103 protein-coding genes are annotated in these 114,872 nt (G+C 65.2%); 49 read left to right on the plus strand and 54 right to left on the minus strand.

Going from position 1 to position 114,872, the window contains the following annotated elements; genetic code table 11:
* Positions 1-178: 178 nt before the first annotated feature.
* Complete coding sequence (locus D4Q52_RS17800; RefSeq protein WP_119858018.1) at positions 179-1,003, minus strand: ABC transporter ATP-binding protein; 825 nt, start codon at positions 1,001-1,003, stop codon at positions 179-181.
* Positions 1,004-1,110: 107 nt separating this feature from the next.
* On the opposite strand from D4Q52_RS17800, the gene D4Q52_RS17805 reads away from it, so the two are divergent.
* The gene (locus tag D4Q52_RS17805) at positions 1,111-1,881 is read left to right on the plus strand and encodes an ABC transporter ATP-binding protein (protein ID WP_234831236.1); all 771 of its coding nucleotides are present in this window, start codon (positions 1,111-1,113) and stop codon (positions 1,879-1,881) included.
* The gene (locus tag D4Q52_RS17810) at positions 1,878-3,425 is read left to right on the plus strand and encodes an ABC transporter permease/substrate-binding protein (RefSeq protein ID WP_119857919.1); all 1,548 of its coding nucleotides are present in this window, start codon (positions 1,878-1,880) and stop codon (positions 3,423-3,425) included. Before D4Q52_RS17805 ends, D4Q52_RS17810 begins: the two co-directional genes overlap by 4 nt.
* Before the next feature lie 27 nt (positions 3,426-3,452).
* Here D4Q52_RS17810 and D4Q52_RS17815 read toward each other — a convergent pair whose 3' ends face one another.
* Positions 3,453-4,721, minus strand: coding sequence for an MFS transporter (locus D4Q52_RS17815; protein WP_119858019.1), 1,269 nt, complete (start codon positions 4,719-4,721; stop codon positions 3,453-3,455).
* Positions 4,722-4,820: 99 nt separating this feature from the next.
* Here D4Q52_RS17815 and D4Q52_RS17820 point away from each other — a divergent pair, with 99 nt between their 5' ends.
* On the plus strand, positions 4,821-5,297 hold the full coding sequence (locus D4Q52_RS17820; RefSeq protein WP_119858020.1) for a winged helix-turn-helix transcriptional regulator: 477 nt from the start codon (positions 4,821-4,823) through the stop codon (positions 5,295-5,297).
* A gap of 31 nt (positions 5,298-5,328) precedes the next feature.
* Here the strand turns inward: D4Q52_RS17820 and D4Q52_RS17825 are convergent, their stop codons facing one another.
* The 3 genes from D4Q52_RS17825 to D4Q52_RS17835 all read right to left on the minus strand — a co-directional run bounded on the left by D4Q52_RS17825 (position 5,329) and on the right by D4Q52_RS17835 (position 8,476).
* A complete protein-coding gene (locus D4Q52_RS17825) occupies positions 5,329-6,180 on the minus strand; it encodes an SDR family oxidoreductase (protein WP_119857920.1) in 852 nt (283 codons plus the stop codon).
* Positions 6,181-6,386: 206 nt separating this feature from the next.
* On the minus strand, positions 6,387-7,406 hold the full coding sequence (gene ilvC, locus D4Q52_RS17830) for a ketol-acid reductoisomerase (RefSeq protein ID WP_119857921.1): 1,020 nt from the start codon (positions 7,404-7,406) through the stop codon (positions 6,387-6,389).
* Positions 7,407-7,600: 194 nt separating this feature from the next.
* Positions 7,601-8,476 carry an EamA family transporter gene (locus D4Q52_RS17835; RefSeq protein ID WP_119857922.1) on the minus strand — a complete coding sequence of 292 codons (876 nt, stop codon included), beginning with the start codon at positions 8,474-8,476 and terminating at the stop codon, positions 7,601-7,603.
* 198 nt (positions 8,477-8,674) lie between these two features.
* Between D4Q52_RS17835 and D4Q52_RS17840 the strand changes: the two genes are divergently transcribed.
* Positions 8,675-9,073 (plus strand): host attachment family protein, encoded by a 399-nt coding sequence (locus tag D4Q52_RS17840; protein WP_119857923.1) that lies wholly within the window; start codon positions 8,675-8,677, stop codon positions 9,071-9,073.
* Between the two features lie 21 nt (positions 9,074-9,094).
* Here D4Q52_RS17840 and D4Q52_RS17845 read toward each other — a convergent pair whose 3' ends face one another.
* From D4Q52_RS17845 to miaA, 5 genes are all read right to left on the minus strand, one after another.
* The gene (locus D4Q52_RS17845) at positions 9,095-9,439 is read right to left on the minus strand and encodes a type II toxin-antitoxin system PemK/MazF family toxin (RefSeq protein ID WP_119857924.1); all 345 of its coding nucleotides are present in this window, start codon (positions 9,437-9,439) and stop codon (positions 9,095-9,097) included.
* Positions 9,417-9,776: an AbrB/MazE/SpoVT family DNA-binding domain-containing protein gene (locus D4Q52_RS17850; RefSeq protein ID WP_119858021.1), complete on the minus strand. Its 360-nt coding sequence runs from the start codon at positions 9,774-9,776 to the stop codon at positions 9,417-9,419. The genes D4Q52_RS17845 and D4Q52_RS17850 overlap by 23 nt, the downstream gene beginning before the upstream one ends.
* A 69-nt stretch (positions 9,777-9,845) precedes the next feature.
* A complete protein-coding gene (gene ilvN, locus D4Q52_RS17855; protein WP_119857925.1) occupies positions 9,846-10,388 on the minus strand; it encodes an acetolactate synthase small subunit in 543 nt (180 codons plus the stop codon).
* A gap of 199 nt (positions 10,389-10,587) precedes the next feature.
* The gene (locus D4Q52_RS17860) at positions 10,588-12,366 is read right to left on the minus strand and encodes an acetolactate synthase 3 large subunit (RefSeq protein ID WP_119857926.1); all 1,779 of its coding nucleotides are present in this window, start codon (positions 12,364-12,366) and stop codon (positions 10,588-10,590) included.
* Between the two features lie 605 nt (positions 12,367-12,971).
* Complete coding sequence (gene miaA, locus D4Q52_RS17865) at positions 12,972-13,916, minus strand: tRNA (adenosine(37)-N6)-dimethylallyltransferase MiaA (protein ID WP_119857927.1); 945 nt, start codon at positions 13,914-13,916, stop codon at positions 12,972-12,974.
* On the opposite strand from miaA, the gene serB reads away from it, so the two are divergent.
* From serB to D4Q52_RS17885, 4 genes are all read left to right on the plus strand, one after another.
* Positions 13,915-14,808 carry a phosphoserine phosphatase SerB gene (gene serB, locus D4Q52_RS17870; RefSeq protein WP_119857928.1) on the plus strand — a complete coding sequence of 298 codons (894 nt, stop codon included), beginning with the start codon at positions 13,915-13,917 and terminating at the stop codon, positions 14,806-14,808. The two genes, miaA and serB, sit on opposite strands and share 2 nt — an antisense overlap.
* A gap of 477 nt (positions 14,809-15,285) precedes the next feature.
* The gene (locus D4Q52_RS17875; RefSeq protein WP_119857929.1) at positions 15,286-17,034 is read left to right on the plus strand and encodes an ATP-binding protein; all 1,749 of its coding nucleotides are present in this window, start codon (positions 15,286-15,288) and stop codon (positions 17,032-17,034) included.
* Positions 17,035-17,250: 216 nt separating this feature from the next.
* The gene (locus D4Q52_RS17880) at positions 17,251-17,832 is read left to right on the plus strand and encodes a peroxidase-related enzyme (protein WP_119857930.1); all 582 of its coding nucleotides are present in this window, start codon (positions 17,251-17,253) and stop codon (positions 17,830-17,832) included.
* Positions 17,833-17,855: 23 nt separating this feature from the next.
* On the plus strand, positions 17,856-18,332 hold the full coding sequence (locus D4Q52_RS17885; protein ID WP_119857931.1) for an MgtC/SapB family protein: 477 nt from the start codon (positions 17,856-17,858) through the stop codon (positions 18,330-18,332).
* A gap of 27 nt (positions 18,333-18,359) precedes the next feature.
* Here the strand turns inward: D4Q52_RS17885 and D4Q52_RS17890 are convergent, their stop codons facing one another.
* A complete protein-coding gene (locus D4Q52_RS17890; RefSeq protein WP_119857932.1) occupies positions 18,360-18,989 on the minus strand; it encodes a ParB-like protein in 630 nt (209 codons plus the stop codon).
* A gap of 197 nt (positions 18,990-19,186) precedes the next feature.
* Between D4Q52_RS17890 and D4Q52_RS17895 the strand changes: the two genes are divergently transcribed.
* From D4Q52_RS17895 to D4Q52_RS17930, 8 genes are all read left to right on the plus strand, one after another.
* Positions 19,187-19,519 (plus strand): hypothetical protein, encoded by a 333-nt coding sequence (locus tag D4Q52_RS17895; protein WP_119857933.1) that lies wholly within the window; start codon positions 19,187-19,189, stop codon positions 19,517-19,519.
* A 180-nt stretch (positions 19,520-19,699) separates the two neighbouring features.
* Entirely contained in the window at positions 19,700-19,981 is a 282-nt protein-coding gene (locus D4Q52_RS17900) for an acyl carrier protein (RefSeq protein WP_054163491.1), read from the plus strand.
* Positions 19,982-20,002: 21 nt separating this feature from the next.
* A complete protein-coding gene (locus D4Q52_RS17905) occupies positions 20,003-20,473 on the plus strand; it encodes a 3-hydroxyacyl-ACP dehydratase FabZ family protein (protein WP_119857934.1) in 471 nt (156 codons plus the stop codon).
* Positions 20,466-21,665, plus strand: coding sequence for a beta-ketoacyl-ACP synthase (locus D4Q52_RS17910; RefSeq protein WP_119857935.1), 1,200 nt, complete (start codon positions 20,466-20,468; stop codon positions 21,663-21,665). Before D4Q52_RS17905 ends, D4Q52_RS17910 begins: the two co-directional genes overlap by 8 nt.
* Positions 21,666-21,693: 28 nt before the next feature.
* A complete protein-coding gene (locus tag D4Q52_RS17915) occupies positions 21,694-22,974 on the plus strand; it encodes a beta-ketoacyl-ACP synthase (RefSeq protein ID WP_119858022.1) in 1,281 nt (426 codons plus the stop codon).
* 27 nt (positions 22,975-23,001) lie between these two features.
* Complete coding sequence (locus tag D4Q52_RS17920; RefSeq protein WP_119858023.1) at positions 23,002-24,024, plus strand: zinc-binding dehydrogenase; 1,023 nt, start codon at positions 23,002-23,004, stop codon at positions 24,022-24,024.
* A complete protein-coding gene (locus tag D4Q52_RS17925; protein ID WP_119857936.1) occupies positions 24,024-24,956 on the plus strand; it encodes a lipid A biosynthesis lauroyl acyltransferase in 933 nt (310 codons plus the stop codon). The genes D4Q52_RS17920 and D4Q52_RS17925 overlap by 1 nt, the downstream gene beginning before the upstream one ends.
* Positions 24,957-25,234: 278 nt before the next feature.
* Positions 25,235-27,145 (plus strand): B12-binding domain-containing radical SAM protein, encoded by a 1,911-nt coding sequence (locus D4Q52_RS17930; protein WP_234831237.1) that lies wholly within the window; start codon positions 25,235-25,237, stop codon positions 27,143-27,145.
* Positions 27,146-27,507: 362 nt separating this feature from the next.
* Here the strand turns inward: D4Q52_RS17930 and D4Q52_RS17935 are convergent, their stop codons facing one another.
* From D4Q52_RS17935 to D4Q52_RS17975, 9 genes are all read right to left on the minus strand, one after another.
* Complete coding sequence (locus tag D4Q52_RS17935) at positions 27,508-28,590, minus strand: polyamine ABC transporter substrate-binding protein (RefSeq protein WP_234831243.1); 1,083 nt, start codon at positions 28,588-28,590, stop codon at positions 27,508-27,510.
* Positions 28,591-28,630: 40 nt separating this feature from the next.
* Positions 28,631-29,785 (minus strand): aminotransferase, encoded by a 1,155-nt coding sequence (locus D4Q52_RS17940; protein ID WP_119857939.1) that lies wholly within the window; start codon positions 29,783-29,785, stop codon positions 28,631-28,633.
* Between the two features lie 7 nt (positions 29,786-29,792).
* Positions 29,793-30,119 carry a rhodanese-like domain-containing protein gene (locus tag D4Q52_RS17945; RefSeq protein ID WP_119857940.1) on the minus strand — a complete coding sequence of 109 codons (327 nt, stop codon included), beginning with the start codon at positions 30,117-30,119 and terminating at the stop codon, positions 29,793-29,795.
* A gap of 199 nt (positions 30,120-30,318) precedes the next feature.
* Entirely contained in the window at positions 30,319-32,217 is a 1,899-nt protein-coding gene (locus tag D4Q52_RS17950) for a potassium transporter Kup (protein ID WP_119857941.1), read from the minus strand.
* Positions 32,218-32,333: 116 nt separating this feature from the next.
* Complete coding sequence (locus tag D4Q52_RS17955; protein WP_119857942.1) at positions 32,334-33,155, minus strand: OmpA/MotB family protein; 822 nt, start codon at positions 33,153-33,155, stop codon at positions 32,334-32,336.
* 30 nt (positions 33,156-33,185) lie between these two features.
* A complete protein-coding gene (locus D4Q52_RS17960; RefSeq protein ID WP_119858024.1) occupies positions 33,186-33,959 on the minus strand; it encodes a motility protein A in 774 nt (257 codons plus the stop codon).
* A 218-nt stretch (positions 33,960-34,177) separates the two neighbouring features.
* Positions 34,178-35,047: a CDP-diacylglycerol--serine O-phosphatidyltransferase gene (gene pssA, locus D4Q52_RS17965; protein ID WP_119858025.1), complete on the minus strand. Its 870-nt coding sequence runs from the start codon at positions 35,045-35,047 to the stop codon at positions 34,178-34,180.
* Between the two features lie 66 nt (positions 35,048-35,113).
* Positions 35,114-35,812: a phosphatidylserine decarboxylase gene (locus tag D4Q52_RS17970; protein ID WP_119857943.1), complete on the minus strand. Its 699-nt coding sequence runs from the start codon at positions 35,810-35,812 to the stop codon at positions 35,114-35,116.
* 45 nt (positions 35,813-35,857) lie between these two features.
* Positions 35,858-37,813, minus strand: a complete 1,956-nt coding sequence (locus D4Q52_RS17975) for an ABCB family ABC transporter ATP-binding protein/permease (protein ID WP_119857944.1) — start codon at positions 37,811-37,813, stop codon at positions 35,858-35,860.
* A gap of 184 nt (positions 37,814-37,997) precedes the next feature.
* Between D4Q52_RS17975 and D4Q52_RS17980 the strand changes: the two genes are divergently transcribed.
* Positions 37,998-38,597, plus strand: coding sequence for a TIGR00730 family Rossman fold protein (locus D4Q52_RS17980; protein ID WP_119857945.1), 600 nt, complete (start codon positions 37,998-38,000; stop codon positions 38,595-38,597).
* A gap of 6 nt (positions 38,598-38,603) precedes the next feature.
* On the opposite strand, the gene D4Q52_RS17985 is transcribed toward D4Q52_RS17980, so the two are convergent.
* The 5 genes from D4Q52_RS17985 to cysS all read right to left on the minus strand — a co-directional run bounded on the left by D4Q52_RS17985 (position 38,604) and on the right by cysS (position 44,397).
* A complete protein-coding gene (locus D4Q52_RS17985) occupies positions 38,604-40,160 on the minus strand; it encodes an acetolactate synthase large subunit (RefSeq protein ID WP_119857946.1) in 1,557 nt (518 codons plus the stop codon).
* Positions 40,161-40,344: 184 nt separating this feature from the next.
* Positions 40,345-41,943, minus strand: coding sequence for a citramalate synthase (gene cimA, locus D4Q52_RS17990; RefSeq protein WP_119857947.1), 1,599 nt, complete (start codon positions 41,941-41,943; stop codon positions 40,345-40,347).
* Positions 41,940-42,449, minus strand: coding sequence for a GNAT family N-acetyltransferase (locus tag D4Q52_RS17995; RefSeq protein ID WP_119857948.1), 510 nt, complete (start codon positions 42,447-42,449; stop codon positions 41,940-41,942). Before D4Q52_RS17995 ends, cimA begins: the two co-directional genes overlap by 4 nt.
* A gap of 3 nt (positions 42,450-42,452) precedes the next feature.
* The gene (locus D4Q52_RS26925) at positions 42,453-42,584 is read right to left on the minus strand and encodes a hypothetical protein (RefSeq protein ID WP_283805670.1); all 132 of its coding nucleotides are present in this window, start codon (positions 42,582-42,584) and stop codon (positions 42,453-42,455) included.
* Positions 42,585-43,005: 421 nt separating this feature from the next.
* Positions 43,006-44,397 (minus strand): cysteine--tRNA ligase, encoded by a 1,392-nt coding sequence (cysS, locus tag D4Q52_RS18000; RefSeq protein WP_119857949.1) that lies wholly within the window; start codon positions 44,395-44,397, stop codon positions 43,006-43,008.
* 311 nt (positions 44,398-44,708) lie between these two features.
* Here cysS and D4Q52_RS18005 point away from each other — a divergent pair, with 311 nt between their 5' ends.
* The 3 genes from D4Q52_RS18005 to D4Q52_RS18015 all read left to right on the plus strand — a co-directional run bounded on the left by D4Q52_RS18005 (position 44,709) and on the right by D4Q52_RS18015 (position 47,798).
* On the plus strand, positions 44,709-45,017 hold the full coding sequence (locus D4Q52_RS18005; RefSeq protein WP_119857950.1) for a hypothetical protein: 309 nt from the start codon (positions 44,709-44,711) through the stop codon (positions 45,015-45,017).
* A gap of 184 nt (positions 45,018-45,201) precedes the next feature.
* Entirely contained in the window at positions 45,202-46,350 is a 1,149-nt protein-coding gene (locus D4Q52_RS18010; protein ID WP_119857951.1) for a DUF2865 domain-containing protein, read from the plus strand.
* 110 nt (positions 46,351-46,460) lie between these two features.
* Complete coding sequence (locus D4Q52_RS18015) at positions 46,461-47,798, plus strand: FAD-dependent oxidoreductase (protein WP_119857952.1); 1,338 nt, start codon at positions 46,461-46,463, stop codon at positions 47,796-47,798.
* Here D4Q52_RS18015 and D4Q52_RS26820 read toward each other — a convergent pair.
* A complete protein-coding gene (locus D4Q52_RS26820) occupies positions 47,795-48,223 on the minus strand; it encodes a helix-turn-helix transcriptional regulator (protein ID WP_234831238.1) in 429 nt (142 codons plus the stop codon). The genes D4Q52_RS18015 and D4Q52_RS26820 overlap by 4 nt on opposite strands.
* Before the next feature lie 484 nt (positions 48,224-48,707).
* Complete coding sequence (locus tag D4Q52_RS18025; protein ID WP_119858026.1) at positions 48,708-49,133, minus strand: cupin domain-containing protein; 426 nt, start codon at positions 49,131-49,133, stop codon at positions 48,708-48,710.
* Positions 49,134-49,305: 172 nt separating this feature from the next.
* Here D4Q52_RS18025 and D4Q52_RS18030 point away from each other — a divergent pair, with 172 nt between their 5' ends.
* From D4Q52_RS18030 to D4Q52_RS18040, 3 genes are read left to right on the plus strand one after another with little or no spacing between them, the layout of a single operon-like run.
* Positions 49,306-49,569, plus strand: a complete 264-nt coding sequence (locus D4Q52_RS18030; RefSeq protein ID WP_119857954.1) for an antitoxin — start codon at positions 49,306-49,308, stop codon at positions 49,567-49,569.
* Positions 49,566-49,985 (plus strand): type II toxin-antitoxin system VapC family toxin, encoded by a 420-nt coding sequence (locus D4Q52_RS18035; RefSeq protein WP_119857955.1) that lies wholly within the window; start codon positions 49,566-49,568, stop codon positions 49,983-49,985. The genes D4Q52_RS18030 and D4Q52_RS18035 overlap by 4 nt, the downstream gene beginning before the upstream one ends.
* 7 nt (positions 49,986-49,992) lie before the next feature.
* On the plus strand, positions 49,993-50,607 hold the full coding sequence (locus tag D4Q52_RS18040) for a hypothetical protein (RefSeq protein WP_119857956.1): 615 nt from the start codon (positions 49,993-49,995) through the stop codon (positions 50,605-50,607).
* A gap of 32 nt (positions 50,608-50,639) precedes the next feature.
* On the opposite strand, the gene D4Q52_RS18045 is transcribed toward D4Q52_RS18040, so the two are convergent.
* From D4Q52_RS18045 to D4Q52_RS18055, 3 genes are all read right to left on the minus strand, one after another.
* On the minus strand, positions 50,640-52,394 hold the full coding sequence (locus tag D4Q52_RS18045) for an NAD+ synthase (protein ID WP_119857957.1): 1,755 nt from the start codon (positions 52,392-52,394) through the stop codon (positions 50,640-50,642).
* 260 nt (positions 52,395-52,654) lie between these two features.
* Positions 52,655-53,008, minus strand: coding sequence for a diacylglycerol kinase (locus D4Q52_RS18050; RefSeq protein ID WP_119858027.1), 354 nt, complete (start codon positions 53,006-53,008; stop codon positions 52,655-52,657).
* Between the two features lie 166 nt (positions 53,009-53,174).
* A complete protein-coding gene (locus D4Q52_RS18055) occupies positions 53,175-54,563 on the minus strand; it encodes a class II 3-deoxy-7-phosphoheptulonate synthase (protein WP_119857958.1) in 1,389 nt (462 codons plus the stop codon).
* A 592-nt stretch (positions 54,564-55,155) separates the two neighbouring features.
* On the opposite strand from D4Q52_RS18055, the gene D4Q52_RS18060 reads away from it, so the two are divergent.
* Positions 55,156-55,782, plus strand: coding sequence for a site-2 protease family protein (locus D4Q52_RS18060; RefSeq protein ID WP_119857959.1), 627 nt, complete (start codon positions 55,156-55,158; stop codon positions 55,780-55,782).
* Here D4Q52_RS18060 and D4Q52_RS18065 read toward each other — a convergent pair.
* The 6 genes from D4Q52_RS18065 to rpiA form a co-directional block, all read right to left on the minus strand.
* Positions 55,779-56,405, minus strand: coding sequence for a TadE/TadG family type IV pilus assembly protein (locus tag D4Q52_RS18065; RefSeq protein WP_147407819.1), 627 nt, complete (start codon positions 56,403-56,405; stop codon positions 55,779-55,781). The genes D4Q52_RS18060 and D4Q52_RS18065 overlap by 4 nt on opposite strands.
* An 8-nt stretch (positions 56,406-56,413) precedes the next feature.
* Positions 56,414-56,878 (minus strand): TadE family protein, encoded by a 465-nt coding sequence (locus tag D4Q52_RS18070; protein WP_283805672.1) that lies wholly within the window; start codon positions 56,876-56,878, stop codon positions 56,414-56,416.
* A 186-nt stretch (positions 56,879-57,064) separates the two neighbouring features.
* Positions 57,065-58,384 carry a TadE/TadG family type IV pilus assembly protein gene (locus D4Q52_RS18075; protein WP_182915351.1) on the minus strand — a complete coding sequence of 440 codons (1,320 nt, stop codon included), beginning with the start codon at positions 58,382-58,384 and terminating at the stop codon, positions 57,065-57,067.
* Positions 58,385-58,711: 327 nt separating this feature from the next.
* On the minus strand, positions 58,712-60,097 hold the full coding sequence (gene gor, locus D4Q52_RS18080) for a glutathione-disulfide reductase (RefSeq protein WP_119857963.1): 1,386 nt from the start codon (positions 60,095-60,097) through the stop codon (positions 58,712-58,714).
* Positions 60,098-60,270: 173 nt separating this feature from the next.
* Positions 60,271-60,786 (minus strand): DUF2059 domain-containing protein, encoded by a 516-nt coding sequence (locus D4Q52_RS18085; protein ID WP_119857964.1) that lies wholly within the window; start codon positions 60,784-60,786, stop codon positions 60,271-60,273.
* Positions 60,787-60,810: 24 nt separating this feature from the next.
* Positions 60,811-61,509 carry a ribose-5-phosphate isomerase RpiA gene (gene rpiA / locus D4Q52_RS18090; RefSeq protein ID WP_119857965.1) on the minus strand — a complete coding sequence of 233 codons (699 nt, stop codon included), beginning with the start codon at positions 61,507-61,509 and terminating at the stop codon, positions 60,811-60,813.
* 140 nt (positions 61,510-61,649) lie between these two features.
* Here rpiA and D4Q52_RS18095 point away from each other — a divergent pair, with 140 nt between their 5' ends.
* The 5 genes from D4Q52_RS18095 (at position 61,650) to D4Q52_RS18115 (ending at position 66,696) form a co-directional block, all read left to right on the plus strand.
* Positions 61,650-62,324 (plus strand): HAD-IA family hydrolase, encoded by a 675-nt coding sequence (locus D4Q52_RS18095; RefSeq protein ID WP_119857966.1) that lies wholly within the window; start codon positions 61,650-61,652, stop codon positions 62,322-62,324.
* Between the two features lie 136 nt (positions 62,325-62,460).
* Positions 62,461-62,904, plus strand: coding sequence for a hypothetical protein (locus tag D4Q52_RS18100; protein WP_119857967.1), 444 nt, complete (start codon positions 62,461-62,463; stop codon positions 62,902-62,904).
* 103 nt (positions 62,905-63,007) lie between these two features.
* Positions 63,008-64,039, plus strand: coding sequence for a GTP 3',8-cyclase MoaA (gene moaA / locus D4Q52_RS18105; RefSeq protein ID WP_119857968.1), 1,032 nt, complete (start codon positions 63,008-63,010; stop codon positions 64,037-64,039).
* Positions 64,040-64,223: 184 nt separating this feature from the next.
* Positions 64,224-64,820 carry a TRAP transporter small permease subunit gene (locus tag D4Q52_RS18110; RefSeq protein WP_119857969.1) on the plus strand — a complete coding sequence of 199 codons (597 nt, stop codon included), beginning with the start codon at positions 64,224-64,226 and terminating at the stop codon, positions 64,818-64,820.
* A gap of 34 nt (positions 64,821-64,854) precedes the next feature.
* The gene (locus tag D4Q52_RS18115; protein WP_119857970.1) at positions 64,855-66,696 is read left to right on the plus strand and encodes a TRAP transporter large permease; all 1,842 of its coding nucleotides are present in this window, start codon (positions 64,855-64,857) and stop codon (positions 66,694-66,696) included.
* A gap of 343 nt (positions 66,697-67,039) precedes the next feature.
* Here the strand turns inward: D4Q52_RS18115 and D4Q52_RS18120 are convergent, their stop codons facing one another.
* Positions 67,040-68,128 (minus strand): TRAP transporter substrate-binding protein, encoded by a 1,089-nt coding sequence (locus D4Q52_RS18120; protein WP_119857971.1) that lies wholly within the window; start codon positions 68,126-68,128, stop codon positions 67,040-67,042.
* Between the two features lie 206 nt (positions 68,129-68,334).
* Positions 68,335-69,456 carry an Mrp/NBP35 family ATP-binding protein gene (locus tag D4Q52_RS18125; protein WP_119857972.1) on the minus strand — a complete coding sequence of 374 codons (1,122 nt, stop codon included), beginning with the start codon at positions 69,454-69,456 and terminating at the stop codon, positions 68,335-68,337.
* A gap of 177 nt (positions 69,457-69,633) precedes the next feature.
* Here D4Q52_RS18125 and D4Q52_RS18130 point away from each other — a divergent pair, with 177 nt between their 5' ends.
* The 4 genes from D4Q52_RS18130 to D4Q52_RS18145 all read left to right on the plus strand — a co-directional run bounded on the left by D4Q52_RS18130 (position 69,634) and on the right by D4Q52_RS18145 (position 73,100).
* Positions 69,634-70,548 carry an NAD(P)-dependent oxidoreductase gene (locus D4Q52_RS18130; RefSeq protein WP_349627413.1) on the plus strand — a complete coding sequence of 305 codons (915 nt, stop codon included), beginning with the start codon at positions 69,634-69,636 and terminating at the stop codon, positions 70,546-70,548.
* A gap of 166 nt (positions 70,549-70,714) precedes the next feature.
* Positions 70,715-72,307 carry a sensor histidine kinase gene (locus tag D4Q52_RS18135; RefSeq protein ID WP_119857974.1) on the plus strand — a complete coding sequence of 531 codons (1,593 nt, stop codon included), beginning with the start codon at positions 70,715-70,717 and terminating at the stop codon, positions 72,305-72,307.
* 45 nt (positions 72,308-72,352) lie between these two features.
* Positions 72,353-72,559 carry a DUF1289 domain-containing protein gene (locus tag D4Q52_RS18140; RefSeq protein ID WP_119857975.1) on the plus strand — a complete coding sequence of 69 codons (207 nt, stop codon included), beginning with the start codon at positions 72,353-72,355 and terminating at the stop codon, positions 72,557-72,559.
* Between the two features lie 10 nt (positions 72,560-72,569).
* Entirely contained in the window at positions 72,570-73,100 is a 531-nt protein-coding gene (locus D4Q52_RS18145; protein WP_119857976.1) for a TIGR02281 family clan AA aspartic protease, read from the plus strand.
* 214 nt (positions 73,101-73,314) lie between these two features.
* On the opposite strand, the gene dusA is transcribed toward D4Q52_RS18145, so the two are convergent.
* The gene (gene dusA, locus D4Q52_RS18150; RefSeq protein WP_119857977.1) at positions 73,315-74,310 is read right to left on the minus strand and encodes a tRNA dihydrouridine(20/20a) synthase DusA; all 996 of its coding nucleotides are present in this window, start codon (positions 74,308-74,310) and stop codon (positions 73,315-73,317) included.
* Between the two features lie 341 nt (positions 74,311-74,651).
* Between dusA and D4Q52_RS18155 the strand changes: the two genes are divergently transcribed.
* Complete coding sequence (locus D4Q52_RS18155) at positions 74,652-76,643, plus strand: adenylate/guanylate cyclase domain-containing protein (protein WP_119857978.1); 1,992 nt, start codon at positions 74,652-74,654, stop codon at positions 76,641-76,643.
* 89 nt (positions 76,644-76,732) lie between these two features.
* Positions 76,733-77,755, plus strand: a complete 1,023-nt coding sequence (locus D4Q52_RS18160; protein WP_119857979.1) for an LLM class flavin-dependent oxidoreductase — start codon at positions 76,733-76,735, stop codon at positions 77,753-77,755.
* A 224-nt stretch (positions 77,756-77,979) separates the two neighbouring features.
* On the opposite strand, the gene D4Q52_RS18165 is transcribed toward D4Q52_RS18160, so the two are convergent.
* From D4Q52_RS18165 to D4Q52_RS18190, 6 genes are read right to left on the minus strand one after another with little or no spacing between them, the layout of a single operon-like run.
* Positions 77,980-78,573: a hypothetical protein gene (locus tag D4Q52_RS18165; RefSeq protein WP_234831240.1), complete on the minus strand. Its 594-nt coding sequence runs from the start codon at positions 78,571-78,573 to the stop codon at positions 77,980-77,982.
* Between the two features lie 32 nt (positions 78,574-78,605).
* On the minus strand, positions 78,606-79,787 hold the full coding sequence (locus tag D4Q52_RS18170; RefSeq protein WP_425328495.1) for a patatin-like phospholipase family protein: 1,182 nt from the start codon (positions 79,785-79,787) through the stop codon (positions 78,606-78,608).
* Between the two features lie 35 nt (positions 79,788-79,822).
* Entirely contained in the window at positions 79,823-80,101 is a 279-nt protein-coding gene (locus D4Q52_RS18175; protein WP_119857981.1) for a hypothetical protein, read from the minus strand.
* On the minus strand, positions 80,098-83,154 hold the full coding sequence (locus D4Q52_RS18180) for an efflux RND transporter permease subunit (RefSeq protein ID WP_119857982.1): 3,057 nt from the start codon (positions 83,152-83,154) through the stop codon (positions 80,098-80,100). Before D4Q52_RS18180 ends, D4Q52_RS18175 begins: the two co-directional genes overlap by 4 nt.
* Positions 83,151-84,224: an efflux RND transporter periplasmic adaptor subunit gene (locus D4Q52_RS18185; RefSeq protein WP_119857983.1), complete on the minus strand. Its 1,074-nt coding sequence runs from the start codon at positions 84,222-84,224 to the stop codon at positions 83,151-83,153. The genes D4Q52_RS18180 and D4Q52_RS18185 overlap by 4 nt, the downstream gene beginning before the upstream one ends.
* Entirely contained in the window at positions 84,221-85,300 is a 1,080-nt protein-coding gene (locus D4Q52_RS18190; RefSeq protein WP_119857984.1) for an efflux RND transporter periplasmic adaptor subunit, read from the minus strand. Before D4Q52_RS18190 ends, D4Q52_RS18185 begins: the two co-directional genes overlap by 4 nt.
* Positions 85,301-85,390: 90 nt before the next feature.
* On the opposite strand from D4Q52_RS18190, the gene D4Q52_RS18195 reads away from it, so the two are divergent.
* From D4Q52_RS18195 to D4Q52_RS18205, 3 genes are all read left to right on the plus strand, one after another.
* Complete coding sequence (locus D4Q52_RS18195) at positions 85,391-86,011, plus strand: TetR/AcrR family transcriptional regulator (protein ID WP_119857985.1); 621 nt, start codon at positions 85,391-85,393, stop codon at positions 86,009-86,011.
* A 128-nt stretch (positions 86,012-86,139) separates the two neighbouring features.
* Positions 86,140-87,663: an ATP-binding protein gene (locus tag D4Q52_RS18200; RefSeq protein WP_119857986.1), complete on the plus strand. Its 1,524-nt coding sequence runs from the start codon at positions 86,140-86,142 to the stop codon at positions 87,661-87,663.
* A 96-nt stretch (positions 87,664-87,759) separates the two neighbouring features.
* Positions 87,760-88,869, plus strand: a complete 1,110-nt coding sequence (locus D4Q52_RS18205) for an S-(hydroxymethyl)glutathione dehydrogenase/class III alcohol dehydrogenase (protein WP_119857987.1) — start codon at positions 87,760-87,762, stop codon at positions 88,867-88,869.
* A 372-nt stretch (positions 88,870-89,241) separates the two neighbouring features.
* Here the strand turns inward: D4Q52_RS18205 and pqqE are convergent, their stop codons facing one another.
* From pqqE to pqqA, 5 genes are all read right to left on the minus strand, one after another.
* Positions 89,242-90,417: a pyrroloquinoline quinone biosynthesis protein PqqE gene (gene pqqE / locus D4Q52_RS18210; RefSeq protein ID WP_119857988.1), complete on the minus strand. Its 1,176-nt coding sequence runs from the start codon at positions 90,415-90,417 to the stop codon at positions 89,242-89,244.
* Positions 90,414-90,719 (minus strand): pyrroloquinoline quinone biosynthesis peptide chaperone PqqD, encoded by a 306-nt coding sequence (pqqD, locus tag D4Q52_RS18215; RefSeq protein WP_119857989.1) that lies wholly within the window; start codon positions 90,717-90,719, stop codon positions 90,414-90,416. Before pqqD ends, pqqE begins: the two co-directional genes overlap by 4 nt.
* 7 nt (positions 90,720-90,726) lie before the next feature.
* A complete protein-coding gene (gene pqqC, locus D4Q52_RS18220) occupies positions 90,727-91,491 on the minus strand; it encodes a pyrroloquinoline-quinone synthase PqqC (RefSeq protein WP_182915352.1) in 765 nt (254 codons plus the stop codon).
* Entirely contained in the window at positions 91,488-92,414 is a 927-nt protein-coding gene (gene pqqB, locus D4Q52_RS18225; protein ID WP_119857990.1) for a pyrroloquinoline quinone biosynthesis protein PqqB, read from the minus strand. The genes pqqC and pqqB overlap by 4 nt, the downstream gene beginning before the upstream one ends.
* A gap of 78 nt (positions 92,415-92,492) precedes the next feature.
* Positions 92,493-92,573, minus strand: coding sequence for a pyrroloquinoline quinone precursor peptide PqqA (gene pqqA / locus D4Q52_RS18230; protein ID WP_054161083.1), 81 nt, complete (start codon positions 92,571-92,573; stop codon positions 92,493-92,495).
* Positions 92,574-92,952: 379 nt separating this feature from the next.
* Between pqqA and D4Q52_RS18235 the strand changes: the two genes are divergently transcribed.
* The 11 genes from D4Q52_RS18235 to D4Q52_RS18285 all read left to right on the plus strand — a co-directional run bounded on the left by D4Q52_RS18235 (position 92,953) and on the right by D4Q52_RS18285 (position 106,865).
* A complete protein-coding gene (locus D4Q52_RS18235; protein ID WP_119857991.1) occupies positions 92,953-93,684 on the plus strand; it encodes a GntR family transcriptional regulator in 732 nt (243 codons plus the stop codon).
* 67 nt (positions 93,685-93,751) lie between these two features.
* Complete coding sequence (gene frc, locus D4Q52_RS18240; RefSeq protein WP_119857992.1) at positions 93,752-95,029, plus strand: formyl-CoA transferase; 1,278 nt, start codon at positions 93,752-93,754, stop codon at positions 95,027-95,029.
* 267 nt (positions 95,030-95,296) lie between these two features.
* Positions 95,297-96,247, plus strand: a complete 951-nt coding sequence (locus D4Q52_RS18245; RefSeq protein WP_234831241.1) for a Bug family tripartite tricarboxylate transporter substrate binding protein — start codon at positions 95,297-95,299, stop codon at positions 96,245-96,247.
* A 75-nt stretch (positions 96,248-96,322) separates the two neighbouring features.
* Positions 96,323-96,820 (plus strand): tripartite tricarboxylate transporter TctB family protein, encoded by a 498-nt coding sequence (locus D4Q52_RS18250; protein ID WP_119857994.1) that lies wholly within the window; start codon positions 96,323-96,325, stop codon positions 96,818-96,820.
* A gap of 82 nt (positions 96,821-96,902) precedes the next feature.
* The gene (locus D4Q52_RS18255) at positions 96,903-98,435 is read left to right on the plus strand and encodes a tripartite tricarboxylate transporter permease (protein ID WP_119857995.1); all 1,533 of its coding nucleotides are present in this window, start codon (positions 96,903-96,905) and stop codon (positions 98,433-98,435) included.
* A gap of 122 nt (positions 98,436-98,557) precedes the next feature.
* Positions 98,558-99,532, plus strand: a complete 975-nt coding sequence (locus D4Q52_RS18260; protein WP_119857996.1) for a 2-dehydropantoate 2-reductase — start codon at positions 98,558-98,560, stop codon at positions 99,530-99,532.
* A gap of 193 nt (positions 99,533-99,725) precedes the next feature.
* Positions 99,726-100,511, plus strand: a complete 786-nt coding sequence (locus D4Q52_RS18265; RefSeq protein ID WP_119857997.1) for a fumarylacetoacetate hydrolase family protein — start codon at positions 99,726-99,728, stop codon at positions 100,509-100,511.
* Between the two features lie 314 nt (positions 100,512-100,825).
* Positions 100,826-101,821, plus strand: coding sequence for an NAD(P)H-dependent flavin oxidoreductase (locus D4Q52_RS18270; RefSeq protein WP_119857998.1), 996 nt, complete (start codon positions 100,826-100,828; stop codon positions 101,819-101,821).
* 35 nt (positions 101,822-101,856) lie between these two features.
* Positions 101,857-102,825, plus strand: coding sequence for a quinone oxidoreductase family protein (locus tag D4Q52_RS18275; RefSeq protein WP_119857999.1), 969 nt, complete (start codon positions 101,857-101,859; stop codon positions 102,823-102,825).
* A 128-nt stretch (positions 102,826-102,953) separates the two neighbouring features.
* Positions 102,954-104,333 carry a cation-efflux pump gene (locus D4Q52_RS18280; RefSeq protein ID WP_119858000.1) on the plus strand — a complete coding sequence of 460 codons (1,380 nt, stop codon included), beginning with the start codon at positions 102,954-102,956 and terminating at the stop codon, positions 104,331-104,333.
* A 219-nt stretch (positions 104,334-104,552) separates the two neighbouring features.
* Positions 104,553-106,865: a PAS domain-containing sensor histidine kinase gene (locus tag D4Q52_RS18285; protein ID WP_119858001.1), complete on the plus strand. Its 2,313-nt coding sequence runs from the start codon at positions 104,553-104,555 to the stop codon at positions 106,863-106,865.
* A gap of 781 nt (positions 106,866-107,646) precedes the next feature.
* Here the strand turns inward: D4Q52_RS18285 and D4Q52_RS18295 are convergent.
* From D4Q52_RS18295 to D4Q52_RS18310, 4 genes are all read right to left on the minus strand, one after another.
* Positions 107,647-110,610: a bifunctional [glutamine synthetase] adenylyltransferase/[glutamine synthetase]-adenylyl-L-tyrosine phosphorylase gene (locus D4Q52_RS18295; protein ID WP_119858002.1), complete on the minus strand. Its 2,964-nt coding sequence runs from the start codon at positions 110,608-110,610 to the stop codon at positions 107,647-107,649.
* Positions 110,607-112,076: a sensor histidine kinase gene (locus tag D4Q52_RS18300; RefSeq protein WP_119858003.1), complete on the minus strand. Its 1,470-nt coding sequence runs from the start codon at positions 112,074-112,076 to the stop codon at positions 110,607-110,609. The genes D4Q52_RS18295 and D4Q52_RS18300 overlap by 4 nt, the downstream gene beginning before the upstream one ends.
* Complete coding sequence (locus D4Q52_RS18305; protein ID WP_119858031.1) at positions 112,060-112,740, minus strand: response regulator transcription factor; 681 nt, start codon at positions 112,738-112,740, stop codon at positions 112,060-112,062. Before D4Q52_RS18305 ends, D4Q52_RS18300 begins: the two co-directional genes overlap by 17 nt.
* Positions 112,741-113,025: 285 nt before the next feature.
* Positions 113,026-114,621 (minus strand): Do family serine endopeptidase, encoded by a 1,596-nt coding sequence (locus tag D4Q52_RS18310; RefSeq protein ID WP_119858004.1) that lies wholly within the window; start codon positions 114,619-114,621, stop codon positions 113,026-113,028.
* Positions 114,622-114,872 lie beyond the last annotated feature (251 nt).

Genomic DNA, 114,872 nt, shown 5'->3' on the forward strand with positions numbered 1-114,872 from the left:
GCGGGCACTGCGGATGAACTCTTCGCCACCCCACCCCGCTCGCTGCGCGAGCGACCCTCCCCCTCCAGGGGAGGGTGATCCTCGCAGCGACTGCAAACGTTCCCACTCGATCGTCCGACGCTCGAGAGAGCGGGAGCACGCCGTGCTTGGCGCGGCTCAGCGGCAATAATCAATTTCATCACGCCACTGCCCCATACGCCTTCATCACCTGCTCGCGCAGCATGCTCCAGATCTCGCGGTGCAGGGCGTGAAATTCGTGCGTCAGGCGGATTTCAAAAATGTCACGGGGACGCGACAGGTCGACGCGCCAGTCGCCGATGATGCGCGATGACGGGCCGGCCGACATGATCACCACGCGATCGGCGAGCGCGATCGCTTCCTCCAGATCGTGGGTCACGAACAGCACCGCCTTGCGATGCTGACTCCACAACTCCAGCAGCAGATTGCCCATGATCTGGCGGGTCTGTGCGTCGAGCGGGCCGAACGGCTCGTCCATCAGCAGGATTTTCGGATCCCGGATCAGCACCTGGGCGAGGCCGACGCGCTTGCGCTGGCCGCCCGACAGCATGTGCGGATAGCGCTGCGCGAAGGCACCGAGCCCGACCGTCTCCAGCCAACTTTGCGCCCGGGTCAGCGCTTCAGCGCGCGGCGTGCCGGCGATCTCCAGCCCAATCGCGACGTTGTCGCGCGCGGTCTTCCACGGGAACAGCGCGTCGGCCTGAAACAGATAGCCGGCCTGGTCATTGAGGCCCTCGAGGGGCGCGCCGAAGATTCGCGCCTCGCCCGCCACCGGCCGCAGCAACCCGGCGGCGACGTTGAGCAGCGTGGACTTGCCGCAACCGGTCGGCCCGACGATGGCGACGAATTCGCCGTCCGCCACCGCCAGCGACGCCTGCTCGACCGCGGTGTAGACGCGGCCGCCGGCCAGCCGGAACGCCACCGTCGCATCCCGCAGCGCGACCGCCGCCGATCCCGTCCCGTCCTGCACGCGCCCTCCCCGCATCATTGTGGTCCGACCATTCAACGTCGCGCGCCGACATGCAAGTCCGCCCATGCTTTATCGCCGCGGCCGGCCGTGCTACCCCCGCGAGCATGAGCGACGCCGCGCCAATGATCGCCTATTCCAGCGTCGACAAATGCTTCGGCCGCATCAAGGCGGTCGACGGCGTCTCGCTGAGCGTCGCGCGCGGCGAGCTGCTGGCGATCGTCGGCGGTTCCGGCTCCGGCAAGACGACGCTGTTGCGCCTTGCCAATCGGCTGATCGAGCCGGATGCCGGCACGATCAGCATCGATGGCGCGAACATCCAGACCATCGATCCGATCGCGCTGCGAAGGCGGATCGGCATGGTGTTTCAGAGCGGCGCGCTGTTCCCGCATCTGTCGGTCGCGGCAAATATCGGCATCACCCCGAAACTGCTCGGCTGGTCACGCGCAGAGATTGCGGCGCGCACCGACGAGTTGCTCGATCTGGTGCGGCTCGACCCCGCGCAGCATGGCGACCGCTTTCCGCACGAACTCTCCGGCGGCCAGCGCCAGCGCGTCGGCGTCGCACGTGCGCTCGCCGCCAAACCGCACATCGTGCTGATGGACGAGCCGTTCGGCGCGCTTGATCCCTTGACGCGTGACGCGCTCGGCGAAGATTTTCGCGCGCTGCATGAGCGGCTCGGACTCACCACCGTGCTGATTACTCACGACATCACCGAGGCGTTGCTTCTCACCGACCGCATTGCCGTGATGCGGTCCGGAAAGCTGCTCGCACAGGGGACGCCGGCCGAGGTTTCGCGCAGCACGGAACCCTACGTCGCCGAGTTGCTGCAGACTCCGCGCCGTCAGGCAAGGCGGCTGAGCGCGCTGCTGCCGCAAGACGATGGCGCGACATGAGCCTTTTCGCCGATCCTCGCTGGCGCGACGCGCTGGGCAATCTCCCGGACTATCTCGGCGCGCATGTCCGTGTCAGTCTGGCGGCTCTCGCACTGGGGCTGATCGTCAGCCTGCCGCTGGCCATCCTCGCCCGCGACCGCCCGTTGCTCCGCGGCGCCCTGCTCGGCTTCGCCGGCGTGGTGCAGACCATTCCGGGCCTCGCTTTGCTGGCGCTGTTCTATCCGCTGCTGCTGGCGCTCGCGGCGCTGTCGATAAGCGCGCTCGGCGTCGGCTTTTCGGCATTCGGCTTCCTGCCGGCGGTGCTGGCGCTGGCGCTGTATTCGATGCTGCCGGTGCTGCGCAACACCATCACCGGGCTGGACGCCGTCGATCCGGCGCTGGTCGAGGCCGCGCAGGGCGTCGGCATGACGCCGCGGCAGGTGCTGACCATGGTCGAGCTGCCGCTGGCGCTGCCCGTGATCATGGCCGGCATCCGCACCGCCGCGGTGTGGGTGATCGGCACCGCGACGCTGTCGACGCCGATCGGCCAGACCAGTCTGGGCAACTACATCTTCGCCGGCCTGCAGACGCAAAACTGGGTGCTGGTGCTGTTCGGCTGCGCCTCTGCGGCTGTGCTGGCATTGGCGGTCGATCAACTGCTGGCGTTGATCGAACGCGGCCTGCGGCTGCGCAGCCGCGTCCGCACGGCGCTCGGCTCAATCGGGCTCGTGGCCCTGATTGCTGCGGCGCTGCTGCCGGGCCTCGCCGGCGCGCGATCGACCTACGTGATCGGCGCCAAGACCTTCACGGAGCAATACGTGCTTGCTGCGCTGCTCGAGCAGCGCCTCGAGGCCGCCGGTCTCACCGCCACAACCCGCGCCGGCCTTGGCTCCAGCGTGATCTTCGACGCGCTGAAGAGCGGCGACATCGACGCTTATGTCGATTACTCCGGCACGCTGTGGGCCAATCAGTTCAAGCATCCCGGCATCGCCGCGCGGGATGAGGTGCTGGCCGATCTGAAGCAGGACCTGTCGAAGGATGGCGTCAGTTTGCTGGGCGAACTCGGCTTCGCCAACGCCTATGCGCTGGTGATGCCGCGCGCCAAGGCGGAGGCGCTCGGCATTCGCTCGATCGCCGACCTAGCGGCGCGCGCCCCATCGATGACCATCGCGGGCGACTATGAATTCTTCTCGCGCCCGGAGTGGGCCAACCTACGCAAAGCCTATAGGCTCGCCTTCAAGACTGAACGCCAAATGCAGCCCGACTTCATGTACGCCGCCGTCACCTCAGGCGAAGTCGAAATCATCGCTGGCTACACGTCGGACGGACTGATCGCGAAGTACGACCTTGTCGTGCTGGACGATCCGAAACAGGCGATCCCGCCTTACGACGCGGTGCTGCTGCTGGCGCCGAAGCGCGCCAATGATGCGAAGCTGCGGGACGCGCTGCAGCCCCTGCTCGGCCGCATCGGCATCGCCGCGATGCGCGAAGCCAATCTCCGCGCCGCCTCCGGCGACGGCACGCCGGACGCCGTCGCGCGCTGGCTATGGGACCGCGTGAAGTAACACTCGCCGTCCGATGCGCTGTGACGATCAGCCGGTGAGGCTGCTGGAGCAGCCTTCGATGGCGCGGCGGCACACCGGCTCGGACGCGTCGCTCGCACCGACGTGACGCGTGCCGGCCCAGACCAGCAAGGCTGCGGCGCTGAAGGCGGCGCCTAGCATGCAGACGCCGTCCCAGCCCGCAGCCGCATAGGCCGTCGTCGCCGTGATCGCCCCGAGCGCGCTGCCGGCCGAGTAAAACACCATGTAGCCGCCGACCAGGCGGCTGCGTGCTTCGGGATGCCGGGCGAAAATCACGCTCTGGTTGGTGACGTGAACCGACTGCACCGCGAGGTCGAGCACGACCACGCCGGCGAGTAGCAGCGCAACCGACCACGGCAGGCATGCGATCATCGCCCACGACAGCAGCGCCAGCGCGAGCGCCGATCCCGTCGTCCATTGCGCCAAGCCGCGATCGGCGAGACGCCCCGCGCCCATCGCCGCGGTCGCGCCGGCGAGTCCGACCAGGCCGAGCAGCCCGATTTGTGTGCTGGAATAGTTGAAAGGCGCGGCGCTGAGAGGCAACACGATCGCGGTCCAGAACGCGCTGAACGTCGCGAATATCAACAGCGCCAACACGCCACGGATCAGCAACACCCGGTCACGCAGAAACAACGCCGGGACGGAGCGTAGCGTCGCCGCATAGCTGTCGGTGCTAGCCGGCACGACCTTGCGCGGCAGCACCCACATCAACAGCCCGACCATCACTGCCGTGAGAGCCGCCGATGCGAGATAGACGGTACGCCAGCCGCCGAGATCGGCGAGCCCGCCGGCGACCACACGCGCCGCCAAGATGCCGATGACGACGCCGCTGGTGACGCTGCCCACGACTTTGCCGCGCTCGGCTGGCGTCGCCAGCGCCGCCGCGAACGCGACCAGCACCTGGACGACGACCGCGAGCAGCCCCATCGCCGCCAGGCTGACAAATAGCACGGCTTCGCTCGTCGCCGTCGCGACGGCGAGCAACGCGACGATCGACAGAATCCCCTGCCCGACGACCAGACGGCGGCGATCGACCAGATCGCCGAGCGGGACGATGAAGATCAGCCCCAGCCCATAGCCGACCTGGGTCAGCGTGACGACGAGGCCGATCGTGGCGGCGGAAATATCAAACTCCTTCGCGATCGGATCGAGCAACGGCTGCGCGAAGTAGATATTGGCGACGCTGAGGCCGGCCGCCACGGCGAAGATCAGCGTGGTCGTCCGCGATAGTCCGCCCGCCGCTTCGAACAGTCGTCCCGTGTCACGCTGGTTCTGCATCTGCATTGCTCCGTTGCTTTTGTCTCATCATGAGACCACTTGTCCGGAGGCGCTTCTAGTTCTATTTTAAGACCAGTTTAGAGGATGGAGAATGACGTCATGGCCAAGCGGGTCAGCCATTGGAATGCCGGATGCCCGGTTGCGCGCGCGCTCGATGTCATCGGCGACTGGTGGTCGCTGCTGATCATCCGCGACGCCTTCGACGGCGTGCGCCGCTTCGGCGAATTGCAGACCAGCCTCGGCATCGCCAAGGGCATGCTAGCGACGCGGCTGCGCGACCTGACCGATCGCGGCATTCTGCAAACCGCCCCGGCCTCGGACGGCAGCGCCTACATGGAGTACGTGCTGACCAGCAAGGGCCGCGGCCTGTTCCTCGTCATCGTCGCGCTGCGCCAATGGGGCGAACAGCACCTCTATCAGGCCGACGAACCGCGCTCGTCGATGATCGACCGCCACACCCGCGCGCCGGTGCCGCGGCTGCAGCTCCACGCCAAGGACGGTCGGCGCCTCACCTGGCGCGACACCGAGGTGCTGAAGGTCGCGAAGGACCCCGGCCCGGCGGCGCGCCGTCGATGAATCGGACCGATCGGCGGCGTTCGGCCCGGCGCTAGGTGTTCGGCTTCAGCCCCATGCGGCTAGCCACGATCCTGTCGATCCAGCGCGGCGGCAGCTTGGTCGACACCCAGAACTGCAACGGGCCCGGCGTGACGATGTCGTGCGCTTTCGGCTTCGGCGACGTCAGCGCGTCGTAGACGTGCTGCGCGATCGTCTCCGGCGGCAGGCCGCTGGCGTCCATCTTCGGCAGCAGCGCGCGGATCTTCTGCAGCGCCGGATAGAACGGCGAGCCGGCATATTTCGAAATATCCTCCTCGGCGGACTTCGCCCAGATCGGCGTCTTCACCGCCCCTGGCATGATCGTCACGACGTCGATACCGAACAGCATCAGTTCACGCCGCAGCCCGTCGGACAGCCCGTTCAGCGCGTGCTTCGACGCGGAGTATGCCGCCATCAGCGGATTGCCGAATTTGCCGGCGACCGACGACATCATCACGATCCGCCCCGGCGCCCCGCGCAGCGAAGGATCAGTACCGAGCAGCGGCGCGAACGCCTGGGTCGCCACGATCGGCCCGATCACATTGACCTCGAACTGCCGGCGAAACTCCTCGGCCGGCAGATCGAGCACCGCGCCCGATACTGCGATACCGGCATTGTTGACCAGCCCGGCCAGCCGCTCGCCGCCGAGCGCCGCGCGGACCTCGCCCGCCGCCGTCCGGATCGCCGCCTCGTCGGTGACGTCGAAAATCAGCGGCTTGAAATTCGAGCCGAACTCTCCGATCAGCCGCTCCGCATCGGCCTCCTTGCGGACGCTGCCGAACACGCGAAAACCCTTGTCCGGCAAAAACTTTGTAATCGCATGACCGATCCCGGTAGACACCCCGGTGACGACAACAGATGGCATGACCCGCTCCTCACAACCGCCGGATCGTAGCACAGCCAACGAAAAAACGGGACCGCGTCGCCACGGTCCCGTTGGTCAACTGCCGTCATTGCGAGGAGCGAAGCGACGAAGCAATCCAGCTCCGAATGCGGGGCCTCTGGATTGCTTCGCGGAGCCTGTCATCGGGCCGGCCAAGGGCCGAACCCGTTGGCTCGCAATGACGAAGCTTAGTTCTTGCTCTTGTCGACCAGTGCGCCCTTCTTGATCCAAGGCATCATCTCGCGGAGTTTCGCGCCGACTTCCTCGATCGGGTGGGCGGCGAGCTTGGCGCGCGTGGCCTTGAACGAGGTCTGGTTGACCTTGTTCTCGAGCATCCAGTTGCGGGTGAAGATGCCGTTCTGGATGTCGGCGAGCACGCGCTTCATCTCGGCCTTGGTCTCCGGCGTGACGATGCGCGGGCCGGTGACGTATTCGCCGTATTCGGCGGTGTTGGAGATCGAGTAGTTCATGTTGGCGATGCCGCCTTCATAGATCAGGTCGACGATCAGCTTCACTTCGTGCAGGCACTCGAAGTACGCCATCTCCGGCGCGTAGCCGGCTTCCACCAGCGTCTCGAAGCCGGCCTTGATCAGTTCGACCAAGCCGCCGCACAGCACAACCTGCTCGCCGAACAGGTCGGTCTCGCACTCTTCCTTGAACGAGGTCTCGATGATGCCGGCGCGGCCGCCGCCGATCGCCGAGGCGTAGCTGAGGCCGAGGTCGTGGGCGTTGCCCGACGGATCCTGATGGATCGCGATCAGGCTCGGCACGCCGCCGCCGCGCTGATACTCGGAGCGCACGGTGTGGCCCGGGCCCTTCGGCGCGACCATCAGCACGTCGAGATCGGCGCGCGGCTCGATCAGGTTGAAGTGCACGTTGAGGCCGTGGGCGAACAGCAGCGCCGCGCCGTTCTTCATGTTGTCGTGCAGATGCTCGCGATAGATGTCGCCCTGCAGCTCGTCCGGCGTCAGCATCATGATCACGTCGGCCCATTTGGCGGCCTCGGTGACGTCCAGCACCTTGAAGCCGGCGTTCTCGGCCTTCTTGACGGTCGGCGAGCCCTTGCGCAGCGCGATCGCGACGTCCTTGACGCCGGAGTCCTTCAGGTTCAGCGCGTGGGCGTGGCCCTGGCTGCCGTAGCCGACAATGGCGACCTTCTTGCCCTTGATCAGGTTCAGATCGGCGTCGCGATCGTAGTAAACTCGCATCCTCGTTCCTCGTGTTCGGCGGCCCGTCCCGCCCGTGCCATGGTGATCGGGCCGTCCCGGCCGACCTTCGAATTGCTGCCGGTTTTTAGGGGTCCGGATGCCCGGACACAAGCCCGCGGCGGTGATTTGTGGCAAGTTTGCGGCGTCATGCCTGCCGCGCTGCGAAATGCCGGTTACGACTTTGGGGTGAGCGGTCAGGCGGTCTCCGGCAGCTCCGGCTTGGCGCGGCCGAACAGCAGCATGATCGCCAGCCCCGCCACCACGATCAGCATGCCGGCCAGCCGCAGCGGCCCGAACGTCTCGCCGAATGCCAGGCTCGACGCGGCCGCCCCGATGAACGGGACCAGCAGCGCGAACGGCACCACCTGCGCGGCGCTGTAGGCGTGCAGCAGCCGGCCCCAGATCCAGTAGCCGATCGTGGTCGAGCCGATCGACAGCGACAGCATCGCCGCCATCACGCCCGGCGACAGATGCGTCAGCTGCTGCCAGATCGCCGGCCCGCCATCCGTCACCCAGGCGGCCAGCGCCAGCGGCGGCAGCGACGCCGCGCTGATCCAGGCGAACAGGTCGAGCATCGGCACGCCCTGTGCGCGACGCAGCAACAGGTTGGAGAACGCAAACGCGATCGGCGCCGTCATCGTCACCCCGAACGCCGCCGCGCTGAAATCATAGCCAACGGTGAAGCAGATCATCAGCAGCCCGCAGGCGGCGACGCCGATGCCGGTCAGCTGCGCCCGCGTCGGCCGCTCGTTGAGCAGCAGCGCCGCGAACGCGATGGTGAACAGCGCCTGGCTCTGCACGATCACCGCGGTCAGCCCCGCCGGCACGCCCTGCGCGATGCCCCAGCTCTGCGTCAGATATTGCCACACCAGCAGGAAACTGATCCCGGTCCACACCGGCAGCGCCAGCTTCGGCCGCGGCAGCACCAGGCACGGCAGCGCCGAGATGGCGAAGCGCAGCAGATTGAGCACCGTCGGCGACATCTCGGTCAGCGCATAGCGCGTGAACACGAAGCCGAGGCCCCAGATCAGCGCAATCAGGAGCGCAAGCGCGATGTCGGCCGGCTTCATCGGCTGTCCGCCCCAGATCCGCCGGCAGGATGCGGCGCTGTTTGGTTCCTAACCGATCCGAAGCCGGCCGATAACCCGCGCGCCGCGCGGACCTGCGTCCCGCGCGACGATGCCGCAACCCGGAACGATTGAATCCACGGCAGGTTTGTCCCAGCGCGCCGTTGCCGCGCAGAACTTCAATGGAGGATCGTTCGACCCATGGCTCTCATTCCGCACAACGCCCTGATCGTCGTCGCCGATGGCCGCGGCGCCCTGCTGCTGCGCAACACCGGAAAGGCCGCCAGCGTCACGCTCCGCCAGGAGCGCAAGCTGGAACCGAGTAACCTCGACAATGACGGCCCGTCCGGATCGCGGCCGGAGGATCAGACCCAGAGCCAGACCGACGAGGCGACCTTCGCCAAGCAGCTCACCCAGGTCATCAACAAGATGAAGCTCGACGGCGAATTCGATCAGCTGGTGCTGGTCGCCGACCCGCAGACGCTCGGCCAGATCCGCCCGATCCTGCACAAGACCGTCGAAGCCTCGCTGATCCGCTCGCTCGCCAAGGACCTGACCAACCACCCGCTCGACCAGATCGCCGAGGCGATCGCGGCGTAGCGAAGCGTCGAAGCGAGCGGCTTACTTCGCGACGAGAATTCCCAACAACGTCCCAAGCCGTTGGCGAACCTCTTCGACGAGCGAGTCGGGCGCTCGCTCGATCGTCCGAAACATTCGCGAATCCCGATGAATCGTCCTGATTTGGTCGATTTGCACGGCGCCTTTGGTCGTCATTCCGTCAGGGAGCGCGACGTTGAACGGCCATGTGCCGAGCTTCGAACTGATCGGACAAACGATCGCGCGACCGGACTTCTCGTGATAAGAGCGCGGCGTAAGGATCAGCGATGGCCGGCGCTTGCCTTGCTCAGTCCCGAGCACCGGATCAAACTCGACCCAGGCGATATCACCTACGTCTACGACGGACATCGCCACTGGTGTGCTTAGCATCAACAGGCTGTTCAACACGAACAGGAGCGCCGTCCGGGCCCGGTACGATCAGTCCGCGCGAATAATCGTCATCAATAATCTCGGCTCCGCGATCCGGACCCCAATCGACGGTCGGTGGCTCGTTTGCGGGATCCATCTGGGCGATCAAATCTTCCAGCCGATAGCGGGCACGACGCGGAGCCGCGCACACGCGCAATTCGCCAGCCTCCACCCACATCTCGACCTCACTGCCCGGCGCGATTTTCAAGTCTTCAAGGATCGGCTTCGGCAACCGCAACGCAGCGCTGTTGCCCCACTGTGAGACCAGACCTTTCATGCTCATATCCTCCGGTTCGGATATCCAATGTATATCCGAACCTCATCGCCGCCAAGGTCGGCGACGTCGCTACATCCCCTCGGCGCCCCGCCCGATCGCGGCGACGCCGGTGCGGACGACTTCGACCAAGCCGAGCGGGCGCATCAGTTCGATGAACTGATTGATCTTCGACGGGCCGCCCGTGATCTCGAACACGAAGCTCTCGGTCGAAGCGTCGATCACCCGGGCGCGAAATGCTTCGGCAAGACGCAGCGACTCGACGCGGTGATCGCCGGTGCCGCGCAGCTTGACCATCGCAAGTTCGCGCTCGATCGAGCGGCCGGTCAGCGTCATGTCGACGACGCGATACACCGGCACCATGCGATCGAGCTGGTTCTTGATCTGCTGGATCACCATCGGCGTGCCGGTAGTGACGATGGTGACGCGCGACAGATGCTTCTGCGCCTCCGTTTCCGAGACGGTGAGGCTTTCGATGTTGTAGCCGCGCCCCGAAAACAGCCCGATCACCCGCGCCAGCACGCCGGGCTCGTTCTGCACCAGCACCGACAGCGTGTGGGTCTCGTTGGGGTCGTGGCGCTCTTCCATGAAGTAAGCGGATGCGGGCTGGGTCATTGAATCGGTCTCACATTTGATTTGGGCGGTGACTCTCATCAGGCACGGTGCGCTCCCTCGCCCCGCTCTTGCGGGGAGAGGGTTGGGGTAGGGGCAACTGAGTCCGCGATGTGCGGAGGCGCCCCCTCACCCGCCCGACTTCGCCGGTCGACCTCTCCCCGCACGCGGGGAGAGGTGATCAGCGCAGCAGGTCAATGGCTCACACCAGCGCCTTGCCGCCGGCGAAGGCGGCGGCGGTGGCTTCGTCGGTGGCTTCGGCCGGCAGCAGCATCTCGTTGTGAGCCTTGCCGGACGGGATCATCGGGAAGCAGTTCTCCAGCGCGGCGACGCGGCAGTCGAACAGCACCGGCTTGTTGACCTTGATCATCTCGGCGATCGCGCCGTCGAGATCGCCCGGCTTGGTCACCTGCATTCCGACGCCGCCATAGGCCTCGGCGAGCTTGACGAAGTCGGGCATCGCCTCGGTGTAGGAGTGCGACAGGCGGTTGCCGTGCAGCAATTGCTGCCACTGCCGCACCATGCCCATGTACTGGTTGTTGAGGATGAAGATCTTGATCGGCAGCTCGTACTGCACCGCCGTCGCCATTTCCTGCATGGTCATCTGCACCGAGGCGTCGCCGGCGATGTCGATGACGAGGCTGTTGGGATGCGCCACCTGCACGCCGAGCGCCGCCGGCAGGCCGTAGCCCATGGTGCCGAGGCCGCCCGACGTCATCCAGCGCTTCGGCTGTTCGAAGCCGTAGAACTGCGCCGCCCACATCTGATGCTGGCCAACTTCGGTGGTGATGTAAGTGTCGCGGCCGCGCGTGCCTTCATACAGCCGCTGGATCGCGTATTGCGGCATGATCAGGTCGTTGTTCTTCTTGTAGGCCAGCGAATTGCGCGCGCGCCAGGTTGCGACCTGGTGCCACCACGCCTTGATGTCAGGCTTCTTCGCCTCGGCCTTGAACAGCGCCAACAGATCGCCCAGCACGCTGCCGACGTCGCCGATGATCGGCACGTCGACGCGGATGTTCTTGTTGATCGACGACGGATCGATATCGATGTGGATCTTCTTGGCGTTGGGCGCGAACGCGTCGGTGCGGCCGGTGATGCGGTCGTCGAAGCGCGCGCCGACGCACAGCATGACGTCGCAATCATGCATCGTCATGTTGGCTTCGTAAGTGCCGTGCATGCCCAGCATGCCGAGCCAGTTCTTGCCGGATGCGGGGTACGCGCCGAGCCCCATCAGCGTCGAGGTGATCGGGAAGTCGGTGACCTCGACCAGCTCGCGCAGCAGCCGGCACGCTTCGTCGCCGGAATTGATCACGCCGCCGCCCGAATAGATCACCGGCCGCTTGGCGCCGGCGAGCAGCGCCATCGCCTTGCGGATCTGGTTGGGATCGCCCTTGGTGTGCGGCTTGTAGGAGACGTGGACGTCGGTCTTGCGCGGCGGATGATAGGTGCCGGTGGCGAACTGCACGTCCTTCGGCACGTCGACCACCACCGGGCCCGGACGGCCCGAGGTCGCGACGTAGAACGCCTCGTGCAGCACGCGCGCCAGATCCTTGATGTCGCGCACCAGCCAGTTGTGCTTGGTGCACGGCCGGGTGATGCCCACCGTGTCGCATTCCTGGAAGGCGTCGTTGCCGATCAGATGCGTCGGCACCTGCCCGGTGATGCAGACCAGCGGGATCGAATCCATCAGTGCATCGGCGAGCGGCGTGACCATATTGGTGGCGCCGGGGCCCGACGTCACCAGCACGACGCCCGGCTTGCCGGTCGAGCGCGCATAGCCCTCGGCGGCGTGGCCGGCGCCCTGCTCGTGGCGGACCAGGATGTGCTGCACGTCGGATTGCTGGAAGATCTCGTCATAGATCGGAAGCACCGCGCCGCCCGGATAGCCAAAAATGTGCTCGACGCCGTGATCCTTCATCGCGCGGACGATCATCGCGGCGCCGGTCATCTGGTTCGGATCGTGGCTGGTGCTGTCGCTCATGGTGGGCTCCGGGGCGCCGTCTGGCGCTGACGTTCGGGTGGTTCGGACTAATCGAAGCGTTCGGACAATAAAAAAGGGCCCGTGAAAGGCCCTCAGCGCACCGTCCGTTCGCGGGGTGGAGTCTATCCACCCCCGGCGGTGCGCCTGGGTACGACGATGAGAAGCAGCTCGGAAATTTTGTGTCGCATAAACTCGGCTCAGCTTCCCAAAGGTTGCGCGGGACCATACCCGCGAAACCCGCAATGTCAAGGCGTGTCGGCGCCTTAAGGATCACACCTTAGCTGGATTTTGGCGCACTCGCGAGCCGGAATAACGGGCAGGCGCTATGCCGCGAAACGTGATCGCCTGCGTAACGGGGCACGCCAGCGCTGCGTCCTACCGATGTGGTTACACTCAAGCCCTATCGCCAGCCTCACCGCTGCGCCCCTCCCCCAAGCACGTCATTCCGGGGCGCGCGCCCTTCGCGCGCGAACCCGGAATCCCGAGGTTCGGGGCACCCGCCCGTAGCCACAACTGCGAGATTCCGGATTCGCGCCATCGCGCCGACCAAGCCGGCCCGATGACGCGCCCCGGAATGACGAAGTCAGAGGACCGCAATGACCAGGTTAAAAGGCCGGCATCACGGACTGCAGCACCCCCTCCGCCTCTTCCGGCCTCACCCATTTGAACTCCGGCAGCTGGTGCCGGAACCAGGTGAATTGCCGTTTGGCGTAGTGCCGGGTGTCGGCCGCGCCGATCGTGGCGGCGTCTTCCAAAGACAGCTCGCCGCGCAGATGCCGGATCAGCGCCGGCACGCCGTGCGCCTTCATGGCCGGCAGCAGCGGGTCGAGGCGGCGTTCGGCCAGCGCCGCAACTTCGTCCAGTGCGCCGGCCTGCAGCATCGCGGCGAAGCGGGCGTCGATCCGGGCGTACAGCGCCTCGCGCTCGGGGCTGAGAAACAGCGCCGCCACGCCGTCCGGCGGCAGCAGCGGCGGCGACGCCTCGCCGTGCCAGTCGGCCAGCGGCCGGCCGGTTGCCAGCACCACTTCCAGCGCCCGGGCGATGCGCGAGCGGTCGGCTGGCGCCAGCCGCTCGGCGGCGGCCGGATCGTGCTGCGCCAGTTCGGCATGCAGCGCCAGAACGCCGTCCCGATCGAGCCGCAGCCGCACCGCATCGCGAACCTCGGCAGGCACCGGCGGTACCGTCGACAGGCCGCGCGTCAGCGCCTTGAAATACAGCCCGGTACCGCCGATGAAGATCGGCAGGCGGCCCGCCGCCCGGACTTCAGCCAGCGCCTCCGCGGCAGCCTCAACGAAAGCACCCGCGGAAAAATTCACCGCCGCGTCCACCGCGCCGTAGAGACGATGCGGAACCATCACCTCCTCGTCTCGCGTTGGCCGGGCGGTGATGGTCCGCAGGTCGCGATACACCTGCATCGAATCGGTATTGATAACGACGCCGTCCTGAGCCTGCGCCAGCCGCAGCGCCAGCGCCGACTTGCCGCTGGCGGTCGGCCCTGCGATAAGCACCGCCGCCGGCCTTTGCCGCTGCCCCGGAACCGTTCCCGACATGTCGCTCGTCGCCACGCTCATCTGCAATCCGAACAATCCCGCGCTCGACTCCACCGTGCTCGAGGGCGCCCGCGCCGTGCTGCCGCAGCCCAATACGGCGCGCTGGCTGCACGATGAGGTCGCCGCCGACATCGTGTTCGACAGCGACGAGGACGCGCTGGCGATCGCCGAGCGGCTGCGCGCCGCGCGCGAAGACCTGCCGATCGACATCGTCGTGCAGCCGGAAGCGACGCGGCGCAAGAAGCTTTTTCTCGCCGATATGGATTCGACCATGATCGGCCAGGAGTGCATCGACGAGCTCGCCGATTTTGCCGGGCTAAAGGCGCATGTCGCGGCGATCACCGAGCGGGCGATGCGCGGCGAGATCGAATTCGAACCGGCGCTGCGCGAGCGCGTCGCGCTGCTCAAGGGCCTGCCGCTGTCGGTGATCGATCAGGTGCTCGACACGCGTATCACGCTGACGCCGGGCGGCCGCACGCTGGTGCAGACGATGCGCGCCGCCGGCGCCTATACGTGCCTGGTGTCCGGCGGCTTCACGCATTTCACGCGCGTCGTCGCCGAGCGCATCGGCTTTGCCGAGCACCGCGCCAACGAACTGCTGAGCGAAGACGGCAAGCTCACCGGCCTGGTCGCCGAACCGATCCTCGGCCGCGAAGCCAAGCTGGCGACGCTGCTGGCGCTGCGCGAAGCCGACGATCTCGACGCTATCGACACGCTGGTGGTCGGCGACGGCGCCAACGACCTCGGCATGATCCAGGCCGCCGGCCTCGGCATCGCCTACCACGCCAAGCCCGCCGTCGCCGCCGCCGCCCACGGCCGCATCGACTTCGGCGACCTCACCGCGCTGCTCTACGCGCAGGGCTATCGCCGCGACGAATTCGTCAGCGGTTAGCCGCCGCATTCTGGTTATCCGTAGCCTCGACGAAGCCACGCGCAATCGAGGGCGGTCGCCCACCATCGCTTACGCTCCGCTGCGGCGGTCGGGGGCAAGAGCCCACAACGCTGTCCCTCGTTATCGCCCGACTTGATGGGGCCCAGTATCCCAGAGCGATCGCGGGACCACTGTGCCACCATCACGAATGCCGGGGATCCTCTGCTCTCGCGAAGAATGACAGCTCTGCTGTTCGGCACCGCGTTGGTCGAGCGCCGACACCTCGCTCATCAACCCGCCGTCTTTCATGGTCAACGCGTAGTTAACAACGCTCGCTCGTTCGCCGTCGGGCTTTCAGGAAAAGCGAACCTGAACGGCACATTCACACCACTCGCGGCGCAGTTGTAGAGGTTTGCGGCTGCGCTACACTTAACCGTTTCTCAGCATCGGGTGCGCATAGTCGCGGCAACGAAAATAGAAATCAAAGAGTTCCAGAAAATGGCAGAAGCTGTTTCGTCGCCGCTGTTCGGCAAGATCATCTCGGTGCGGGGCTCGATGGCCCGCGCGGGAATCCTGCCGGAGAGCCGGCTGTCGCCCGCCGCGATGCGCGCCACCGTCGGCCGCTTCATCAGCATCCGGACGGCGACGTCGACGATCATCGCGATCATCACCGAGGTGTCGTGCGAGGACGTGGTCGGCGACAGCTACATTGCCAGCGCCTCTGTCGATTTGCTTGGCGAGATTCTGCCCGGCGCGATGCGCCCGAAGTTTCAGCGCGGCGTCACCAGCTATCCGGCGATCGGCGACGTGGTTGAGCCGATCAGCAGCGACGATCTGCGTATCGTCTACGCGCCCTCGGGATCCGACCAGATCAATGTCGGCACGTTGCAGCAGGACCCCTCGGTGATCGCCTATGTCGATATCGAGGAGATGCTGTCGAAGCACTTCGCCGTGCTCGGCTCGACCGGCGTCGGCAAATCCACCGGCGTGTCGCTGCTGCTGAACGAAATCCTGAAGTCGCGCCCGGCGCTGCGCATCTTCCTGCTCGACGTCCACAACGAATACGGCCGCTGCTTCGGCGACAAGGCGCTGGTGCTTAATCCACGCAATCTCAAGCTGCCGTTCTGGCTGTTCAATTTCGACGAGATCGTCGACGTGCTGTTTGCCGGCCGCCCCGGCGTGCCGGAAGAGCTCGACGTGCTGGCCGAAGTGATCCCCATCGCCAAGGGCCTGTACGTGCAATACACCAGCACGGACCGCATCGGCCTGAAGCGGCTCGATCCGAAAACGGTCGGCTACACAGCCGATACGCCGGTGCCGTATCGGCTCGTCGACCTGATCTCGCTGATCGACGAGCGCATGGGCAAGCTCGAGAACCGCTCGTCGCGCATCGTCTATCACAAGCTGATTTCCCGCATCGAAACCGTGCGCAACGATCCGCGCTATGCCTTCATGTTCGACAACGCCAATGTCGGCGGCGACACCATGGCCGAAGTGATCAGCCATCTGTTCCGCCTGCCGGCCAACGGCAAACCGATGACCATCATGCAACTGGCCGGCTTCCCGGCCGAGGTCGTCGACTCGGTGGTGTCGGTGCTGTGCCGCATGGCGTTCGATTTCGGGCTGTGGAGCGACGGCGTGTCGCCGCTGCTGTTCGTCTGCGAGGAAGCGCATCGCTATGCCAGCGCCGACCGCACCATCGGTTTCGGGCCCACCCGCAAGGCGGTGTCGCGCATCGCCAAGGAAGGCCGCAAATATGGCGTGTATCTCGGCCTGGTGACGCAGCGTCCTGCCGAACTCGACGCCACTATTCTATCGCAGTGCAACACCCTGTTTGCGATGCGGCTTGCCAATGATCGCGACCAGTCGCTGCTGCGCTCCGCAGTGTCGGACGCCGCCGCCAACCTGCTGTCGTTCGTGCCGTCGCTCGGCACCCGCGAAGTGCTGGCGTTCGGCGAAGGCGTCGCGTTGCCGACGCGGCTGCGCTTCAAGGAAGTGCCGCCGCAGCAGGTGCCGCGCTCGGAAGCTGCGATCTCGACGGTGCCGTCCGCGACCGCCGGCCAGGACATGCACTTCGTCAGCGCCGTACTGGAGCGCTGGCGCGGCGCCACCTCGCACCGCGACGTGCCGAACGATCAGGGCTTCACGGAACGTCCATTAGCCCGCACCCTCGACGCGCCGATGCTGCAGCCTTCGCTCGGCCTCGACTCCGACCGCTTCTCACTGCTGAAGAAACCGCTGCGCTGAAGACCCTCTCGGTCATTGCGAGGAGCGAAGCGACGAAGCAATCCAGTTCAATGTACCGCACGTCTGGATTGCTTCGCTTCGCTCGCAATGACGGCGGGGTCGGCGCTTGGCGCCAACCATTGGCTTGCTGGAATGCAATCCATTCGACGATGTGATTGACTGCAATCCATCAGCCTCTAAGGTTTTGCGCATCGTTCAGCCTCGCGGATCTCATCAATGACCTCGCCTGCCGTCTCTCGCTTCCCCGTACCGCCGCTCGCCGAGATGCCTGAGGATATCCGCAGCCGGATCGAGGGCGTGCAGGAGAAGTCGGGCTTCGTGCCCAACGTGTTCCTGGCGCTGGCCGCGCGGCCGGATGAGTTCAGGGCGTTCTTCGCTTATCACGACGCGCTGATGGACAAGGACAGCGGGCTCAGCAAGGCCGAGCGCGAGATGATCGTGGTGGCGACGTCGGCGGCCAATCAGTGCCAGTATTGCGTGGTCGCGCACGGCGCGATCCTGCGCATCCGCGCCAAGAATCCGCTGATCGCCGATCAGATCGCCACCAATTATCGCAAGGCCGACATCACGCCGCGGCAGAAGGCGATGCTCGACTTCGCCATGAAGGTCAGCCGCGAAGCCGAGACCGTCGGCGAGCGGGATTTCGAAGCCTTGAAGGCGCACGGCTTCAGCGAGGACGACATCTGGGACATCACGGCGGTCTCGGCATTCTTCGCATTGTCCAACCGGATGGCCAACGTCACCGCGATGCGGCCCAACGACGAATTCTATCTGATGGGCCGGCTGCCGAAAGCGTGACGGTGCGGCTGGGAGATTGAAGGGTGCTGCCGTTCTGGGACATCGTGATGCGGCTCGGCATCGCCACCCTGGCGGGCGGACTGATCGGGCTCAATCGCGACCTCAAGGGCAAGCCGATCGGGATGCGAACGCTGTCGCTGGTCGCCCTCGCCTCGGCGCTGCTGGTGGCCGTCGCGGAGCAGTCACTTGGGCAGGAGCGGATCGGCGATCCGACGTCGCGCGTCATCCAGGGCATTCTGACCGGGATCGGTTTTCTCGGCGCCGGCGTGATCGTGCACAGCGGCCGCCACAATCACGTCCACGGCCTGACGACCGCCGCTTGCGTCTGGCTCGCCGCCTGCATCGGCATCGCCTGCGGCTCGGGTCACTGGCTGATCGTCGGCGTCGCGATCGTGATTACATTCGCGGTGCTGATCGGCGGCCACGCCGTCGAAACCACGCTGCATCGCCTGCTCGGCGGCAAAAGCGAAGAGAAGGACACGATCGCGCCGGAAGACTGAGCGCGGATCGCGATCAGCCGAAGCGCCTCAATCGTCGGATGCGGGCCCGCACCAACCGGGCAGGTAGACCGCGTCCTTGCTCTTGGCCAAGGCCAGCGATCGCTCGGTCGCCTTGGCGAAATCCGCATCGACCGATTTTCGCGACATCCGGCGGCGCAGGAAGTCCGCCCACAGGAATTCGCTGAACGGCGTCGTGTCCTTGGCGTAGCCGCCGATTCGGCGCAGCTCGCCGGCGAGCGACCGGAACGGATCGTCCTTTAGCCCGGCCACCGACTTCGGCAAGTCCTTGTAATGGTGCCGCTCGCCCTTGGCGTCGTAGGGGTAGACCCAGCGCCGGCTGTCGAGCACCACCCAGAACGCGTCGCGATCGACCATGCTGAGATCGGCGATCACCGTAATGGCGACGTCCTTGATGCCTTCCTCGTGCAGGGCGCGCGCCAGATGATGGTGGTCGATGACATAATGGCGCCTGCCGGGGCCGAGCACGACCGGGATCATATGCTCGGCCAGCCGCTCGCCCTCCTTCTTCTTGCTGGAGGCATGGGTGCGCCAGCGCCGGCGCTTCTCCTCGACTTCGCGCAGCCCGACGGTCATCTGCGTCGGCCGCAGCGACAGGATCGGGATCGGATGCAGCACCGGTTCGCGTGGATCTGCCATGGTCGGACTCCTGAACTCCTGACTCGCACAGCGGCGAGATCAATATGGCACGCCGGAACTCGTCCGTAATGCACGGCCTCGCTTTGATGCAGGCGTCCGGCAAAAGCGCTCCGTCAAGATGCGGAGTTTGCGGCGCGCCCTATATCGACTAGGATAACTAACAGGCTTCGCATCCGCCGCCGCAAGGGCCGGCCACCATGAAGAACCATCGCCTCAGCATTCCCGACGACGACGAGCACCGCGTGCTGCAGTTTCGGCCGCGGACCCCGTTTGCTGGCAAACCAGCCTCCCCGGCGCCTAATGCCACGCCGCTCCAGAACGACCTGTCGCGCTACGAGCAGCCGCGCGATGCGGCGCAGGACGACTTCCGCCACCGCATGCTGACCAATCTCGCGGCACTGGCATTCACCGTGGCGCTGGTGGTGGTCGGGTTCTGGCTCGCGACCAGCATCGCCGACCTGCGCAAGACGCAGGATTGTGTGTTGATGGGCCGGCGCGATTGCGCGACCCTGCCGTCGCCGCAGGGGTGATTCCCTGCCCTGCCTGACCGCAGGCCCGGCCATTGCTTCCGAGGCGCTCCCATAGGCTGTGGCCCCCGTGCCATTGAACTCAGGGCAGCGCTCCGATATACGGGCTTCAACCTGTCGTTCCGAGCACGGCCGCTGCCCTTGCGCGCCTGCTGTTTCCGGCACAATTTCAAAGGCTTAATGATGACTTCCACATTCGATCGGGTGGCTACCATCATCGCGGAGACCTGCGATATTCCGCGCGACACGATCACCCCGGAGAGCCATGCGATCGATGATCTGGGGATCGACAGCCTGGATTTTCTCGACATCGCCTTCGCGATCGACAAGGCATTCGGTATCAAACTGCCGCTCGAAAAGTGGACCCAGGAGGTCAACGACGGCAAGGCGACCACCGAACAGTACTTCGTGCTGAAGAACCTCGCCGCGCGTATCGACGAGCTGGTCGCCGCCAAGGGCGCATAGTCGCGGTCGAGACACCGCGCCATGAACCTCGAGTATTTTCATCTCATCGACCGGATTGCCGATCTTCGCCTCGAAGAGCGCGCCATCACGGTCGAGGCGCGAGTACCTGAAACCAGCACGATCTTCGAAGGCCATTTCCCCGGCTATCCGCTGATGCCGGGCGTGCTGCTGATCGAAACGATGGCGCAGAGCTCCGGCTGGCTGCTGATCGCGCTGATGCAATTTCACCGCATGCCGTTTCTGGCCGCCGTGAAGGAAGCCAAAATGCGCAGCTTCGTGACACCCGGCGAACTTCTGACGATCGAAGCCAGCGTGATCCACGAAGGCTCGGGCTACACCATGACCGAAGCGAACATCAAAGCCGGCGGCAAGCTCGCCTGCAACGCGACGCTGACCTTTCGCCACGTGCCGTTCCCGCACCCTGATCTGCGCGGGCACATGGAGACGATGGCCAGACAGATCGGATTTCCGGAGCAGATGATCCATGGCTGAGACATCGCACAAACAACCGGCGGAAGCCTGGATCACCGGCATTGGCCTTGCGACCTCGCTGGCCGAGGGCCCCGACGCGCATTGGGACGCGCTCGATCAGCGCCGCGTCAATGTCGATACCACGAGCTTCGCGCCCTACATCGTGCATCCGTTGGCGCCGCTGAGCTTCGACAAGCAGATCCCCAAGAAGGGCGATCAGCGCCAGATGGAAGCCTGGCAGCGGATCGGCACCTACGCGGCTGGCCTCGCGCTCGACTCTGCCGGCATCAAGGGCAACACCGAGATCCTGTCGCGCACCGACATGATCGTCGCCGCCGGCGGCGGCGAACGCGATCTCGCTGTCGACTCCGCCGTGCTAAATTCCGACGCGCAGGGCGACAAGCCCGGCTTGCTCAACGAGCGGCTGATGAATGATCTGCGCCCGACGCTGTTTCTCGCGCAGCTGTCGAATTTGCTCGCCGGCAACATCGCGATCGTGCACGGCGTCACCGGCTCCTCGCGCACCTTCATGGGCGAGGAGGAAGCCGGCGTCGACGCCGCGCGCATCGCGCTGGCGCGCATTGCCGCCGGCCAAAGCGACATCGCGCTGATCGGCGCGGCGCAGAACGGCGAGCGCAAAGATCTGCTGATGCTCTACGAGTTCGGTGACTTCAATCTGAAGGATAACTACGCGCCGGTGTTTTCACGCGGCGCTAAAGGCGGCTTTGCGCTCGGCTCCGGTGCGGCGTTCCTGGTGATCGAGTCCAGGGCGCATGCGGAAGCTCGCGGCGCCAAGCCGTTCGCGCGACTGACCAACGTCGTGGCCGATATGTCACGCCGCCGCGCCGAAGGCGATGTCACCGCCTCGATGCAGCGGCTGTGGGGCCAGCTCGGCGACGTGCACGGCGACGCGGCGATCATCACCGGCGCAACCGGCGCTGAGCCGGTGACGGCGGAGGAAGTCGCCTTCCTGCGCGCGCAGTCCGGCCATCCGGTGCGAGCGACCGGCACGGCGTTCGGCCACGTCATGGAAGCGCAATTCCCGCTCGGAATCGCGCTGGCGGCGCTGTCGCTGTCGCGTGGCGCACTGTTTGCGGCGAACGACCCGAGCGGCCTGGAGATTGAAACCAGCAAGGCGCCGGACCAGATTGTGGTGGTCGGCGCCGGCCATTGGCGCGGCGAAGGCATGGCGCTGGTCGAGGCCGTTCGATGAGCCCGACCGGCCGAGCGAGGGGGACGCGATGAGTGTCACGCACGATAAATTCGGCCGGCCGATCGTGGTCGTCACCGGCATGGGCGTTGTCACGTCGCTCGGCGCCGGCAAGACCGACAATTGGGCCAAGCTCACCGCCGGCGAATCCGGCATCCGCACCATCACCCGGTTTCCGATCGACGGCCTGAAGACGACGATGGCCGGCACCGTGGACTTCGTCCCGGTCGAGCCGTTCTCGTCCACCGTGCTGGGCGAAAAGCTCGCCGACCTCGCCACCGAGGAAGCGATTGCGCAGGCAGGCATCGGCCGCAGGGGCGACTTCCCGGGGCCGCTGTTTCTCGCCGTGGCGCCGGTCGAGCTGGAATGGGAGCCGCGCCAGCAGCTGGCGCGCGCCAGCGGCGCCAACACCGCGATCGATTACGACGCCCTGCTCCGCGTCTCCGGCGGCGGCCGCTTCACCCAGTATCATCGCCGCTTCCTGTTCGGCTCGGTTGCCGATCATCTGGCCGAGAGCTTCGGCACCAAGGGCTCGCCGATCTCGCTGTCGACCGCCTGCGCGTCCGGTGCCAGCGCGATCCAGCTCGGCGTCGAGGCGATCCGCCGCGGCGAATCCGACGCGGCGCTGTGCGTCGCGACCGACGGCTCGGTCAACGCCGAGGCGCTGATCCGCTTCTCGCTGCTGTCGGCGCTGTCGACGCAGAACGACACCCCGCAAAACGCCTCCAAGCCGTTCGCGAAGAACCGCGATGGCTTCGTGATGGCCGAGGGCGCCGGCGCGCTGGTGCTGGAGAGCCTGGAAGCCGCCACGGCCCGCGGCGCCAAGATCCTCGGCGTCGTCGCCGGCTGCGGCGAACTCGCCGACAATTTCCACCGCACCCGCTCGAGCCCGGACGGCAAACCGATCATCGGCTGCATCAACAAGACGCTGGCCGACGCCGGCATCGGCGTCGAGCGGATCGACTACATCAACGCCCACGGCACCGGCACGCCCGAGAACGACAAGATGGAGTATCTCGGCATCTCCAGCGTGTTCGGCGACCGCGCGTCGACGATTCCGGTGTCCTCGAACAAGTCGATGGTCGGGCATACGCTGTCCGCCGCCGGCGCTGTCGAGGCGGTCTTCTCGCTGCTGACGCTGGAGCACCAGCGGATTCCGCCGACCATCAACTACGACGTACCCGACCCGGCGATCCCGCTCGACGTGGTGCCGAACAAGGCCCGCGACGCCCGCGTCACCGCGGTGATGTCGAACTCGTTCGGCTTCGGCGGCCAGAACGCTTCCCTGATCCTGACGCGCGAACCGGTGTAGTCCGCGCTCCATTTCCGGAACACGATGATGCGCGCGCTTACTCTCGTTGCCGACCGCGACCTCGCGGTCGCCGATCTGCCGCCTCCCCCGCCGCCCGGCGCCGGCGAAGTCCAGGTCCGTATCGCCGCGGTCGCGCTCAACCACATCGACGTGTGGGGCTATCGCGGCATGGCGTTCGTCAAGCGCAAGCTGCCGATCGTGGTCGGCGCCGAAGCGTCCGGGACGATCGAAGCGGTCGGCGACGACGTCACGCGCTTCAAGCCGGGCCAGAAGGTCGTGATGTACGGCGCGCTGACCTGCGGGCATTGCAAGGCCTGCCAGGAAGGCCGCGATAATCTCTGCGAAAACGTCGGCGGCCTGATCGGCTTCCATGTCGACGGCTTCGCGCGCGAACTGATGAACATCGCCGAGCGGCTGGTGATTCCGGTGCCGGACGGCGTCGAGCTGCGCGACGCCGCCTGCGCGCCGATCGCGTTCTCGACTGTCCAGCACATGCTGTTCGACAACGCCAAGCTGCAGCCCGGCGAGACCGTGCTGGTACATGCCGGCGGCTCCGGCATCGGCACCGTCGCGATCATGATGGCCAAGGCGATCGGCTGCACGGTGATCACCACCGTCGGCGACGATAGCAAGATCGAGGGTGTCAGGAAGCTCGGCGCCGATCACGTGATCAACTATCGCAAGGATCGCTTCGAGCACGAGACCCGTAAGATCACCAAGAAGAAGGGCGTTGACGTCGTGTTCGAACACGTCGGCGCCGACACCTTCAACGGCTCGCTGCTCAGCCTGAAGCGCGGCGGCCGGCTGGTGACCTGCGGCTCGACCTCCGGCCCGTCCACGACCCTCAATCTGATGCAGCTGTTCCAGCAGCAGTACAAGATCTTCGGCTCGTTCGGCGCGACGATGCAGAACATCGCCGAGAGCCTTGACAAGATGGCCGCGGGCATGCGGCCGGTGATCGACACCGAAGTGCCGCTCGACGATGTCGGCGCCGCGTTGAAGCGGATGGAAAGCCGGCAAGTGTTCGGCAAGATCATCGTCCGGTTCTGATGAAACTCGCCCTCTACCGCGCCAAGCTGCGTGCGCAACGCGCGGCCAAAACGCTGCTGGGCAACACCGCCGGTTCGGCGGCGATCGGCGCGCTGCATCTGGCGCGGAAGTTCGACCCGGCCAAGACCGCCAATTTCTTCGGCGCGCTGATGCGCAAGTTCGGCCCGCGCCTGCCCGAGCAACGCATCGGCCGCGCCAATCTCACCGCCGCCTTTCCGGACAAGTCAGCCGCCGAGATCGAAGCCATTCTGTCCGGCGTCTGGGACAATCTCGGTCGCGCCGCGGCGGAGTTCGCCCATCTCGACTCGGTGTGGGACTACGACCCGGCGCATCCCGAGCGCAGCCGCGTCGAGGTGACGCCGCGCTCGCTCGAACTGTTCGAACAGCTGCGCGACGACGGCAAGCCGGCGCTGATCTTCGCCAGCCATCTCGGCAATTGGGAACTCCCGGCGGTCGCCGCGGTCGCGCACGGTCTCGACACCGCGGTGCTGTATCGCCGGCCCAACATCGAAGCCGCCGACCGCATCGTCGAGGAAATCCGCTCGGTGAAGATGGGCCAGTTGATCGCCGCCGGCCGTACGGCGCCGTTCAAGCTGGCGCAGGCGCTGCAGGAGGGCAAGCACGTCGGCATGCTGATCGATCAGCATTTCTCCAATGGCGTCGACGTCACCTTCTTCGGCCGCACCTGCAAGGCCAATCCGATGCTGGCGCGGCTGCTGCGGCAGATCGACTGCCCGGTCCACGGCGCGCGCGTGATCCGCCTGCCGGACGGCAGGTTCCGCGCCGAACTGACCGAACAGATCGAGCCGGTCCGCGATGCGTCAGGCCAGATCGACATCCAGGGGACGATGCAGACCGTCACCTCGGTAATCGAAGGCTGGATCCGCGAAGCCCCGGAACAATGGCTGTGGCTGCATCGCCGGTGGCGCTGATCAGCTTGCGCGGCGTGTAGTCGGCGATTAGCAGCGGCCGACTAATCACTTGCCCGGCCGATCGAAGAGATGAGCGGAACAGCTCACGTCCGGACATCAGGTTGCCTTAGTGCAACTATAATCAGCATCCGACAGCAGGGTCTCCCCGGTCAGCTTGACCGATTCCGGGATTGACCGCACAGTGCGCCGCAAGCTTTGCGAAACATCCGGCTAACATCGAGGCCCATATGGAACTCCCAAGGCGTGCCCGTGGCGATGAGCTTCTGGTTCCCGGCAAGATGGCCGCCCTCCGGGCGCGCCTGCAGGGCCTCTCCGCTCAGCACGATCTGACGACGGTGATCGTCAACGCCTTCGACCATCGCACCCGGGTGCTGCCCTTCGTGCTCGCCGATACGCGCATGGCGCCCGGCGGCGTGCGGGCGATCGGCTCGGCACTGGCCGATGTCGGCTTCCACAAGACCCGCATCGTGCTGCAGCAGTGGAACCCGAATTTCAGCCCGAAGCAGATGCGGCTCGACGGCCGCATCCCGGATCTGTTTCTGGTTTCCAGCATGCATCTGCATTCGGCCGAATGCGATCGGCTGATCCGCGAAGCTTGTGAGATCGAGCCGGACAAGCGGCCGCTGATCATGGTCGGCGGTCCGCGCATCCGCTACGAGCCGTGGCACGTGTTCGGTGGTGATCGTCACGCCGACTGGTCCGCCGACGTCGCCGTCACCGGCGAGGAATACGTCTTCCTCGACCTCCTCAACGTGCTGCTGTCGCTGCGCGCCGACGGCGAGTCGATGAGGTCGGTGTTCCACCGCGCCCGCGCGATCGGCGCGCTCGATGAGGTGCCCGGCATCGTCTATGCCAATCGCGCCTCGCCCAACGGTCCGGTCGAAGAACTGGTCGACACCGGCGTGCAGCGCCTGCTCGGCGACCTCGATGAGTTGCCGAGCCCGATGTACGGCTTCACCATGCTGGAGGCGCCGAGCAGCGCCGCGACGCTGGCGAGCCAGCCGCTCCCGGCCAACCGCGTCAAGCGGCACAGCCCGATCGCCGGGATCGTGATGACCGCCGGCTGCAAATTCCGCTGCTCGTACTGCCCGATCCCCGCCTACAACCAGTCGCAGTTCCGCGCCAAGAGCGGCGAGCGCATCGCCGAGGAAATCGGACAGATCGCCGAGACCTTCGGGATCTATCACTTCTTCGGCGCCGACGATAATTTCTTCAACAACACCAAGCGCACGCTCGACATCGCCGGCACGCTGGCAAAGAAAGCGCGCGACGGCCGGCCGTTCTGCAAGGTACGGATCGGCACCGAAGTCACGGTGCACGACACCGTCGGCATGCGCGATCACCTGCCGCTGATCCGCGAAGCGGGCTTCGCGGCGGTGTGGCTCGGTGTCGAGGACATGACGGCGACGCTGGTGAAGAAGGCGCAGGACAAGGACAAGACCGAACTCGCCTTCCGGCTGCTGCGCGAGAACAACATCCTGCCGATGCCGATGATGATGCACCACGACAGCCAGCCGCTGGTGACGTGGAAATCGAACTACGGCCTGCTCAATCAGATCCGGCTGCTGCGCAAGGCCGGCTCCATCACCACCCAGGTGATGATGCTGACGCCGGCGCCGGGATCGAAATTCTACGAGAACGTGTTCGAGTCCGGCACCGCTTTCAGCAAGGCCGGCGACGTCAAGGTCGAACCGCACATCATGGACGGCAACTACGTGGTCGCCTCCAAGCATGCCCGGCCGTGGGTGAAGCAGATCAATCTGCTGATCGCCTACACCTACTTCTTCAATCCGATCCGCTTCCTATCCGCGCTGGTGTTCTCGAAAACAGCGGATGTGTTCTCCAGCGCCGAGACGAGGCCGGCCGAAGAGGTCCGCAACTACTCGGCTGTCAAGAAGCTGCGCCGCCGCTTCCAACTCAAGCTGCGCGCGCATCTGATCGATGCCGGCGCGCAGATCTACGGCATGATCGGCTTGGCGCATACGTATCGGCGCACGGCCGGATGGGCCTGGCGGCTGTTCAGCAGCAAGATCGAGCGCCACGAGCGCGCGCCCGTCAGCCCAATCCCGATGCGCGGCGTCGGCGACAAGCCGTCCGACCACGCGCTACCGGGCACGGTGAACTTGCGCGAGATCGGCAAAGTCACACTCCCCAGCGCGCCGGCACCGGAACTGGCGAAGACGGCGTGATTGCGGGATCGGAAAAACCTCCCCCCAATTCGAAGTCATCCCGCTCATGCGGGATCCAGTATTCCAGTGGCCAGCATCAAAGCCTCCTCATCAGCGCCCTGGAATACTGGGTCGTCGGGTCAAGCCGGACGATGACGGACGTTTATGAGTCACCGCGCTTACCAGCTGTGATGATACTCAGAGCCTGACTGGGCTGACGTCAGCGATTGAGGGCACTTTGCTCTCAACGCGTCATGCCCGGCCTTGTGCCGGGCATCCACGTCTTTCAGAAAGTGCCGCGACAAAGGCGTGGATGGCCGGGACAAGCCCGGCCATGACGGAAAGACGAGACGCATGAATGGGCGCAACGCAACGGCAGCGCTCTAGCGCCCCGTTTTCACCCGCGTCCACAGCCGGTTGATAATCCGCTGCGTCGCCGGATCGCGGGCGGTAATGACGAACAGGTGTGCCTGCATCGCTTCGTCCGGATAGATCGTCTTGTCGTTGAGCACGCGCGGATTGATGAACTCCTGGCTCACCTTGTTGCCGTTGGCGTAGGACAGGAAGTCGGAATTACGCGCGGCGATGTCCGGGCGGTACAGGAAGTTGATCAGCTCGTGCGCCTCGGCGACGTTCCTGGCGTCAGCCGGGATCGCCAGATTGTCGAAGAACATCTGCGCGCCCTCTTTGGGGATCGCGTAGCTGATCTCGACGCCGTTGTTCGACTCCGCCGCGCGCGACTGCGCCTGCTTGATGTCGCCCGACCAGCCGACCACGAGGCAGATCTCGCCGGTGGCCAGCGCGCTGAGATACTCGGAAGAATGGAATTTGCGCACCGAGGAGCGGACTTGCGCGACAACGTCGGCGGCCTTCTCGAGATCGGCCTGCTTGGTCGAATTCGGATCGAGGCCGAGATAGGTCAGCGCCGCCGGCAGGATGTCATCCGCCGAATCCAGCATCTGCACGCCGCAATCCTTGAACTTGGCGAGATTCTCCGGCTTGAACACCAGGCTCCAGCTGTCGATCGCCGCGCCCTCGCCCAAGATCCTCTTCGCCGCCGCGACGTTGTAGCCGATCCCGGTGGTGCCCCACATGTAGTTGGCGGCGTAGTGATTGCCGGGATCGTACAGCGCCAGCTTCGCGGTCACTACGTCCCAGGCGTTCTTGAGGTTGGGCAGCTTCGCGGTGTCGAGCTTCTGGAACACCTTGGCGCCGATCTGGCGCTGCAGGAAGTACGCGGTCGGCACGACGACGTCGTAACCCGACTTGCCCGCCAGCAGCTTGGTCTCCAGCGTCTCGTTGCCATCGAAGGTGTCGTACACCACCTTGATGCCGGTCTCGCGAGTGAACTCCTCCAGCACTCCCGGCGCGACGTAGTTCGACCAGTTGTAGAAATTGACGGTGCGGTCCTGCGCCGGCGCGGACGCAGCGCATCCCAAAACGAGCGCGGCGGCCGCGCTCACCATCAGCAGCGCCCCGGAGAGAGATATACGCATCGTCGAAGCCCTATCGCCCGTGCACCGCGTCCGACAGACGCTCCAAGGCCGTGTCCAACGTCTGATCGTTCTTGGCAAAGCAGAACCGCACCACCGAGGTGACCGGCTCCTCCTCGTAGAACGCCGACACCGGGATCGCCGCGACCTTGTAGTCGTTCACGATCCGCTTGCAGAACGCCTCGTCGGACTCGTTGAGACCGAGCGGCGCGAGGTCGACGGTGAGGAAATACGTGCCCTGCGACCGGATCACCGGGAAGCCGATGCGCGACAGCCCCTCCGCCAGCCGGTCGCGGCTGCGCGCCAGTTCCTTGCGCATCTGCAGGAAGTAATCGTCGCTCTTGCCGAGCCCATAAGCCACCGCGACCTGCAGGTTCGGCGCCGTGGTGAAGGCGAGGAATTGGTGCACCTTGGCGGCCACCCGCAGCAGCGGCGGCGCGGCGCAGACGAAGCCGATCTTCCAGCCGGTCAGCGAGAAGATCTTGCCGGCCGAGCCGATCTTGATGCAGCGGTCGCGCATGCCGTCGATCGCGATCAGCGGAATGTGCTCGAGGCCGTCGAAGGTGACGTGCTCCCACACCTCGTCGCAGATCGCGACCGCATCGAACTCCTGGCAGAACCGCGCCAGCAATTCGAGGTCTTCGCGCGGGTACACCACGGCAGCGGGATTGAGCGGATTGTTGAACACGATCGCCTTGGTCTTCGGGCTGAAGACCTCGCGCAGCGCCTCCTCGGTGATCCGCCAATGCGGCGGCTCGAGCCGAACCAGCTTGGGAATTCCGCCGGCCTGCCGGATGATCGGCAGATAGGAGTCGTAGACCGGCTGAAACACGATCACTTCGTCGCCCGGCGACACCACCGACAGGATCGCGCTGGCCAGCGCTTCGGTGGCGCCGGACGTCACCATCACCTCGGTCATCGGATCGAGCGTGACGCCGTGCCAGTGCGCGTAGTGGGTCGCGATCGCGTGCCGCAGTTCGGGCAGGCCCATCATCGACGGATATTGATTATAGCCGTTCAGCACCGCGTCGGCGGCGGCGCGGCGGATATCGTCCGGGCCCGGATCATCCGGAAACCCCTGCCCCAGATTGATGGCGTTGTTGTCGCGGGCGAGCTGCGACATCGCCTCGAACACGGTGACGGGCAGATCGGAAAAGACCTTGTTCATTGTGCCGTCAGCGGCCCGGCGTGGTCGGCAAGCCGGCTGCCTTCCAGCCCAAAATGCCACCGGCCAGATGCTTGTTGTAAGCGAGGCCCGCAGCCTGGGCGGCCTGCGAGGCGGTGACCGAGCGCTTGCCGGAACGGCAGGCGAATACGATCTCCTTGCCGGCCGGATCGGGGATCGCCTGGGGGTCGAAGGTCGACAGCGGAACCACCACGGCGTCGGGATAGGCCTCGGCGTCCACTTCATTCGGCTCGCGCACATCCACCAGCAGATAGCGTCCTTCGGCGATGCCCTGCGAGACCTCCTGCGGCGTCAAATCCTCAACTTGGCCAACCACTCTCTGCTCTCCCGCGATCGCACTGTCCGAACCCAATAGCGCAACAACGCGAACCAAGCCCGGCCATTGCGTCGCCAAGGTTGCGCCAAGCGAGAGGAAAATCAAGCGGCGGGAAAGAGTTGCTGGCATGTTTGCTGGATAGCCGGTTTTCGCCACGAGATGCATCGCCCCTTTGGTCGCAGGCGCGGCCGGTGGCCGGTCAGATCGTGACCTGCGTCCCGACTTCGACCACACGTCCGGTCGGAATGTGAAAATAGTCGGTAGCGTCGTTGGCCGAACGGCTGAGCGCGATGAACAGCTTGTTCTGCCAGCGCGGCATCCCGGACTTGGCTGCCGGCTTCAGCGAGCGGCGGGAGACGAAGAACGACGTCGTCATGATGTCGAAATCCCAGCCGAGCTTGCGCGCCAGCACCAGCGCCTTGGGCACATTGGGCGATTCCATGAAGCCGAAGCGCAACCGGACCTTGCTGAACTTCTCGCTGACCTTCTCCAATTGCACCCGCTCGGAGGGCGGCACCCGCGGGGTGTGGGCGGTCTCGATGGTCAGGATGACATTGTGCTGATGCAGCACCTTGTTGTGCTTGAGGTTGTGCAGCAGTGCGGTCGGGACGTAGTCCGGATCGGAGGTCAGGAACACCGCCGTGCCTTTGACGATGTGCGGCGGATGCCGCTCCAGGTTGCCGATCAGATCGTGAAACGGCACTTCGGAGCGCCGGGTCTTGATTGTCAGCAGTGCGACGCCCTTGCGCCAGGTCCATATCAGCGCCGCCATCGACAGGCCGAACAGCAGCGGCACCCAGGCGCCGTCGAACAACTTCAGCAGATTGGCGCTGAAGAACATCGCGTCGACCAAGACGAACGGCACAATCAGCAGCGCTGCGAACGCCGGCCGCCAGCCCCACAGCTTCCAAACCACGACGAAGCCCATGATGCCGTCGGCCACCATGGTGGTCGACACGGCGATGCCGTAGGCCGAGGCGAGCCGGCTGGAGCTCTGGAACAGCAGCACCAGGATCAGGACGCCGATCAGCAGCAAGGCGTTGACCCGCGGCAGAAAGATCTGGCCGGCATGACTCTCCGAGGTGTAGCGGACCTCGAAGCGCGGCAGCAGGCCGAGCTGCACCGCCTGACTGATCAGCGAATACGCACCGGTGATCACCGCCTGGCTGGCGATCACGGTGGCAGCGGTCGCCATCACTACCAGCGGGAGCACGAAGCTGTCCGGCACCATCTTGTAGAACGGGTTTTCCAGCGCCGCCGGGTTGGACAGCACCAGCGCGCCCTGCCCGAAATAATTCAGCAACAGCGACGGCAGCACGAAGCCGAGCCAGCCGGCCTGGATCGGCCGCCGGCCGAAATGGCCAAGGTCGGCGTACAGCGCCTCGCCGCCGGTGACGGCGAGAAACACCGCGCCGAGCGTCACCAGCCCGATCGTGCCATGGGTGAGCAGGAAATGGGCCGCGTACCACGGGTTGATCGCCGCCAGCACGGTCGGGTCGTCGTTGATGTGCGCCAGCCCCATCGCGGCGAGGATGCCGAACCAGACGAACATCACCGGACCGAACGCCCGTGCCACCTTGGCGGTACCACTGCTCTGCACCCCGAACAGCACGATCAGGATCAGTACGGTGAGCGGCACCACATAGTGATCGAGCGCGGGCGCGGCGATCTTCAGCCCCTCGACCGCCGACAGCACCGAGATCGCCGGCGTGATCATCGAATCGCCGATGAACATCGAGGCGCCGACCACCCCCAGTGTCAGCAGCAGCAGGCTACGCCGCCGCAGCGCGCGCTGCCCGAGCGCCATCAGCGACAGCGTCCCGCCCTCGCCGTTGTTGTCGGCGCGCAGCAACAACAGCACGTACTTCGCCGTGACAACGATCAGCAACGCCCAGAGGATCAGGGAAAGGACCCCGAGCACCATGGCCCGGGTGGCGGCTTCGTGACCGGCGGCGCCCGCGACCGCTTCGCGAAATGCATAGAGCGGCGACGTCCCGATGTCGCCGAACACCACACCCATGCCGCCCACGGTGAGCGTCCAAAATCCGGCCGCCGCGGGAGCTTCTGGCGTCTGTTTGGATACCTCGCTGAGGGCCATGATCGCCGTAGAACGCGGAACTGCCGGTTTCGATCCTGCCGGGTCCCCTATGCAATGCGCAGCAAGTCTGCAGGCGGTGGCAGGACGCCGTCAAGATCGCGGTATCAGATGTCCGGCTACGGCTTTAGCCCGGGCGGCAGGGTCGGATTTTCACGCATCAGCGTGATGGTAACCCGGCGGTTGGCGGCGATCGACGGGTCTTCAGGAAACAGCGGCTGGGAATCCGCCCGACCGGTCACCGCAAAGATATGCGACGTCGGCACGCCTTCCCGCTCCAGAATCTGCCGCACCGCGTTGGCACGATCCGCCGACAGGTCGAAGCCGTTGTATTCGCCGCGCTGCGGCATCAGCCCGGCTGACGTATGGCCCGAAATGGTGATCCGCAGCGGCGTGGCACGAAGCGGACCGGCCAATCGCTGCAGCAGCCGCCGGGTGCGCTCGAACGGCACCTTCTCCCCGTCGGCGAACATCGCGCGGCCGTCCTGATCCATGATCTCCAGGTTGAGCCCCTGCTTGGTCTCTTCGAACATCACGTTCTTGGACAGTTCGGCGATCTCCGGCATGTCCTGCAAGGCCTGGCGAAGCGAGGCGGAGGCGAGTGCGAACTCCCGCTCCTCCTTGGTGAGAACCCCTTCGTCCTTGGTTGCGTCCCCGGGAGCGGGCTTGCTGGTCGACAGCTCCGGATCGACGTGCTCGGTGTTCTTGATCTTGCCGCGGGTTGGCAGGCCATCATCTTCGATGATGCCGGAGTAGCGCGCGTCGGACTGCACGCCGAACGCTTCCCGCATCGATCCGGCGACGATCTTGAGCTTGTCCTTGTCCTGGGTCGAAAACGCCGTCAGCATCACGAAGAAGGCGAGCAGCAGCGCCATCAGATCGGCGAACGTCACGAACCAGCCGTGACCACCGTGTGCCTCCTCACGCTTCTTCTTCGCCATGACTCGCTTTCCGGGTTGCTCGTGACCCGGCTAAGCGGGAACGCCTTCGTCCTCAGTGTGGCGATGCTTCTCCGGCAGGTAAGCGAGCAGCATCTCCCGAACCAGCGTTGGGCTCTTGGAATCGCGGATCATCAGGATGCCGTCGATGATCAACGTGCGGTTAGTCTCCTCGTCCACCAGCTTGGTGTGCAGCTTATCGGCGATCGGCAGACAGATCAGGTTCGCCACCACCGCGCCGTACAGCGTCGCAAGCAGCGCGACGGCCATGAATGGACCGAGCTTGGAGGGGTCGGACATGTTCGAGAACATCTGCACCATGCCGAGCAGCGTGCCGATCATGCCGAACGCCGGCGCGCAGTCGCCGATCGCGCGATAGATCTTTGAGCCTTCGTTCAGGTGCAGCAGGAAGTTGTCGCGGTCGCGTTCGAGATTGTCGCGAATGAATTCGATGTCGTAGCCGTCGGCCACGTAGCGCACGCCCTTGGCCAGAAACGGATCGTCAGCTTCGACCTTCTCCAGGCCCACCGGACCGGACTTGCGGGCGATTTCGGCGATGCGAGCGAGTTCATCGACCAGGTCGCGTGCGGAGAGATTGCTGAGCGTGAAGGCGAATTTGGCGCCGAGCGGCAGGCCGTGCAGCATCGCCGACAACGGGAAACGGATCAGAGTGGCCGCGAAGGATCCGCCGAAGATCACGATCACCGCATGGATGTCGTAGAACATCCCGAAGTTGCCGCCCATCAGGATGAGCGAAGACACGACGGCGGCACCTGCGACCAGGCCGAGAAGTGTGGCGATATCCATCTTGTACTCCGACACGCGCACACGCACGCCGGCCTCGGCCGACGGCGGCGCGGCACCTTCTGCGCTGCGCGGCCCCAACTTAGGCGGCCGCCATTAAAGACGCGTAAAGGTTAAGTGTGAGGCAGTGAACAGCGGCGTACGCCGCTGCAGGAGCACGGCGTCAACTCGATACTAACCATTCACCGGCGGTCGAGCCGCGGCGATTCGGCTTAGCCTCTTCAATTCAGCCGGGTCGGCCGATCGTCCTGCGATGCCGGATCGGGGACCACCAGGGTCGGCTTCTTCGAGGGTGAAGCCGCTGGCTGCGGCGCGTGCGCGGCCGCGGTGCGCTTGTGATCGCGATAGGAGCGCCAACCCAGCGGCAGGCTGAGCAGGTACAACACCGAGCCCGCCGACAGGATATGCCACGGATAGCCGATCAGCAGTGCGATGAACAGCACCACCGACACGAACACCGGCAGCACCATTTCGGGCGCGACCCGCAGCCTAACGGCCTTGCCGGAGAACACCGGCAGGCGCGACACCATCAGGAAGGCGATCAACAGCGTATACAGCGCGATCAGCACCGCGGGCGGCGTCGGCGCGCCGAGGAATCCGAGATAAACCGGTAGCAGCACCGTGATGGCCCCCGCCGGCGCCGGCACGCCGGTGAAAAAGTTCGCCGCGAACGCCGGCTTGTTGGGGTCGTCCATCGTGGCGTTGAAACGCGCCAGGCGCAGGCCGCCGCTGATCGCGAAGATCATCGCGGCGATCCAGCCGACATTGCTGAGGAAATGCAGCTGCCAGAAATACAGGATCAGGCCGGGCGCGACGCCGAAATTGACGAAGTCGGCCAGACTGTCGAGCTCGGCCCCGAACTTGGACTGGCCCTTGATCATCCGGGCAACGCGGCCATCGATGCCGTCGAGCACGGCGGCGAACACGATGGCGGCGACCGCAAGCTCCATCCGGCCTTCGGTCGCCAGCCGGATCGCCGTCAGGCCGGCGCAGATCGCCAGCAGCGTGATGACGTTGGGCACCAGCATCCGCACCGGAATCGGGCCGAATCTGCGCCGCGGCAGTTCGGGTGGGGTCTGGTCGTAGTTCATCTGCATCGCCTCAGTTACGCGAGCCAGCAGGCTGCGCCGCCATCATGGCAGGCTTTGGGCCGACGCTCAGTCAGCCCGAAAAGTCCGGCCGCCGTCGCCGAGGCTGATGTCTGCCAGCACGGTCTCGCCCGCGATCGCGGTTTGCCCCTCGGACACCAGCGGCTTAGCGCCTTCCGGCAGGTAAACGTCGAGGCGCGAGCCGAACCGGATCAAGCCGAACCGTTCGCCCGCAGCCAGCGGCTGGCCCTCGCGGACAAACGACACGATCCGCCGCGCCACCAGCCCGGCGATCTGCACCACGCCGATCTGACCGGTCGGGGTCGAGATCACCAGCGAATTGCGCTCATTGTCCTCGCTGGCCTTGTCGAGCTCGGCGTTCAGGAACAGTCCCGGTGAATAGATGATGCGCTCGACCCGGCCGGCGACCGGGCTGCGGTTCACGTGGCAGTTGAACACGCTCATGAAGATCGACACCCGCGGCAGCGGCTTGTCGCCGAGCCCGAGCGCCGGCGGCGGGATAATCTGCACCACCATCGACACCCGGCCATCGGCCGGAGCCACCACCAGCCCCTCGCGGATCGGGGTGACCCGCACCGGATCTCGGAAGAACAGTGCGCACCAGATCGTCAGCACCACGCCGATCCAGCCGAGCGGTGCCCAGATCAGGAACAGCACTAGCGTTGCCAGCGCGAAGGCGGCGATGAACGGATAGCCTTCCCGATGGACCGGCGGGATCTGGGCGCGGACGGAATTGACGATCGACATGGAAGGTCCCCTAGCTTCGAAGACGGGCCGGATGCTGCGACACGATTACTCCGCCGCGGCCGAACTTGCCAGATCGTCGTCAAGCGCAGTTGGTCGCGCCTGCGACTCCTCCCCGTCCATCATCGCCAGCCGCTCGCGCGCCTCTTCAGCCTCTCGCTGCCGATTCCACATGCTGGCGTAGAGCCCCCCGTGCTCGAGCAGCTGCGCGTGCGTGCCGCGCTCGGCGATCCGGCCCTGATCCAGCACGATGATTTCGTCGGCGCCGACGATGGTCGACAGCCGGTGCGCGATCACCAGCGAAGTACGGTTCTGAGAAACGCGCTCCAGCGCGCCCTGAATCTCGTGCTCGGTGTGGCTGTCCAGCGCCGAGGTGGCTTCGTCCAGCACCAGGATCGGCGGCGACTTGAGAACGGTTCGCGCAATCGCTGCGCGCTGTTTCTCGCCGCCCGACAGCTTCAGCCCGCGCTCGCCGACTTCGGTCTCGTAGCCTTTCGGCGATGCCTTGATGAACGCGTCGATCTGCGCGGTGCGGGCCGCTTCCTCCACCTCGGCATCGGTCGCGTCCCAGCGGCCGTAGCGGATGTTGTAGCGGATGGTGTCGTTGAACAGCACGGTGTCCTGCGGCACCATACCGATCGCCGAGCGCAGCGAGGTCTGCGTCACGTCGCGGATGTCCTGACCGTCGATCCGGATCGCGCCGCCCGAGATGTCGTAGAGCCGGAACAGCAGCCGCGAGATTGTCGACTTGCCGGCGCCGGATGGGCCGACGATCGCCACCGTCTTGCCGGCCGGCACCTCGAAGCTCAGACCCTTCAGGATCGGCCGCGCCGGATCGTAGGAGAAGCGGACGTCGTCGAACTGCACCGTACCGTTCGCCACCTGGAGCGGCTTGGCACCCGGCTTGTCCTTGACCTCCGGATTGCGCGACAGCACCGCGAACATCTTCTCGATGTCGATGATCGCCTGCTTGATCTCGCGATACACCATGCCCATGAAGTTCAGTGGCTGATACAGCTGGATCATCATGGCGTTGATCATCACGAAATCGCCGACCGTGTTGGTGCCGTTGCGCACCCCGGCGGCGCACATCAGCATCGTACCGGTTAGGCCGAAGGTGAAGATCACCGCCTGCCCGGCGTTGAGCACGGCGAGCGACGTGTAGGTCGAGACGCTGGCGTCCTCATAGCGCTGCATCGACTTGTCGTAGCGCTGGGCCTCGCGCTCCTCGGCGCCGAAGTACTTCACGGTCTCGTAGTTGAGCAGCGAGTCGATCGCCTTCTGGTTGGCGTCGCTGTCGGAATCGTTCATCCGCCTACGGATCGCGATCCGCCATTCAGTCGCCTTGTAGGTGTAGAACATGTACACCACGACAGTGACCATGATCACCGCGACGTAGCGCCAGTCGAACTGCCACAGCAGCACGGCCATCACCAGCGACAGCTCGACGATGGTCGGCACCAGTTGCAGCAGCACCATCCGGACGATGACTTCGATGCCGAGCCGGCCGCGCTCGAGCACACGGGTCAGGCCGCCGGTCTTGCGCTCCAGATGAAAGCGCAGCGACAGCTCATGCATGTGCACAAAGGTGCGGTAGGCGAGCTTGCGCACCGCATGCATCGCCACCTGCGCGAAGATGCCGTCGCGCCACTGCGTCAGCACCGCCATCAACACGCGCACCAGGCCGTAGCTCAGCGTCAGCGCCAGCGGCGACGCCAACAGCCACAATGTCCAGTTCGACGGCGCCACCGGCGCGGTATCGGCACCGGTCAGTGCATCCGTGGCCCATTTGAAGGTGAACGGCACGACCAGCGTCGCCGCCTTCGCGGCGAGCAGCAGCAGCACCGACCAGACCACCCGCATCTTGAGATCGGCGCGGTCGCCGGGCCAGATATATGGCCACAAATGAACCAGCGTCCCGCCGAGCGTTGCCTTTTGGGCCACGGCGTCCTCCGGGGTTGCGACCGAAGGACCGCTCGGCGAATGAGAATGTGGATGAGCCATCAAGACTGCCTGAAAGCGTCCGCCGGACGGGCGGACAGGAAATGCGTCGGATGCGCTCTCATATAATGTTTCGCCCGCCGCGTGCACCCTGACGGCGGAATTGTTTGTGTCATAACAGACTGTTGCGCTGCGCAACGCAGGCACTGCCTTGACGCTGTGATGTCCTGGTGCCACATCGCCCACCATGAGCGAAATCAACACAGTCTGCGTCTATTGCGGCTCCGGCCCAGGCACGAACCCGCTTTTCATGGAAGCCGCGCAGGCGTTCGGCAAGGAACTGGCGGAGGCCGGCATCCGTCTGGTCTATGGCGGCGGCGCGATCGGGCTGATGGGCGCGGTCGCCACGTCGGTGCTCGACCATGGCGGCGCCGTCACCGGCATCATCCCCGGCTTTCTCCGCACCAAGGAGATTGCGCTCGATCGCATCCAGGATCTGATCGTCACCGACGACATGCACGAGCGCAAGCGTCTGATGTTCGAGCACTCCGACGCCTTCGTGGCACTGCCGGGCGGCATCGGCACGCTGGAGGAACTGGTCGAGCAGATGACCTGGCAGCAGCTCGGCCGCCACCGGAAGCCTATCCTGATCGCCAATATCGACGGCTTTTGGGATCCGCTGCTCGGCCTGCTCGATCACATGACCGAAACCGCCTTCATCCGTGCCGCGCTGTCGGTCAAGGTGCTGACCGCGGACCGGGTCGCCGATATCCTGCCGAAGCTGCGCAGCGCCGCAGCGCCGGACAAGGCCAAGGAGCTGGCGCCCGAGGTCGCCAGCAAACTCTGACACCCGTCAGATCAGCGCCTCGATCAGACGCGGGCCGCGCTGGTTCATCGCCGAGCCGTACTGCGCAGCAAACTCCTCCGCCGTCGTCGCCCGGCTGGCTTCGATGCCGAGGCCTTCGGCGATCTTCACCCAGTTCATTTCCGGATTGTGCAGATCGAGCATCGACAGCGCGTTGGCTCCGGCTCCGGCGGCGCCGACGCGCTGTAGTTCGATGTTGAGGATGGCGTAGGAGCGGTTGGCGTAGATCACCACGGTGACGTCGAGCTGCTCGCGCGCCATCGTCCATAGCGCCTGCATCGTATAGGCGGCGCCGCCGTCGCCGTGAGGGCAGATCACCTTGCGGTCCGCTGCCGCGATCGCGGCGCCGATCGCCAGCGGCAGCCCCTGCCCGATCGATCCGCCGGTGAGCGGCAGATGCGTATGCGGCCGTGCCCGCGGCAGGATCATCTGCAATGGCAGGCCCGAGGTGTTGGCCTCCTCGGCATAGATCACGTGGTCAGGCGTCAGATGCGCGATGGCCTGGGCGACGCCGAGCGAGTTGAGCTTGCCCTTCGGCAATTCCGGCAGCGCCAGCGCCGTGCGCACTGCGGGCTCGGCCGGCGCATCCAGCGCATCGGCAAGATCCTTCAGCGCCTGCGCGCCGTCCTGATGCGGCTGCGCCAGATCATCGAACTGACAGCCCTCCGGCGCGCCCCAACTCGGTTTGCCCGGATAGGCGAAGAACGACACCGGCGGCTTGGCGCCGACCAGGATCAGTTGCTCGACATCCTTGAGGAACGCGGTGATCTGCTCGGCAAAGTACGGAATGCGCTCGAGCGGCACGCGGCCTGCGCCGAGCTCGGCCCGCGGCGCGAAGGTGTCGCACAGCAGCCGCGCCTTGCACTTCGCCTGAATCCGCCCGGCGGCTTCCAGACCCTCGCCGAGCAACGCACTGCCGCGCAGCAGCAGTGCGGATTTCTTGCCGTTCGACAGCAGCCGCGCGATGTCGTCGACCGTATCGGCATCGACCCGCGCCGCTTTGATATCGGGCAGCGGTGGCGCGGCGCGGGCGGCCGGATTCCAGGCGACGTCGGCCGGCATGATCAGCGTCGCGATGCCGCCCGGCGCGCTGCGTGCCGCCCGCACCGCCAGCGCGGTATCGCTTGCGACCGCGCCTGCACTCTTCGACTCGTGGATCCAGCTCGACACCGGACGCGCGAAGCCGACAATGTCCGACGTTAGCGGCGCGTCGTATTGCAGATGATAGGTGGCGTGATCGCCGACAATGTTGACGATCGGCGTCGCGGCGCGCTTGGCGTTGTGCAGATTGGCGAGACCATTGGCGAGGCCCGGTCCGAGATGCAGCAGCGTCACCGCCGGCTTGCCGGCGATCCGTCCATAACCATCAGCCGCGCCGGTCACCACGCCTTCGAACAGGCAAAGCACCGGCCGCAGGCCGGTCACCGAGTCGAGCGCCGCAACGAAGTGCATTTCGGACGTGCCGGGATTGGCGAAGCAGATCTCGACGCCGCAATTCACCAGCGTCTGCACGACCGATTGCGCGCCATTCAGGGTGTTGCTCACCGGCCCGGCTCCCGTCCCGCATGCTCATTGATTGTTTCGCGCATGTTGGCAGGCCCCATGCGCGATGACAACCAGGACGGGCGTCATTGCGAGGAGCCGAAGGCGACGAAGCAATCCAGCTCCGCACGCGCAGCTGGATTGCTTCGCCTTCGGCTCGCAATGACGGGGATAGGATCTGGCAGACCTAGAGCGGCGCGTTGCTCTTGATCAGCTTGTAGACGACCGAGTCCATCAGCGCCTCGAACGACGCATCGATGATGTTCGGCGACACGCCGATGGTGGTCCAGCGCTCGCCGAGTTCGTCCTCGCTCTCGATCAGCACCCGAGTCACGGCCTCGGTGCCGCCATTGAGGATACGGACGCGGTAATCGACCAGCTTCAGGCCCTCGATGTATTTCTGATACTTGCCGAGATCCTTGCGCAGCGCGACGTCGAGCGCGTTGACGGGACCATTGCCTTCGGCGGCGGAGATCAAGGTCTCGCCGTCGACCACGACCTTGACCACCGCCATCGCCACGGTGACGCGCTTGCCGTGCGAGTTATAGCGTTGCTCGACGTTCACATCGAACTGCTCGACATGAAAGAACTCCGGCACCTTGCCGAGCACGCCGCGCGCCAGCAGATCGAACGACGCGTTCGCGGACTCGTAGGCGTAGCCCGCGGCTTCGCGTTCCTTCATCTTCTCGATCAGCCGGCCGAGCTTCGGATCGTCGCGGTCGACCTGGATGGTGGTGCGCGCCAGCTCCGCCAGCACGTTCGACTTGCCGGCCTGATCCGACACCAGCACCTTGCGATGATTGCCGACGGTTTCAGGCGCAACGTGCTCATAGGTGTGCGGATCCTTCATCACCGCCGAGGCGTGGATGCCGGTCTTGGTGACGAAGGCGCTGCCGCCGACATAGGGGGCGTGCGGATCCGGCGCACGGTCGAGGATGTTGTCGAGCGCGCGCGACACCTGCACCAGCGTGGCGAGCTTCTCGTCGGAGACGCCGATCTCGAACTTGTCGGCAAACTCCTTCTTCAGTTTCAGCGTCGGGATCATCGACACCAGATTGGCGTTGCCGCAGCGCTCGCCCAGCCCGTTCAGCGTACCCTGGATCTGCCGCGCCCCGGCGCGCACCGCCGCGAACGAGTTCGCCACGGCCTGTTCGGTGTCGTTATGGGCGTGGATGCCGACATGGCTGCCGGGGATGCGCTTGACGACTTCTCCGACGATCGCCTCGATCTCGTCAGGCATGGTGCCGCCATTGGTGTCGCACAGCACCACCCAGCGCGCGCCGGACTGATACGCCGCCTCGGCGCATTGCAGCGCGAATGCCCGGTTTTCCTTGTAGCCGTCGAAGAAGTGCTCGCAATCGACCAGCACTTCACGCCCCTTGTCCTTGGCGAGTGCCACGCTGTCGCGGATCGAGGCGATGTTCTCCTCGTTGGTGGTCTCGAGCGCGACGCGGACCTGATACTCGCTCGACTTCGCCACGTAGCAGATCGCACCCGCCTTGGCCTCGAGCAGCAGCGCGACGCCGGGATCGTTCGACGCCGATCGGCCCGGCCGCCGCGTCATACCGAACGCCGCGAAGGTGGCGCGGCTGAGCTTCTGATCCTCGGCGAAGAACTCGGTATCGAGCGGATTGGCGCCCGGATAGCCGCCCTCGACATAATCGATGCCGAGATCGTCGAGCAGGCCGGCAATCAGCTTCTTGTCGTGCAGCGTAAAGTCCACGCCGTTGGTCTGCGCGCCATCGCGCAGCGTGGTGTCGTAGAGATACAGACGTTCCCGGTTCATTGATCCGCTCCCGGCGCTGCGGGATCCGCGAGCGTCTTCGTCATCGACGTGTTGGCGAGCCATTCGCCATTGATGGTGACAGTGTTGCGCCGTGTCGGCACGTAGCCGCGGCGGGTGAAGAATTCGGCGGCGCTGTCGCTGGCATCGACCGTCAGCGCCTGCGCACCGCGGGCGCCTGCGAGTTTCTCCAGCGCGTCAATCAGCGACGTCGCGACGCCCATCCGGATGAAATCCGGGTGCACATAAAGCATGTCGATGTGATCGGCGCCTTTCAGCGACGCAAAGCCGACCGGCGCACCGCCCAGCGTCGCGATCAGCGTCAGCTGCGAGGCCAGCCGCGCAGCGAACTTGGCGTCGTCGTCAGCAACCGACACCCAAGCTTCCTGCTGCACCTCACTGTAATCGTCCTCGGTCAGTTGCTCAATCGCCGCGATGAAAATCGCCGCCGCGATCTGGGCATCCTCGGGCAGATACGGCCGCAGGCCCGGCGTTTCCGTCGCACTCATGACTCACCAAAATCCGTAAAGCTTCAGCACCAACGCCGTCGCGCCGGCGAGCAGCGCGATCTTCAGCGCGATGTAGTACAGCCAGTGCTTCGGAAACGGCGTGTCCGGCCGCGAATTGGGCTTTAAATCAGTCATCGCGCGAACTCCCGCTGCGTAGTTAGCTTGAATCTCAGGACTTTGCCGCAAGCCTCGACAGCGCAAGCTGCGCCCCACTCCCTCTCGTTCGTCATTCCGGGATGCGCCCGCAGGGCGCAGGCCCGGAATCCATACTCCCTGGCCTCACGAGGAGAGCCCGCGCGCTCACCGAGACTGCAGGGTCTATGGATTCCGGGCTCGCGCTGCGCGCGCCCCGGAATGACGGGGCGAGGCAGTGCCTTCGCCTGCGCGCGCCTGCCAGACGCGGACGCACGCTGCCCACTGCCGCGCAGCCTCACCCCCGTCATTCCGGGATGCGCTGCGCCAGCAGCGCAGACCCGGAATCCCGACATTGGGGCGGCGAGATTCCGGGTTCGCGCGAAGATGCGCGCCCCGGAATGACCTCGTGCGTAGTGGACGCTCATCGCGCGATCTCCCAGGTCGTCACCGGCTTGCCGTCGGCGTCTTTGCCGTCCTTGATGGCGATGCCCATCGCGGCGAGTTCGTCGCGGAGGCGGTCGGATTCCTTGAAATCCTTGCGTGCACGCGCGGCGGTGCGAGCCTCGATCAATGACTTTGCAGTTGCGTCGAGGTCGACCGGTGCGCGAACCACCGGCACGATGCCGAGCAGTTGCATCGCGCCGCGCAGTTCATCGGCCTTCCCGGCCCGGCGCAACGCGTGCAGTTCGGCGATCATCTTCGGTGTATTCAGATCGTCGGCGAGTGGAGCTATCACCTCATCGCAGTTCGCCGTCGTCGCATCCTTGGTGAAGTCCGACCAGTCAAGGATCGCCTTCTCCGCCTCGTGCAGCGCCTCGACCGTCCAGTCGATCGGCTGCCGATAGTGCGTCTTCAGCATCGCCAGCCGCAGCGTCGCGCCGTCCCACGACTTGCCGCCGAACTTGTCGGTCGCCAGTAGCTCCCGGATGGTGATGAAGTTGCCGAGACTCTTCGACATCTTCTCGCCTTCGACCTGCAGGAAGCCGTTGTGCATCCAGGTCTGAGCCATGCGGTCGGTATGGAAAGCGCAGCAGGTTTGCGCGACTTCGTTCTCATGGTGCGGGAAGACGAGATCGATGCCGCCACCATGGATGTCGAAAGTCTCGCCGAGGTGCTTCCACGACATCGCCGAGCACTCGATATGCCAGCCCGGCCGCCCTTCGGCCGTGATGCCGGCCGGCGACGGCCAGGACGGTTCGCCGGGCTTGGACGGCTTCCACAGCACGAAGTCGGTGGGCTCGCGCTTGTAGGGTGCGACGTCGACGCGGGCGCCGGCGATCATCTCGTCCAGCGTACGGTTGGCCAGCGCGCCGTAGCGCGGCAGCCCGCCGTTCGCGGCGTTCATCGCCGCCGGCGAGAACAGCACGTGGTCCGCCGCCACATAGGCGAAACCGCCCGCCACCAGCTTCTCGATGATCGTCCGCATCTCGGCGATGTGCTCGGTCGCGCGCGGCTCGACGCTCGGCCGCAGGCAGCCGAGCGCGTCGACGTCGTCATGGAATTGGCTCTCGGTCCGCTCGGTGACCTTGCGGATCGCCTCGTTCAGCGGAAGACCGGGAAAGTCGCAGGCGGCGCGATCGTTGATCTTGTCGTCGACATCCGTGATGTTGCGCACGTATTTGACGTGGGTCTCGCCGTAGAGGTGCCGCAGCAGCCGGAACAGCACGTCGAACACGATCACCGGCCGGGCATTGCCGATATGGGCGAAGTCGTAGACCGTCGGGCCGCAGACATACATCCGCACGTTCGACGGATCGAGCGGCGCGAAGTCGCGCTTCTGCTTGGTCAGCGTATCGTAGAGGCGCAAAGCCATGGATTCCCGTCCCCTGCGGCCGGGCGTCCAGTGATCTCATGAGAGAAAAGACGGCCTCAGCCAGCGTTGAGCTAGCTCGTAATCTCGCGGCAAATGCCACAAATCGAGAAAAGACCGTTCATCGCCGCACCATGGCCAGCCCGCTGGAGCGCGTCAAGTCCGGCAAAGGCCCTAGGTCGCCATGACGACGGATTTTAGCCGCCACCGGCGCCTGGCTTGCGACACCCCGGTTCCCCTCCTTGGTTAACGAATCTTTACGTCTTTTCCGGATAGGGTTGGAAGACGCGTCGCCCACGCCCATCCGGTGCCCCATGAAACTGACCTCAGCCTTGATCGCCTGTTCGGCGCTGCTGGCGGCATCCAGCGCGTCGGCGGACAGCCGCGTGTTCATCATTGCCAACCAGCCGGATGGCTACGGCATCGACCAGTGCCTGGCGAAAAGCGATCGCTGCGGCGCGCCTGCCGCCCTCGCCTATTGCCAATCCCGGGAGTTCGCGCAGGCCGTATCGTACCGGCGGGTTGACCCGGAGGAAATTACCGGCGCGGTGCCTAAAACGGCGGGCGTCACCTGCCGCCGTGATGGCTGCGACGAATACGTCGCCATCATTTGCCAGCGCTGAGTCGCCGCGCTGTACTGTGACTCGCCACAGAGACGCCCCGGAAACGACGTGACGATGCCGTGAGAAGCCGGTAAGAGGTGCAGCGCCGTCGCGGTTTAACGGATTGCCCGGTGGCCTTGATGCCGCGGGTTTGCTGAGAATGGTCGGCGCCTCGCCGAAGTCACATCCGCTCGGAATTCCCTGAATGCCGGACTTGTTCGAGACCGCCGATCGCCTCCGTCGCAGCCTTCTGGCGGGAGCCGTGCTGGCCAGCGTCGCGGCGCTGGGCTCTGTGGCCCACGCCCAGCAGGGCTACCCGCCGCAGGGCGGTGCGCCGCAGGGCGCCGTCAACCCGGTCTGCCCACGGCTGGAGGCGCAGCTCGCCACCATCGATCGCGGCGGCGGCGGCGATCCGGCACGAGCCGATCAGATCCGGCGCTACGAGGATGCGGTCAACCGACAGCAGGGCGAACTCGACCGCGTCACCATGCAGGCCAAGCGCATGGGCTGCGACAGCTCGGGCTTCTTCTCGCTGTTCAACGGCCAGTCGGCGCAGTGCGGGCCGGTCAACAACCAGATCCAGCAGATGCGCGGCAATCTCGACCAGATGACGTCGAGCCTCGAGCGGCTACGTTCCGGCGGCCCGGGCGGCGGCGGTAACGAGAATCAGCGCCGCTCGGTGCTGATGGCGCTGGCGCAGAACAATTGCGGTCCGCAATATGCCGCGGCCGTGCAGCAGCAGGGCGGCGGTTTCCTCGACAATCTGTTCGGCGGCAATCAGCCCGGCGTGGCCGGCCCGGCGGGGGCGCCGCCGGACTTCAACACCGACACCGGCACGTTCCGCACCGTGTGCGTCCGCACCTGCGACGGCTATTACTTCCCGATCTCCTTCGCCACCGTGCCGGGCCGCTTCGCCGACGACGAGAAGACCTGCAAGAGCCTGTGCCCGGCGTCGGAAGCTGCGCTGTACGCCTATCGCAATCCCGGGCAGGACATGAACCAGGCGGTGTCGATCGCCGGCCAGTCCTACACCTCGCTGCCGGCCGCCTTCCGCTATCGGCAGGCGTTCGATCCGGCCTGCACGTGCAAGGCCGCCAACCAGAGCTGGGCCGACGCCCTGAAGGGCGTCGATGACACGTCGGCGCGCGAGCACGGCGACATCATCGTCACCGAGGAGAGCGCCAGGCGCATGGCGCTGCCGCCAGCGCAGCGCGCCAACGCCCGCAAGGGCAACGCTGCCGCCCCCGCGGCTGCCAACAGCGGCGCGGCACAGCAGCCCGACCCCGGCGCACCGGCGACCGACCCGAGCAAGATCCGCACCGTCGGGCCGACCTTCCTGCCGAAGACGCAGTAACCCTAAGCCATCCGTCAGCCGACAAAGGCCATAGCCCATCCGGGCTATGGCCTCGCGCCGCGCCCTGCTTCAACCTGCAGCCTCCCTCACGAGGTCGGAGGAGTTGCAGCATGCGGGTCATCGTTGTCGGCGGCGGCATTGCCGGGCTGGGTGCAGCCGATCGGCTGCGCGACGACGGCCACGAGGTGGTGCTGCTCGAACAGGACAGCGAGGCCGGCGGGCGCTGCCGGTCCGTGCTGTGGCACGGGGTGTGGGCGGTGACCGGCGCGTTTGCGTTTCTCGGCGCCGAAAGCAATCTGCGCGACCTCGCCGGCAAGCTCGGCATCGACCAGCCGGACGGCATCGCGGACTTGACGGCAGCCCACCGCTGGAACGTGCTGGTCAAGCGCCAGCACAATGTCGGCTTCGGCGCCTTCGACCTGATCAGCGCCGCGAAGCATCCGTTCATCCCCCTCGCCGAGAAGGCGCGGCTGCTGGCGACGCTGCCCAAGCTGGGCCAGATCGCCGTCACCGGCAATCCCCGCGACATCACCAGCGCGGCGGCGCTCGACGACGTCAATGCCTGCGAGTACTTCCGCCGCTTCTCGCCGACCTTCGTCGATTACTTCCTCGAGCCCTGCGTCGCGATGTTCTGCGGCTATGGCGAGGACGATTTCTCGCTGGCCTGGACGGCGTGGAGCACGGCCGGACGGTTGTCCTGGTCGGGCGATCAGATCTGGAGTTTCAAGGAACGCGGCGCCGGCCGCATCACCTGGGAGCTCGGCCAAAGTCTCGCAGCCGATCCGTGCGTCGATCTCCGGCTCGGGACGAGCGTGGTCGGGATACGCACCGGCGCTGACGGCGCGCAGGTCGACGCCGTCCATGACGGACGCGTCGAAACCATTCGGGGTGATGCGGTGGTGGTGGCGGTGCCCGGTAACAAGGTTGCGGCGCTGATGCCGGATCTCGATGCCGAGCGCCGCAGCTTCTTCGACAGCGTCGATTATGCCGGCCATCACATCGTGTACTACCTGCTCGACCGTCCGAAGGGCGATCTGCTCGACACCTACGTGCTACCGGCCGCCGACGGCTTCCGCCGCACCGGCAATCTGCGCTTCACCGACATGGGCAACGGCACTACTTTCGCGCATTCGCAGTGGAAGGATTGGGGCTGCCGGCAGCACGAAGGCGCCAGCACCGCGGACCTTCTCGCCATCGCCTGGAGCGACGTCGTCGAAGCTCTACCGCAGCTCGCCGACACGCGCGTGATCGACAGCTTCATCTCGCGCCAGCCTGATGCGATCTGCAAGCGGCCCAAGGGCTACATCCGCAGCCTGCGCCGCTTCCTCGATCTCGGCTCGCTGCCGCGCATCGCCTTCTGCGGTGACTACCTCACCAACAGCACGGTCGGTCAGGCGCACTGGTCGGGGCTGCAGGCGGCGGACAACCTGATCGGACGGCGCGATTAGTCGCCGCCAACCGCGTGGCGACGCGGTCCAAGCAGCGCGCCGAGCTCGGTGCGATTGCGCGTGCCGGTCTTGTCCAGCACCGCGCGCATCTGGTTCTTGACCGTCCACGGGCTGATATCGAGCATGCGCGCGATCGCCTTGTTCGAAAGACCAGTGGCGGCAAGCTCCGCGACTTGGCGTTCGCGCGGAGTCAGCGTCCGAAGCGTGTTATTTGCGGGCGGCGGCGCGGCCGTTTGTGTGCCCTGCGCGGCGAGACCCGAATATGCCAATTCCAATAACGGCAACAGCGACAGCGCCAGTATGCGGTCGTGCTCGTCGAAATCGCCCAGACCGGCGTCGCGAACGAGGCTGAAGGCGCCAATGACGCGACTGCAATCGCGCAGCGCCAAGGTCAGCACGAAGCCGGCGCCGCAATCGGCCAGCAATGGCTCGCGAGCAAGTTCGCGGCGCCGCCTCGCCGGCAGCAACTCAGACAGCCGCGCGACGCCAGCGTCCGCCGAGGCAACCCCGTCCAGCCAAAGCCGGATCGGATCGCGGTCGCGGACTTCGGCACAATAATGCAGCCTGCACCAAGCCGGCCAATTGACGAAATGCATCTCGCCCGGAAGGCCGCGTTGCCGATCGGCAAATACCGCACGGCTAGCCCCGAACACAGGCTGCAACGACCGCGTCGCGACCTCCGCAAACGCGGCCGGCGTAGCGGGTCGGAACAGCACGGGAGCCAGCGCGGCAAGATCTTGGATCGACATTCATGGCCCGCCGTTATTTGCCGCTCTCCGCTTGGTCTGACCAAGCAGATAGTGGCTCGAGCGCTTGCAATGATCGCATCAAGCCAAGTTGCGGGACCGTATGCAAGTCCGCCACGGTGACCGATGCACCGCGGCGGGCCAAACCAGGGCCGTCGCACAATCAAACCGGAGTGGCGAGCGGCTTGCCCTTCTCGACGATGTAGTTGATCATCAGCCTTGTCTTGCTCGACGACGGCTTGCCGCCGGCATGCGGCGTGGCGGGCGGCACCTGGAAGGCTTCGCCGGCCTTCACGGTCTTGGTCGGTTGGCCCTCGATCGGCAATTCGATCTCGCCTTCCATCACATAGGTCGATTCGATCCCGGGATGGGTGTGGCGTCCAACCACCGCGCCGGGATCGAGCGTCACGTCCATAATGATCGTCTCGTAGCCCGCGGCCGGGCCATCGGTGCGGCTCAACACCTTCCGCGTGACGCCGTTGGCCGTCGTTGCGACCGCCCCCTGCGCAAACGCCTCGGTCGCCCCGAACCCCGCAACGCTGCAGATCGCACAGCCAGCGACCGCCGCAAAACCTCGTCGTGTCAGCATGATATCCTCCCAATGTCGAAAGCCCATCTGCGCGGGCGTGGGGGAAGTCTGGCAGAGCCGACGATCATTGGGAAGGAAGTTCCACTGAGATAGCGACATCCGCTCGGGCCCACCTTGATGGTCGCCACGACCCGATATATATCGTGATACATATCAAGGGCAGGAGACCGCTGTGACGTCTCGCACCGCCAAGATTTTCACGACCGGCCGCAGTCAGGCCGTCAGGCTGCCCGCGGAGTTTCGCTTCGAAGGCAGCGAGGTTTTCGTGCGCCGCGATCCGAAGACGGGTGATGTCATCCTGTCGCGAAAGCCGGACTCGTGGGACGGCCTGCTCGAGCTTCACAAGGCGGCAGCAACGCCTGGCGACTTCATGGAGCCGACCGACCGCAACCAGCCGCCGCATGATCGCGATCCGTTCGAAGGCTGGACCGAATGAGCGGCTGGATGCTCGATACCAATGTCGCCAGTCACATCATCAGAGGTGACCGGCGAGAGATCGTCGAGCGCCTCATCGCACTTCCCATCTCGGACGTTGTGATCTCGTCGATCACGGAGGGCGAACTGCTCTACGGACTCGCCAAGCGCGGTTACCCCGCAGTGCTATCCGGACGCGTCCGTGAATTTCTGCTCCGTGTCGATGTATTGCCCTGGGACCACGAGGTGACCAAGACCTACGCCGAGCTGCGCTCGGCCTGCGAAGCCAACGGGGTCACCCTCGCCCCTCTCGACCTGATGATCGCCGCGCATGCCGCGGCGGTCGACGCGACGCTGGTGACGCGGGACAAGACGTTCGGTCGCGTGCCTTCGCCGCTGCGGGTCGAGGATTGGACCGAAAGCGAAAGATCTCCGTGAGACATCAATGGAAACACAACTCGAACAGAGCGATATCTCAAACGTATTTGGGATGAACCATCCCCAGCAAATGTACGTAAAGTTAGGCTGGGAGTTGAACGCACTCATGCGTTCAATGTCTGTTTGGAAAGACAACGAAGCCGCGCCGGAGGCGCTGTTCCATGCTTTCAACACCGCCATAACCGCTTGGCACATATCTGACTGGCTCTGGCAATATCAACCAGATGCGCGGAGCAGAATTGCAACGAAGTTTGAGTTCGTTTTCGAGGAAACACCAACAGGCATCAAGCGAGGGCTAGAGCGTTTTCAAGACGCAGTTGTTTTGCACTGTGATGAGCTGCGTGTTTGCAGAGAAGTGGCAACGGGCTCCAAACACATGCGCAAAACTAAAACCGATCCAAACATCAAAGCTCAGGCAGTCTGGTCAAAGGTCGTCGACCCCGCTGGTTTCGCAAAACCTGGCGACTTAGTTATGAGCCTTCGCATAAAGAATAAAGACAAGGAAACTGACGCTGAACTTGCGTTTATCGAAGTGTTTAGCTTTTGGGAACGTTTAATGACAGAGCTGGGAATTTTCACGAGGGACGCGAAGCTGCTCGATAAGATCATAAAAGTAAGCTAAGCGTCCTTTTGCAGGGGCCACTTCTAAGACAATCACCCCTCGAACGCCTCGCTCGAAGTCCTGCCCGCTCGCACCAGCAACGTCTCGTCCGGCTTCGCCAGCGCCTCGGCCTTGTCGCGAAACCGGTTGGTGATCGGATAGCGCCGGTCGCGGCCGAAGTTCTTGCGGGTGACCTTGACGCCCGGGGCGGCCTGGCGGCGTTTGTATTCGGCGATGTTCAACAACCGGTCGATCCGCACCACCGTGTCCTTATCAAAACCTTCGGCGACGATCGCGGCCAGCGGCTCTTCGCGCTCGACCAAGCGCTCGAGGATGGCGTCGAGCATGTCGTAGGGCGGCAGCGAATCCTGGTCGGTCTGGTCTTCGCGCAGTTCGGCGCTCGGCGGGCGGATGATGATGCTCTCCGGAATCACTTCGCCGTCCGGGCCGAGTGCGCCCGGCGGCTTCCAGCGGTTGCGGAGCGACGACATGCGGAACACTTGCGTCTTGTAGATGTCCTTGATCGGATTGAAGCCGCCGTTCATGTCGCCATACAGCGTGGCGTAGCCGACGCTCATTTCCGACTTGTTGCCGGTGGTCACCACCATGGCGCCGGTCTTGTTGGAGATCGCCATCAACAGCGTGCCGCGGGTGCGCGCCTGCAGGTTCTCTTCGGTGATGTCGCGCTCCAGGCCTGCGAACGGCTTCGCCAGGATCGCCTCGAAGCCTTCGACGGCCTGGGCGATCGGCAGCACTTCGTAGCTTATGCCGAGCAGCGTAGTGAGGCGCGCGGCGTCGTCGAGCGAGATCTGCGCGGTGTAGCGGAACGGCAGCATTACGCCGCGCACCTTGTCGGCGCCGAGCGCGTCGACGGCGATCGCCGCGCACAGCGCCGAGTCGATGCCGCCGGAGATGCCGAGCAGCACGCCGGGAAAACCGTTCTTGCGGACGTAGTCGCGTAGCCCAAGTACGCAGGCGGCGTAGTCGGCCTCGTCACCTTCCAAGAGCGGCGCGACCGGGCCGTCGCAGCGCCAGCCGGCGGCGCCTTTCTCGAACGCCAGCGTGGTGATGGTTTCGGCGAAGGCCGGCAATTGCGCGCCGAGGGTGCGGTCGGCGTTGAGCACGAAGGAGGCGCCGTCGAACACCAGTTCGTCCTGGCCGCTGACCTGGTTGAGATACACCAGCGGCAGGTCGCTCTCGGTGACGCGCGCCACCGACACCGACATCCGCAGATCCTGCTTATCCCGCGTGTAGGGCGAGCCGTTCGGCACGATCAGCAGTTCGGCGCCGGTCTCGGCCAGGCACTCGACGACGTTCTCGTAGTCCTCGGATTCTTCCAGCCAGGTGTCCTCGCAGATCGGCACGCCGACGCGAACGCCGCGGATCGTCATCGGGCCCGCCACCGGCCCACGCGCGAACACCCGCTTCTCGTCGAACACGCCGTAGTTCGGCAGGTTGACCTTGTAGCGGATCGCCGCGATCTTGCCGCCGTCGAGCAGCGCACAAGCGTTGTACAGCTTGCCGTTATCGACCCAAGGCGAGCCGATCAGCATCGCCGGGCCGCCATCGGCGGTCTCGCGCGCCAGCTCCTCGATCGCCGAGCGGCAGGCCGCCTGGAACGCCGGCTTCAGCACCAGATCCTCCGGCGGATAGCCGGCGATGAACAATTCGGGAAACACGATCAGCGCGGCGCCGTCCGCCGCCGCCTGCTTGCGCGCGGTGCGAACCTTGTCGGCATTGCCGGCGACGTCGCCGACGGTGGGATTGAGCTGGGCGAGCGTGAGGATGAAGCGGGCTGTGTCGGTCATGCCCGAGATGTAACGGGCCCCTGCCCGCTCCGCAATCGGCGCGGTTCGAGGCATGACGGCTGATCTTGCAGTCCAGCCCTCATCCTGAGGGCCTGATCGCAACGAGCCCTTGCAAATCATGCACTTTCGTTTCCGCGCGTCATGCCCGGCCTCGTGCCGGGCATCCACGCCTTGCTGACGGAGATGCAGAAAAGGCGTGGATGGCCGGGACAAGCCCGGCCATGACGAGACGAATGAGCTCGCGGCAAAGATGAAGCGGGCTAGACCAACCCCATGCGTTCGCCGAGTGCGAACAGCCAGACCAAGCCGGCGATCGCCAGGGCGACGCCGACGGCGGCCGAGCCCATGTCCTTGACGTGGCCGATCTGCGGGTCGTGGTCTGTGGTGACGCGGTCGGCGAGTTTTTCGATCGCGGTATTGAGCAGCTCGGTCATGATCACCACCGCCACCACGGCAACGAGTTCGACGCGGCGGGCGGAGGTGGTGCCGATCAGCCAGGCGGCCGGCACGGCGATGAGCAGCGCGACCAGCTCCTCGCGGATGGCCTGCTCGGAGCGCACCGCAAATCTCAGCCCGCGCCACGAATTGATGGTCGCCCGCCAAAACCTCAGCACCTGACCCACAGCCCCTATTTGTCGTCACGCCCGCGCTTGTCGCGAGCATCCACGTCTTGAGAAGCTATTGCCAGCAAAGGCGTGGATGGCCGGGCCTTCGCCGCGCCGAAGCGGCTTCGGCCGCGCAGGCGGGTCAAGGCCCGGCCATGACGATCGAGAGGTGGTGCTACAGCCCGGCCGCCACCGGCAGCGGGTGGGCCTTGCCGGCGCGCCCCTGCTTCAACTGATCGGCGATCAGGAACGCCATGTCGATCGACTGCTCGGCGTTGAGCCGCGGGTCGCAGGCGGTGTGATAGCGGTTGTTGAGGTCCTCGTCGGTGATGGCGCGGGCGCCGCCGAGGCACTCGGTGACATTCTGGCCGGTCATCTCCAAATGCACGCCGCCGGCATGCGTCCCCTCCGCGGCATGAATCGCGAAGAACGAACGCACCTCGGAGAGGATGCGGTCGAACGGCCGGGTCTTGTAGCCGGAGTTCGACGTGATGGTGTTGCCGTGCATCGGATCGCACGACCACACCACGTTGCGGCCCTCGCGCTGCACGGCGCGAACCATCGCCGGCAGATGCTCGCCGATCTTGTCATGGCCGAACCGCCCGATTAGCGTCAGCCGCCCGGCCTCGTTCTCGGGATTCAGCACGTCGATCAACTTGAGCAGTTCGTCGGTCTTCAGCGACGGGCCGCATTTCAGGCCGATCGGGTTCTTGATGCCGCGGAAGTACTCGACATGGGCGTGGTCGAGCTGACGGGTGCGGTCGCCGATCCACAGCATGTGGCCGCTGGTCGCGTACCAGTCGCCGGTCGTCGAATCGACGCGGGTCATGGCCTGCTCATAGCCGAGCAGCAACGCCTCGTGGCTGGTGAAGAAATCGGTGGTGCCGAGCGAGGAATCCACCGCGAAGGTCAGGCCGCAGGCGCGCATGAAGTCGAGCGCGCCGGAGACGCGATCGGCCAAATCCGCATAGGCCTTCGACTGCGGCGAATCGCTGACCGACTGCAGCATCCAGCGATGCACGTTCTCGACGCTGGCGTAGCCGCCCTTGGCGAAGGCGCGCAGCAGGTTCAGCGTCGCGGCCGACTGCCGATAGGCTTCGAGCTGGCGCCGCGGATCGGGTACGCGCGATTCCTCAGTGAAGCCGATATCGTTGATGATGTCGCCGCGATAGCTCGGCAGCTCGATGCCATCGCGCTTCTCGACCGGGGCCGAGCGCGGCTTGGCGAACTGACCGGCGATGCGGCCGACCTTCACCACCGGCGAGGCGCCCGCATAGGTCAGCACGATTGCCATCTGCAGGAAGACGCGGAACAGGTCGCGAATATTGTTGGCGCCGTGCTCGGCGAAGCTCTCGGCACAATCGCCGCCCTGCAGCAGGAAAGCCTCGCCGGCGGCGACGCTGGCGAGCTGCTTCTTCAGGTTGCGCGCTTCACCTGCAAAAACCAGCGGCGGAAACGTCGCGAGCTGGGCCTCGACATCCGCAAGCGCTTTCGCGTCGGGATAGCCCGGCATCTGCTGCACGGGCTTGCTGCGCCAACTCTCGGGTGTCCATCGCTCGGACATGAAACCAACTCCTGCGGACCTGCCGCCATATATAGGTGTTCGTGAAGGCCGCGTTATACACAGGCTGCCCCGCCACGGCTAGTTGGAAATCCGGTTCGGGACACAACCCTTTGAGCCCACAGCCATTTCCGTGGCGAGAGCGATTGGCCAGGCTTGCCGAAGGGTCATATCGGCCGACGCGTCGCCGGGTGATGGAGCTGCAGCCAAGCCCGCGCAACGTTCAGAGCGACACCGACCGCCGTGCCAGAAATGTGGCGATCCGGCCGGCGGCTTCAAGCCGCCTCACCCCGGCCAGCGCAACGACCCCGGTTCCGCGTGTCGCGCCCCCCTGGCGACCTGCTCCACGACGCGCGTATACAATCGGTCCATTGAACGGGATCGTTACGCCATCGGCATGCCGCTCACCTCGCATGGCAACAACAGGAGATTTTCTCACAACGCTATTCAACTACCACTTCTTGTCGTTCTTATCGCGAGTCGCAACGATTACCACTTGATTATTTCACCTGCTGCACATCGCCTTAAGATTGATCGACTACCTATCGATGCATTGGGTTGACGAACGACTTTTGTCTTTGAGATTGGTGCATTGATGTATTTTGATATCGCGCTTTCGCTCGTTGCAATCTACGGGCTGCTACTCATTCATGAGCTTGGCCATCTTGCCGCGGCGCGTGCCGTCGGTGTTCGCGCCTGTCGACTGACGCTTGGGGTCGGGCCAACGCTGCTCGGATTTCACGGACCAGGCAGGCTATACTGCGCCATCGCATTGCTTCCGATTGGCAGCGCTTGCGTGCTTGGTAATACCGACCCGGCGCGACAACATCGCCCAACCCGAAGCCTTGCCGCGACGTCGATCGGTGAACGAGCCGTGATCTACGCAGCGGGGCCGGTCTTCAATCTCGGCCTGGCCGCGATGCTTCTGTCAGCGGCAAGCTGGAGCACCGGCGACTTCTCACTGTCCTGGGCGATGCATGCGGACGCTGCCGCGATCATTCTGATCGCCGGCACCTCGACGCTGATCGGCCTGTTCAACCTGCTGCCGATCCCGCCACTCGATGGCGGCCGTCTGGCGCTGCTCATCCTCGAAGCCTATCGCGGCGACCCGCTCGGCGACTCCAGCACAGCACGTCTGCAGCGAATCGGCAGCGGCCTGATCGCCGCCGCGAGCGCAGTGCTCATCGGCAGCTTCGCCCTACACTATTGGCATCTGATCTAACACGTCGCGGTGTCGTACAGGACGCAATCCCGCACATTTGTCTGACGCGGCTTGGTGTAGGCTTCATCCTTCAGATCAATCCCGGCTTTAGCCACGACGTAACCGAACATCGGCACGTATTTGTAGGTGGTCTCGCTCTTCACCAAATAAAACGGATAGTGCGGAGCAACCTGCAGCGCATCCGTCACCGTCGCCGCATCGCCAACCTTGAGACTGGATGCCGTCAAAGATGGGACGCCGGTGCTGTCGAAGATCACCGCCTTGCTCCAATGAATCGTCGCCGTGACCTTGTTGTTGGCGTCCTTGGCCACTTTGATCTGCGAAATCGTCGCCATCAGCGGATCTGCGGCGTGCGGCGACATCACCTGACCGCCGATGGCGGAGATAGTCGCCAATCCGGGGGCATCGATCTTGTCGCCTCGCGAGACGAGATCGGAAAATGTTCGGGTCGCCATCGTCAACCGGCGCTTGGCCACGAATCCCGAAGTGATCTCAATCACCCCGAACAGCAACACCAGCATGATCGGCAGCGCCATCGCGAATTCGACCGCGGCCACGCCGCGGGCATCGGCGGCGAACGTTTGGAATTTCGGGTGACCGCTCGATCCTGCCATATCAATCATCGCCAACCTCAGAACGGCTCGTTGCGAAACGCCAGCGTGGTCGAAAGCAGCCGCTTGCTGTTGGAGAGGTTGGCGATGTTGTAGCCGAGCCCGGTCACGACGAGCGGCCACTGATAGAACAACCGAACCACCACGACGTCGCCGGCGTTACCGGTCTTGAAGCCGAAATCTTTCGTCACAAGTTTGCCGTCGACGATAATCGGATTGGTGGACTTGGGCGGGCTGTCGAGCCCGTAGCTGTTGACGTCGATCGAGATGCCGCCACAGTCGAACAGCGGCGGCATGCGTTTGCAAACCTCCGTCTTGAAGTCGTCGGCATTCACAGTCTTGGACTGCCTTTGCCCAGTGAAAATCAATCGCGCCGCGTCCTCGGTCGCATTGTCGAGCACCTGCCCGGCCAGAAACACCAGTCCAGTTTCAAGGATGGCGAACAGCAACGCAAAAAACGGCGGTGCGACCAAAGCAAACTCGATCGCGGCAGAGCCTCGGCCATCGCGACAGAATGTCGAAGCGGTGCCGCTCGGCGATCTGCTGAGCCGTCGATCATTTTCGCGGGCTTCGAGCCGGCCCCATTGCCTCAACGGTCGTGCCATCATGATGAACTCTCGTTGGTAGGGTTGCCCTTCGACTGCGCACCGGCTTCGCTTGAAGGATCAGAACTACTGCGCCACACGCAGCTTCCGCATCGACGCCGCGATCTCCTCGAAGGCGTCGGTCATCTGCTCAGCCTTCGTCAAGGCGAAGAACTTGCTTTCTCCGCTCGCACAGGCTTTCAGCACGGGCTTACTCGGACCTTTGTCGGTGTTGACATCGACCGTGTAGATGACTGTGCCGTTGTCGGCTTTGATGGCGTCGCATAGTAATTGCTGACGCTTATCGACATCGGCGCAGGCCGACGTTCCGTTGCACGACTTTCCCTTGCTCTTGTCTTCGTAATAGGCATTTCCGGTGTTCTCACCGTCGGTCAGCAGGACGATCGCCGTCAGATATTGTGAGTTGGGATCCTTGGGCGGCGCGGCGAATGGTGCGTTCGATCGTAGCGTCCACCAGGCCCAGAACAGCCCGATCGGCTGATTGGTGCCGCCAACTGCGACCATCGCGTCAATCGCGGTGTTGATCGCATCAAAATCATAAGTCAGCGGCAGCAACGGCTGCAGCGTCGTGCAAGCGTCGATCGTTTTCTTACCGTTACTCGCCATGTATAATTCCGGCGGGAATTTGCCGGAGGTCGTCGCGGAAATATCATCGGGTTCTGCGCGGTCCTTGACGCAGCCCGTCCAGCCGGCGTGCGACTTGCCCTTGGTGTCGCTGCCGGCCCTATCCCACCACGTCCAATCGAGATAGGGCTTGGTCGTCGACGTGTTGCCGATGTTGACCACCCAATGAAACGGCACCAGCGAAATGTAAACGTCGCCATTGGCGATGACGGTTTCCTTCAGCCTGTTGACCAGGATTTTTGCGGCCTTCTTCAGCTCGACCAGCTTGGCGTCCGCTTCCATCGAGCGGGTATTGTCGAGCGCCAGCGCGACCCGCAGTTTCATGCTGGCCCATGTGGTCGTCGACGACGTGCCGACCTCCATCTTGTCGACGCCAACGACCTTCATGAACGTCGTCGGCAACTGACCGGCTCCGCTAATCACCAGCTTGCCGGGCGTCGTGCCCCGCTGCGGCGTATAGGCGGCCGACACTGTGACACCGGTGACTTCATCGTGCTTGTACAGCGCCTTGAATACTGCGGCGGCACGCGCGTTCAGATCGGACGCCGTCGCGGCTTCCTTTGCGAGCATCAGGCTGGTCGAATCGAGCGCGGACTGCATCGCGCTGCGGGCGCTGCTGGCCCTTGCGAAATCGACTGCCGCTCCGACAAAGGCCAGCATCGGGAGCGACATGATAGCGAAGATCGTCGCAATATTTCCGTGCTCGTCACCCGCCAGACGGCGCATCGCCTCGCAAACGCGGTCAAAAAAGGCGACGCTCATCGCGCGCATCTCCGTTCATATACACGCTGAGGGGTATATCGAACGAGTAAATGCCGTTTGAATCAGATCGCCGAAACAGAGGTTGTACAGGCCAATTAATCGAAAGTATGAGATAATGGAGTTACTCAGGTAGTGCTTCAACCGCCGACGCGGAAGCTGGGTGACATCGCAACCGGGAGGCACGGTACGCTCGCACCGGTTAGCAGCACACTGCGGTGCCGGCATCCATCGATGCGCGCTACGCGCTTCTCTCGAGACGAAACGTCAATGCACTCGGGAAGGTCGTATCGCTCGGCTAGAGCGATTACGCGTCCAGACGCCGCCGTTTTATTCCGCGGCTTCGAGGCCGTAACGTGCGGTCGGGGTGCGCATCGTCACCAATTCTTCGGCCGCGGTAGGGTGCAGCGCCATGGTGGCGTCGAAGTCTGCCTTGGTGGCCTTCATTTTCACCGCGATCGCCAGCACCTGCACCATTTCACCGGCTTCGGGCCCGACGATGTGGCAGCCCAGCACGCGGTCGGTGGCGCCATCGACCACCAGCTTCATCAGGGTGCGGATCTGGCTGCCCGACACCGTCGCCTTCAGCGGCCGGAAGTCGGTCCTGTAGATGTCGACGCGGGGATATAGCGCGCGGGCCTGGGACTCGGTCAGGCCGACGGTGCCGACCTCGGGCTGCGAGAACACCGCGGTCGGAATGTCGGTGTAGTCGACCTGCACCGGGCGGTTGCCGAACACGGTGTCGGCGAAGGCGTGCCCCTCGCGGATCGCCACCGGGGTCAGATTGATCCGATGGGTGACGTCGCCGATCGCGTAGATGTGCGGGACGTTGGTCTGGCAGAATTCGTTGACGGCGATGCCGCCATTGTCCGGATTGATCGCCACGCCGGCCTTCTCCAGCCCGAGATTGGCGACGTTCGGATGCCGGCCGATGGCGAACAACACCTGATCGGATGCGACGCTCGAGCCGCTCGACAGATGCGAGATGTACTCCTCGCCCGGCTTCTCGACCCGCGCCACGGTGCAGCCGGTGAGAATGGTGATGCCGGCCCGCTCCATCTCGGTGCGGACATGGGCGCGGACATCCTCGTCGAAGCCGCGCAGCACATTGTCGCCGCGATAAACGACGGTGACGTCGCTGCCGAGGCCGGCGAAGATGCAGGCGAATTCCAGCGCGATGTAGCCGCCGCCCTGGATCAGGATGCGCTTCGGCAGCTCTTTAAGGTGGAAGACCTCGTTCGACGAGATGACGTGCTCGATGCCCGGGATCATCGTGCCGTGATTGGGCGCGCCGCCGGTGGCGATCAGCACAATGCGGGCGCGGATGGTCTCGCCGGTCGACAGCAGCAGCGTATGCGGATCCTCGAACACGGCGCGCGCCTTGATGGTCCGGGCGCCGGTCTTCTCGACATTGCTGGCGTAGATGCCCTCGAGCCGCGCGAGCTCCTTGTCGATGTTGCGGGTCAGCACCCCCCAGTCGAACCGCGCCTCCGGAATGGTCCAGCCGAATCCCGCGGCGTCGCGGATTTCGTCGTGCACGTGCGAGGCGTGGACCATCAGCTTCTTCGGCACGCAGCCGCGGATCACGCAGGTGCCGCCGAAGCGATATTCCTCGGCGATCATCACCCGGGCGCCGTGGCCGGCGGCAATCCGGGCAGCGCGCACGCCGCCGGAGCCTCCGCCGATGACGAACAGATCGGTGTCGAAGTTAGTCATGACGTGTTCGCCCTGAGAGTGCGGCCTGAAAAAGCCTCCTCGTCATTGCGAGGAGCGAAGCGACGAAGCAATCCAGCGCCGTGCACTGGGCTGGATTGCTTCGCGGAGCCTGTCATCGGGCCGGCTGAAAGGCCGGACCCGTTGGCTCGCAATGACGAACTACATGCCGTCGATCAGATCGCCTTGCCGCGCTTGCGCATTTCGGCGCGAAACTGGCCGTTGACTTCCTCGGCGAAGGTCTGCGCCCACTGGTTCATGTACTGCATGCTCGAGGCGATCGCCTTGGGCTCCTCGTTCAGCAGCTTCTGGCCGAGCGGCGTCTTGTAGAACGTCACCAGATCCTTGAGCTCCTGTTCGGTGAAGTCCTGGGCGTAGATCTTCGCCATGCCGTCGCCGATTTCCTTTTCGCGACCGGCCAGGTTCTTCACCACCACCTCGGCGACTTCCTTGAGATCCTTCTGATAGTTCAGATTGGTCTGCATCAGCGTGTCCATGGTGCGCTGGACGATGTTCGGCACCGCGCTGGCATAGATGGTGTTGGCGCGCTTCAGCTCCAAGATCTCCTTGGCGGCGGCGATGGCGGCCGGGGTCGGCGGCTTGGCCTGCGCCTGCGCCATCGCCTGCCCGGCGGACAGCGCGATGCCGAGCGACAGGCCGGCGGCCAGCAACGCTTTCGACAAATACTTCATGTGCAAGTCTCCAGGATTTGGGCGCTACGCCCGTTCGACGGTTCGAATTCCTTCGGCGCCCGCGAGCACCACGGTGCTGGCGATGCCGATAAACAATCCATGCTCGACTACGCCCGGGATCGCGGCCAACAGCTCGGCCAGGCGAGGAGCATCAGGGATTCGCCCGAGATGGGCGTCGACGATCCAGTGGCCACCATCGGTGACGAAAGCATGGCCGTCCTTGCCAGAGCGCAGCTTTAATTCGCCCGCAGCGCCAACCTGGGTCAAAGCCCTTTCGATCGCCCGGCGGGTCGCAGCGAGGCCGAACGGGATCACCTCCACCGGCAGCGGGAAGCGGCCGAGCTGCTCGACCCACTTCGATTCGTCGGCAATCACGATCATGCGATCCGACGCAGCCGCCACGATCTTCTCGCGCAACAATGCGCCGCCGCCGCCCTTGATCAGGTCGAGCCGGACATCGACCTCGTCGGCGCCATCGACCGTGAGGTCGAGATGGTCGATCTCGTCCAGCGTGGTCAGCCGGACGCCGCAGCGCTCTGCGTCGGCGCGCGTCGCCTCCGAAGTCGGCACGCCGATCACATCGAGCCCGCCGCGCACCTTTTCGCCCAGCAGCTCGACGAAATGCCTGGCAGTCGAACCGGTGCCAAGCCCGAGCTTCATGCCGCCGCGGACTTCCTCTAAAGCCCGTGCGGCCGCCCGCCGTTTCAGATCTTCCTTATCCATCGGATAGTACCCCGCTCTGCGCGTCCCCCGCGGCGCGGCATATCTAGCGGCGTTTTCAGCAGAACAACAGGGTGGATTCCGGGTCACCGGCCGGCATCAGCCGGTTGCGGAAATCGGCGGGGAACTGTAGCCCTGAACGCATGAGCACAGTTCGCACCGTTGTTTTCGACCTGGACGGCACGCTGATCGACACCGCGCCGGACTTGATCAACGCCCTCAATTACATCCTGGTTCGCGAAGGCATGCCGGCGGTGCCGCTGGCCAAGGCGCGCAACATGATCGGCCAGGGTGCCCGGCGACTGCTCGAACGCGGGCTTGAGCTCGACGGCCGGATCATCAACCCGGACGACGTGAACAGGTTGGCGGTCGATTTCATCGACTATTACGCCGCAAATATCGCGGTTGAATCGCGGCCGTTCGAGGGGCTGGAGACCACCCTGGATGATCTGGCCGGTCAGGGCTACCAGTTCGCGGTGTGCACCAACAAGCTGGAATGGCTGTCGAAGCTGCTGCTCGATCAGCTCGGCCTCAGCGCCCGCTTCGCCGCGATCTGCGGCGCCGACACCTTCGGCGCGGCCAAACCGGATCCCACCATTCTGCGCGAGACGGTGGTGAAGGCCGGCGGTACCCTCGCCTCTACCGTGATGGTCGGCGACGCTGGTCCGGACGTCGGCGTCGCGCGCCGGGCGGGCGTTCCGGTGATCGGGGTCGAGTTCGGATACACTGAAGTTCCGATCGCCGAGCTCAATCCCGACCTCGTGGTGGGACACATGCGCGACCTGCCGCAGGCCGTAAGCCGGCTGTTGCCGGGCTGACGCAGGTAAAGCCCTACGTAGAAAACGGCGTTAACCAATACTTAAGATTGCGGCACCAGCGGTTGCGTGGGCGCGGCGAGCCTTTTATGGTCGCCCCGGGGGTTGTGGCTGTTAGCCGCACCAAGGGTGGGTATCCATGCGTCGTCTCGTCGTTATCGCTGCCGCTGGCCTGAGCCTCGCCGGCTGTTCGTCCATGTCTTTCGACGCGTTCAAGTCGGCTCCGCCGACCACCAGCGTTCAGCTCGAATCGGTGCCGTCCGGCGCCGAAGCGCTCGCGTCATCCGGCCAAAGCTGCAAGACGCCGTGCTCGATCACCGTGCCCGGCAATGATTTCAGCGTGACCTTCACGCTCGACAAGTTCCAGCCGGCGACGGTCCCGGTCCAGGTGGTGGTCAACCCCGGAGACTTCACCACCTCGGCGACTGTGACTGCGACGCCAAATCCGGTGGTGGCCGAGCTTCAGCCCCTGAAGCCGGTTCGAAAGCAGAAAGCCGTCAAGCGCCGCCCCAAGGCGGCCGCCGCCGCTCCTGCGGCTGCCGGCTCGCCGTTCCCCGCCCCGGCCGCTGCGCCCGCGCAGTAACGTCATTGCGATGCGAAACGCTTCGCAATTGTGATCTTCGGCGACATGCATACATAATGACGGACCTTCTGCCGCTGCGGCGGCTATCCCACAGGGCCGTCGAATGATCCGTGCCGACACTCTCCAGCGCGCCGCCGGATCGGCGATGACCGATCCGTTTGGCCGCACGATCAGCTATCTGCGTGTATCGATCACCGATCGCTGCGACTTCCGCTGCGTGTATTGCATGTCGGAAGACATGACATTTCTGCCGCGCGCCGATCTGTTGACGCTGGAAGAACTCGACCGGCTGTGCTCCGCCTTCATCGCCCGCGGCGTGCGCAAGCTGCGCCTGACCGGTGGCGAGCCGCTGGTGCGGCGAAACATGATGTCGCTGGTGCGCTCGCTGTCACGCCACCTCGACAGCGGCGCTTTGGACGAATTGACCCTGACCACCAACGGCTCCCAGCTCGGCCGCTTCGCCAAGGAGCTGCATGACTGCGGTGTGCGCCGGATCAACGTTTCGCTCGACACGCTCGACCCCGACAAATTCCGCGCCATCACCCGATGGGGCGATCTCGGCCGGGTGCTCGAAGGCATCGACGCTGCTCGGGCTGCGGGCCTTGCGGTCAAGATCAACGCCGTAGTGTTGAAGGGCGAGAACGAGGACGAGATCCCGTCGCTGATGCGCTGGGCCCATGGTCTCGGCATGGGCCTGACGCTGATCGAGGTGATGCCGCTTGGCGAAGTCGGCGAGGGCCGGATCGACCAGTACGTGCCACTGTCGCTGGTCCGCGCCCGGCTCGCCGCCAACTACACGCTGACCGATCTGCCGGACTCGACCGGCGGCCCGGCCCGCTACGTCCGCGTCGAGGAGACCGGCGGCAAGCTCGGCTTCATCACGCCCCTCACCCATAATTTCTGCGAATCCTGCAATCGGGTGCGGATCACCTGCACCGGCACGATCCACACCTGCCTGGGTCAGGAGGACGCCTCCGACCTGCGGCGGCCGCTGCGCGCGTCCCCCGACGACGCTCTGCTCAACGAAGCGATCGATCGCGCGATCGGCCAGAAGCCGAAGGGTCACGACTTCATTATCGACCGCAAGCATAACCGGCCGAGCGTCAGCCGGCACATGAGCGTAACCGGCGGCTGATCTCCTCATCGGCTGCGACGTCTCGCCTGCCCCCTTCGGATACCAACCTTTTGATACGTCATCGGAATGCCAAATTCCGATTGACGGCATGCCTATGCGCTGAAATGGTGCCCCCGCTTTGCGCCTAAGATGCAGTGCCGGTTGATAGAACGCGCTGCTGGGCGGATACGGGAGGACTCGACCGTTGCAGGCTTTGCTGGGACTGAGCCGGAAGATCGATGCGTTCAACACGCTGGTCGGGCGCTGGTTGTCGTGGCTGATCGTGGTCGCCGTGGTGATTTCTTCGGCCAATGCCATCATCCGCAAGATTTTCGACATGTCGTCGAATTCATTCCTCGAGCTGCAGTGGGTGCTGTTCAGCATCGTCTTCCTGCTGTGCTCGCCCTGGACGCTGCTGAGCAACGAACACATCCGCATCGACATCATCAATCACAGCCTGCCGCTGAAAGTGCGTGGCTGGATCGACATGATCGGCCACGTCTTCTTCCTGATGCCGTTCGCCATCATCCTGTTGTGGTGGTCGATCCCGTTTTTCCTGGTCTCGTATAATCAGAACGAGCAGTCGTTCAGCGCCGGCGGTCTGCCGCAATGGCCCGCCAAGTCGCTGATCATGATCGCCTGCGTGCTGCTGATCATTCAGGGCATCTCGGAAATCATCAAACGTGCCGCGATGCTGGCCGGGATCATCCCCGACAGCAACGCCGGAGCCGTCAGCGCGCATCACGCCGCCGAGCTCGAAGCCGAGCGGCTGGTGATGCAGATCAGCAGCGAAAAGAAGTAGGCCACGCGGTCGTGGCGGGGGGAGGCCTGGTCGAATGACCGCGATGTTTATTCACTACATGGCGCCGATCATGTTCGGCTCCCTGGTGATCTTTCTGCTGCTCGGTTACCCGGTCGCGTTTTCGCTGGCCGCCAACGGACTGCTCTTCGCATTCATCGGCATCGAGCTCGGCCTGTTCCGACCGGACTTCATGCAGGCGCTGCCCGAGCGCGTCTACGGCGTGATGAACAACGATACGTTGCTGGCGATCCCGTTCTTCACCTTTATGGGATTGATCCTCGAGAGATCCGGCATGGCCGAGGATCTGCTCGAGACCATCGGACAATTATTCGGCTCGATTCGCGGCGGCATCGCCTATGCGGTGGTGTTCGTCGGCGCCCTGCTCGCCGCCACCACCGGCGTCGTCGCCGCGTCGGTGATTTCGATGGGCCTGATCTCGCTGCCGATCATGCTGCGCTACGGCTACGACCGCCGCGTCGCGACCGGCGTGATCGCCGCGTCCGGCACGCTGGCGCAGATCATTCCGCCGTCGCTGGTGCTGATCGTGATGGCCGACCAGCTCGGCCGTTCGGTCGGTGACATGTACGAAGGTGCGTTCATTCCCGGCATCGTGCTGTCGCTGCTGTACGCCGGCTACATCTTCCTCCTCACCATCCTGGCGCCGAAAGCCGTCCCCGGGCTGCCGCTCGAAGCGCAGACGCTGCGCGAGCCGGAGACCGCTCAGCACAAGCTGATCATGCCGCTGGCCGCGATCTCGGCTGCCGGCGCCGCCTATCTGTTCGCCGTCAAGCTCGACCTGTTCGCCTGGAGCATGCCGGCGTTCGACAAGGTCGGGCTGTCGAAGCTGGTGATGCAGGCGTTCTGGTTCGTGATCCTGCTCGCGGTGTTGTTCCGTCCTTTCATCGGCACCATCCGCACCATGACGCTGTCGCTCTATATCGTGCTGGCGGCGGCCATCGCGATCGCCATCACGGCGATGGAATTCACCAACGTCACCGCCGGCGCCGACTTCGTCGTGCTCACGATGTCGATCACCGTTGCGGTCTGCTTCGTCGTCGCCGTGCTCAACAAGCTGCTGCGGCTGAAGCTGTTGTCCAAGCTCGCCGAGCAGGTCGTGTTCGTGATGGTGCCGCCGCTCGGCCTGATCTTCCTGGTGCTGGGCACCATCTTCATCGGCGTCGCGACGCCGACAGAGGGCGGCGCGATGGGCGCCGCGGGCGCCGTCATCCTGGCGCTGATGAAGGGTCGGCTGACCTTCGACCTGACCCGTCAGGCCACCGAAGCGACCGCCAAGCTGTCCGCCTTCGTGGTGTTCATTCTGGTCGGCGCCCGCGTGTTCTCGCTGACCTTCTACGGCGTCGACGGCCACCGCTGGGTCGAAGAACTGCTGACCTCGCTGCCCGGCGGCCAGATCGGCTTCCTGATCTTCGTCAACCTGTTCGTGTTCGTGCTGGCGTTCTTCCTCGACTTCTTCGAGCTCGCCTTCATCGTCATCCCGCTGCTCGGACCGGCCGCCGAAAAGCTCGGCATCGACCTGATCTGGTTCGGCGTCATGCTCGGCGTCAACATGCAGACCTCGTTCATGCATCCGCCGTTCGGCTTCGCGCTGTTCTACCTGCGCTCGGTGGCGCCCAAGCTGCCGTACATCGATCGGGTCAACGGCAAGCAGATGGAGCCCGTCACCACCGGCCAGATCTACTGGGGCGCCGTGCCGTTCGTGGTGATCCAGCTGATCATGGTGGCGCTGGTGGTGATCTTCCCCGGCATGGTGATGCACTACAAAGGCGCCGCCTCGACCGTCGACCCCTCCAAGGTGCAGATCGACCTGCCGCAAATGGACGCGCCGCCGCTCGACTTCGGCCCGCCGAAGTTCTGACGATCACTTCGGCACGGCCCCTCCCCGTCATTGCGAGGAGCGCAGCGACGAAGCAATCCAGCCCGTGCACCGGGCTTCTGGATTGCTTCGCGGAGCCTGTCATCGGGCGGCGCTATGCGCCGACCCGCTGGCTCGCAATGACGTGCTGAGACGCTGCGCAATTATCAGCTCGTCATGCCCGGCCTTGTGCCGGGCATCCACGCCTTGCTGAAGGAAATGCCAGAAAGGCGTGGATGGCCGGGACAAGCCCGGCCATGACGGGATTAACCGCTGTTTGAAGACAACAAAAAGCCCGGCCTCCTCGCGGAGGCCGGGCTGATTGTTTGCGACGATGCTTGAGTGATCAGCCGCGGGTGCGGGAGCGGATCATGAAGCTGTCGTAGGTGTATTCGGCGACCTGCCACCACAGATACTGATCGGAGCGATAGGCCTGCATCGCGTCGATCGCCTTCTTGAAGTCGGCATTCTTGGCCGAGATCTCACCCCACAGCTCGTTCGTGGCCTTGAGGCAGGCGTCGAGGATTTCGTTGGAGAACGGACGCAGCTGCGTGCCGCTCGCCACCAGCCGTTTCAGCGCGGTCGGATTCTGCATGTCGTAGCGCGCCGCCATCCAGGTGTTGGTCGCTTCCGCCGCGTTGGCGAGGATCGACTGATAGTTCTTCGGCAGCGCGTTGAACTTGTCGAGATTGGCGAAGGCGTGCACGGTCGGGCCACCTTCCCAGAAGCCCGGGTAGTAGTAGTACTTCGCGACCTTCTGGAAGCCGAGCTTCTCGTCGTCATACGGGCCGACCCACTCGGCGGCGTCGATGGTGCCCTTCTCCAGCGCCGGATAGATGTCGCCGCCGGCGATCTGCTGAGGCACGACGCCGACTTTCTGCAGTACCTGGCCGGCGATGCCGCCGATCCGCATCTTGAGGCCGCTCATGTCGGCGACGGTCTTGATCTCCTTGCGGAACCAGCCGCCCATCTGGGTGCCGGTGTTGCCGCTCGGGAAGCCGATCACGCCGAACTTTTTGTAGAACTCGTTGGCGAGCTCGTTGCCGCCGCCCTGATACAGCCAGGAGTTCTGCTGACGGGCGTTGAGGCCGAACGGGACCGAGGCGAACACCGCGAAGGTCGGGTCCTTGCCGACGTAGTAGTACGACACGGTGTGGCACATCTCGACCGTGCCGTTGGACGTCGCGTCGAGCGCCTGCAGACCCGGGACGACTTCGCCAGCGGCGAACACCTGGATCTGAAACTTGTTGTCGGTCATCTCGGCGACCTGCTTGGAGAGATACTCCGCGCCGCCATAGATGGTGTCGAGAGACTTCGGGAAGCTCGAGGTCAACCGCCACTTCACTTCCGGCGACGACTGGGCGATCGCCGGCGAAGCCACCGCAGCGACTGCGGCACCGGTTGCTGATACTTTCAGGAAGTCACGACGTTTCATAAGGCATCTCCTTGGTTGCCGGCGTTTCCCGGATTCCTGGCTTGCGTTGGCGGATGGGACGTCCGTGCGAAGCCGCTTGGGTGAAGCGTCTCTATCATGGATGGTCGGCGGCGGAAACGCTGCCGGGGTCCGAATAGTCGAGATTGAACCAAAGTCGAAGGCGAGCGTCACAACAGCGCGATGTCGCCGTGACAGCAGCGCCTGCGTCAGATTGCTGCGGCAGCCTGCAACCGATCCCGCACCTTGCCGGCGATGGTCCGATAGATCGCCGCGTGCGGTCCGTTCGGCTCGCTCTCGACCACCGGCGTGCCGGCATCGGAGCTGGCGCGGATCTCCATGTGCAGCGGCACCTCGCCGAGAAACGGCACGCCGAGCCGCTCGGCTTCGTGCAGCGCGCCGCCGTGGCCGAAGATGTCGGAGCGCGTGCCGCAGTGCGGGCAGTTGAAGTAACTCATATTCTCGATGATGCCGAGCACCGGCACGCCGACCTTGGTGAACATCGCGAGGCCCCGCCGCGCGTCGATCAGCGCGAGGTCCTGTGGCGTGGAAACGATCACTGCCCCTTTCAACGGCACATTCTGCGCCAGAGTGAGCTGGGCATCGCCCGTTCCCGGCGGCATGTCGACCACCAGCACGTCGAGCTGGCCCCAGTCGACGTCACGCAGCATTTGGGTGATCGCCGACATCACCATCGGGCCGCGCCAGATCATCGGCGCCTCTTCGTCGACCAGGAAACCGATCGACATCACGGCCAAGCCAAAGCGCTTGATCGGAATCATCTTTCGGCTGTCGTCGAGCTCCGGCTTCTGTTGGATGCCGGTCAGCCGCGGCACCGAAGGGCCGTAGATATCAGCGTCCAGCAGCCCGACGCGTAGACCCTGGTCGCGCAGGCCGAGCGCGAGGTTCAGCGCCGTCGTCGACTTGCCCACGCCGCCTTTTCCGGACGCCACCGCGATCACCGCGCGAACACCCGGCACCTCAGCCTGCTTGGACATCGGCGACTGGGCCCCGCCAGTCGGGGCCGGACGATGCGCCGAAGCCGGCGCGACGCCGGCGCGCTGCTGCGGCTGCGCCGCGCCCGGCTTGCGCTCGGCGGTCAGCGCCACCAGCACGCTGGCAACGCCGGGAACCGCGCGCACCGCCGCCTCGGCCGCGGCCCGCACACTTTCCCAGGCCCGCGCTTCGGCGGCGTCGACATTGATCGAGAAATACACCTTGCCGTCGGTCACCGCGACTTCGGAGAGCGCGCCGGCTTGCGTCAGCGGCACGCCGCGCGGCGTCGCCACCTTGGCCAGACTGTCGCGAATCTGTTGCTGGGTCACGCTCACTGCAAATCTCCTCCGAGGGCGACCCTGTACGATCACATGGCCTCGTCCGGTTCAAGGTCGGAATTGGATGAGCCACGCCGACAATTGCCGCTCGCCCCCTTGCCCGCCCTGCCTCGCAGCCTATGCTGCAGGCCCTGCCGCAGGCCTGCACCAGGCCGCGCACCACTCCCTCAATTCATTCATCCGGCGTCCGTTCTAAGCCGCGCAACGAAGGGTACAGACATGGCCAAAGTCGCTTTCCTCGGTCTCGGCGTGATGGGTTTTCCGATGGCCGGGCATCTCGCCAAGAAGGGAGGCCACGAGGTCACCGTCTACAATCGCACCGCGGCAAAGGCGAAGGCATGGGCCGATCAGTTCGGCGGCCAGACCGCTGCGACGCCGGCCGAAGCGGCCACTGGACAGGATTTCGTGATGGCCTGCGTCGGCAACGACAACGATCTGCGCTCCGTCACGCTCGGGCCCGATGGCGCCTTCGGGGCGATGAAGGCGGGCGCGCTGTTCGTCGACCACACCACCGCCTCGGCCGAAGTGGCGCGCGAGCTCGACGCCGCCGCCAGCAAGGCCGGCTTCGGCTTCATCGATGCGCCGGTCTCCGGCGGTCAGGCCGGCGCCGAGAACGGCGTGCTGACGGTGATGTGCGGCGGCAGCGCAGAGGACTACGCCAAAGCCGAACCGGTGATCGCGGCCTATGCGCGGATGTGCAAGCTGCTCGGCCCGGCCGGCTCGGGGCAGCTGACCAAGATGGTCAACCAGATCTGCATTGCCGGCCTGGTGCAGGGCCTGTCCGAAGGCATCCATTTCGCCAAGAAGGCCGGCCTCGACGTTAATCAGGTGATCGACACCATCTCCAAGGGCGCAGCGCAGTCCTGGCAGATGGAGAACCGGCACAAGACCATGAACGAAGGCAAATACGACTTCGGCTTCGCGGTCGAATGGATGCGCAAGGATCTGTCGATCTGCCTCGCCGAGTCGCGTCGCAACGGCGCCAGCCTGCCGGTGACGGCACTGGTCGACGCGTTCTATGCGGAGGTCGAAAAGCTCGGCGGCCGTCGCTGGGATACGTCGAGCCTGCTGGCGCGGCTGGAGCGCTGATCCGCGAACCACTTTAACCGACGATCGCGGTTTTCACACTTTGGTAACCGCGATCGTTAGCCCGCCATTAACCGGAATATCTTTCCCTCTAAGGCTACTCTTAAGGATTTATGGCCAGAACTAGGCTGATGTAACTGCGCGCGTTTTTGCGCTGGAATCGTGTTGTATGAGTGAGTCCGCCGAAAAGCCTGAAGTCTTCCAGCTTCCGGCTGAGGGCCCGGTGGTCGCTCCGGCACGCAACCGGCGCGTCGCCGCCCAGCGCGTGCGCGAAGCCCGCGACCGGCTGACCTCGACCAGCGGTACCCGCCCGGCGTTCGATCACGAACTGGTTCGGCAATACGCCCAGACCCGGCTGTCGGCGTCGTTCGTCATCATGCTGCTGGTGGTGGTGACCGGCGCGCTGTTCGGGCTGTGGTCCGAGCCGCTGACCGCGGGCGCCTGGACCGTTGGGATGCTGTGCATTCACGCGGTGATCATCCGCAATTGCAGCCGCTTCCTGCAGGAGCCCGCCTCGCTCGCCCGCACCCGCATCTGGCGGCGGCGGTTCGTTCTGCTGGATCTGATCTACGGCCTCGCCTGGACCTCGATTCTGGTTCACCCGGTCGAGCTGACTTTGGTCTCCAACACGCTGCTGATGTTCCTGATGCTGCTGGTGATCGCGGTCTCCAGCATGCTGGCGGCAAGTCTGCCGATCGCGGCGCTGGCGGCGACAGTCCCTGTGACCTGCGCGATCGCGCTGAACTTCGTACTCGGCGGCACCTTCGACAGCTACGTGCTCGCCGCGCTGACCGTGGCGGCGGAGGCGTATTTCGCACTGCTGGCGCACCGGCTGCATTCGACCACGCTGGCGACGCTCGAAGCGCGCGCCGAGAAGGATGCGCTGATCGGCGAACTCGAGCAGGCCAAGGCGATCTCCGACGAAGCGCGGCATCGCGCCGAAGCCGCCAACGTCGCCAAATCGCGCTTCCTCGCCCAGATGAGCCACGAGCTGCGCACGCCGCTCAACGCGATCCTGGGCTTTTCCGAAGTGATGAAGAGCGAGATCTTCGGCGCGCATGCGGTGCCGGCGTATAAGGATTACTCTGCCGACATCCATAATTCCGGCGTCCATCTGCTCAACCTGATCAACGAGATCCTCGATCTGTCGCGGATCGAGGCCGGCCGCTACGAGCTCAACGAGGAAGCCATCTCGCTGGTTCACGTGGTCAGCGACTGCCATCATCTGCTGAAGCTGCGCGCGACCAGCCGCGGCATCACCATCCATGAAGTGTTCGAACAGGGCATGCCGCGGATCTGGGGCGACGAGCGCGCGGCGCGGCAGGTCGTGCTCAATTTGCTGTCGAACGCGATCAAGTTCACCCCGCAGGGCGGCGAGATCTGGCTCAAGGTCGGCTGGACCGCGTCGGGCGGGCAGTATCTCAGCGTCAAGGACACCGGCTCAGGCATCCCCGAAGAGGAGATTCCGGTGGTGCTCGCCTCGTTCGGCCAGGGCTCGAACTCGATCAAATCGGCCGAACAAGGCGCCGGTCTCGGCCTGCCGATCGCCAAGAGCCTGGTCGACATGCATGGCGGCACCTTCACGCTGAAGTCGAAGCTGCGGATCGGCACCGAAGTCATCGTCACTTTCCCGCCGGAGCGCGTGATGTCGGCGCTGGCGCCGATGGCCGACGAAGCGCCGCTGCAGCCCAGCATGGTCGAAACCGACGAGCGCACCCGGGCGCGCGGCAAGCCGATCATGAATGCGGGTACCGGGCTTTAGCGATGGGGACTTGCGGAAACCGTCAAATGTCCGTCACCATCGGGGATGAGCATCGAAACGCCTTGCATCGCGGTCTGCATGATCGATCCGCAAACCAGCCTGTGCTTCGGCTGCGGCCGCACCATGCCGGAAATCGCCCGCTGGCATCGTCTCGATCGGAACGAGCGCCTCGACATCATGGCGGCCCTCTCCGGCCGCATGGCCGAGGCCGGTCTGGAGCCGCCGAAGCCGCGCCAGGTGCGCGCCCGCTGAGAGGTGCGCCGTGAGCCGGATCCTGCTCGTCCTCATCGTCCTGATCGGGACCGCGGGCGCAGTGGTGGCCTACGGCGATCCCAAGCGGATTTCGGACGCGGGCGACGCAGTTTCGACGATGCTGCGCAAGCGCGTCGCGGCCGCCAGCGCCAGCCAGGCACACGGCCGCGTGGTCGAGATCCCGCGCGGCACGGGCGGCGAGTTCGCCGTGCGCGCCAAGGTCAACGGCGTCAACGCGCCGATGGTGATCGACACCGGCGCGACCTCGGTGGTGCTCACTTTCGAGACCGCCAAGGCTGCGGGGCTACCGCTGGAAATCCTCAACTTCGACGTCGACCTCGAGACCGTCGGCGGCCGCACCCGCGCCGCCAAGCTGTCACTCGACAGCATCGCGATCGGCAAGCTGGTCGAGCGCTCGGTGCCAGCTCTGGTCGTGCCACGCGGCCAGATGAAGACCAATCTGCTCGGCATGAGCTTCCTCGACCGGCTGGAGAGCTGGGAGGTCCGCTCGGATCAGTTGCGGCTACGCGGGTATCCTTGAGCGACCGAACAGCGTGGCCGGCAACGCAGCCTTTGTATCAGGCACTTTGTATCCACGCGTCATGCCCGGCCTTGTGCCGGGCATCCACGCCTTGCTGAAAGGCAACGAAAAAGGTGTGGATGGCCGGGACAAGCCCGGCCATGACGGAGTACATGAGCAAACTAAGCGATGAATGAAGCGGCAGAAAATTCAGCTCGAGATCTGAGCCGGAGTGTTACGCCGCTTCCGCGGGCGCCCTCTCCTCCACCGCGACCATTGCCTTGATCAGCACGCTGGCATCGGCGTCGGGCTTGACGCCGAACTCGGACAGATAGCGCCGGAACGCCCGCGCGCCGGGGACACCCTGGTACGCGCCGATGATGTGCCGGGTGATCGCATGCAGCCGCACGCCTTGCGCCAGCTGACGCTCGATAAACGGCAGCAACGCTTCCAGCGCGTGCTTCATCGATGCGTGCGGCGCCGCTTCGCCGAACAGTTCGGGATCGACGTCGAGCAGCCGCCACGGCTCTTGATAGGCGGCACGGCCGAGCATCACGCCGTCGACGTGTTGGAGATGCTGCTTTGCCGCCGCAATGTTGGCGATGCCGCCGTTGATGATGATCGGCACGGTCGGCAACGCCTGCTTCAGCCGATAGACACGGTCGTAATCGAGCGGCGGGATATCGCGGTTCTCCTTCGGCGACAGCCCGTTCAGCCACGCCTTGCGGGCGTGCACGATCAGCGCGTCGACGCCGGCCGCGACCACCGCGCGGGCCAGCGTATCGAGCGCAAGCTCCGGATCCTGATCGTCGATGCCGATGCGGCATTTGACCGTCACGGGCACCTTCACGGCGGCCTTCATGGCGGCCACGCAATCCGCGACCAGCGCAGGCTCCGCCATCAGGCAGGCGCCGAACCGCCCGTTCTTCACGCGATCGGACGGGCAGCCGACATTGAGATTGATCTCGTCATAGCCGAAGTCCTCGCCGATCCTGGCGGCGATCGCCAGATCGGCCGGATCGGAGCCACCGAGCTGCAGCGCCACCGGATGCTCTGACGGATCGAAGCCGAGCAGCCGCTGCCGGTCGCCGTGGATGATGGCGCCCGTCGTCAGCATTTCGGTGTAGAGCAACGCGCGGCGCGTCAGCGTGCGATGGAACTGACGGCAGTAGCGATCAGTCCAATCCATCATGGGTGCCACGGCAAAGATCGGCGTGGTGAAGTAGCTCATCGGAAACCCGGGTTCCTGGTCGCTCGCTGTCTGGGCCCCCACCCGGCCGACGGCGTCCGGCCCGGCCTGCGTATATGCCCCCAAGCAGACACTCGCAAGCAGGCCCCGCGGCCCCGTCCGGCCGGCTTCGGCTGCTAACCGTTGCGATCGGTGCCCGGCATTCTCGCCGTCAATACCAATTGACGACGCTCAATGCCCGCAGACCGCCGGACGCGATCGGTTGACAGCTCCCTCCGGCCACGACGATAGTTCCATCGTCGCCGCACCCTCAGGTTGCTTCCTCACTCCATGCGGCTGTCCGCGTCGCCGAAACATCGCACGCGGCCAGAACGGGCTCTTCGATGAAATTCACCACACGCCTCGTGCTGCTCGTCACCGTGCTGACCGTCGGCGCGACGCTGGTCACTGCGACGCTGCTGACCTGGACGACGCGGCGCGCGATCATCACCGAGGCGGAAGCCTCTGGCGAGAAGGTCGCACGTCTGCTGGCCCGCAGCGCAAGTCTCGCCAGTTCGATCCCCGCCGAAGTCGAGTCGCTCATCGCTCAGGAGATGGTGGCGCAGGGCACGATCCTGGCTCATTTCGTCGAAGCCGCAGAGCGCGCCAGGATTCCGGCGGAGCAAATCAATCGGCAGCTCAAGACGATCACCGACGACACCGTTCTGGATGAAATCTGGATCACCGACGAAAACGGCCACGCTTATCTGCACAGCCTGCCGGGTGTTGACTTCACCTTCAGCAATTCGCCGCAGGTGCAGCCGCAGGCCTATGCCTTTCACGATCTGCTCAGCGGCAAGCAGAAGGTCGTCGATCAGGACGCGCGCAAGCGCGACATCGACAACGAGCATTTCAAATATGTCGGGGTCGGCGGCGTCGACAAACCGCGGATCGTGCAGGTCGGGCGCAACGCCAGGTTTCTCGAAGAGCTGACCATGAAGGTGGGGCTGCCGCGCACCGTCGAGAACCTGCTCGCCGACGGCGATATCGACGCGGTCTGGGTGTTCGATCGCAAGCTCGATGCGCTGGTCGGGCCCGGCATCTACGGCGCCAATCTGCGCGACGGCCCCAATCAGAAGGAGCTGGGCCCGGTTCGGCTGGTGATTGCCGACGGCCAGACGCGCCACGTCGAAAGCCGCAATAATCTCAGCGTGATCGCACCGGTGCACAATGAACAGAAGGAAATCGTCGGCGCGGCGCTGGTCCGCCTGCCGATGAACCGGGTGTGGGCGACGGTGCAGAGTCAGGCCGAGATCGCTGCCGTCACGGCATCAGCCATCGCGGCGATCGGCATTCTGCTGTCGATCGGCGTTGCGCGCTATCAGTCGGCGCCGCTGCGCCAGATCACCCGCGCCGCGACGGCGCTGGAGGCCCACGAATTCGATCCGAAGCTGCTGTCGCCGGTGCTGAGGCGACGCGACGAACTCGGCCAGCTGGCACGCGTGTTCACCGGCATGGCCGGACAGGTCGCGGCGCGTGAAGAGTATCTCGACTCCATGGTGAAGCAGCGCACCGAAGAACTCGAGACGCGCAACCGCAGCCTCGAAGGGCTGTCGGCGGCGCTGTCGAAATATCTGTCGCCGCAGGTCTATTCGTCGATTTTCAGCGGTCACCAGGTCGCCGAGATCGCCTCCAAACGCAAGAAGCTGACGATCTTCCTGTCCGACATCGCCAACTTCACCGCCACCACCGACAAGCTCGAATCCGAAGACCTCACTGCGATGCTCAATCGCTATCTCGCCGAGATGGCGCAGATCGCACTGAAGCACGGCGCCACCATCGACAAATATGTCGGCGACGCGGTGCTCGCCTTCTTCGGCGATCCGGAAAGCCGCGGCGTCAAAGAGGACGCCATCGCCTGCGTGATGATGGCGATCGAGATGCAGCAGAAGCTGATCGAACTCGAGGCCGAGTGGATGGAGACCGGGGCCGAACGTCCATTCCGGGTACGAATTGGCATCAACACTGGTTACTGCACGGTCGGCAATTTCGGCAGCCCGGACCGGATGGACTACACCATCGTGGGTGGCGAAGTGAATCTCACATCCCGACTCGAGCAGAGCTGCGAGCCCGGCTCGATCCTGATCTCGCACGTCACCTGGTCGCTGGTGAACGAGGTGATCAACGCCGAAGAGCGGCCGGCCCTGACAGTGAAGGGGTTCGGCGAGCCGGTGCGCGCCTACGCGGTGCGCGGACTGAAAGCCGCGGCGCCGGCCGAAGTGATCCGAAAGGAGCTGCCGGGGATGCGGCTGTTCATCGACACCGCTGCCGCGGATCGCGAAGAGGTCCGGGAGACGCTCGCCAAGGTGGTTGCAGAGCTCGACGACCCGACGTAGCGGGCGCGTTTCGCGCTGCATTGCAGGCATGACTTCTCAGCGCCGCAAAACGTCATATCTAGGGCCCTGATCCACGAGGCCCTGTCCCTATGAAGAAGATCGGCTTTCTTTCTTTCGGCCATTGGTCGCCGTCGCCGCAGTCCGGCACTCGCTCCGCGGCCGACGCGCTGCTGCAATCGATCGAGCTGGCGCAGGCTGCCGAACAGCTCGGCGCTGACGGCGCTTACGTTCGCGTGCATCACTTCGCGCGCCAACTCGCCTCGCCCTTCCCGCTGCTCGCCGCGATCGGCGCCAAGACCAGCCGGATCGAGATCGGCACCGCCGTGATCGACATGCGTTACGAGAACCCGCTGTACATGGCCGAGGATGCCGGCGCCGCCGATCTGATTTCGGGTGGCCGGCTGCAGCTCGGCATTAGCCGCGGCTCGCCCGAGCAGGTGATCGACGGCTTCCGTTACTTTGGCTACGAGCCGGCCGAGGGCCAGAGCGACGCCGACATGGGCCGCCGTCATACCGAAGTGCTGCTCGACGTGCTGCGCGGCGAAGGCTTCGCCAACCCGAACCCGCGGCCGATGTTTCCCAATCCGCCCGGACTGCTTCGGCTCGAGCCCTATTCGGAAGGGCTGCGCGACCGCATCTGGTGGGGCGCCGGCTCCAATGCGACCGCGGTCTGGGCCGCCAAGCTCGGCATGAATCTGCAGAGCTCGACGCTGAAGAACGACGAGACCGGCGAGCCGTTTCACGTCCAGCAGGCGGCGCAGATCCGCGCCTATCGGGCGGCGTGGCAGGAAGCCGGTCACACGCGCACGCCGCGCGTCTCGGTCAGCCGCAGCATCTTCGCGCTGGTCGACGATCGCGACCGCGCTTATTTCGGCGGCGAAGGCGGCCAGCAGGACCAGGTCGGCTATCTTGACGCGCAGACACGTGCGATCTTCGGCCGCTCCTACGCGGCGGAGCCGGACGTGCTGATCGAGCAGCTCAAGCAGGACGAGGCGATCGCCGAGGCCGATACGCTGCTGCTGACGGTCCCGAACCAGCTCGGCGTCGACTACAATGCCCACGTGATCGAGGCCCTTCTCACCCACGTGGCGCCAGCACTCGGCTGGCGATAACCAGCGGATCAATAGACGAAAGCCCCTCGGCTTCGTCATGCCCGGCCTTGTGCCGGGCATCCACGCCTTGCTGACGGAGATGCAGAAAAGGCGTGGATGGCCGGGCCTTCGCCAAGCCGAAGGGGCTTCGGCCCCGCAGGCGGGTCAAGCGCGGCCATGACGAGCGATAGGGCGTACTACGCGGCTTAAGACGGATCTGGCGTTCCTGAAGACCGCATCGCAGATCAGCGCGGCCGTCGGCGCTGGGATCGCTTATCGGGCTCGACGTGGATCTCCTTCAACGCGCCGTTCGACACGACGACCACCGCAATGATCAGCTTGCCCTCGGTGGTGCTCAGCCCGGCGCTGATCGCGCGACCGGCGCCGACTTGCTCGGCGATGGCGATGGCCTCGGTCAGCGGCATGCGGGAGCGCTGGAACGCTTCGATGTCGCGCTTGTCGTTCCCCTGCAGCTCTGCGGTCGGCATCACCACCGTGGAGCTGACGACGCGTCTGGTCGCCACGTCGATGACGGTGCTCCAGATATTGCCGTCCTTGATCGATTTGATCTCGAAGAACGGCGCCCCGCCTTGGTCGTTCAGCGCAAGATCGTAGGCGCGTGCGCCGCCGAGCCCGCTCTCCACCATACGAACGACGTCGGCACCTGACGGAACGCTGCCGACCGCCTCCGGCGCAGCGTCACCGGCCACCGGCGCGCGTTCCAGCGCCTCCGACTCACGCGCCGCCCATGCGCCGACGAGGCCCTGCCCGAGGAGAAGCATCACCAAGACACATTGGGCCGAAAGGCTCCGTGCAGACATTGCCGCCTCGTTCAGCATGGACGCGGCATCGCAACCGAGTCACCCCATTGTCAGTTCGCGCCGGCGACCCGTCGCTCGGCCGTCGCCTCGGCCATCGGCGCCGTGGTCGGCCCGTCCGCCGGGGGCGCCTTCGCCCAGGCGCGGCCGGACAACGCCTTGTCGTAGCCGTACTGGAACAGGTCGCGCATATAGGCGGTGTTGAAGCCCGCCGGCGAGATCGGACGGTCGGCCTCGATGTAACTCAGGTTGAAACCGTATTTGTTGCGCCTGGCGAAGTCGTAGGTGCTGTACAGGATCGAGCGGGTCTGCGTTTTCAGCAACGTCGACGACGACCGCGCGGCGATGTCCAGCGTCTTGTCGGCGACCACCTGGAATTCCGGCTCGATCTTGTTGTTGATCAGAATGTAGAGCTGGAGATCGAGAGACTTGCCCGACGCGTTGCGCAGCAGGTAGGCCTCCGGCAACGTCAGCACCGGCGCAGTCACGCCGCCGTCGACATGCATCTCCTGAAACCGCGCGCCGCCGGCTTCGGCGCTGATCAACATCGGCGGGAACACCGCCGGCAGGCTCGCCGAGGCTGCGACGACATCGCGAAACAGGTTGAGCGATTGTGGCGTACCGACCGCGGCGATGCGGCCGAGGTTCCAGATCACCGCGCGCTGGGAATCCAGATTGGTGGTGACCACGAACAGCATGCGGCCCTTGGCGTATTCGGCCGCAACCGCCGCGACGAAGTCCTCGTTGATGTAATCGGCGACCAGTTCGCGCAGCCGCTTGTTGCCGAACAGGCCGGAACCGAAAATCGCGTTCAGCGGGTTCGGCGATTCCAGCAGCGTCTCGGCGATGCCGCTGGTGTAGAACTGGCGCAAGGTCGGATCATATTGCGGTCCGAGAAACGCGAACGGCGCGATCAGCGCACCCGTGCTGACGCCCGACACGAGCGTGAACGACGGCCGCGTTCCGGCCGCGGTCCAGCCGTTCAGCAGGCCGGCACCATAAGCCCCGTCCGCGCCGCCGCCGGAGAGCGCCAGGTAGTTGCGCGGCCCTGCCGGCAGCTTGGTCTGGACGAAGGCGGAGGCCGGCTCGTCGGCATAGCGGCGCAGATCATCAAGGTTGAGGACGCGCGCCGCATTGGCCTCGGAAGCCGTGTACGGCACGCGCGGCGCCGACGCGCACGCCGCCAGCATCCAACTCAACGCGATGACCAGCGGAACCATGAGAGGTCGATACATGCGACGCATCCTGCAGCCGAACGGTTGACAACCGATTAGGGATTGGACGCGTCGCAGTGCCGATCCACAGAAGATTCAGCCGAATGATGGGGCGCGCTCGGACGCGGAACCCGCTCGAGATAGTCCTGATGGATCGCCTGGATGGTCTTGCGGTCGTCGAACTTGACGCGCCAGCTGCTCGGCGAGCCCTGCCCGACGATCAGACCTTCGCGGTCGCCGTACTTCGGATGGCGCGAGCGGCCCAGCGGGCTCATCCGGACGCGAGCGCCCCGACACAGGGGAAGCGGAGCAGACAGGTAATCGTTCGTCTTCATGTAGGCGCGCCTTCTTCCGGCATCTTGATACGAAACCACGCCACGTAGAGCGCGGGCAGAAAGAGCAGTGTCAGCACGGTGCCGACGATGATGCCGCCCATCATCGCGTAGGCCATCGGCCCCCAGAACACCTCGCGGGCGATCGGAATCAGCGCGAGGCTGGCGGCGGCTGCCGTGAGCAGAATCGGTCGCATCCGGTGTTCGGTCGCTTCTTCGACCGCTTCCCAGGGCGGCTTGCCTTCGCTGCGCAGTTGTTCGATCTGCACGATCAGGATGACCGAGTTGCGGATCAGGATTCCGATCAACGCCAGCACGCCGAGGATCGCGACGAACCCGAGCGGAGCGCCGCTCGGCAGCAGCGCTGCGACAACGCCGATCAGAGCCAGGGGCGCGACGGCGAACACCAGGAACAGCCGGTGGAAGCTCTGCAGCTGCACCATCAGGATGGTCGCCATCACGAACAGCATGATCGGCACCACCGCGGCGATCGGCGCCTGCGACTTGGCGCTTTCTTCGACCGTGCCGCCGACCACCGCCGCGTAGCCGAACGGCAGCTTGGCGTTGAACTCGGCGACCTGCGGCTTCAGCTGATCGACCACGGTCGCCGGCTGGGTGGCGTCGATCAGGCCGGCCTTGACGGTGATGGTCGGCAAGCGTGAGCGGCGCCAGATCGTCGGCTGTTCGAGCTCGTAGCGGAACGTCGCCACCGCCGCGAGCGGCACGCTCTGCCCGCTGCTGCCCGACAATTGCAGGTTGCGCAGCGTCTCGATCGACCCACGCTCCGCCGCATTGGCGCGGCCCTGCACGTTGACCAGATAGATATCGTCGCGAACCTGGGTGACGGTCGAGCCATCGACGATGGCGTTGAGCGTCGAGGCGATATCTTCCGACGTGACGCCGAGCTGGCGCGCCTTGTCCTGCAGCACGTCGACCTTGACGACGCGCGCCGGCTCCATCCAGTCGTACACCACGTCGCCGAGATGCGGATTGGTCGCCATAATACCGGCGAGCTGCCGCGACAGCTCGCGGACCTTGGCGATGTCCGGCCCGCTGACGCGGTACTGGATCGGCCGGCCGACCGGCGGGCCGATATCGAGCAGCTTCACCAGCGCGTCGGTGCCCGGGAAGGTCTTTTTCAGATAGGCCTGCAATTCCGGCTGCAGCCGGTCGCGGTCGGCGAGGCTCTTGGTGACGATTACGATCTGGCCGAACGACTTGTCGGCCGGCTGCACGTCGAACGACAGCACGAAGCGCGGCGCGCCCTGGCCCACATAGCTCGACCAGTGATCGATACCGTCCTTGCCCTGCAGCGCCTCGCGCTCGAACCGTGCCATCTGTGCGCTGGTTTCGGTGATCGAGCTGTTCTGCGGCAGATTCCAGTCGACGATCAGCTCGTTGCGATCGGACGACGGGAAAAATTGCTGCTGCACGAAGCCCATGCCGACCAGCGACAGCGCGAACGCCGCCAGCGTCACGCCGATCGTCAGCCACCGCCAGCGCATGCAGAACAACAGCGTCCGGGTGAACGCGCGCGAGAACCATCCCTTGGTCTCGTGATGGCTCTTCATCTGCTTCGGCAGGATGGTGACGCCGAGTAGCGGCGTGAACAGCACCGCGACGATCCACGAGGTGATCAGCGACACCGCGATCACGACGAACAGCGTGAAGGTGAATTCGCCCGCGGCGCTACTGTTGAGGCCGATCGGGATGAAGCCCGCCACCGTCACCAGCGTGCCGGTGAGCATCGGGAACGCAGTCGAGGTGTAGACGTGGGTCGCGGCCTTCTCGAGCGTATCGCCGACCTCGAGCCGAGCTACCATCATCTCGACCGCGATCATGGCATCGTCGACCAAGAGGCCGAGCGCGATGATCAGCGCGCCCAGCGAGATCCGCTGCAGCGAAATGTCGGAATACTGCATCACCAAAAAGGTGATCGCGAGCACCAGTGGAATCGAAATCGCCACGACCAGGCCGGCGCGCAGGCCGAGGCTGATGAAGCTGATCGCCAGCACGATCGCGACCGCTTCGAACAGCGCCCGGGTGAAGCCCGACACCGCCTCGTCGACGATCTGCGGCTGGTCCGACACCAGATGCACCTCGGCGCCGACCGGCAGATCGGCCGTGATGTGCTTCATCTTCTCCTTCAGCGCCTCGCCGAACTCCAGCAGGTTGGCGCCGGCCTTCATGCCGATCGCGAGGCCGATCGCGGGCTGTCCCTTGTATCTGAAAAGCGAGGTCGGCGGATCGGAGTAGCCACGTCGGATGGTGGCGATGTCGGTCAGCGGGAAGAACCGATCGTTGACGCGCAGATTGATCGCCTTGAGACTCTCTTCCGAAGTAAACTGTCCGCTGACGCGGACGCTGATCCGCTCCGGCCCCGCCTGCAACACGCCGGACGGCGTGATCGCATTCTGCGCTTGCAGCGACGCGATGATCGAGCGCTGATCGAGCCCGAGCGCCGCGACCTTGCGCGGCGAGAACTCCAGGAAGATCACTTCGTCCTGGGCGCCGATGATATCGACGCGCCCGACGTTGGGCACTTGCAGCACCTTGGCGCGGACGTCCTCGACCTGATCGCGGAGCTGGCGCTGGGTGAGACCGTCGCTGGTGAAGGCGTAGATATTGCCGAAAACGTCGCCGAAGCGATCGTTGAACGCCGGCCCGAGCACGCCCTGCGGAAAGTCGCCCTTGATGTCGTTGACCATGTTGCGGACGCGCACCCAGGTCGGGACCACGTCCCGCGCCTTGGTGGTGTCGCGCAGAAAGACGAACACAGTGGTCTCGCCGGCGGTGGTGATGCTCTTGGTGTAGTCGAGCGATTCCAGCTCTTCGAGCTTCTTCTCGATCCGGTCGGTGACCTGGCGCGTGGTTTCTTCGGCCGAGGCGCCAGGCCATTTGGCCTGGATCACCATCGTCTTGATCGTGAACGCCGGGTCTTCCTCGCGGCCGAGCTCGAGATACGAGAACAGGCCGGCCGCCATGAAGGCGATCATGAAGTACCAGACCATCGAACGATGGTGCAGGGCCCAGTCGGAGAGGTTGAATTTCTTCACGCTTGCGGTTCCCCTTCGAGGCGGACCCGCTGGCCCTCCTTGAGTTGATGCACTCCCGCTCTCGCTATACGTTCGCCGGCGTTGATTCCGTCGGTGACCTGAACCGAGCCGTCGTCGCCGCGCACGATCTGCACCTTGCGCTTGCTGACCGACTTGGTCGCCGGATCGATCACCCAGACGTAGGACTGATCATTGTCGACGAGGATCGCAGTCGCCGGCAGCGAATAGCCTTGCGACGGCTTGCCCGGAATCAGCGTGGTGATCGTCGAACCGAGCCGGAACGTGTCCGGTGGAGACTCCAATGTGATCCGCACCCGCCGCGTCCGTGTGACCGGATCGGCCTGCGGCGCCACTTCGCGGACTTTGCCGGCGGCTTCGATCTGCGCATCGAGCTGCAGCCGCACCGTCAACGGCGCGCCGATCTTGAGCATGCCGGCGAGTTCGTCGGCGACGTCGATCACCGCCTCGCGAATGTCCGGCCGCGCCACGGTCACGACGGTCTGGCCGGGATTGACAATCTGCCCGACCTGGACGCCGACTGCGGTGACGACGCCGGCATACTCGACTTCGAGCTTGGTGTAGCTGAGCTGCTCGCGCGCCTTGGTCAGATTGGATTGCGCGCGCGTCACTGCCGCCTGCGCGGCGGCGCTGCTCTGCTCGGCGGAGTCGAGCGTCGCCTTGGTGGTCGCGCCGGTCTCAATCAGCGTGCGCTGGCGATTGGCGGTGCCGCTGGCATTGACGAACTGTCCCTGCGCGGTCGACACTTCAGCCAGAGCCGAGCGCACCGCGAGCTCGGCCGCGAACGGGTCGACGGCGGCGAGCAGTTGGCCCTTCTCCACCGTGTCGCCGACATTGACCGGCCGCGCGATCAGCCGCCCGAGCATGCGGAAGCCGTAGTCGGTCTTGAACTGCGGCTCGACCGTCCCGACCACCGCGAGACTGCTCGCCTCGCGCGGCGCGACCACCACCGATAGCACCGGCCGGATCGGCTCCGGCTGCTCCGGCTTCTTGTCGCAGCCCGCAATCAGCAGACATGTCGTTGCAAGCACGACGATCCGAACCATGTTCATGCCTCGGCTCCGTCGTAAGTGACGATTTGAGCCGGACGCAGCAGCTTGCCGCCTTCGATGACGACGCGTTCGCCGGGAATAAGGCCGCTCGCCACGACGACGGAATTCGTCTCGTAGGCCTCGACCGCAATGTTCTTCAGCGACACCGCGCGCGTTTGCGGATCGACCACCCATACGGCGGGGCCGTTGACGTCCGAGGTCAACGCGCTCCATGGCAGCACGATGCGCTCGACCGGCTTGCTACGCCCCTCGGCAGCCACCACGCTGCCCAGCGTCATGGCCGGCGGCGGATCGATGATCGACATCTTGACGCGAACGGCGCCGCTTTTCGGATCGACGGTCGGCGAGATTTCGCGAGGCTTTGCCGACGCCGTGACCTTCGGGTCGGACAACAACATCAACTTTGCGGTATCGCCTTCCCACGGCGTCAGGAAGATCGACTCGTAGACGTCGACCACGGCGTCCCGCGCGCCGTCTTCCGCCAGCGTGTAGGCGGACTGCGCAGCCTGGGCGACCTGGCCGACTTCGATGTTGCGGGCCGTGATGATGCCGGAGGCGCTGGCGCGAAGTTCGGTGTAGCTCAGCGCATCGGTGGCATTGCCGAGCTGGGCTTTGGCGGTCTCCAGCGAGCCTTCAGCGGTGCGCAGCGCCTCCTGCGCCTGATCATACGCCACCCGGGTGGTAAAGCCCTTGTCGATCAGCGACTTCTGCCGCTCGTAATTTGCCGTCGCGACCCGCACTTGTGCTTCGGCAGCCGCGACCGCGGCCTGCGCGCCGGCGAGGTCCGCCTGCTGTTCGGTGGGATCGATCTTGGCCAGCACGTCGCCCGCATTCACATGCGCGCCGACATCGACCATGCGCTCGGTGACCCGGCCGCTGACCCGAAACGACAGCTCGGTGCTGACCTTTGCCTGAACGTCACCGGTGAGCCGGATGATGTTCTGCCAGGGCTGCAGCTGAACCACCTCAGTCTTGACCAGCGTCACCGGCCGCTGCGGCTGAGCGCGCTCGCCGCCACATCCCGCTAGGCACACGGCCAACGGCGCCAGCAAGACTATCCGGAACGTGGAAAGCATGACGGTTGGCCCATTTCATCAATCGTCTGCCCTGAGTATTATTGACTGACTCGAAAGTCAATAGTAGGGTCGGGTGACTGGAGTTGAGGAATGTCCCCCGAGACCAAGACCCGCAGAAGGCGCAAAGCCGAACGCCCCGCTGAAATTTTAGACGCGGCGTTCGAGGAATTTGTGCAACACGGCTATTCCGCCACACGCCTCGAAGACGTGGCGGCTCGGGCCGGTGTGACCAAGGGCACGGTGTATTTTTATTTCGACGCAAAGGAGCGCGTGTTCGAGGAGATGGTGCGGCACAAGTCGCAGACCTTCCTCCCGGATTTGGTCAGTCAGGTCGAAAAAGCCCAAGGCACCTACACGGAAAGGTTGCAGGCTCTCGTCGCCTTCACCTACGCGCACATCGCCGAAAACCGAAACTCACGGGAAGTGCTGCGCTTCCTGATCTCTGAAGGCGGGCGCTTTCCCGAGTTGGTCGATCGACACTATGATGAATTCGTGCTGCCGATGATCGACCAGTTCAAGCAGCTGATCGACGCCGGCGTCGCGGCCGGTGAATTTCGCGATGCACCGGCTTCTGAATTCGTCGAGATCATCATGAGCCCGGGACTCTTGGTCTGCCTGTGGTCGCTGGTGTTCGGCACGCGCAAACACTTCGATCTCGACCAATTCACCCGGGCGAGCACCGATCTGATCCTGCGCGGCCTCGCCAAGTAACGCCCCCACGGTTCCGGATCAGCAACCGGCACGCGACCGTGCATAACACCTGACATGCGCCCCCGGATGCTCGACGCGCCGGGCTCGGATTGTTAAGCCCCCTCCTCCGAAAGGAGAGTCGGGCCGATATGACCGTTGCGATCGAGATGGGGCAAACCAGCGGCGGCGCAGCCGCGACGCTCGACCTCGAAGAGCTGCTGGCCACCCGCTTGCTGGTGCAAGGGAATTCCGGCTCGGGCAAATCCCATCTGCTGCGCCGTCTGCTCGAGCAGAGCGCGCCGTGGGTGCAACAGGCGATTATCGATCCCGAAGGCGACTTCGTCACGCTGGCCGAACGCTTCGGCCATCTCGTCATCGACGCCGAGGCGCATACCGAGCGCGGCCTGCAGGTCGCGGGCGAGCGCGCCCGCATGCATCGCGTCTCGACCGTGCTTAACCTCGAAGGGCTCGACGCCGAGAACCAGATGCGGCGCGCCGCCGCATTTCTCGACGGCATGTTCAACACCCCGCGCGACCATTGGTACCCAATGCTCGTGGTGGTCGACGAGGCGCAGCTGTTCGCGCCTGCCGTCGCCGGTGAAGTCTCCGACGACGCACGAAAACTGTCGCTCGGGGCGATGACCAATCTGATGTGCCGCGGCCGCAAGCGCGGACTCGCCGGCGTGATCGCGACGCAGCGGCTGGCCAAGCTCGCCAAGAACGTCGCGGCCGAAGCGTCGAACTTCCTGATGGGCCGCACCTTCCTCGACATCGACATGGCGCGCGCCGCCGATCTGCTCGGCATGGAGCGGCGCCAGGCCGAACAGTTTCGCGATCTCGAGCGCGGCCAGTTCATGGCGCTCGGCCCTGCCCTGTCGCGCCGCCCGCTCGGCCTGCGGATCGGCCCGACCGAAACCCATCCGCGCAACGCCTCGCCGAAGCTGATGCCGCTGCCGGAAGCCGCGCTCGAAGACGCCCGCGCCGTCATTCTGGCCGCGCCGCCGCCGGACGCCGTTGGCGCGCGGCCGCAGCGCCGGCAGCCCGCGCCCGATCTGCTAAGTCAGCTGATGGCGGCGAAGTCCGCCGCGATCGACGCCCGCCCCGAGCCCGAAGCCGAGCCGCTCACCGACGACCAGCTCGCCGAACGCCGCGAACGGCTCGACCGCATCCTGCGCGCAATCCTCGCTGAGCCCGACGCCGGCTTCCGCGCCATCGGCGTGCTGTATCAGGAGTTCATCGTGCGTTGCCGGATCGAGGGCCTCGCCGCGACGATCCCCGACATGGTCGAATTCCGCCGCATGCTGACGCACGCCCGCGCCGGCCTCACCGCCGAGATGGCGGCCGACGACGGCTGGCAGGACGTGACGCTGCGCGCGTCGATATTGCCCGACGACATGCAGGGCGTGTTCATGATGATCGCGCGCGCCGCCAAGGAAGGCTGGCCCTGCCCCGGCGACGCCGCCATCGCCCGCGCCTACGGCACGCACTCGCTGCGCCGCGCGCGGCGGCTGCTGACCTATATCGAAGAGCAAGGCCTGATTGTCTGCCAGTTCGACGGCACCGGCCGCCGCACCGTGACGCTGGTCGAACTCGGCTGGGCCACCGCGCCGGGCGATCCGAACGCGGCGGAGGAGATGCCGACCGACGACGAGGTTCGCGCCGCGTCCGCCTGAGCCCTCGCATCCGCACCGGCCAGAAAACGGTTCAAGTCGCCGCGCCGATTTGCGATACCAGGTGGCAATCGCATGTTGCCTGCCAGGAGGATCGCCATGAAGACACGGGCCGCCGTCGCGTTCGAAGCCAAGAAGCCGCTCGAAATCGTCGAAGTCGATCTCGAAGGGCCGAAGGCAGGCGAGGTCCTTGTCGAGATCAAAGCGACCGGCATCTGCCATACCGACGCCTACACGCTCGACGGCTTCGACTCGGAAGGCATCTTCCCGTCGATCCTCGGCCATGAGGGCGCCGGCATCGTCCGCGAGGTCGGCCCCGGCGTAACCTCCGTGAAAGTCGGCGATCACGTCATCCCGCTGTACACGCCGGAGTGCCGGCAGTGCAAAAGCTGCCTGAGCCAGAAGACCAACCTCTGCACCGCGATCCGCGCCACCCAGGGCAAGGGCCTGATGCCCGACGGCACCTCGCGCTTTTCCTACAAGGGCCAGCCGATCTTCCACTACATGGGCTGCTCAACGTTCTCGAACTTCACCGTGTTGCCCGAGATTGCGGTTGCCAAGATCCGAGACGACGCGCCGTTCGACAAGAGCTGCTACATCGGCTGCGGCGTCACCACCGGCGTCGGCGCCGTGGTCAACACCGCCAAGGTGACGCCCGGCTCGAACGTCGTGGTGTTCGGCCTCGGCGGCATCGGCCTCAACGTCATCCAGGGTGCCAAGATGGTCGGCGCCGACAAGATCGTCGGCGTCGATATTAACGACGACAAGGCCGAATGGGGTCGCCGCTTCGGCATGACCGACTTCGTCAACCCGAAGACCATCGACGGCGACATCGTCCAGCATCTCGTCAGCCTGACCGACGGCGGCGCCGACTACACGTTCGACTGCACCGGCAACACCACCGTCATGCGTCAGGCGCTCGAAGCCTGCCACCGCGGCTGGGGCGTCTCGGTGGTGATCGGCGTCGCCGAAGCCGGCAAGGAAATCTCGACCCGCCCGTTCCAGCTCGTCACCGGCCGAGTCTGGAAAGGCTCCGCCTTCGGCGGCGCCCGCGGCCGCACCGACGTGCCGAAGATCGTCGACTGGTACATGAACGGCAAGATCGAAATCGACCCGATGATCACCCACGTGCTGAAGCTCGAGGACATCAACAAGGGGTTCGACCTGATGCACGAGGGCAAGTCGATCAGGTCGGTGGTAGTGTTCTAAGTAAGCCGCGCTCGTTCATCGCACCGTGCGAGCGCGCGTTCCCGCCCCAACCTCTCCCCGTCATTGCGAGCGAAGCGAAGCAATCCAGCTCCGAGCACTGCGCTGGATTGCTTCGTCGCTTCGCTCCTTGAAATGACATTCACGTTCGTCATTCCGGGGCGCACGAAGCGCGAACCCGGAATCCATATCCCCGGCGTTCGCGGTTTAGTGATGCACCGGGTCCGGATCCCAAATCGACGTCAGTGAGTATGGATTCCGGACTGGCGCTACGCGCAATCCGGAATGACGAAAGAGAGGTTGAGACTGCGCGCCTGAGATTCCGGGTTCGCGCAGCTTCGCTGCGCGCCCCGGAATGACCGGGGAGAGGCTGTGCTACTCGCGCTCCGCAGTGCCGCCGGCGAAGTTGCGATAGACGAACTTTTCGCCGCCCTGCTCCGCCTCGATTTCCGCCGTCTTGAAGATACGCTCGTGTAGCGGCGACAGCGCGCAGGCCGGATCTGTCGCGGCCGCGTCGCCGGCCAGCGCAAAAGCCTGGCAGCGGCAGCCGCCGAAATCGATCTCCTTGAAGGCGCAGCTGGCGCACGGCTGCTGCATCCAGCCGGTGCCGCGATAGCGGTTGAGTGCTTCGGAATTGCGCCAGATCTCGGCGATCGACGCTCCGCCGCGCACCGAGTCGAATGTAAGCCCGGTGATGGTTTCTGCGGCGTGACAGGGCAGCACCTTGCCGCTCGGCGAGATGTTGAAGAACTGCCGGCCCCAGCCGCCCATGCAGGTCTTCGGTCGCAGCGCGTAGTAATCCGGCACGACGTAATCGATCGAAAGCTGGCCCTTCAGCCGCTCGCGCGCGGCTTCGACCAGCGCCGTGCAATCCTCGATCTGCTGCAGCGTCGGCATCAGCGCGGCGCGGTTCTTCAATGCCCAGCCGTAGTACTGCACGTTGGCGACTTCGAGCCGGTCGGCGTCGAGCCCCACCGCCATCTCGATGATGTCCGGCAATTGATGCAGGTTCTGGCGATGCATCACCGCATTGACGGTGAGCGGCAGATCGAGCTCGCGGGTCCAGCGGGCGACTTCGATCTTCTTGGCGTGACCGTTGGCATAACCGCCGACGCGATCGGCAAGCATCGGCTCGTTGCCCTGAAAACTGATCTGGACGTGGCACAGGCCGGCGTCGGCCAGCGCCGCGAGGCGCTCGCGCGTTAGCAACACCGCCGACGTGATCAGGTTCGTGTACAGGCCGAGGTCGCTGGCGTGCTGCACCAGCTCGACCAGGTCCTTGCGCGCGGTCGGCTCGCCGCCGGAGAAATGCACCTGCAGCACGCCGATCGCAGCGAGCTCGCTGAGCACGCGCTTCCATTCGTCGGTGGAGAGTTCAGAGCCGCCGCGCTCCAGCTCGACCGGATTGGAGCAATACGGACACTGCAGCGGGCAGCGATGCGTCAGCTCCAGCAGCACCGCGAGCGGAATGCCGTAGCTCTCCGCAACGCTGCCGGGCTTGTCCAGCACCGCTGCGCCGGCTGCCGCCGTTGTCAGCGCGCTGTCGCTCATGGCGCCGGCTCCCGCGCTTCGGTCAGGAAGCCTTTGTCAGCAAGGTCCTGCAGCATCGCCACGACATCGGCGCCGATCTCGGTGCGGTCGGCCGTGTACTTGGCGGCGAGCTCATCGACGATGCTGGCGACGCTGCGGGCACCGTCGCACAGCTGCAGGATTTCAACCGCAATGTCGTCCGGCGCCAGCACCCGTTCCGGCGCCAGGATCACCCAGCGCTGCCGCGTCTCGTCGAAGCGCAGCCTGGCGTGGCGCGGCAGGATCGGCCGGCTGGCTTCGCTGACGGTGATGTTGCGCGCCATCGCCGCCTCACCCGGCCCGCGGCACGAAGGCGCCGGGTGGAATGTGGCCGTCGACATAAGCGTGATGCAGCGCGTCGAGCTGCGCCCACAGCACGTTGGTCTTGAAAATGAGCGCGTTGCACACCGCCTCGCGTTCGGCCGGCGTGGTGGCATGGCGCTTGACGTAATCAAGCGCGAAATTCGCGTCGCGCGGCGCCTGTTCGAGCCGCCGCTTGAAGTAGCTCATGATCTCCGGATTGACGAACTCGTAATGCGCCAGCATGCCGGAGATGCGCTCTTCGTGCAGGTTGGGCGCAAACAATTCGGTCAGCGACGACGCGATCGCTTCCAGCGGCGTCCGATCGCGGACGAAATGCACATAGGCATCCACCGCGAACCGCGTCGCCGGCAGGATTCCCTCGGTGGACTCGACATAGGCGCTGTCGAGGCCGAGCCCTTCGGTCAGCTTCAGCCAGCGCTCGATGCCGCCTTCGCTGCCGAGGTCGCCGTCGTGATCCTCTATACGGTGGCGCCATTCGACGCGGGTCGCACGGTCGCGAAAACGCGAGATCACCACCGCGTCCTTGATCGGGATCGTGCTCTGATAATAATAGCGGTTGAGAGCCCAGGCCTGCACCTGCCCCTTGTTGAGTTTGCCGCCGTGCAGCAGGCGATGAAACGGATGCAGATTGTGATAGCGCGCTGCGCCGATCTGGCGTAGCGCCGCTTCCAGCTCCTCCGCATTCTGCAGAGGTGCGGCGCCGTTGATCGAAAAGGCCGTCATCGCGTTCACGGCGTCACCTCCATCCCGTCGGGCGGGATCATCCAGCCCGCCTGCTCCACGGCCTTGCGCTCGGCGGTGTCCGCCAGCAGCGCCGGGTTCGAGTTATTGATATGCACGAACAGCCTTTGCGCAATGCCGAGGTCGTGCAGTGCGGCGATGGCGCCGTCGTCGCCGGACATGGCGATATGTCCCATCGCCTGCCCGGTTTTATGGCCGAGGCCCGCGGCGATCAGTTCGTCGTCGCGCCAGACCGTGCCGTCGAACAGCACGAGCGGAGCGTCGGCGAGCCGTGCCTTGAGCTCGTCCGTCACCCGCGCGCAGGCGGTGAGCACGTGAACCGCGGTGCCGGTCGCCTTATCGGTGATGGTCAGGCCGAGCGTGTCACCGTCCGCCGCATCACCGCCGGGATGCACCTGGCCTTCGAGATACCAGGCCGCCTTGCCCGGCACCGCGAAGGCGGTGACGACGAGACCTGAGGGCGTGCCGTCCGGCAGCGCAAGCTCGAACGGCTGATCGATGTCGATCGGCCGCCGCGGCACCAATTGGTCGTTGAGGACATTGAAAATGCTGTTGGCGCGGAGCACCGCCAGCACCTTGGCATGCGCGTAGATGCTGAACGACGAGCCTTCGCGCATCGACAGCAGCCCCGCGACCGCGTCCACTTCGCCATTGGTGAGGATGACGCCGGCGATCGGGCTGTGGCGCAGCGCGCCGTCCTTCGGATGCAGTTGCGGCGTCGCGATCACCTGCTGCCGCAGATCGGGCGAGGCATTGATCAGGAACCAGTGCGCTCCATCGGCGCTGACCGCCACCGACGCCTGGGTGCGTCGCAACGCCGGATCGGCGAAAGCGGCACGGCACACCGGGCATCCGCAATTCCACTGCGGAACCCCGCCTCCGGCCGCGGCGCCCAGCACGACGACGCGCATCATTGAGTCCTCCGTCCCCAAAAAACAAAGCAGCCGGCGCGGGACGCCGACTGCTCGGAACTCACAACCGTGCTGCGGCTGTTACTTGCGCACCGCGCAGGCGTACATGTTGATTTCCATGCCGACGGAGATTTCGACGATCGCAGGTTTCTTCCAGGCCATGAGGTCCTCCCGAGGATTGCAGAACTGACGTCGCAATGAGTCGAAGATAGAGTCCGGACGAAACGCGCGCAAGCGCGGCGTGGTTGCGCATTATCCTGTCAACTCGAGGTGAGCAGGCGCAGCACGGCTTTATGCCGCAGCGCAGGATGCAATGTCCCATGCCGGGTGATTAGTTTGGGGCCGGCGCTGGCCGCGCCGTCCCGCTGGGCGTTTCAACTACCTCGAAGCGCATCTGGAGAACGAAAATACGGTGCAATTTGGCATACCAGCAACCTTCTCAGCGCAATGCCGCCGCTCAATAAGGGTATTTTGGGAGATTGACCCCTGGCATCTGGTATGCCAGAGCAAGCGGACACACAGGTAAGGATCGACTGCCGAGATGATCGCGCGCGCCCGGGCCAAGATTGTCGACGTCGTGCGCGAGCCGGATCTCGCGGTGACGCGGCTTGCGCCCGAGATCAGCTACAAGGCCAAGGCCTATCAGGCGCTGAAGCAGGCCATCCTTACGATGGACATCTACACCACGCCCGAGCCGGTGATGCTCGACGAGCGCGCGCTGTCGGACAAACTGGGCGTCAGCCGCACGCCGATCCGCGAAGCGATCGCGATGCTCGAGCAGGACGGGCTGGTGAAAGCCCTGCCCCGCCGCGGCATCGTCGTGGTGAGGCGGACCAAGGCCGAGATCGTCGACATGATCCGAGCCTGGGCGGCGCTGGAGAGCATGGCGGCGCGGCTGATCACCACGATGGCTCGCAAGCGCGACATCACCGCGCTGCGCGACGTGTTCAAGGAATTCGGGCCGGACCGGCTTCCGCAGGATCACATCGAGGAATATTCCCGCGCCAACATCGTGTTTCATCAGGCGCTGATCTCGCTCAGCGAGTCGCAGGTGCTGGTCGACATGACCGACGACATCCTGCTGCACGTGCGCGGCTATCGCCAGCTCACCATCGGCCGCAAGGAACGCATCGCCGCGTCGCTGCCCGAACATCTGGCGATGATCGAGGCGCTGGAACAGCGCGACACCGAGCTCGCCGAAAAACGCGCACGCGATCACACGCTGCGCCTCGCCGACTACGTCGAGGCGCACGGCCAGGAGTTGTTCGCCTGACGGCGGACCAAGCAACGACGAACAAGATGCCGCCCTGCGTGCGCGCATCGATGACAGGAGTAGGACTATGACCAAGGCGCTCGACGGCGTTCGTATCCTCGACTTCACCCACGTCCAGTCCGGGCCGACCTGCACGCAGCTGCTGGCGTGGTTTGGCGCCGACGTCATCAAGGTCGAGCGCCCCGGCACTGGCGACATCACGCGCGGTCAGCTGCAGGACATCCCGAAAGTGGACAGCCTGTATTTCACCATGCTGAACCACAACAAGCGCTCGATCACGCTCGACACCAAGAACCCGAAGGGCAAGGAAGTCCTCACCGCGCTGATCCGCACCTGCGACGTGCTGGTGGAGAATTTCGGCCCCGGCGTGCTCGACCGTATGGGCTTCACCTGGGAGAAGATCCAGGAGATCAACCCGCGCATGATCGTGGCGTCGATCAAGGGTTTCGGCCCGGGTCCGTACGAGGACTGCAAGGTCTACGAGAACGTCGCGCAGTGCACCGGCGGCGCCGCCTCGACCACCGGCTTCCGCGACGGCCCGCCGCTGGTCACCGGCGCGCAGATCGGCGACAGCGGCACCGGCCTGCATCTCGCGCTCGGCATCGTCACCGCGCTGTATCAGCGCCAGCACACCGGCCGCGGCCAGCGCGTCACCGCCGCGATGCAGGACGGCGTGCTCAATCTGTCGCGCGTCAAGCTGCGCGATCAGCAGCGCCTCGCCCATGGCCCGCTCAAGGAATACAGCCAGTTCGGCGAAGGCATCCCGTTCGGCGAAGCGGTGCCGCGCGCCGGCAACGATTCCGGTGGTGGCCAGCCCGGCCGCATCCTGAAGTGCAAGGGCTGGGAGACCGACCCGAACGCCTACATCTATTTCATCACCCAGGCGCCGGTGTGGGAGAAGATCTGCGACGTGATCGGCGAGACCGGCTGGAAGACCCACCCGGACTACGCGACGCCCCCTGCCCGGCTGTCGCGTCTCAACGAGATCTTCGCCCGCATCGAACAGTGGACGATGACCAAGACCAAGTTCGAGGCGATGGAGATCCTCAACCAGGACGACATCCCCTGCGGCCCCATCCTGTCGATGAAGGAACTGGCCGAAGACCAGTCGCTGCGCGCCACCGGCACGGTGGTCGAGGTCGATCACCCGACCCGCGGCAAGTATCTGTCGGTCGGCAACCCGATCAAGCTGTCGGACTCGCCGACCGAGGTGAAGCGCTCGCCGCTGCTCGGTGAGCACACCGACGAGATCCTGCGCGACGTGCTCGGCTTCAGCGAGGCCCACGTCGCCGAAATCCACGAATCCGGCGCCACCGCGCCGCCGCGCAAGCAGGCGGCGGAGTAATCAACTCGGCGACAGGCAATACGCCTGTCGCCGCCCTTGCTAAATCTTATAGTTCACCCAGAAAAATTTTACGCAGTCGACGATCGAATTCCAGCAATTTCGTTTGCTTGCTTCCGCCGTTAGTGAAAACATTCGGCCGAAGCAAATGCTCATAGAAGCACAAGCCGGCTCAGATCGGCTCTATCATATTCATGGGAGAGAGGCATGAGGGGTGGAGCGTCTCGTCTTGCGTGCGGCCTTGTTGCCGTCATTTCTATCATCGGGATCATGACGCCCGCAGCCGCGGCGTGGCAGCCGACCCGGCCGGTGGAGTTCATCGTTCCCGCCGGCACCGGCGGCGGCGCTGATCAGATGGCGCGCACGCTGCAGGGCATCGTCACCAAGTACAACCTGATGAAGCAGCCGCTTGTCGTGATCAACAAGTCCGGCGGCGCCGGCGGCGAAGGCTTCCTCGACCTCAAGACGGCGGCGAACAATCCGCACAAGATCATCATCACGCTGTCGAACCTGTTCACCACGCCGCTCGCCACCGGCATTCCGTTTACATGGAAGGATCTCACGCCGGTCGCGATGTTGGCGCTCGACGAATTCGTGCTCTGGGTCAATGCCGATAAGCCTTACAAAACCGCCAAGGACTTCGTCGAAGCCGTGAAGGCGGCCCCGCCCGGCAGCATCAAGATCGGCGGCACCGGCTCGAAGCAGGAAGACCAGATCATCACCGTCGCGCTGGAAAAGGCGACAGGTACCAAGCTCACCTATATCCCCTATAAAGGCGGCGGTGAGGTCGCCGTTCAGCTGGTCGGCAACCACGTCGATGCCACCGTCAACAATCCGATCGAAGCCGTGGCGCAATGGCGCGGCGGCAAGGTGCGACCGCTGTGCGTCTTCGACGGCAAGCCGATGGACTACAGCGAATCCGTCGCCGACGGCCAGGCCTGGAAAGACGTGCCCACCTGCAAGTCGCAGGGGCTCGACATCGAATACCTGATGTTGCGCGGCATCTTCATGGGACCAAAGGCAACGCCCGATCAGGTCGCTTATTACATCGACCTGATCAACAAGGTGCGCGACACGCCCGAGTGGAAGGACTTCATGAAGAGCGGTGCGTTCAACACCACTTTCATGACCGACCCCGATTACGCCAAATGGGTCGAGACAGAGGACAAGCGTCACGAGACGCTGATGCGCGAGGCAGGCTTCCTGGCGCAAGGAAACTGACGGCTCAACCGCCAGGCGTCGACGTCGCTCAGGCGCGTCGCGATCGCCGATGTCTCTTCTCTGCGGAACATTCTTATGGCTGCATCGACTGACGGAAATCTCGGTCCTTCGCAAAAGCTTGTGGAAGCCGGCGTCGCACTGCTGATCGGCGCCACCGGCGTGGTGGTCATTATCGGCAGTATCAAGGCCGGGATCGGCTGGGGCGCGGAAGGTCCGCGGGCCGGCTTCTTTCCATTCTATATCGGGCTGTCGATCGTTGGCGCCAGCGTGGTCAATCTGATATCCGCCCTTCGCGCCCGCCATCATCATCTGTTCGCCGAATGGAGCCAGCTCGGCCACGTCATGAGCGTGCTGATCCCGAGCACGCTGTTCGTCGGCGCGATGCCGTTCATCGGGCTGTACGTGTCGTCCGCGCTGTTCATCGGCTGGTTCATGCGCTGGCTCGGCAAGTATCGCTGGCTGACCGTGCTGGCCGTCGCGATCGGAGCGCCAGTGATCACCTATTTGGTGTTCGAGCGCTGGTTTTTGGTCCCTCTCCCGAAAGGTCCGCTCGAGGACTTGCTCGGCCTCTAGTCGTTGAGTTCGGGTTCTTCAGCCGGACCACGCTGCTTCGCCTGAAACCGCTTTGATGCCCTCGTAGTCAGGACCCTCCACGATGGAAGAGCTCACCAACTTGTTCCACGGCTTCGCCGTCGCGCTGATGCCGTTCAACATCCTGGTGATGATCATCGGCATCGTGCTGGGCGTCATCATCGGGGTTCTGCCCGGCCTCGGGGGCGCCAACGGCGTCGCCATTCTGTTGCCGCTGACCTTCAGCATGCCGCCGACCTCGGCGATCATCATGCTGTCCTGTATTTATTGGGGCGCCTTGTTCGGCGGTGCGATCACGTCGATCCTGTTCAACATCCCGGGCGAGCCATGGTCGGTCGCGACCACCTTCGACGGCTATCCGATGGCGCAGAAAGGCAAGGCCGGCGAGGCCCTGACCGCCGCCTTCACCTCGTCCTTCGTCGGCGCGCTGTTCGCGATCGTCATGATCACGCTGGTCGCGCCGCTGGTGGCGCGGTTCGCGCTGGAGTTCGGTCCGGCCGAGAAATTCGCGGTGTATTTTTTGGCCTTCTGCAGTTTCGTCGGGCTGTCAAAGGAACCACCGTTCAAGACAGTGGCGGCAATGATGCTCGGCTTCGCACTCGCTGCCGTGGGGCTGGATTCGATGACCGGGCAGCTCCGGCTGACCTTCGGCTTCACCGAGATGCTCAACGGCTTCGATTTTCTGATCGCGGTGATCGGCCTATTCGGCATCGGCGAGATTTTGCTGACGATGGAGGACGGTCTGAGCTTTCGCGGCAGCAAGGCGAAGATCAACCTGCGCGTCGTGTTGCACACCTGGAAGGAACTGCCGCGCTACTGGATGACGTCGCTGCGCTCCAGTGTGATCGGGTGCTGGATGGGCGTCACCCCCGCAGGCGCAACGCCCGCCTCGTTCATGAGCTATGGCATAGCCAAGCGTGTGTCCCGGAACGGCAAGAATTTCGGACACGGCGAGATCGAAGGCGTGATTGCACCTGAGACTGCGGCGCATGCCGCCGGTACCGCCGCGCTGTTGCCGATGCTGTCGCTCGGCGTGCCGGGATCGCCGACCGCCGCGGTGCTGCTCGGCGGGCTGCTGATCTGGGGCCTGCAGCCGGGCCCGATGCTGTTCGTCGAGCAGAAGGAGTTCGTCTGGGGGCTGATCGCCTCGATGTATCTCGGCAACGTCGTCGGCCTGCTGATCGTGCTGACCTGCGTGCCGATCTTCGCGGCGATCCTGCGGATCCCTTTTAGCATCGTCGCACCGCTGATCCTCGTCCTGTGCGCCATCGGCGCCTATTCGGTGCACAACTCGACCTTCGACGTGATGCTGATGATGGTGTTCGGCGTCATCGGCTATCTGTTGAAGAAATGCGATTATCCGCTGGCGCCGCTGGTGCTCGCCATCGTGCTCGGCGACAAGGCCGAGGAGGCGTTCCGGCAGTCGCTGCTGGCCTCGCAGGGCGCGCTGGGCGTGTTCTTCTCCAACGGGCTGGTCGGCACCATCATGGCGCTTGGGCTGATCGCCCTGTTCTGGTCGCCGATCAACGCCGGCTACGCCAGGCTGCGGACCGCGACCTCCGGCCGCCCGCGGCCGGCCGGTCCCGACTACGAATAGCCGCATGAGGATCGCGCGCTTGAACCCTGCGCCGATCCGACCGATAAACCACCGCACCGCGTCGTTCGCGGGTGCAACTTCCACGATCGCCAGATGGTCTGGCGTTGAGCCCAGGAAATTCGATGAAGGTTTGTATCTATGGCGCCGGCGCGATCGGCGGTTATCTCGGCGTTCAGCTCGCCCAGTCCGGCGCCGATGTCAGCCTGGTGGCGCGCGGCGCCCACCTTGCAGCCATGAAGGACAAAGGCCTCAAGCTGCTGATCGGCGACGAAGAGCGCGTCGTCAAGGTCAAGGCCACCGACACCCCGTCCGAGCTCGGCGTGCAGGACTTCGTCATCATCTGCCTCAAGGCGCATTCGATCACCGGCGCGATCGACGCGATGAAGCCGCTGCTCGGTTCGCACACTCGCATCGTCACCGCGGTCAACGGCGTGCCGTATTGGTACTTCTACAAGCACGGCAATCAGTTCGAAGGTCGCACGCTGGAGAGCATCGATCCGGGCGCCCGGCAGTGGAACGAGCTTGGCCCCGAGCGCGGCATCGGCTGCATCGTCTATCCGGCGACCGAGTTGGAAGGCCCGGGCGTGGTGCGCCATGTCTATGGCGACAAATTCCCGGTGGGTGAAGCTTCCGGTGAGACCACCGCGGACGTGCAGAACCTGTCAAAGCTGCTCGAAGCCGCCGGCCTGAAGGCCCCGATCCTCGACCGCATCCGCGACGAAATCTGGCTGAAGCTGTGGGGCAATGTCTGCTTCAATCCGATCAGCGCCCTCACCCACGCCACGCTCGACGTGATCGCCTCCGATCCGGCGACGCGGGCGCTGTCGAAGGCGATGATGCTGGAAGCGCAGCAGATCGCCGAGACCTTCGGCGTCAAATTCCGCGTCGACGTCGAGCGCCGCATCGAAGGCGCCCGCAAGGTCGGCGCGCACAAGACCTCGATGCTGCAGGACCTCGAACGCGGCCGGCCGATGGAGATCGACCCGCTGGTCACCGTGGTGCAGGAGATGGGCAAGATGACCGGCATCCCGACCCCGGCGATCGACGCCGTGCTCGGCCTGGTGATCCAGCGCGCCAAGGTGGCGGGGTTGTACTAAACAAGAAGTGCCCGCCGTCCTCCGCCCTCACTTTTGTCATTTCGGGGCGCGCGAAGCGTGAGCCCGGAATCCATAAGCACCGCCAAGTATGGATTCCGGGCCTGCGCCCCGAAGACGGGGCGCATCCCGGAATGACGAACATTGGCGTGGTGCAGCTGACGACACCCCACATTGCTTTAAGGAGACCTTCGCCGTGACCAAATGGGTTCGTTTCCGCGTCAATGGCGCGATCGGGTTCGGCACCATCGCGCATTCCGATATCGCCGTGCACGACGGCGACATGTTCGGCGCCAACAAGCCGACCGGCCAGACGCTGCAGCTCGGCGACGTCGAGCTGCTCAGCCCCTGCGCGCCGGGCAAGATCATCGGGCTGTGGAATAATTTTCGCGCGCTGGCGGCGAAGCTCAATCAGTCGATTCCGCCGGAGCCGCTGTACTTCCTCAAAGCGACCACCAGCGTCGCGGCGCATGGTGCGGTGGTCAATCGCCCCGCCTCCTACGACGGCAAGGTCGTGTACGAAGGCGAGCTCGGCATCGTCATCGGCAAACGCAGCACGAATATCTCGGAGGCCGAGGCCGCGTCGCACATCTTCGGCTACACTTGCGTCAACGACATCACCGCGGCCGATATCCTCAACCGCGACCCGAGCTTCCCGCAATGGGCGCGCGCCAAGAGCTTTGACGGCTTCGGCCCGTTCGGCCCGGCGATCGCCACCGGGCTCGATCCGGCCACACTGTCGATCCGCACCATCCTCAATGGCGCCGAGCGGCAGAACTATCCGGTCGCCGACATGATCTTCCAGCCGCACAAGCTGGTCAGCCTGCTGTCGCATGACATGACGCTGGAGCCTGGCGACCTGATCTGCTGCGGCACCTCAGTCGGCGTCGGCGTGATGAAGGAAGCCAGCAACAGCGTCACCATCGCCATCGAAGGCATCGGCGAACTTCACAACGAATTCCGCCAGGTGGTGAAAGGCTGACGCAGCCGCGCGCTTCGCGCTCCCACGCGCGCGGTCATCCCAGCCCCAGGCACGTCATTCCGGGGCGCGGACGCAGTTCGCGGACCCGAAATCCAGACGTTGTCTGGCACATCGAGATTCAGGGTTCGCTCGCAAGTGCGAGCGCCCCGGAATGACTCGCGGAGGGGTGGTTCGCCTCGCGGAAGGGCTATTGGTGTTGCGGTGAGGCAGTGTGCCCGCCGCATTGGACATTTGCGGCCCGTTTCGGCATCCTGCGCGCGCACCATAACAGCAACAGGCGCGTGCGGCGCCGCGAACGTCCGAGGACTCCAATCATGATCAAGACCCGTTTCACCGAAGCCTTCGGCGTCGAGCATCCGATCGTGCAAGGCGGCATGCAGTGGGTGGGCCGTGCCGAGCTGGTGGCGGCGGTCGCCAATGCCGGCGCGCTCGGCATGATCACTGCGCTGACGCAGCCGACGCCGGAGGATCTCACCAAGGAAATCGCGCGCTGCCGCGACCTCACCGACAAGCCGTTCGGCGTCAACCTCACCATCCTGCCGGCGATCAAGCCGCCGCCCTATGCCGAGTATCGCCAGGCGATCATCGAGGCCGGCGTCAGGGTCGTCGAGACCGCCGGCAACAAGCCGCAGGAACACGTCGACGAATTCAAGAAGGCCGGCGTCAAGGTGCTGCACAAATGCACCAGCGTCCGCCATGCGCTGTCGGCTGAGCGAATGGGAGTCGACGGCATCTCGATCGACGGCTTCGAATGCGCCGGCCATCCCGGCGAAGACGACACCCCCGGCCTGATCCTGATCCCGGCCGCCGCCGACAAGATCAAAGTGCCGATGATCGCTTCGGGGGGCTTCGCCGATGCGCGCGGCTTGGTCGCGGCGCTGGCGCTCGGCGCCGACGGCATCAACATGGGCACGCGCTTCATGTGCACCAAGGAGAGCCCGATCCATCAGGCGGTGAAAGAGAAGATCGTCGCCAATGACGAGCGCTCGACCGACCTGATCTTCCGCACCATGCGCAACACCTCGCGCGTCGCCCGAAACGCGGTGAGCCAACAGGTGATCGCGCTGGAGAAGCAGGGCGCGACCTTCGAACAGGTGCGAGAACTGGTCGCCGGCGCGCGCGGCAAGATGGTCTATGTCAACGGCGATACCGACGAGGGCGTGTGGTCGGCCGGCCAGGTGCAGGGCCTGATCCACGACATCCCGAGCTGCGGCGAGCTGGTGTCCCGCATCATGCGCGAGGCCGAAGCGATCATTCGCGCCCGGCTGGAATCGATGCTATCGGGTGGCGCGCGGCAGGCGGCGGAGTAGTTGCCGCGACCAGCGACGGCACGGGAAAGCAGAAGATGAAGGCCTATGTCTACGGCGCCAACGGCGCCGCCATCACCGACGTCGACAAGCCCGTGCCGACCGGACCGCAGGTGCTGATCCGCGTCCGCGCCTGCGGCCTCAACCGCGCCGATCTCGCCATGACCAAAGGCGCCGCACATGGCTCCGCGGGCGGCGCCGGCACGGTGCTGGGGATGGAATGGGCCGGCGAGATCGAGGCGCTCGGCGACGAGGCCGTCGGCTGCCAGATTGGCGACCGGGTGATGGGCTCGGGCACCGCGGCGTTCGGCGAGTACACCCTCGCCGACCACGGCCGGCTGTTCCCGATTCCGGACGGCATGAGCTTCGAGCAGGCCGCCACCCTGCCGGTCGCGCTGACCACGATGCACAACGCGCTGATCGCCGTCGGCAAGCTGCGCGCCGGCCAGACCGTGCTGATCCAGGGCGCCAGCTCCGGCGTCGGCCTGATTGCGCTGCAGATCGCCAAGCTCAAGGGCGCGCGCCTGGTGATCGGTTCGTCGACCGACAAGACCCGACGCGATCGACTGCATGAATTCGGCGCCGACCTCGCCATCGACTCGTCGTCGCCCGGCTGGATCGATCAGGTGCTGGCCGCCACCGGCGGCGCCGGCGTCGACCTGATCATCGACCAGATCTCCGGTTCGGTGGCCAACCAGAACCTCGCCGCGACGCGGGTGCTCGGCCGCATCGTCAATGTTGGCCGGCTCGGCGGCACCCACGCCGATTTCAATTTCGACCTGCACGCGGCGCGGCGCATCGACTATGTCGGCGTCACCTTCCGGTCACGCAGCATCGAGGAAATCCGCGAGATTTTCCGGCAGGTGCGCGGCGACGTCTGGACGGCGATTGAAACTGGCAAGCTGACGCTGCCGCTCGACCGTGTGTTCCCGTTCGCCGAGATCGGCGAAGCCTTCGCCCACATGGAAGCCAACCGGCATCTCGGCAAAATCGTCGTGTCGCTGTAACGGCTCAATGACCGTCTCCCGCCCTCCTAAATACGACTAATTCGCAATTGCACGCCTCGCGCAATTGCGAGGGGGGCGGTGGCGACCGCGGCTTTTATGTTCGGAAGCGGGCTGCTAAACCCCGCGCCATGACTAACTACGCCAGCACCAAATCGCGTGTGGCTGCGGTATCCGTGCTGGCGAGTGCCAGCATGGCCGCGGCGAAATTCGCCATCGGCATCGCCATCGGTTCGCTGGCGCTGATCTCCGAAGCGCTGCACAGCTCGATCGATCTCGTCGCCACCATCATCACCTGGCTGGTGGTGCGGGTCTCCGACCGGCCGGCCGACGACGCGCATCATTACGGCCATGGCAAGATCGAGAGCCTGTCGGCGCTGGGCGTGATCGCCCTGCTCTACGTGCTGGCCGGCGGCATTCTGGTCGAGGCCACCAGCCGGCTGCGCGAGGGCGCGCCGCCGCCGGCGTTCTCTTGGCTCGCCTTCGGCATTCTCGGCGTCGACATCGTGGTGAACTCCTGGCGCGCCTGGGCGCTGCATCGGACCGCGGTCGCGACCAAGAGCCAGGCGCTGGCCGCCGACGCGCTGCACTTCTCGTCCGACGTCCTGGGCTCGTTCGCGGTGATCGCCGGACTGTCGCTGTCGGCGATGGGTTTCCAGTGGGGCGACGCCGCCGCTGCGATCGGCGTAGCGGTGATGATCTCGATCCTCGGCCTGCGGCTCGGCCGCTCGACGATCCAGACGCTGCTCGACCGCGCACCTGAAGGCGTCTCGGAGAAGGCGCGCGATGTTATCAGCGCCGTGCCGGGCGTGGTCGGCATCCCGCGGCTGCGCGCCCGCATGGTCGGCCCGACGCATTTCATCGACGCGCTGGTCGAGGTGCCGCGCACCTATCCGATCGATCGCATCGACGAAATCAAGCGGCGCGCCGACGAGGCCTTGAAGCAGGTCTACGACGACGCCGACCTCACCTTCACGGCGGTCCCGGTCGCGCGTGACAACGAGACGGTGTGCGAGCGCGTGATGGTGATCGCGCGCAACTCCGGCCTCGCCATCCACCACGTCACCGTGCACGACCTCGGCTGCAAGATCACCGTCAGCATCGACCTCGAGGTCGACGGCAACATGCCGCTGATCGAAGCGCACGACATCGCCCATGAACTCGAGCGCCACATCCGCGACGATTTCGGCACCGACGTAGAAGTCGAGACGCATATCGAACCGCTCGAGCCGGAGATGCCGCACGGCTCCGATGCCGTACCACAGCGCACCGAGGAGATCCGTACCGCGCTGGTCAAGCTCGCCAGCGACGGCGTGATCTACAACGTCCACAACGTCCGGGTCCGCGACACCGAGGCTGGTGAGATCGTCAACTTCCACTGCTATGCCGATCCATCGCTCAGCGTCATCGCAGTGCACGAGCATGTCGATAGAATGGAACGACGGCTGCGCCGGGATTTCCCGACGGTGAAGCGGGTGATCAGTCACGCCGAGCCACCCAACGCGGATTGAAAAATTTGCGCCTGCACGAACTACGAGTCTTCGTTCTCGTTTCGGACTCGGCTCACGCACAAATGAGCATGCGATTCATCTTTGGATAAGAAATTTTCCGATCCGCCGAATCGTTGACTCTCGACAGCCCCGGAAAAGTGGATTCAAATCAGCTCTATGATTCGAACCGCGAAACGCAGTTCGAACGGGGTGCTGACAAACATTTCTGGGGGCCACGGGATGGCGCGCGTGCAGGCGGCGAACGCCTGCGCTCAATCCGATTCGATCAAAGGATTGGCGCAGTCGATCGCTAAACCGGCCTACCATCGGCTCTTGACGGCCGAGCCGGTGCTCCGCCGCGCCGTACCGATCCTGATCATCGCCTTCCTTGTCACGATCTGCTTCGGCGCGGCCGTGCAAGTGATCGATCAGTCTCGGCAGAAGCGCGCGGCGCTCAATCGCGACCTCTGCGCCCTCGCCGACCTCCTCGCAGAACGGCTCGAACATATCGGCGTCGTGCGCCTCGATCGTCCCGCTTCGCTCGAGCGCCTTCAGGGCCTCCTCCCCGGACTGATACCGTCATGGGGAATCGCGGCAGGCCGCCACGTGATCGTTACCGGCGTCGATCAACGCGTGCTGGCTCGCGTGCCCGGAGACGACAGCGCGCTCGCCGCCAACAGATTTCTGGAGATCATCAGCGCCGCCCCACCGCTGACGCGCTCCGCCCAGCAAGGCACCGTCAGCGAAATCATTCTGCCCGGCGGAGCCTCGGCGCTGGCGACCCTGCACACCGTCAAGTCGCTGCCCGGCCAGGTCATCGTCATTCAGGAAGACACCAGCTCGTTCCTACGCTCGGATGCGGCGCTGCAGATCACGCTGTCGGCGACCACCGGCTTCGTCGTGCTGATCCTCGGATTCGCGTTTCACTGGCAGTCCACCCGCGCCCGCGAGGGCGACCTGATCAACGATGCCGTGCGCAGTCGGATCGACACCGCCCTCAATCGCGGCCGCTGCGGGCTGTGGGATTGGGATCTGTCGCGCGGCCGGATCTTCTGGTCGCAGTCGATGTTCGAATTGCTCGGGCTGGAAAGCCGCAGCGATCTGCTCACCTTCGGCGAAGTCAACGCGCGGGTGAACGCCGAGGACATCGACCTGTTCGCGCTCGGCGACCAGCTGATCGCCGGCAATGCCGACCACATCGATCACAGCTTCCGGATGCGGCACGCCAACGGCCACTGGATCTGGCTGCGGATGCGCTGCGAACTGAGCCAGGAAACGCTGACCGAGAACAAACATCTGATCGGCATTGCGGTCGACATCACCGAGCAGAAGAGCCTCGCGGAGCGCACTGTCGAAGCCGATCTGCGGCTGCGCGACGCGATCGAGACCATCCCCGAAGCATTCGTGTTGTGGGATGCCGATAATCGCCTGGTGCTGTGCAACTCGCATTTCCAGCGCCTGCACAAGCTGCCGGACTCCGCGGTCGCGCCGGGCACCTCGTACGAGACGGTGATCGAAGTCGGCCGCATGCCGGAAATTCGCACCCGGCTCGGCGACCGCGGCGGCTCCGCCCCGGGCGCGCGAACCTTCGAGGCGCAGCTCGACGATGGCAGCTGGCTGCACATCAGCGAACGCCGCACCAAGGACGGCGGCTATGTCGCGGTCGGCACCGACATCACCCGTATCAAGGCGCACGAACAGAAACTGGTCGACAACGATCTGCGGCTGCGCGCCACCGTCGCCGATCTGAAAATCTCTCAGGTGAAGCTCGAGCGGCAGGCGATCGAACTGGCCGACCTCGCGAAGAAGTACTCAGACGAAAAGACCCGCGCCGAGGAAGCCAACCAGACCAAATCGAAGTTCCTGGCCAACATGAGCCACGAACTGCGCACGCCGCTGAATGCGATCATCGGCTTTTCGGAAATCATGGGCAGCGGGATGTTCGGCTCGCTCGGGTCCGAGAAGTATCAGGAATACTGCCACGACATCATGACCAGCGGCCACTACCTGCTGGAGGTGATCAACGACATCCTCGACATGTCGAAGATCGAGGCCGGCAGGATGCGGCTGGAACTGGAAGAGCTCGACCTCGCCCGCACCCTCGGCGAGTCGCTCAAGGTGGTCGCCGGCCGCGCCCACAATAAGAACCTCGATCTACGCTCGGATATCGAGGCCGATATCCCGATCGTGGCGGATCGCCGCGCCATCAAGCAGATCCTGATCAATCTGCTGTCGAACGCCGTGAAGTTCACGCCGGACGGCGGCAGCGTCAACGTCCGCAGCCGGACACGTCGCGATTCCATCGTGCTGATGATCGCCGACACCGGCATCGGCATCGCGCCACATTCGCTGCGCCGGCTGGGCCAGCCGTTCGAGCAGGTCGAGAGCCAGCTCACCAAGAGCTATCACGGCTCCGGCCTCGGGCTCGCGATCGCCAAGTCGCTGACGACGCTGCACGGCGGCTCGATGCGACTACGCTCGACGCTCGGCGCCGGCACCGTGGTGATGGTCAAGCTGCCGCGCAACAGCCGCCGGCATCGGCTGGCGGCCTGACGCCGAAGGCCTCGTCGGCGCCGCGATTAGCCGAAAATCCGTCTTGTGCCGCCATCCGCAGCCTGTGTATGAGGCTGACCTGTCGACGGAGGTCGCCGCGATGGATTTCAGTGCCATCTTCCATCAGATCGGGACGTGGTCGCTCCGGGCGGCCGTCCTCGGAGGCATTGTCGGCGTCGGATATCTGACGTTTCGCGGGGATGCCGACATGCCCGGCGCGCGTTTGGCCGCAGCCGAGAGACCGGCGCCGATCAGCGATACGTCGCCGTGCCAGCCGATTGGACAAATGGCAAGCGGCGAATTGGTGTACTCGATGGATTGCGAGACGCCGCCGACCGTAGGACCGCTCCTCGGCCCGGCTGCGAGCGCCAACTAGAGCGCTTCATCGATTGACCGAAGCGACGACGCCTCTCACGTGAGTCGTCATCCTGATCTGCGCGCGTAGCGCGCCTCGAAGGATGCGGTCAAGCTGTTCGCGGCTCTTCCTTCGAGGCCCGCAGCTTACGTACAGCGGGCACCTGAGAGTCTGACTCAAAACTGAGGCTGAAGTCTCGGGCACACTTTAGATTCAGTTAGTTCACTCCCAAAGGCCGTCATGGCCGGGCTTGTCCCGGCCATCCACGCCTTTTATGCAGTAACGGCAGCAAGGCGTGGATGCCCGGCACAAGGCCGGGCATGACGCGAGGATAAGAAAGTGCCTGATTTGATAGCGCGCATTTCCAGCCAGGCTCTCAGGATGACGGCGTGGCTCTATTAAATGCAAAACGGCTCTAGCGCCGTCCTACGCTCCGCCGACCAGCCGGTTGAAGATCGCACGCACGTCGGCCTGTGTTTCTTTCAGCCGCGCTTGCAGCGATGAGAAGTCCGGGGCATCGCCGGCCCGCACCATCACCCGCAGCAGATCGTCGCCGGCGGCTTCCGGCTTGAACTTCTCGCTGACGCACAGCCGCAGGATCTGCGTCAGATCGTGGTACAGCCGCGCCGCCGGGCGCAGCACGTCGGCGTCGGCCTGCGCCAGTAGCCCGAGCCGCGCCGCATTGTCGATCGCCGCCAGCGTGCTCACCGCCAGGATCTCCGGCTTGTGCTGAGCGTGAACGAGCTGCAGATACTGCGCGATGAAGTCGATATCGACCATGCCGCCGGCCGCGTATTTCAGATCCCAGACGTCGTCCTCGCCCTTCTCCTGGGCGATCGCCTGACGCATTTCGGCGACGTCGTTGGCGATGATCGTGGCGTCGCGCGGCCGCGTCAGCACCGCGCGAATGACGTCCTCGATGCGGGACCTGAACTCCGGCGAGGCCGAGATCACGCGGGCGCGGGTGAGCGCGAGATGCTCCCAGGTCCAGGCCTCGGTCTCTTGATATTCGGCGAACGCATCGAGCCGCGACGCCACCGGACCGGCGCGCCCGGACGGCCGCAGTCGCATGTCGACGTCGTACAATACGCCATAATTCGTTCGCGTCGTGAACGCCGAGATCAGCCGCTGCGTAAAGCGTGCGAAGTACTGCGCGCCGTGCAGCGATCGTTCGCCGTCGCTGTCCGGCTGCTCGTGATCGAAATCGTAGATCAGGATCAGGTCGAGATCGGACGACGCCGTCATCTCGCGGCTGCCGAGCTTGCCCATCGCCAGGATCGCGGTTTCCTGCCCCTTGATGCGGCCGTACTGCGAGGCGAATTGCTCGCTCACCAGCTGGTGCACCGTGCTGACGATGCCCTCGGCGACATCGGCGAAGGCGACGCTGGCCTGCTGGGTCGACACCGTACCGGACAGAATGCGCGTGCCGATCAGGAACAGGCTCTCCTGCCCGAACAGCCGCAGCCGATCGAGAAATTCCTCGTAAGAGCCGGCATCGGCCAGCGTCGCCGCCAGACGCGACGACAGTTCGGCGCGGTCGGGCATCGCGCCGAAGAACCGCGGATCGATCAGCCCGTCGAGGATCTGCGGCTGCCGCGCCAGCATGTCGCCAAGCCGCGGCGCGGCGCCGAGCACCAGCGCCACCAAGGTCAGCAATTCGCGATTCTGACTCAGCAGCGAGATCAGCCGGCCGCCGCGATGCAGCGCCTGCAGCAACCGGTCGAACGAATTGATTGCCGTGTCGGGCTCCTCGGCGCGCGCCAGCTCCTCGACCAGCGCCGGCACGAACTCGCGGAAGGCGCGCTGCGTCGCCTCGACCTTGAGCACGCGGTAGCCGCCTGCCATCCATTGCTGCAGCGTCGTCGCCACCATCAGCGGCTTCTTGTAGCCGAGCCCGACGAGGTGATCGAGCAGCCGGGTATCGTCCGGTCCCGCCGCGTAGTCGATCGGCTCCTTGACGGTGCCGGCCGGATCGCCTTCGAACAGCTTGGCGTAATGCCCCTGCACGCATTCGAGATGCGCCAACAGATCGCTCGCGAATGCGGCGCGGCTGTCGTAGCCGAAGAAGCGCGCGAACCGCTCGATGCCGTCGGCGCTGTCGGGCAGCGTGTGGGTCTGCTCGTCGGCAACCATCTGGATGCGATGCTCGACGCGCCGCAGGAACTGATAGGCCAGGCTCAGTTCGTCGCGCGCTTCGAACGTGATCCAGTTGCGGGCGGCCAGAATGTCGAGCGCCGCCAACGTCGGCCGCACCCGCAACTCCGGATGCCGGCCGCCCGCGATCAGTTGCTGAGTTTGTGCGAAGAACTCGATCTCGCGAATGCCGCCGCGGCCGACCTTGACGTTGTGGCCCTCGACCGCGATCTCGGTCTGGCCCCGGAAGGTCTGCATCTGCCGCTTCATGTCGTGCACGTCGGACAGCGCCGCGAAGTCGAGATGCTTGCGCCAGACGAACGGCGCGATGTCGCCGAGCAGCGCCTCCCCCGCGACGAGATCGCCGGCGCAGGCGCGCGCCTTGATCATGGCGGCGCGTTCCCAGGTGCGGCCTTCGCGTTCGTAGTAGTTCAGCGCCGACACTGTCGACAGCGCCACCGGCGTCGACGCCGGATCGGGCCGCAGCCGAAGATCGACGCGGAACACATAGCCGTCGTGCCGGCGCTGCTGCAGGATACGGCTCAGCCCCTGCGTCACCCGCACGAAGAACGGCTGCGGCTCGATGTCCGGCGCGAGCGTCGGCGCGTCCAGGTCGTAGAACACGATCAGGTCGATATCGCTGGAGTAGTTCAGCTCGCCGGCGCCCATCTTTCCCATCGCCAGCACGACCAGGCCCGAGCCCTGCTCCGGCGCGTCGCCGTTCGGCGGAACGATGCGGCCGCGCGTCGCTTCCTGGCGCAGCAGGAAGCGCAGCGTCATCTGCACCGATTGCACCGCAAGGTCGGTGAGCGCCTGCGTGACCTGCATCACCGGCCACAGCCCGCCGATGTCGCACAGCGCGATCGACAGCGCCGCCTCGCCCTTCATCTTGCGGAGGATGGTCATCACCTCCGCTTCGTCCGTGGCAGCCGCAACCGCGCCGGCGGTGCTGTCGAGCAGCGTCGCGAAGCCGAGGTCGGGATCGGATCGGAGCAGGCGCAGCAGCCGGGCTGGATCGGAGCGGATCAGATCGAACAGATAGGGAGAGGCCTCGGCGATCGACTGCAGCGTCGTCTGAATCAGAGGATGGCGGTCGGCAATGGCGCGGAGTGCGCCGGCCTGGTCGGCGCGAATGTCTGCCAGCCAGTCCTCGAAACGTTTCGCGGCCTCCTCCGGCGCATGCAGCTGCGGTCCGGCGGCGAAACGCGCGGCCAGTGCGGAGGGTGAGATGTCCGCGTCGATCGCGGAAGAAGTCATGCCGGCGTCGGTTCTGGGATTGGGGTGGCTGAAACCAGTCCTTCGCCCGTGTGCGCCGGAATTGCAAGCGTGGCGCGCAAACCCGGCTCGGCATCGGACAGCCGCAGGTCGCCGCCATGCAGTCTCGCCACCGCCGAGGCAAGACTGAGCCCGAGACCGGAACCCGGCAGCGTCCGGCTGGCCTCGAGCCGCACGAACCGTTCGACCGCATGTTTGCGGTCGGCCTCGGGGATGCCCCGGCCATGATCAGTGACGCTGACCAGCACCTGATCGCCGTCCCGCCGCGCTTCGATCAGGATCGTCGCCAGGTCGGGCGTTGCAGCCGGTGCCTCGGCGCCCGGCGCCGCCAGCGGCAGTTGCGGCTGGCCGTATTTGATCGCGTTCTCGACCAGATTTGCCAGCGCCTGGCTGATCAACTCGCGATTGCCGCGTACCGGCGCCGGCTCGGCCGCTATCTCCAGCCTCAGGCCATTGTCTTCGGCCAGCGGCTCGTACAATTCGTGGATGTCGCGGGCGATGTCGGCGGCGTCGAACGAATCCATCTCGCCGCTGGCGTGGCCGGATTCGGCGCGCGCGATCATCAGCAGTGCGTTGAAAGTCCGGATCAGCCCGTCGGATTCCTCGATGGTGCGCTCCAGCGCCGCCCGGTAGTCGGCCTCGCTGCCGGACAGCGCCAGCGCCTCCTCGGCGCGGTTGCGCAGCCGGGTCAGCGGCGTTTTGAGATCGTGCGCGATATTGTCCGAGACCTCCTTGAGGCCATTCATCAGCGCCTCGATCCGCTCCAGCATGGCGTTGAGGTTTTCCGCCAGCCGGTCGAGCTCGTCGCCGCTGCGGCCGACCGGGAGCCGGCCGGACAAGTCACCGGCCATGATTCGCTGCGTCGTGCCGGTCATCGCATCGATCCGCCGCAGCACGCGGCGCGCCGCAAAGATGCCGCCGCCGAGGCCGAGCACCACGACAATCAGGATCGACCACTGCGCCGCCGACCACACCACCTTGTTGAGCCGTCGCCGCTCTTCGAGGTCGCGCCCGACCAGCAGACGGAATCCGCTGGTCAGTTCGCTGACCCGCACCAGCGCGCGATGGTTGCCGCGATCCTGGTCATCGAGCCGCCGATAGAACGTTTCCGTCCAACCGGTCTTGCTCATCACCCCCGGCGCCAGCGCGCCGACATTGCCGGCGACGGCCTGCCCTGCCGGCGTGGTGACGAGATAAAGGTTGGCGCCCGGCCGCAGCGCGCGGTTCTCGATGGTGAATACCAGCCCGCGCAGACCGCGCCGCGTGTAGATGTCGTCGATCTCGCCGATCTCGGCGTCCACCGTGGTGGTGATCTGGTCGGTAATCAGCCGATGCGTATTCCACGCGAAATACGCCAATAGCGACGCCGCGAACAACCCGAACAGAAACAGATAGACCAGCGTCAGCCGAAACGCCGTGGTTCGGATCAGTTTACCGAATGCCGTCACGGATCATATACCCCGCGCCGCGGATGGTGTGCAGCAGCGGCCGGTCGAAGCCTTTGTCGATCTTGGCGCGCAGGCGGGAGATGTGGACGTCGATGACGTTGGTCTGCGGATCGAAGTGATAGTCCCAGACGTTCTCCAGCAGCATGGTGCGGGTCACCACCTGGCCGGCGTGCTTCATCAGATATTCGAGCAGCCGAAATTCGCGCGGCTGCAGCGTCAGCTCCTCGCCGCCGCGGGTGACGCGGTGCGACAGCCGGTCGAGCTCGAGATCGCCGACGCGGTAGCTGGTTTCCTCGGCCGGTCCGCCATGGCGGCGCGACAGCACCTCGACACGGGCGAGCAGTTCGGCAAAGGCATAGGGCTTCGGCAGATAGTCGTCGCCGCCGGCGCGCAGGCCCTTGATACGGTCGTCGACCTGGCCGAGTGCGGAGAGGATCAGCGCCGGGGTGCGGTTGCCCTTGTCGCGCAGCGTGCCGATCACCGACAGGCCGTCGCGCTTCGGCAGCATGCGGTCGATCACCAGCACGTCGTAGTCGCCGCTGTCGGCGAGTGCGAGCCCCTCCTCGCCGTCGCTGGCGAGATCGGCGATATGGCCGACTTCACGAAACGCCTTCACCAGATAATCGGCGGATTCGCGGTCATCCTCGATGATCAGCAGGCGCATATTGGATTCGGATTCGCTCGAAGGCTTGACGGTTTCTGGCACCATGGCGGGACTTCAGCCTCCATGCAAGGCGGCAGGTTGTGCCCGCCGGACATGGAAGCGGGCGATGGAGCTGGGGGAACTCCACCGCCCGCCTAGTCCTTCCGACGGAGGGGGGCTTACTCCTGCCGGAAGGTAGAGGGCGGGGACGAGTTATTCACCCGTCCCCTGGAAAGGCCGTCGGCGGGGGCGACGTTGCCGGCGACACTCTCCAACTCTGCAGCGACGATCGGTCAGCCTGGGGTCTTAACCCTTGGCCGAGATCGGCACCGCGACGAACCGTGACGAACCACCCGAGCGGACCCGGATCAGCACGCTGTTCTTGTTGTCGGCCTTGGCGGTGTTGATCGCCTCACGGACATCACCGGGGCTGGCGACGTTCTTGCCGGCCACCTCGAGGATCACGTCGCCTTCCTTGAAGCCACGTTCGGCCGCGGCGCTCTTCGGATCGACGTCGGTCACCACCACACCGTCCTTGCCGGCGCCGGCAACAGAGCCGGCCGGCGCGACGGTCAGGCCGAGCCTCGGCACCTCGTCGCCGCGGCCGGAGCTGCGGCCGCTGTCGTCATCGCCGCTATTGACCTTGGCCTCGACTTGGTTCGGCAACTGGCCGAGCGTCAGGCTGAGCTCCTTGTCCGCCCCCTTGTGAACCACGGTCAGCTTGACCGTGTTTCCGGGCGCGAAGCCGCCGATGGTGCGGGCGAGTTCACGGGCGTCCTTCACCGGAGTGCCGTTGACGGCCTTGATGACGTCGCCCGACTCGATGCCGGCCTTGGCGGCGGGGCCGTCCTTCTGCGGCTCGGCCACCAGCGCGCCTTCGGCCTTCTTCAAGCCGAGGCTGTCGGCGATCTCAGGTGTCACCGGCTGAATCTGCACGCCGATCCAGCCGCGGCTGACCGAGCCCTTGTCCTTGAGCTGCTGCACCACCTGCTTGACCGTCGTGGCCGGGATCGAGAACGCGATACCTACGCTGCCGCCGGACGGCGAGTAGATCGCGGTGTTGACGCCCATCACTTCGCCATTGGTGTCGAACGCCGGACCACCGGAATTGCCCTTGTTCACCGGCGCGTCGATCTGGATGAAATCGTCATACGGACCGCTGCCGATATCGCGGCCCGAGGCCGAGACGATGCCGGCCGTCACGGTGCCGCCGAGACCGAACGGATTGCCGACCGCTAGCACCCAGTCGCCGATCCGCGGCTTGCCTTCAGACAACTTGGCGAACGGGAAGTCGGTGCGGCCCTCGACCTTGATCAGTGCCAGGTCGGTGCGCTGATCGGTGCCGATCACCTTGGCCTTGTAGCTCTTGCCGTCGTCCATGGTGACTTCGACCTTGTCGGCGCCGTCGACCACGTGATTGTTGGTCACCGCATAGCCATCGGCGGTGATGAAGAAGCCCGAGCCCTGCCCGGTCATCGGGCCGCCGCCGCCGCGATGTCCGCGCATGCCCGGGGGCATTTCCCCGCCGAAGCGACGGAAGAAGCGCTCCATCGGCGAACCCGGCGGGAACGGCGAGTCCTCGCCTCGCTCACCACGGTCATCGTTCTTCGCGACCTTCTCGGCGATGTTGACCTTCACCGAGATCACCGAGGGCTTCACCTTCTCGACGATGTCGGCGAAGCCGACCGGCTGCTGCGCCTTGTGAACCTCGTTGCCGACCTGCGCATGTGCGGGCGTGCTGAACAGGTCGACCGAGGTCGGCGACTGCGACAAGCCGAACGCGCCCGCTCCCAAGCCGGCCACCACCGTGGCCATCAGCGCAAGCTTGCGGGCCGAGAACACGGATCGGCGAGCCGCCGGACGGGACGGCTGCGAGGGGGATTGGATGCGAGTGTCGGTCATTCAAGGGTCTCCAGAACCAGGATTTTGGCGGTGCCTGATTAGCACCTGTGGATCTGAAGATGGGGGCGCGCGCCTTACCGCGCGCTGGCGGCTGAATTAAAGTTTTGTAACACAGCGGTATTATAGCGCGGCGGAAGGTCGCGATCCGCGCTCCAACTCGCTCACGGATTTGTCAACACTCGGACATTTTGTCGGAAACACGATCTGCCGCGCCCGCCGCGCAATCTCTCTGCACTCTCTAACTAACTGAT

Source organism: Rhodopseudomonas palustris (genome assembly GCF_003591005.1).
GTDB classification, from domain to species: domain Bacteria; phylum Pseudomonadota; class Alphaproteobacteria; order Rhizobiales; family Xanthobacteraceae; genus Rhodopseudomonas; species Rhodopseudomonas palustris_K.

Coding starts and splice junctions, on each gene's coding strand:
- D4Q52_RS18065 (WP_147407819.1), bottom strand. CDS start 56,405: ATGATTGATATGGCAGGATCGAGCGGTCACCCGAAATTCCAAACGTTC.
- D4Q52_RS17915 (WP_119858022.1), top strand. CDS start 21,694: ATGAGTGTCACGCACGATAAATTCGGCCGGCCGATCGTGGTCGTCACC.
- D4Q52_RS17955 (WP_119857942.1), bottom strand. CDS start 33,155: ATGGCGAAGAAGAAGCGTGAGGAGGCACACGGTGGTCACGGCTGGTTC.
- D4Q52_RS17975 (WP_119857944.1), bottom strand. CDS start 37,813: ATGGCTCATCCACATTCTCATTCGCCGAGCGGTCCTTCGGTCGCAACC.
- D4Q52_RS18205 (WP_119857987.1), top strand. CDS start 87,760: ATGAAGACACGGGCCGCCGTCGCGTTCGAAGCCAAGAAGCCGCTCGAA.
- D4Q52_RS17905 (WP_119857934.1), top strand. CDS start 20,003: ATGAACCTCGAGTATTTTCATCTCATCGACCGGATTGCCGATCTTCGC.
- D4Q52_RS18245 (WP_234831241.1), top strand. CDS start 95,297: ATGACGCCCGCAGCCGCGGCGTGGCAGCCGACCCGGCCGGTGGAGTTC.
- D4Q52_RS18100 (WP_119857967.1), top strand. CDS start 62,461: ATGCGTCGTCTCGTCGTTATCGCTGCCGCTGGCCTGAGCCTCGCCGGC.
- D4Q52_RS17900 (WP_054163491.1), top strand. CDS start 19,700: ATGACTTCCACATTCGATCGGGTGGCTACCATCATCGCGGAGACCTGC.
- D4Q52_RS18160 (WP_119857979.1), top strand. CDS start 76,733: ATGAAGAAGATCGGCTTTCTTTCTTTCGGCCATTGGTCGCCGTCGCCG.
- D4Q52_RS17970 (WP_119857943.1), bottom strand. CDS start 35,812: ATGTCGATCGTCAATTCCGTCCGCGCCCAGATCCCGCCGGTCCATCGG.
- D4Q52_RS18250 (WP_119857994.1), top strand. CDS start 96,323: ATGGCTGCATCGACTGACGGAAATCTCGGTCCTTCGCAAAAGCTTGTG.
- D4Q52_RS18140 (WP_119857975.1), top strand. CDS start 72,353: ATGAGCATCGAAACGCCTTGCATCGCGGTCTGCATGATCGATCCGCAA.
- D4Q52_RS17840 (WP_119857923.1), top strand. CDS start 8,675: ATGGCTCTCATTCCGCACAACGCCCTGATCGTCGTCGCCGATGGCCGC.
- D4Q52_RS18165 (WP_234831240.1), bottom strand. CDS start 78,573: ATGCTGAACGAGGCGGCAATGTCTGCACGGAGCCTTTCGGCCCAATGT.
- D4Q52_RS18015 (WP_119857952.1), top strand. CDS start 46,461: ATGCGGGTCATCGTTGTCGGCGGCGGCATTGCCGGGCTGGGTGCAGCC.
- D4Q52_RS26925 (WP_283805670.1), bottom strand. CDS start 42,584: ATGACTGATTTAAAGCCCAATTCGCGGCCGGACACGCCGTTTCCGAAG.
- pqqE (WP_119857988.1), bottom strand. CDS start 90,417: ATGAGCGACAGCGCGCTGACAACGGCGGCAGCCGGCGCAGCGGTGCTG.
- D4Q52_RS17935 (WP_234831243.1), bottom strand. CDS start 28,590: ATGGTGAGCGCGGCCGCCGCGCTCGTTTTGGGATGCGCTGCGTCCGCG.
- D4Q52_RS18005 (WP_119857950.1), top strand. CDS start 44,709: ATGAAACTGACCTCAGCCTTGATCGCCTGTTCGGCGCTGCTGGCGGCA.
- rpiA (WP_119857965.1), bottom strand. CDS start 61,509: ATGGATAAGGAAGATCTGAAACGGCGGGCGGCCGCACGGGCTTTAGAG.
- moaA (WP_119857968.1), top strand. CDS start 63,008: ATGATCCGTGCCGACACTCTCCAGCGCGCCGCCGGATCGGCGATGACC.
- cysS (WP_119857949.1), bottom strand. CDS start 44,397: ATGGCTTTGCGCCTCTACGATACGCTGACCAAGCAGAAGCGCGACTTC.
- pqqB (WP_119857990.1), bottom strand. CDS start 92,414: ATGATGCGCGTCGTCGTGCTGGGCGCCGCGGCCGGAGGCGGGGTTCCG.
- D4Q52_RS18295 (WP_119858002.1), bottom strand. CDS start 110,610: ATGACTTCTTCCGCGATCGACGCGGACATCTCACCCTCCGCACTGGCC.
- pqqA (WP_054161083.1), bottom strand. CDS start 92,573: ATGGCCTGGAAGAAACCTGCGATCGTCGAAATCTCCGTCGGCATGGAA.
- D4Q52_RS18275 (WP_119857999.1), top strand. CDS start 101,857: ATGAAGGCCTATGTCTACGGCGCCAACGGCGCCGCCATCACCGACGTC.
- D4Q52_RS18190 (WP_119857984.1), bottom strand. CDS start 85,300: ATGCTTTCCACGTTCCGGATAGTCTTGCTGGCGCCGTTGGCCGTGTGC.
- frc (WP_119857992.1), top strand. CDS start 93,752: ATGACCAAGGCGCTCGACGGCGTTCGTATCCTCGACTTCACCCACGTC.
- D4Q52_RS17980 (WP_119857945.1), top strand. CDS start 37,998: ATGAGCGAAATCAACACAGTCTGCGTCTATTGCGGCTCCGGCCCAGGC.
- D4Q52_RS17940 (WP_119857939.1), bottom strand. CDS start 29,785: ATGAACAAGGTCTTTTCCGATCTGCCCGTCACCGTGTTCGAGGCGATG.
- D4Q52_RS18310 (WP_119858004.1), bottom strand. CDS start 114,621: ATGACCGACACTCGCATCCAATCCCCCTCGCAGCCGTCCCGTCCGGCG.
- D4Q52_RS18235 (WP_119857991.1), top strand. CDS start 92,953: ATGATCGCGCGCGCCCGGGCCAAGATTGTCGACGTCGTGCGCGAGCCG.
- dusA (WP_119857977.1), bottom strand. CDS start 74,310: ATGAGCTACTTCACCACGCCGATCTTTGCCGTGGCACCCATGATGGAT.
- D4Q52_RS17910 (WP_119857935.1), top strand. CDS start 20,466: ATGGCTGAGACATCGCACAAACAACCGGCGGAAGCCTGGATCACCGGC.
- D4Q52_RS18055 (WP_119857958.1), bottom strand. CDS start 54,563: ATGTCCGAGCGATGGACACCCGAGAGTTGGCGCAGCAAGCCCGTGCAG.
- D4Q52_RS17825 (WP_119857920.1), bottom strand. CDS start 6,180: ATGCCATCTGTTGTCGTCACCGGGGTGTCTACCGGGATCGGTCATGCG.
- D4Q52_RS18155 (WP_119857978.1), top strand. CDS start 74,652: ATGAAATTCACCACACGCCTCGTGCTGCTCGTCACCGTGCTGACCGTC.
- D4Q52_RS17890 (WP_119857932.1), bottom strand. CDS start 18,989: ATGGCAGATCCACGCGAACCGGTGCTGCATCCGATCCCGATCCTGTCG.
- D4Q52_RS18285 (WP_119858001.1), top strand. CDS start 104,553: ATGGCGCGCGTGCAGGCGGCGAACGCCTGCGCTCAATCCGATTCGATC.
- D4Q52_RS18255 (WP_119857995.1), top strand. CDS start 96,903: ATGGAAGAGCTCACCAACTTGTTCCACGGCTTCGCCGTCGCGCTGATG.
- D4Q52_RS17950 (WP_119857941.1), bottom strand. CDS start 32,217: ATGGCCCTCAGCGAGGTATCCAAACAGACGCCAGAAGCTCCCGCGGCG.
- serB (WP_119857928.1), top strand. CDS start 13,915: ATGTCGCTCGTCGCCACGCTCATCTGCAATCCGAACAATCCCGCGCTC.
- D4Q52_RS17995 (WP_119857948.1), bottom strand. CDS start 42,449: ATGAGTGCGACGGAAACGCCGGGCCTGCGGCCGTATCTGCCCGAGGAT.
- D4Q52_RS17880 (WP_119857930.1), top strand. CDS start 17,251: ATGACCTCGCCTGCCGTCTCTCGCTTCCCCGTACCGCCGCTCGCCGAG.
- D4Q52_RS18085 (WP_119857964.1), bottom strand. CDS start 60,786: ATGAAGTATTTGTCGAAAGCGTTGCTGGCCGCCGGCCTGTCGCTCGGC.
- D4Q52_RS18120 (WP_119857971.1), bottom strand. CDS start 68,128: ATGAAACGTCGTGACTTCCTGAAAGTATCAGCAACCGGTGCCGCAGTC.
- D4Q52_RS18025 (WP_119858026.1), bottom strand. CDS start 49,133: ATGCTGACACGACGAGGTTTTGCGGCGGTCGCTGGCTGTGCGATCTGC.
- D4Q52_RS18060 (WP_119857959.1), top strand. CDS start 55,156: ATGTATTTTGATATCGCGCTTTCGCTCGTTGCAATCTACGGGCTGCTA.
- pqqD (WP_119857989.1), bottom strand. CDS start 90,719: ATGGCGCGCAACATCACCGTCAGCGAAGCCAGCCGGCCGATCCTGCCG.
- D4Q52_RS17810 (WP_119857919.1), top strand. CDS start 1,878: ATGAGCCTTTTCGCCGATCCTCGCTGGCGCGACGCGCTGGGCAATCTC.
- D4Q52_RS18260 (WP_119857996.1), top strand. CDS start 98,558: ATGAAGGTTTGTATCTATGGCGCCGGCGCGATCGGCGGTTATCTCGGC.
- D4Q52_RS18170 (WP_425328495.1), bottom strand. CDS start 79,787: ATGTATCGACCTCTCATGGTTCCGCTGGTCATCGCGTTGAGTTGGATG.
- D4Q52_RS17820 (WP_119858020.1), top strand. CDS start 4,821: ATGGCCAAGCGGGTCAGCCATTGGAATGCCGGATGCCCGGTTGCGCGC.
- D4Q52_RS18195 (WP_119857985.1), top strand. CDS start 85,391: ATGTCCCCCGAGACCAAGACCCGCAGAAGGCGCAAAGCCGAACGCCCC.
- D4Q52_RS18040 (WP_119857956.1), top strand. CDS start 49,993: ATGGAAACACAACTCGAACAGAGCGATATCTCAAACGTATTTGGGATG.
- D4Q52_RS18270 (WP_119857998.1), top strand. CDS start 100,826: ATGATCAAGACCCGTTTCACCGAAGCCTTCGGCGTCGAGCATCCGATC.
- D4Q52_RS17815 (WP_119858019.1), bottom strand. CDS start 4,721: ATGCAGAACCAGCGTGACACGGGACGACTGTTCGAAGCGGCGGGCGGA.
- D4Q52_RS17860 (WP_119857926.1), bottom strand. CDS start 12,366: ATGAGCGACAGCACCAGCCACGATCCGAACCAGATGACCGGCGCCGCG.
- ilvC (WP_119857921.1), bottom strand. CDS start 7,406: ATGCGAGTTTACTACGATCGCGACGCCGATCTGAACCTGATCAAGGGC.
- D4Q52_RS18095 (WP_119857966.1), top strand. CDS start 61,650: ATGAGCACAGTTCGCACCGTTGTTTTCGACCTGGACGGCACGCTGATC.
- D4Q52_RS18035 (WP_119857955.1), top strand. CDS start 49,566: ATGAGCGGCTGGATGCTCGATACCAATGTCGCCAGTCACATCATCAGA.
- D4Q52_RS17850 (WP_119858021.1), bottom strand. CDS start 9,776: ATGAAAGGTCTGGTCTCACAGTGGGGCAACAGCGCTGCGTTGCGGTTG.
- D4Q52_RS17805 (WP_234831236.1), top strand. CDS start 1,111: ATGATCGCCTATTCCAGCGTCGACAAATGCTTCGGCCGCATCAAGGCG.
- D4Q52_RS17925 (WP_119857936.1), top strand. CDS start 24,024: ATGAAACTCGCCCTCTACCGCGCCAAGCTGCGTGCGCAACGCGCGGCC.
- D4Q52_RS17845 (WP_119857924.1), bottom strand. CDS start 9,439: ATGTCCGTCGTAGACGTAGGTGATATCGCCTGGGTCGAGTTTGATCCG.
- D4Q52_RS18010 (WP_119857951.1), top strand. CDS start 45,202: ATGCCGGACTTGTTCGAGACCGCCGATCGCCTCCGTCGCAGCCTTCTG.
- pssA (WP_119858025.1), bottom strand. CDS start 35,047: ATGAACTACGACCAGACCCCACCCGAACTGCCGCGGCGCAGATTCGGC.
- D4Q52_RS18280 (WP_119858000.1), top strand. CDS start 102,954: ATGACTAACTACGCCAGCACCAAATCGCGTGTGGCTGCGGTATCCGTG.
- miaA (WP_119857927.1), bottom strand. CDS start 13,916: ATGTCGGGAACGGTTCCGGGGCAGCGGCAAAGGCCGGCGGCGGTGCTT.
- D4Q52_RS18305 (WP_119858031.1), bottom strand. CDS start 112,740: ATGCGCCTGCTGATCATCGAGGATGACCGCGAATCCGCCGATTATCTG.
- cimA (WP_119857947.1), bottom strand. CDS start 41,943: ATGAACCGGGAACGTCTGTATCTCTACGACACCACGCTGCGCGATGGC.
- D4Q52_RS18135 (WP_119857974.1), top strand. CDS start 70,715: ATGAGTGAGTCCGCCGAAAAGCCTGAAGTCTTCCAGCTTCCGGCTGAG.
- D4Q52_RS18045 (WP_119857957.1), bottom strand. CDS start 52,394: ATGACCGACACAGCCCGCTTCATCCTCACGCTCGCCCAGCTCAATCCC.
- D4Q52_RS17800 (WP_119858018.1), bottom strand. CDS start 1,003: ATGCGGGGAGGGCGCGTGCAGGACGGGACGGGATCGGCGGCGGTCGCG.
- D4Q52_RS18175 (WP_119857981.1), bottom strand. CDS start 80,101: ATGAAGACGAACGATTACCTGTCTGCTCCGCTTCCCCTGTGTCGGGGC.
- D4Q52_RS18200 (WP_119857986.1), top strand. CDS start 86,140: ATGACCGTTGCGATCGAGATGGGGCAAACCAGCGGCGGCGCAGCCGCG.
- D4Q52_RS18075 (WP_182915351.1), bottom strand. CDS start 58,384: ATGAGCGTCGCCTTTTTTGACCGCGTTTGCGAGGCGATGCGCCGTCTG.
- gor (WP_119857963.1), bottom strand. CDS start 60,097: ATGACTAACTTCGACACCGATCTGTTCGTCATCGGCGGAGGCTCCGGC.
- D4Q52_RS17930 (WP_234831237.1), top strand. CDS start 25,235: ATGGCCGCCCTCCGGGCGCGCCTGCAGGGCCTCTCCGCTCAGCACGAT.
- D4Q52_RS17875 (WP_119857929.1), top strand. CDS start 15,286: ATGGCAGAAGCTGTTTCGTCGCCGCTGTTCGGCAAGATCATCTCGGTG.
- D4Q52_RS18115 (WP_119857970.1), top strand. CDS start 64,855: ATGACCGCGATGTTTATTCACTACATGGCGCCGATCATGTTCGGCTCC.
- D4Q52_RS17960 (WP_119858024.1), bottom strand. CDS start 33,959: ATGGATATCGCCACACTTCTCGGCCTGGTCGCAGGTGCCGCCGTCGTG.
- ilvN (WP_119857925.1), bottom strand. CDS start 10,388: ATGACCCAGCCCGCATCCGCTTACTTCATGGAAGAGCGCCACGACCCC.
- D4Q52_RS17835 (WP_119857922.1), bottom strand. CDS start 8,476: ATGAAGCCGGCCGACATCGCGCTTGCGCTCCTGATTGCGCTGATCTGG.
- D4Q52_RS17895 (WP_119857933.1), top strand. CDS start 19,187: ATGAAGAACCATCGCCTCAGCATTCCCGACGACGACGAGCACCGCGTG.
- D4Q52_RS17920 (WP_119858023.1), top strand. CDS start 23,002: ATGCGCGCGCTTACTCTCGTTGCCGACCGCGACCTCGCGGTCGCCGAT.
- D4Q52_RS18185 (WP_119857983.1), bottom strand. CDS start 84,224: ATGAACATGGTTCGGATCGTCGTGCTTGCAACGACATGTCTGCTGATT.